This is a genomic window from Paenibacillus aurantiacus, assembly GCF_042431225.1.
GTDB classification, from domain to species: Bacteria; Bacillota; Bacilli; order Paenibacillales; family Paenibacillaceae; genus Paenibacillus_Z; species Paenibacillus_Z aurantiacus.
Genome location: NZ_JBHMDO010000025.1, coordinates 1 through 115,343, shown reverse-complemented (window position 1 = coordinate 115,343; position 115,343 = coordinate 1). Strand labels below are relative to the sequence as shown.

The 115,343-nt window shown below is 57.4% G+C and carries 99 protein-coding genes and 2 riboswitches (1 of these 101 running past the window's edge); of the genes, 30 read left to right on the top strand and 69 right to left on the bottom strand.

Annotated features, from left to right (window positions below; translation table 11 throughout):
• The 4 genes from ACFFSY_RS16125 to ACFFSY_RS16110 form a co-directional block, all read left to right on the top strand.
• Positions 1-1,085: the 3' portion of a cache domain-containing sensor histidine kinase gene (locus tag ACFFSY_RS16125; protein WP_377495778.1), read on the top strand. Its footprint begins 715 nt before the window's first position; only the last 1,085 of its 1,800 coding nucleotides appear in the window; its start codon lies beyond the left edge, outside the window; the stop codon is at positions 1,083-1,085.
• A gap of 13 nt (positions 1,086-1,098) precedes the next feature.
• Complete coding sequence (locus ACFFSY_RS16120; protein ID WP_377495776.1) at positions 1,099-2,103, top strand: substrate-binding domain-containing protein; 1,005 nt, start codon at positions 1,099-1,101, stop codon at positions 2,101-2,103.
• Between the two features lie 18 nt (positions 2,104-2,121).
• Entirely contained in the window at positions 2,122-3,420 is a 1,299-nt protein-coding gene (locus tag ACFFSY_RS16115; protein ID WP_377495774.1) for an extracellular solute-binding protein, read from the top strand.
• Between the two features lie 253 nt (positions 3,421-3,673).
• On the top strand, positions 3,674-4,318 hold the full coding sequence (locus tag ACFFSY_RS16110; RefSeq protein WP_377495772.1) for a peroxiredoxin-like family protein: 645 nt from the start codon (positions 3,674-3,676) through the stop codon (positions 4,316-4,318).
• Positions 4,319-4,497: 179 nt separating this feature from the next.
• Here ACFFSY_RS16110 and ACFFSY_RS16105 read toward each other — a convergent pair whose 3' ends face one another.
• Both ACFFSY_RS16105 and ACFFSY_RS16100 read right to left on the bottom strand, forming a co-directional pair.
• Positions 4,498-5,472 carry a DUF4871 domain-containing protein gene (locus ACFFSY_RS16105; RefSeq protein WP_377495770.1) on the bottom strand — a complete coding sequence of 325 codons (975 nt, stop codon included), beginning with the start codon at positions 5,470-5,472 and terminating at the stop codon, positions 4,498-4,500.
• Between the two features lie 2 nt (positions 5,473-5,474).
• On the bottom strand, positions 5,475-6,029 hold the full coding sequence (locus ACFFSY_RS16100; RefSeq protein ID WP_377495768.1) for an RNA polymerase sigma factor: 555 nt from the start codon (positions 6,027-6,029) through the stop codon (positions 5,475-5,477).
• A 415-nt stretch (positions 6,030-6,444) separates the two neighbouring features.
• Between ACFFSY_RS16100 and ACFFSY_RS16095 the strand changes: the two genes are divergently transcribed.
• From ACFFSY_RS16095 to ACFFSY_RS16080, 4 genes are all read left to right on the top strand, one after another.
• Positions 6,445-7,824: an ABC transporter substrate-binding protein gene (locus ACFFSY_RS16095; RefSeq protein ID WP_377495766.1), complete on the top strand. Its 1,380-nt coding sequence runs from the start codon at positions 6,445-6,447 to the stop codon at positions 7,822-7,824.
• An 81-nt stretch (positions 7,825-7,905) separates the two neighbouring features.
• Positions 7,906-8,808, top strand: a complete 903-nt coding sequence (locus ACFFSY_RS16090; RefSeq protein WP_377495763.1) for a carbohydrate ABC transporter permease — start codon at positions 7,906-7,908, stop codon at positions 8,806-8,808.
• A gap of 17 nt (positions 8,809-8,825) precedes the next feature.
• Entirely contained in the window at positions 8,826-9,671 is an 846-nt protein-coding gene (locus tag ACFFSY_RS16085) for a carbohydrate ABC transporter permease (RefSeq protein WP_377495761.1), read from the top strand.
• A 258-nt stretch (positions 9,672-9,929) separates the two neighbouring features.
• Positions 9,930-11,138: an MFS transporter gene (locus ACFFSY_RS16080; protein WP_377495759.1), complete on the top strand. Its 1,209-nt coding sequence runs from the start codon at positions 9,930-9,932 to the stop codon at positions 11,136-11,138.
• A 137-nt stretch (positions 11,139-11,275) separates the two neighbouring features.
• Here the strand turns inward: ACFFSY_RS16080 and ACFFSY_RS16075 are convergent, their stop codons facing one another.
• The 3 genes from ACFFSY_RS16075 to ACFFSY_RS16065 form a co-directional block, all read right to left on the bottom strand.
• Positions 11,276-12,103 (bottom strand): YhfM domain-containing protein, encoded by an 828-nt coding sequence (locus tag ACFFSY_RS16075; RefSeq protein WP_377495756.1) that lies wholly within the window; start codon positions 12,101-12,103, stop codon positions 11,276-11,278.
• 503 nt (positions 12,104-12,606) lie between these two features.
• Entirely contained in the window at positions 12,607-13,107 is a 501-nt protein-coding gene (locus tag ACFFSY_RS16070; protein WP_377495754.1) for a DinB family protein, read from the bottom strand.
• A gap of 138 nt (positions 13,108-13,245) precedes the next feature.
• Positions 13,246-15,303 (bottom strand): methyl-accepting chemotaxis protein, encoded by a 2,058-nt coding sequence (locus ACFFSY_RS16065; protein ID WP_377495752.1) that lies wholly within the window; start codon positions 15,301-15,303, stop codon positions 13,246-13,248.
• A 281-nt stretch (positions 15,304-15,584) separates the two neighbouring features.
• On the opposite strand from ACFFSY_RS16065, the gene ACFFSY_RS16060 reads away from it, so the two are divergent.
• Entirely contained in the window at positions 15,585-16,022 is a 438-nt protein-coding gene (locus ACFFSY_RS16060; RefSeq protein WP_377495749.1) for a MarR family winged helix-turn-helix transcriptional regulator, read from the top strand.
• A gap of 180 nt (positions 16,023-16,202) precedes the next feature.
• Positions 16,203-19,400 carry an MMPL family transporter gene (locus ACFFSY_RS16055; protein WP_377495747.1) on the top strand — a complete coding sequence of 1,066 codons (3,198 nt, stop codon included), beginning with the start codon at positions 16,203-16,205 and terminating at the stop codon, positions 19,398-19,400.
• Between the two features lie 110 nt (positions 19,401-19,510).
• Here ACFFSY_RS16055 and ACFFSY_RS16050 read toward each other — a convergent pair whose 3' ends face one another.
• On the bottom strand, positions 19,511-20,809 hold the full coding sequence (locus ACFFSY_RS16050; protein WP_377495745.1) for an ATP-binding protein: 1,299 nt from the start codon (positions 20,807-20,809) through the stop codon (positions 19,511-19,513).
• Between the two features lie 108 nt (positions 20,810-20,917).
• A complete protein-coding gene (locus tag ACFFSY_RS16045; protein WP_377495743.1) occupies positions 20,918-21,703 on the bottom strand; it encodes an alpha/beta fold hydrolase in 786 nt (261 codons plus the stop codon).
• Between the two features lie 282 nt (positions 21,704-21,985).
• Here ACFFSY_RS16045 and ACFFSY_RS16040 point away from each other — a divergent pair, with 282 nt between their 5' ends.
• Both ACFFSY_RS16040 and ACFFSY_RS16035 read left to right on the top strand, forming a co-directional pair.
• Complete coding sequence (locus ACFFSY_RS16040; protein ID WP_377495741.1) at positions 21,986-22,996, top strand: C40 family peptidase; 1,011 nt, start codon at positions 21,986-21,988, stop codon at positions 22,994-22,996.
• Between the two features lie 317 nt (positions 22,997-23,313).
• On the top strand, positions 23,314-24,756 hold the full coding sequence (locus tag ACFFSY_RS16035) for a SpoVR family protein (RefSeq protein WP_377495739.1): 1,443 nt from the start codon (positions 23,314-23,316) through the stop codon (positions 24,754-24,756).
• A 133-nt stretch (positions 24,757-24,889) separates the two neighbouring features.
• On the opposite strand, the gene ACFFSY_RS16030 is transcribed toward ACFFSY_RS16035, so the two are convergent.
• The 9 genes from ACFFSY_RS16030 to ACFFSY_RS15990 all read right to left on the bottom strand — a co-directional run bounded on the left by ACFFSY_RS16030 (position 24,890) and on the right by ACFFSY_RS15990 (position 34,633).
• The gene (locus ACFFSY_RS16030; RefSeq protein ID WP_377495736.1) at positions 24,890-25,123 is read right to left on the bottom strand and encodes a hypothetical protein; all 234 of its coding nucleotides are present in this window, start codon (positions 25,121-25,123) and stop codon (positions 24,890-24,892) included.
• Between the two features lie 145 nt (positions 25,124-25,268).
• Positions 25,269-25,817, bottom strand: a complete 549-nt coding sequence (locus ACFFSY_RS16025) for a restriction endonuclease (protein ID WP_377495734.1) — start codon at positions 25,815-25,817, stop codon at positions 25,269-25,271.
• 364 nt (positions 25,818-26,181) lie between these two features.
• Positions 26,182-26,616, bottom strand: coding sequence for an Rrf2 family transcriptional regulator (locus tag ACFFSY_RS16020; protein ID WP_377495732.1), 435 nt, complete (start codon positions 26,614-26,616; stop codon positions 26,182-26,184).
• Positions 26,617-27,034: 418 nt separating this feature from the next.
• Entirely contained in the window at positions 27,035-27,922 is an 888-nt protein-coding gene (locus tag ACFFSY_RS16015) for a transglutaminase family protein (protein WP_377495730.1), read from the bottom strand.
• On the bottom strand, positions 27,919-28,926 hold the full coding sequence (locus ACFFSY_RS16010; protein ID WP_377495728.1) for an alpha-E domain-containing protein: 1,008 nt from the start codon (positions 28,924-28,926) through the stop codon (positions 27,919-27,921). Before ACFFSY_RS16010 ends, ACFFSY_RS16015 begins: the two co-directional genes overlap by 4 nt.
• 26 nt (positions 28,927-28,952) lie before the next feature.
• Positions 28,953-30,416 (bottom strand): circularly permuted type 2 ATP-grasp protein, encoded by a 1,464-nt coding sequence (locus ACFFSY_RS16005; protein WP_377495726.1) that lies wholly within the window; start codon positions 30,414-30,416, stop codon positions 28,953-28,955.
• 179 nt (positions 30,417-30,595) lie between these two features.
• Positions 30,596-31,600, bottom strand: a complete 1,005-nt coding sequence (locus ACFFSY_RS16000) for a protoglobin domain-containing protein (RefSeq protein WP_377495724.1) — start codon at positions 31,598-31,600, stop codon at positions 30,596-30,598.
• 114 nt (positions 31,601-31,714) lie between these two features.
• Positions 31,715-32,476 (bottom strand): methyltransferase domain-containing protein, encoded by a 762-nt coding sequence (locus ACFFSY_RS15995; protein WP_377495722.1) that lies wholly within the window; start codon positions 32,474-32,476, stop codon positions 31,715-31,717.
• 261 nt (positions 32,477-32,737) lie between these two features.
• Positions 32,738-34,633 (bottom strand): ATP-dependent protease PrkA, encoded by a 1,896-nt coding sequence (locus ACFFSY_RS15990; RefSeq protein WP_377495720.1) that lies wholly within the window; start codon positions 34,631-34,633, stop codon positions 32,738-32,740.
• Between the two features lie 724 nt (positions 34,634-35,357).
• Between ACFFSY_RS15990 and ACFFSY_RS15985 the strand changes: the two genes are divergently transcribed.
• Together ACFFSY_RS15985 and ACFFSY_RS15980 are read left to right on the top strand one after the other, a co-directional pair.
• Positions 35,358-36,101: a DUF2161 family putative PD-(D/E)XK-type phosphodiesterase gene (locus ACFFSY_RS15985; protein ID WP_377495718.1), complete on the top strand. Its 744-nt coding sequence runs from the start codon at positions 35,358-35,360 to the stop codon at positions 36,099-36,101.
• Complete coding sequence (locus tag ACFFSY_RS15980; RefSeq protein ID WP_377495716.1) at positions 36,098-36,421, top strand: Rieske (2Fe-2S) protein; 324 nt, start codon at positions 36,098-36,100, stop codon at positions 36,419-36,421. Before ACFFSY_RS15985 ends, ACFFSY_RS15980 begins: the two co-directional genes overlap by 4 nt.
• A gap of 224 nt (positions 36,422-36,645) precedes the next feature.
• On the opposite strand, the gene ACFFSY_RS15975 is transcribed toward ACFFSY_RS15980, so the two are convergent.
• The 3 genes from ACFFSY_RS15975 to trmL form a co-directional block, all read right to left on the bottom strand.
• Positions 36,646-37,845: an aminotransferase-like domain-containing protein gene (locus tag ACFFSY_RS15975; RefSeq protein ID WP_377495714.1), complete on the bottom strand. Its 1,200-nt coding sequence runs from the start codon at positions 37,843-37,845 to the stop codon at positions 36,646-36,648.
• A 699-nt stretch (positions 37,846-38,544) separates the two neighbouring features.
• Positions 38,545-38,796: an AbrB/MazE/SpoVT family DNA-binding domain-containing protein gene (locus ACFFSY_RS15970; protein ID WP_377495711.1), complete on the bottom strand. Its 252-nt coding sequence runs from the start codon at positions 38,794-38,796 to the stop codon at positions 38,545-38,547.
• A gap of 174 nt (positions 38,797-38,970) precedes the next feature.
• Positions 38,971-39,435, bottom strand: coding sequence for a tRNA (uridine(34)/cytosine(34)/5-carboxymethylaminomethyluridine(34)-2'-O)-methyltransferase TrmL (trmL, locus tag ACFFSY_RS15965; protein ID WP_377495709.1), 465 nt, complete (start codon positions 39,433-39,435; stop codon positions 38,971-38,973).
• A 116-nt stretch (positions 39,436-39,551) separates the two neighbouring features.
• Here trmL and ACFFSY_RS15960 point away from each other — a divergent pair, with 116 nt between their 5' ends.
• Positions 39,552-40,274 carry a response regulator transcription factor gene (locus ACFFSY_RS15960; RefSeq protein WP_377495707.1) on the top strand — a complete coding sequence of 241 codons (723 nt, stop codon included), beginning with the start codon at positions 39,552-39,554 and terminating at the stop codon, positions 40,272-40,274.
• A gap of 73 nt (positions 40,275-40,347) precedes the next feature.
• Here the strand turns inward: ACFFSY_RS15960 and serC are convergent, their stop codons facing one another.
• The 12 genes from serC to liaF all read right to left on the bottom strand — a co-directional run bounded on the left by serC (position 40,348) and on the right by liaF (position 53,559).
• Positions 40,348-41,436: a 3-phosphoserine/phosphohydroxythreonine transaminase gene (gene serC / locus ACFFSY_RS15955; protein WP_377495705.1), complete on the bottom strand. Its 1,089-nt coding sequence runs from the start codon at positions 41,434-41,436 to the stop codon at positions 40,348-40,350.
• A 258-nt stretch (positions 41,437-41,694) separates the two neighbouring features.
• Complete coding sequence (gene glnA / locus ACFFSY_RS15950; RefSeq protein ID WP_377495702.1) at positions 41,695-43,119, bottom strand: type I glutamate--ammonia ligase; 1,425 nt, start codon at positions 43,117-43,119, stop codon at positions 41,695-41,697.
• A gap of 271 nt (positions 43,120-43,390) precedes the next feature.
• On the bottom strand, positions 43,391-44,452 hold the full coding sequence (aroF, locus tag ACFFSY_RS15945) for a 3-deoxy-7-phosphoheptulonate synthase (protein ID WP_377495700.1): 1,062 nt from the start codon (positions 44,450-44,452) through the stop codon (positions 43,391-43,393).
• A gap of 114 nt (positions 44,453-44,566) precedes the next feature.
• Complete coding sequence (locus ACFFSY_RS15940) at positions 44,567-45,100, bottom strand: DUF2062 domain-containing protein (protein ID WP_377495698.1); 534 nt, start codon at positions 45,098-45,100, stop codon at positions 44,567-44,569.
• Between the two features lie 17 nt (positions 45,101-45,117).
• The gene (locus tag ACFFSY_RS15935; RefSeq protein ID WP_377495696.1) at positions 45,118-46,068 is read right to left on the bottom strand and encodes a 4-hydroxy-3-methylbut-2-enyl diphosphate reductase; all 951 of its coding nucleotides are present in this window, start codon (positions 46,066-46,068) and stop codon (positions 45,118-45,120) included.
• A gap of 50 nt (positions 46,069-46,118) precedes the next feature.
• Entirely contained in the window at positions 46,119-47,600 is a 1,482-nt protein-coding gene (locus tag ACFFSY_RS15930) for a sensor histidine kinase (protein WP_377495694.1), read from the bottom strand.
• Between the two features lie 4 nt (positions 47,601-47,604).
• Positions 47,605-48,294, bottom strand: a complete 690-nt coding sequence (locus ACFFSY_RS15925; RefSeq protein ID WP_377495692.1) for a response regulator transcription factor — start codon at positions 48,292-48,294, stop codon at positions 47,605-47,607.
• A gap of 151 nt (positions 48,295-48,445) precedes the next feature.
• Positions 48,446-50,014, bottom strand: coding sequence for a S1C family serine protease (locus ACFFSY_RS15920; protein ID WP_377495690.1), 1,569 nt, complete (start codon positions 50,012-50,014; stop codon positions 48,446-48,448).
• 181 nt (positions 50,015-50,195) lie between these two features.
• Positions 50,196-50,609: a YugN family protein gene (locus ACFFSY_RS15915; protein WP_377495688.1), complete on the bottom strand. Its 414-nt coding sequence runs from the start codon at positions 50,607-50,609 to the stop codon at positions 50,196-50,198.
• 78 nt (positions 50,610-50,687) lie between these two features.
• The gene (locus ACFFSY_RS15910; protein WP_377495686.1) at positions 50,688-51,356 is read right to left on the bottom strand and encodes a response regulator; all 669 of its coding nucleotides are present in this window, start codon (positions 51,354-51,356) and stop codon (positions 50,688-50,690) included.
• The gene (locus ACFFSY_RS15905) at positions 51,343-52,392 is read right to left on the bottom strand and encodes a sensor histidine kinase (RefSeq protein WP_377495684.1); all 1,050 of its coding nucleotides are present in this window, start codon (positions 52,390-52,392) and stop codon (positions 51,343-51,345) included. Before ACFFSY_RS15905 ends, ACFFSY_RS15910 begins: the two co-directional genes overlap by 14 nt.
• 9 nt (positions 52,393-52,401) lie before the next feature.
• Entirely contained in the window at positions 52,402-53,559 is a 1,158-nt protein-coding gene (gene liaF, locus ACFFSY_RS15900; protein WP_377495682.1) for a cell wall-active antibiotics response protein LiaF, read from the bottom strand.
• A 271-nt stretch (positions 53,560-53,830) separates the two neighbouring features.
• Between liaF and ACFFSY_RS15895 the strand changes: the two genes are divergently transcribed.
• Complete coding sequence (locus ACFFSY_RS15895) at positions 53,831-55,126, top strand: ammonium transporter (protein WP_377495680.1); 1,296 nt, start codon at positions 53,831-53,833, stop codon at positions 55,124-55,126.
• Positions 55,127-55,437: 311 nt separating this feature from the next.
• Here ACFFSY_RS15895 and ACFFSY_RS15890 read toward each other — a convergent pair whose 3' ends face one another.
• The 7 genes from ACFFSY_RS15890 to ACFFSY_RS15860 all read right to left on the bottom strand — a co-directional run bounded on the left by ACFFSY_RS15890 (position 55,438) and on the right by ACFFSY_RS15860 (position 62,832).
• Entirely contained in the window at positions 55,438-55,812 is a 375-nt protein-coding gene (locus ACFFSY_RS15890) for a hypothetical protein (RefSeq protein WP_377495678.1), read from the bottom strand.
• 77 nt (positions 55,813-55,889) lie between these two features.
• Positions 55,890-57,296, bottom strand: coding sequence for a methyl-accepting chemotaxis protein (locus ACFFSY_RS15885; protein ID WP_377495676.1), 1,407 nt, complete (start codon positions 57,294-57,296; stop codon positions 55,890-55,892).
• Positions 57,297-57,431: 135 nt separating this feature from the next.
• Complete coding sequence (locus tag ACFFSY_RS15880; protein WP_377495674.1) at positions 57,432-57,554, bottom strand: hypothetical protein; 123 nt, start codon at positions 57,552-57,554, stop codon at positions 57,432-57,434.
• Positions 57,555-57,626: 72 nt separating this feature from the next.
• Positions 57,627-58,160, bottom strand: coding sequence for an RNA polymerase sigma factor (locus ACFFSY_RS15875; protein WP_377495672.1), 534 nt, complete (start codon positions 58,158-58,160; stop codon positions 57,627-57,629).
• A 124-nt stretch (positions 58,161-58,284) separates the two neighbouring features.
• Positions 58,285-59,502 carry a 3D domain-containing protein gene (locus tag ACFFSY_RS15870; RefSeq protein ID WP_377495670.1) on the bottom strand — a complete coding sequence of 406 codons (1,218 nt, stop codon included), beginning with the start codon at positions 59,500-59,502 and terminating at the stop codon, positions 58,285-58,287.
• Positions 59,503-59,544: 42 nt separating this feature from the next.
• The gene (thrS, locus tag ACFFSY_RS15865; RefSeq protein WP_377495668.1) at positions 59,545-61,482 is read right to left on the bottom strand and encodes a threonine--tRNA ligase; all 1,938 of its coding nucleotides are present in this window, start codon (positions 61,480-61,482) and stop codon (positions 59,545-59,547) included.
• 381 nt (positions 61,483-61,863) lie between these two features.
• The gene (locus tag ACFFSY_RS15860) at positions 61,864-62,832 is read right to left on the bottom strand and encodes a putative sporulation protein YtxC (protein ID WP_377495666.1); all 969 of its coding nucleotides are present in this window, start codon (positions 62,830-62,832) and stop codon (positions 61,864-61,866) included.
• 148 nt (positions 62,833-62,980) lie between these two features.
• Here ACFFSY_RS15860 and ACFFSY_RS15855 point away from each other — a divergent pair, with 148 nt between their 5' ends.
• Positions 62,981-64,099, top strand: a complete 1,119-nt coding sequence (locus ACFFSY_RS15855; RefSeq protein WP_377495664.1) for a GGDEF domain-containing protein — start codon at positions 62,981-62,983, stop codon at positions 64,097-64,099.
• 89 nt (positions 64,100-64,188) lie between these two features.
• Here the strand turns inward: ACFFSY_RS15855 and mqnC are convergent, their stop codons facing one another.
• The 4 genes from mqnC to metA form a co-directional block, all read right to left on the bottom strand.
• Positions 64,189-65,328 carry a cyclic dehypoxanthinyl futalosine synthase gene (gene mqnC / locus ACFFSY_RS15850; protein WP_377495662.1) on the bottom strand — a complete coding sequence of 380 codons (1,140 nt, stop codon included), beginning with the start codon at positions 65,326-65,328 and terminating at the stop codon, positions 64,189-64,191.
• Between the two features lie 329 nt (positions 65,329-65,657).
• Positions 65,658-66,845: a MalY/PatB family protein gene (locus ACFFSY_RS15845; protein ID WP_377495660.1), complete on the bottom strand. Its 1,188-nt coding sequence runs from the start codon at positions 66,843-66,845 to the stop codon at positions 65,658-65,660.
• Positions 66,846-66,851: 6 nt separating this feature from the next.
• Positions 66,852-68,012 carry a PLP-dependent transferase gene (locus tag ACFFSY_RS15840; protein WP_377495657.1) on the bottom strand — a complete coding sequence of 387 codons (1,161 nt, stop codon included), beginning with the start codon at positions 68,010-68,012 and terminating at the stop codon, positions 66,852-66,854.
• Positions 68,013-68,105: 93 nt separating this feature from the next.
• Positions 68,106-69,023 (bottom strand): homoserine O-acetyltransferase MetA, encoded by a 918-nt coding sequence (gene metA, locus ACFFSY_RS15835; protein WP_377495654.1) that lies wholly within the window; start codon positions 69,021-69,023, stop codon positions 68,106-68,108.
• Positions 69,024-69,154: 131 nt separating this feature from the next.
• A riboswitch (SAM riboswitch) is annotated at positions 69,155-69,262 on the bottom strand.
• 472 nt (positions 69,263-69,734) lie between these two features.
• On the opposite strand from metA, the gene corA reads away from it, so the two are divergent.
• Positions 69,735-70,670 carry a magnesium/cobalt transporter CorA gene (corA, locus tag ACFFSY_RS15830; protein WP_377495651.1) on the top strand — a complete coding sequence of 312 codons (936 nt, stop codon included), beginning with the start codon at positions 69,735-69,737 and terminating at the stop codon, positions 70,668-70,670.
• Positions 70,671-70,786: 116 nt separating this feature from the next.
• On the opposite strand, the gene ACFFSY_RS15825 is transcribed toward corA, so the two are convergent.
• Entirely contained in the window at positions 70,787-72,058 is a 1,272-nt protein-coding gene (locus ACFFSY_RS15825) for an MFS transporter (protein WP_377495649.1), read from the bottom strand.
• Positions 72,059-72,306: 248 nt separating this feature from the next.
• Here ACFFSY_RS15825 and ACFFSY_RS15820 point away from each other — a divergent pair, with 248 nt between their 5' ends.
• The 4 genes from ACFFSY_RS15820 to ACFFSY_RS15805 all read left to right on the top strand — a co-directional run bounded on the left by ACFFSY_RS15820 (position 72,307) and on the right by ACFFSY_RS15805 (position 76,565).
• Positions 72,307-73,209: a LysR family transcriptional regulator gene (locus ACFFSY_RS15820; RefSeq protein WP_377495647.1), complete on the top strand. Its 903-nt coding sequence runs from the start codon at positions 72,307-72,309 to the stop codon at positions 73,207-73,209.
• 519 nt (positions 73,210-73,728) lie between these two features.
• The gene (locus ACFFSY_RS15815) at positions 73,729-74,541 is read left to right on the top strand and encodes a histidinol-phosphatase (protein WP_377495903.1); all 813 of its coding nucleotides are present in this window, start codon (positions 73,729-73,731) and stop codon (positions 74,539-74,541) included.
• 167 nt (positions 74,542-74,708) lie between these two features.
• A complete protein-coding gene (locus ACFFSY_RS15810; RefSeq protein WP_377495645.1) occupies positions 74,709-75,644 on the top strand; it encodes a cation diffusion facilitator family transporter in 936 nt (311 codons plus the stop codon).
• Between the two features lie 15 nt (positions 75,645-75,659).
• The gene (locus ACFFSY_RS15805) at positions 75,660-76,565 is read left to right on the top strand and encodes an EamA family transporter (protein WP_377495643.1); all 906 of its coding nucleotides are present in this window, start codon (positions 75,660-75,662) and stop codon (positions 76,563-76,565) included.
• Positions 76,566-76,586: 21 nt separating this feature from the next.
• Here ACFFSY_RS15805 and ACFFSY_RS15800 read toward each other — a convergent pair whose 3' ends face one another.
• Positions 76,587-77,411, bottom strand: coding sequence for a DUF695 domain-containing protein (locus ACFFSY_RS15800; protein ID WP_377495901.1), 825 nt, complete (start codon positions 77,409-77,411; stop codon positions 76,587-76,589).
• A gap of 313 nt (positions 77,412-77,724) precedes the next feature.
• Between ACFFSY_RS15800 and ACFFSY_RS15795 the strand changes: the two genes are divergently transcribed.
• Positions 77,725-78,033, top strand: a complete 309-nt coding sequence (locus tag ACFFSY_RS15795) for a winged helix-turn-helix transcriptional regulator (RefSeq protein ID WP_148931940.1) — start codon at positions 77,725-77,727, stop codon at positions 78,031-78,033.
• Positions 78,034-78,277: 244 nt separating this feature from the next.
• Here the strand turns inward: ACFFSY_RS15795 and sdhB are convergent, their stop codons facing one another.
• Genes sdhB through ACFFSY_RS15780 form a run of 3 tightly spaced genes read right to left on the bottom strand, consistent with a single transcriptional unit; the run spans position 78,278 to position 81,519 of the window.
• On the bottom strand, positions 78,278-79,042 hold the full coding sequence (gene sdhB / locus ACFFSY_RS15790) for a succinate dehydrogenase iron-sulfur subunit (protein WP_377495641.1): 765 nt from the start codon (positions 79,040-79,042) through the stop codon (positions 78,278-78,280).
• Between the two features lie 28 nt (positions 79,043-79,070).
• Positions 79,071-80,819, bottom strand: a complete 1,749-nt coding sequence (sdhA, locus tag ACFFSY_RS15785) for a succinate dehydrogenase flavoprotein subunit (RefSeq protein WP_377495639.1) — start codon at positions 80,817-80,819, stop codon at positions 79,071-79,073.
• 25 nt (positions 80,820-80,844) lie between these two features.
• Positions 80,845-81,519, bottom strand: a complete 675-nt coding sequence (locus ACFFSY_RS15780; protein WP_377495637.1) for a succinate dehydrogenase cytochrome b558 subunit — start codon at positions 81,517-81,519, stop codon at positions 80,845-80,847.
• Between the two features lie 444 nt (positions 81,520-81,963).
• On the opposite strand from ACFFSY_RS15780, the gene ACFFSY_RS15775 reads away from it, so the two are divergent.
• Positions 81,964-82,857 (top strand): LysR family transcriptional regulator, encoded by an 894-nt coding sequence (locus ACFFSY_RS15775; RefSeq protein ID WP_377495635.1) that lies wholly within the window; start codon positions 81,964-81,966, stop codon positions 82,855-82,857.
• Positions 82,858-82,941: 84 nt separating this feature from the next.
• Here ACFFSY_RS15775 and ACFFSY_RS15770 read toward each other — a convergent pair whose 3' ends face one another.
• The 3 genes from ACFFSY_RS15770 to ACFFSY_RS15760 are packed head-to-tail and all read right to left on the bottom strand — an operon-like array spanning position 82,942 to position 86,253.
• The gene (locus ACFFSY_RS15770; RefSeq protein ID WP_377495633.1) at positions 82,942-84,186 is read right to left on the bottom strand and encodes a cation:proton antiporter; all 1,245 of its coding nucleotides are present in this window, start codon (positions 84,184-84,186) and stop codon (positions 82,942-82,944) included.
• Between the two features lie 38 nt (positions 84,187-84,224).
• Complete coding sequence (locus ACFFSY_RS15765; protein WP_377495631.1) at positions 84,225-84,887, bottom strand: potassium channel family protein; 663 nt, start codon at positions 84,885-84,887, stop codon at positions 84,225-84,227.
• A gap of 13 nt (positions 84,888-84,900) precedes the next feature.
• On the bottom strand, positions 84,901-86,253 hold the full coding sequence (locus ACFFSY_RS15760; RefSeq protein WP_377495899.1) for a TrkH family potassium uptake protein: 1,353 nt from the start codon (positions 86,251-86,253) through the stop codon (positions 84,901-84,903).
• 89 nt (positions 86,254-86,342) lie between these two features.
• Positions 86,343-86,539, bottom strand: a riboswitch (cyclic di-AMP (ydaO/yuaA leader).
• A 247-nt stretch (positions 86,540-86,786) separates the two neighbouring features.
• Here ACFFSY_RS15760 and ACFFSY_RS15755 point away from each other — a divergent pair.
• The gene (locus ACFFSY_RS15755; protein ID WP_377495629.1) at positions 86,787-88,424 is read left to right on the top strand and encodes a CPBP family intramembrane glutamic endopeptidase; all 1,638 of its coding nucleotides are present in this window, start codon (positions 86,787-86,789) and stop codon (positions 88,422-88,424) included.
• Here ACFFSY_RS15755 and uvrC read toward each other — a convergent pair.
• Positions 88,396-90,393: an excinuclease ABC subunit UvrC gene (gene uvrC / locus ACFFSY_RS15750; protein ID WP_377495627.1), complete on the bottom strand. Its 1,998-nt coding sequence runs from the start codon at positions 90,391-90,393 to the stop codon at positions 88,396-88,398. The genes ACFFSY_RS15755 and uvrC overlap by 29 nt on opposite strands.
• Before the next feature lie 216 nt (positions 90,394-90,609).
• Here uvrC and ACFFSY_RS15745 point away from each other — a divergent pair, with 216 nt between their 5' ends.
• Entirely contained in the window at positions 90,610-90,756 is a 147-nt protein-coding gene (locus ACFFSY_RS15745; protein ID WP_377495625.1) for a YqzM family protein, read from the top strand.
• A 547-nt stretch (positions 90,757-91,303) separates the two neighbouring features.
• A complete protein-coding gene (rsgA, locus tag ACFFSY_RS15740) occupies positions 91,304-92,428 on the top strand; it encodes a ribosome small subunit-dependent GTPase A (RefSeq protein ID WP_377495623.1) in 1,125 nt (374 codons plus the stop codon).
• A gap of 173 nt (positions 92,429-92,601) precedes the next feature.
• On the opposite strand, the gene ACFFSY_RS15735 is transcribed toward rsgA, so the two are convergent.
• The 5 genes from ACFFSY_RS15735 to ACFFSY_RS15715 are packed head-to-tail and all read right to left on the bottom strand — an operon-like array spanning position 92,602 to position 96,786.
• Positions 92,602-92,808, bottom strand: a complete 207-nt coding sequence (locus ACFFSY_RS15735; protein ID WP_148931952.1) for a YezD family protein — start codon at positions 92,806-92,808, stop codon at positions 92,602-92,604.
• 29 nt (positions 92,809-92,837) lie between these two features.
• Positions 92,838-93,902: an ABC transporter ATP-binding protein gene (locus tag ACFFSY_RS15730; RefSeq protein WP_377495897.1), complete on the bottom strand. Its 1,065-nt coding sequence runs from the start codon at positions 93,900-93,902 to the stop codon at positions 92,838-92,840.
• A gap of 5 nt (positions 93,903-93,907) precedes the next feature.
• Complete coding sequence (cysW, locus tag ACFFSY_RS15725; protein ID WP_377495621.1) at positions 93,908-94,789, bottom strand: sulfate ABC transporter permease subunit CysW; 882 nt, start codon at positions 94,787-94,789, stop codon at positions 93,908-93,910.
• Positions 94,790-94,805: 16 nt separating this feature from the next.
• The gene (gene cysT / locus ACFFSY_RS15720) at positions 94,806-95,639 is read right to left on the bottom strand and encodes a sulfate ABC transporter permease subunit CysT (protein WP_377495619.1); all 834 of its coding nucleotides are present in this window, start codon (positions 95,637-95,639) and stop codon (positions 94,806-94,808) included.
• 31 nt (positions 95,640-95,670) lie between these two features.
• Positions 95,671-96,786 (bottom strand): sulfate ABC transporter substrate-binding protein, encoded by a 1,116-nt coding sequence (locus ACFFSY_RS15715; protein ID WP_377495895.1) that lies wholly within the window; start codon positions 96,784-96,786, stop codon positions 95,671-95,673.
• Between the two features lie 744 nt (positions 96,787-97,530).
• On the opposite strand from ACFFSY_RS15715, the gene ACFFSY_RS15710 reads away from it, so the two are divergent.
• The gene (locus tag ACFFSY_RS15710; RefSeq protein ID WP_377495617.1) at positions 97,531-98,547 is read left to right on the top strand and encodes a sulfate ABC transporter substrate-binding protein; all 1,017 of its coding nucleotides are present in this window, start codon (positions 97,531-97,533) and stop codon (positions 98,545-98,547) included.
• Between the two features lie 577 nt (positions 98,548-99,124).
• Here the strand turns inward: ACFFSY_RS15710 and dnaI are convergent.
• The 4 genes from dnaI to ACFFSY_RS15690 form a co-directional block, all read right to left on the bottom strand.
• Positions 99,125-100,084 carry a primosomal protein DnaI gene (dnaI, locus tag ACFFSY_RS15705; RefSeq protein ID WP_377495893.1) on the bottom strand — a complete coding sequence of 320 codons (960 nt, stop codon included), beginning with the start codon at positions 100,082-100,084 and terminating at the stop codon, positions 99,125-99,127.
• A 71-nt stretch (positions 100,085-100,155) separates the two neighbouring features.
• A complete protein-coding gene (locus tag ACFFSY_RS15700; RefSeq protein WP_377495615.1) occupies positions 100,156-101,688 on the bottom strand; it encodes a DnaD domain protein in 1,533 nt (510 codons plus the stop codon).
• Between the two features lie 251 nt (positions 101,689-101,939).
• Positions 101,940-102,824, bottom strand: a complete 885-nt coding sequence (locus ACFFSY_RS15695) for an alpha/beta fold hydrolase (protein ID WP_377495612.1) — start codon at positions 102,822-102,824, stop codon at positions 101,940-101,942.
• Between the two features lie 81 nt (positions 102,825-102,905).
• On the bottom strand, positions 102,906-103,211 hold the full coding sequence (locus tag ACFFSY_RS15690) for a YuiB family protein (protein ID WP_377495610.1): 306 nt from the start codon (positions 103,209-103,211) through the stop codon (positions 102,906-102,908).
• A gap of 171 nt (positions 103,212-103,382) precedes the next feature.
• On the opposite strand from ACFFSY_RS15690, the gene hemQ reads away from it, so the two are divergent.
• Positions 103,383-104,129 carry a hydrogen peroxide-dependent heme synthase gene (gene hemQ / locus ACFFSY_RS15685; protein ID WP_377495608.1) on the top strand — a complete coding sequence of 249 codons (747 nt, stop codon included), beginning with the start codon at positions 103,383-103,385 and terminating at the stop codon, positions 104,127-104,129.
• A gap of 143 nt (positions 104,130-104,272) precedes the next feature.
• Here the strand turns inward: hemQ and ACFFSY_RS15680 are convergent, their stop codons facing one another.
• From ACFFSY_RS15680 to ACFFSY_RS15670, 3 genes are all read right to left on the bottom strand, one after another.
• The gene (locus ACFFSY_RS15680) at positions 104,273-105,802 is read right to left on the bottom strand and encodes a glycosyl hydrolase (RefSeq protein ID WP_377495606.1); all 1,530 of its coding nucleotides are present in this window, start codon (positions 105,800-105,802) and stop codon (positions 104,273-104,275) included.
• Positions 105,803-106,175: 373 nt separating this feature from the next.
• Positions 106,176-106,430: a hypothetical protein gene (locus ACFFSY_RS15675; RefSeq protein WP_377495604.1), complete on the bottom strand. Its 255-nt coding sequence runs from the start codon at positions 106,428-106,430 to the stop codon at positions 106,176-106,178.
• A complete protein-coding gene (locus tag ACFFSY_RS15670) occupies positions 106,430-107,623 on the bottom strand; it encodes an NAD(P)/FAD-dependent oxidoreductase (protein WP_377495602.1) in 1,194 nt (397 codons plus the stop codon). Before ACFFSY_RS15670 ends, ACFFSY_RS15675 begins: the two co-directional genes overlap by 1 nt.
• Before the next feature lie 315 nt (positions 107,624-107,938).
• Here ACFFSY_RS15670 and ACFFSY_RS15665 point away from each other — a divergent pair, with 315 nt between their 5' ends.
• Positions 107,939-108,928, top strand: a complete 990-nt coding sequence (locus tag ACFFSY_RS15665; protein ID WP_377495891.1) for an NAD(P)/FAD-dependent oxidoreductase — start codon at positions 107,939-107,941, stop codon at positions 108,926-108,928.
• A gap of 382 nt (positions 108,929-109,310) precedes the next feature.
• On the opposite strand, the gene ACFFSY_RS15660 is transcribed toward ACFFSY_RS15665, so the two are convergent.
• From ACFFSY_RS15660 to ACFFSY_RS15635, 6 genes are all read right to left on the bottom strand, one after another.
• Entirely contained in the window at positions 109,311-109,457 is a 147-nt protein-coding gene (locus tag ACFFSY_RS15660) for a sporulation histidine kinase inhibitor Sda (protein ID WP_377495600.1), read from the bottom strand.
• A gap of 248 nt (positions 109,458-109,705) precedes the next feature.
• Positions 109,706-110,374, bottom strand: coding sequence for a YheC/YheD family protein (locus tag ACFFSY_RS15655; RefSeq protein WP_377495597.1), 669 nt, complete (start codon positions 110,372-110,374; stop codon positions 109,706-109,708).
• Positions 110,375-110,502: 128 nt separating this feature from the next.
• Positions 110,503-112,455, bottom strand: a complete 1,953-nt coding sequence (locus tag ACFFSY_RS15650) for an ABC transporter permease (RefSeq protein WP_377495594.1) — start codon at positions 112,453-112,455, stop codon at positions 110,503-110,505.
• Positions 112,430-113,206, bottom strand: a complete 777-nt coding sequence (locus tag ACFFSY_RS15645) for an ABC transporter ATP-binding protein (RefSeq protein WP_377495592.1) — start codon at positions 113,204-113,206, stop codon at positions 112,430-112,432. Before ACFFSY_RS15645 ends, ACFFSY_RS15650 begins: the two co-directional genes overlap by 26 nt.
• A gap of 109 nt (positions 113,207-113,315) precedes the next feature.
• Complete coding sequence (locus ACFFSY_RS15640) at positions 113,316-114,455, bottom strand: sensor histidine kinase (protein ID WP_377495590.1); 1,140 nt, start codon at positions 114,453-114,455, stop codon at positions 113,316-113,318.
• Positions 114,452-115,162, bottom strand: a complete 711-nt coding sequence (locus tag ACFFSY_RS15635) for a response regulator transcription factor (RefSeq protein WP_377495588.1) — start codon at positions 115,160-115,162, stop codon at positions 114,452-114,454. The genes ACFFSY_RS15640 and ACFFSY_RS15635 overlap by 4 nt, the downstream gene beginning before the upstream one ends.
• Positions 115,163-115,343 lie beyond the last annotated feature (181 nt).

Here is a 115,343-nt window from a genome sequence, read left to right as displayed (position 1 = left end):
ACCACCCTCAGCAGCAGCTCATCTACAGCGGCCTGCGGACGGAGATGATCGACGAGGTGAACGCGGCGGCGAGCGGCACCTCCTTCACGGTCGGCGGCCAGGACGGCAAGCGGATCTACTCCGTGCAGGACACAAGCTTCGGCTGGAAAATCGTCGGCGTCGCGTATACGGATGAGCTGATGGCGAACAAAAGCGCGATCCGCAAGTCGATTTTCTACTACGCCCTGTTCGGCCTTGTCGTCGCCCTCGTGCTGTCCGTGCTGCTCTCGCACCAGCTGTCCCGTCCGATCAAGAACTTGCAGAAGGACATGAAGCTCGTCGAGAAAGGCAACTTCGACATCAAGACCCCCATCGGGCAGATGAACGAGATCGGCCAGCTCGGCCGCACCTTCAACATGATGGTCGGCCAGATCAAGAATCTGATGGAAGACGCGATCCTGACCCAGGAGCAGAAGCGCAAGAGCGAGCTGCAGCTGCTTCAGTCGCAGATTAACCCGCACTTCCTGTACAACACGCTCGATTCGATCATCTGGATGGCCGAGCAGAAGAAGCACGAGGAGGTCGTGCTCATGACGAGCGCGCTCGCCAAGCTGTTCCGCGCCAGCATCTCCAAAGAGAAGGAGATCGTGCCCATCCGGGTGGAAATCGAGCACATCAAGAACTATCTCATCATTCAGCAGATGCGGTACAACAGCCAACTGGACTACAAGCTCGACATCTCGCCGAACATTCTGCCCTACCGTTCGCTCAAAATTCTGCTGCAGCCGTTCGTCGAGAACGCCATCTACCACGGCATCCGCAACAAGCCGGAGAAGGGGCTCATCACGATCCGCGGCTTCGAGTTAGACGGCAGCATCGTATTCGAGGTGGAGGACGACGGGCTGGGGATGAGCGAAGAGCGTCTCGCAGCATTGTGGAACGCCAGCGAATCGGAAGCGTCGCCAGGCGGCAGCGGCCGAGGAATCGGCATTAGCAACGTCAACGAACGGATCAAGCTGTTCTTCGGCGAAGCCTACGGCATCACGATCCGAAGCGAGCTCGAAGTCGGCACCTGCGTGACGATCACGATTCCGCGAATCGAATGAAAGGAGCGGACCTATGCGCAAACGCCGGCTATCCCTTGTCCTGACCATCATGACGATCCTTCTCGTCCTTTATGCCGTGTTCTATACCCGCTTGGCAGGCGTCACGTCATGGGTCGGCGTCACCGGGACAGAATCGAAGAGCATCATCGTTATTCTGAAATCCAGCAACGTCCGCTCCGACTTCTGGCAGGCCGTCAAGGGCGGCGTCGACGCGGCGGCCAAGGAGCTGAGCGTCGAGACGGTCGTCCAGAGCCCCCTCGTGGAGACCGACGCCGACACGCAGATTACGCTGCTGGACGAGGCGATCAAACGCAAGCCGCACGCGATCGTCGTCGCGCCGATCAACGACTACCGGATGGCGGACAAGCTCGAGCAGGTCCGCAAGGCCGGCATCACGCTCGTCCTGATCGACAATCCGATCCCGCTCGATCCGCCGCCGGTGTCGGTCGCCAATGACCACCTGAAGGCCGGACGGCTCGCCGGCGCGACCGCCATCAGCATGACGGGCGGCCATCCGAAGGTGGCGATCATCAGCGACAACGTCGACGCAAGCGCCTCGAACGCCCGCAAGAGCGGCATCGAGCAGGCGCTGCTCGCCTATCCGGATGGCATCTACGGCACCTACTACTGCCTGGACGCCAAGCAGCGCGCCTATTTGATCGCCAAGTCGCTGCTTGGCGGCGGCCAGCCGCAGTTCAATACGTTCGTGACATTGACCGAATCGGCGACGCTCGGCGTCGCCCAGGCGATCGAGGAAGCCGGCATGGCCGGCGAGATGAAGCTGATCGGCTTCGAAAGCTCGATCGACGAGATCCAACTGCTGGAATCCGGCGTGCTCGGCGCAACGCTCGTCCAGCGCCCGTTCAACCTCGGCTATTTGGCGCTGAAGACCGCCCTGCGCGATATTAACGGCGGCGACGTCGAGACGACGACGCTGATCGACTCGACCATCGTCAACCGGATGAATATGTACTCGGCCGAGAATCAGAAGCTGCTGTTTCCGTTCAGCGAGAAATAAGAGATTGGAGGAACGCTCATGCACGGCCGCTTTACCGGTGCGCGCGGCGCCAAGCTAGCCGCGGCCTGCGCGGCGCTAGCGATGTCGACCGCTGCCTGCTCCGGCGACACCCCGCCATCGACGCCCCTGAAGAACGAAGAGGAGCCGGCGCTCATCCGGTTCGTCGCCTCCGAATACAGCAGCGAGACGAAGCCGATGCTCGAAGCGCTGGTCCGGGAGTTCGAGCAGAACAATCCGAACATCGACGTCGAGCTGCAGGTCGCCAATTGGGATATTCTGGACGGTATCTACACGACGATGATCAGCAACAACCAGCCGCCGGATTTGCTGAATACGAACGTGTACGCCCACTTTGCCGCAGATGGGCTGCTCAACGATCTGAACACGATTATATCGGACGAGCTAAGAAACAAGCTGTATCCGGAACTCATGCAGATGGATCAGTTGAACGGCATCCAGTATGCGCTTCCCTACGTGGCGTCCGTGCGCAGCTTGTATTACAACAAGGAGCTGTTCGAGCAGGCGGGGCTGTCTGAGCCGCCCGCGACGTGGGACGAATTGCGCGAGGCGGCTCGCGCCATCACGGCGACGGGCAAGGCGAACGGCTTCGGCGTCGATCTGACCGACAACGAAATACAGGCATACTTATCCTACTTCTTCCTCGGCGCCGGCGGCGGCTGGCTGAAGGACGGGGAATGGGCCATTAATTCCAAGGCGAACGTCGAAGGGCTTACGTTCCTGAAGCAGCTGTACGACGAAGCGCTGACCGATCCCGATCCGACGGTCACGACGCGGGACGAGAAGCAGCGCGTGCTCGGCGACGGCCGGCTCGGCATGATGATCTCAGGCACGTATTTCGCCTCCGTCGTGCCCCGCGAATTCCCGAATTTGAAGTGGGGATCCGGCCCGCTTCCGGTCAAGTCGGGAGAACAGCCGCTCGCCTTCGGCGTCCATGACGTGCTCGTCTCCTTCAAGACCGATCATACGAACAAGGAGGCGCTGTCGACCTTCATCGACTTCCTGTACAACAGCGAATCGTACGGACAGATGGTCGCCCGCGAAGGATTCGTCCCCGTGCTGAAGGATGTCGGCAGCCAGCTCGCCGCATCCAATCCGCTCATGAAGAGCAGCCTAGACGCCTTGGCCGTCGCCAAGTTCTATCCGATCCAGCAGCCGGCTTGGCAGGCCGTCATGGACAAAGCCCGCAAGCTTGGCAGCGCCGTGCTGAACAACCATGTGTCGCCGCAAGCGGCGCTCGATCAACTGCAGCAGTTCGCGGTGACGCGCACGTTAGCCGTGAGCGGGGATCGGGAGTGACTGATAGTAAAGCGCAGGTCCCGGAGGCTTCAAGCTTCCGGGACCTTTTGGTTCCCGACGAGAAATCATTCTCTCGCCCCCTCTCCGCCTCGCACCCAGCCTAAAATAATCAAGGTGTCTTGCCATATTCCTCCTATGTGCTACAATAAAAAGATACCGAACGGTATCTTTTTATGCTCATCATGGACTCTTCTTCTGTACGGCATAGGTTCGACCGTTCGGGATCTTGATCCAATGGGAAGGAGCTAACATTTTGTCGATCAAAGAACAATTAGCGCTCACAAAGGCAGGTTTTTATGCCAAAGTGCCCGAGGAAGCCCAGACCAAAATCCTTCTTCATGTGAAGGAGCAGCAGGAGTCCGGCATCGTTTACGGTTTGCGGGAAGGAGAACGCGCCCCGAATTTCTCCATGACCAATCCGCTTGGCGAACCGATCACCCTGCACGACGAGTTAGCCAAAGGTCCAGTGGTCCTGGTCTTCTACCGCGGAAGCTGGTGCCCCTTCTGCAGCGTCCAGCTCCGAGCCTTTCAACGACTGTTGCCCGACATCCAACGAAATGACGGCCAGTTGATCGCCATCAGCCCGCAAAGCCCGGACAACTCATTAACCCAGATCGAGAAAGAACAGCTGACCTTCCCGGTGCTGAGCGATCCTAACGGCGATGTCGCAAACCGCTACAATCTTTTATTCGAATTGCCTGCCTATCTTCGAGACACCTTCCTGCACGCGCTTGGGCGGGATCTTGCTCTATTCAATCAATGCGACCGTTGGGTGCTGCCCGTTCCGGCAACGTTCCTTATCGATCGGGGAGGCGTCGTTCGCCGCAGTTACGTCAACCCGGACTTTATGGATCGCATGGAGCCGCAGGAAATTCTCGATCACTTGAAGCTTCTGTAGTGATAAGGCCGGCCGATCGCCCGCCTGCATGAAGAAGACCTCATCGCCCGCGAACGCCGGTGCTGTGGTCTTCTTCGTTTCTACCCTAGGGAGTTCTCAGGCGTGGCCCTTTGTATAATGTCGTTTTAATCCGTGCCATGCTCAGGGCCATCCGCGACCCTCGCGCTCGCCTTTTCCGCCTAGCTCGCCTCCACGACGATGCTGTCCAGCAGCCTTCCTCTCACGTACGGCAGCAGCCGCCACTTGCCGGCTTCCGGCAGCTCGATCATCGTCACGAGGTGACGGTCCGCCCCGTTAATAGCCCCTGCTAGCGCATTGGAAGAGAGGGCCGGATTCGTCTCGTAGACGGTGATCAGCTTATCCGAGCCTTTCTTGACAGCTTTGACATCGAACGGGCCGTCCAGCTCGTCGCGGCTCCCCCAGAAATGCCACATCACTTTCTGCGCCTGCCCGGCCGTGAACGGCACGTCGAGAATGCCGACGCGTTGATCCGCGCCGCGCATCCTATAGGCGCCTGAAGCGAACATCGAGCTGGGCGTCCATAACGCATCGGGCATATGCAAAATGACCTGGCCATATAGCTGATCGTCCAGCAGCACGCGAAGCCGCCATTCTCCGCCAAGCGGCAAGGCAAAACGGACCGTATATCGCCCGAGCCCCTCGTAGCCGCTGCTCGGCCTTGCGATTCGCTCCGAAGACAGCATCTCTTCTGCGCCCGATGAGACATGCTCCGCCTCGATCGTCAGCGTTCGCCCCCTGAACGTCTCCATCGGCGCCGTGAAGGCGAACAGGTACCCCGCCATTTCGCCTGCCCGCGCGTTCGGATCCGGGTGAAGCGTGAACAGCCGACGGCCCTGCTCGTCGTACGCTTCACCCGCGCCGGCGACGTAAGCTTCGTTCCGGGCGCCGGTGCCGCCGTGCTGGCCGGCGCCTCCTTCCCCGCTCCAGAACGGCCCGAAGACCAACAGCAGCGCGGCAGTCACGGGCACGAGCAGACCGGCGGCGACCCACGTCCGGACGATCCGCGTCCGATTCCTTTTGCCGTCTCCGCCTGCCCGCGACATCACCTCACGCTTCATCGCATCCGTGAATCGACCATTCGGAAGTGGCGGCTTCTCCATCCCTTCCGCCCATTGCGGCTTATCGTTCTGCATGACTACGCCTCCTCCCAGCCGTCCGCCGACAGCAGCTCGCTCATTCTCTTCTTCGCCCGGTGCGACCGCGACTTGACCGTCCCCTCCGAGATGCGGAGCAATTCCGCCATCTCCCTCATCGTCAGCCCATAATGATAATCCAGAATGAGCACCTCCCGATATTTGCGCGGCAGCCGCAGGACGGCCTCCCAGAGCGCGCGGTTCTCCATCCCTTCGAGCGCGGCCGCTTCGGCCGACGGCGCCGCGCCCCTGCGGACGAGCCGGTCCGTCAGCGTAACTCTTCGGATGAAGGCGCTCTGCACAACATGCAGCGCTTTGTTCCTCGTGATCGTCAGCAGCCAACTCTTAACTGTGCAACTGCCCCGGAAGGCATACAGCCCATTGTAGGCCGCCAGAAATACGTCCTGCGCCACGTCGTCCGCAGCCTCGGGACGCTTGGTCAGGAAGAAGGCGAAATTCCACACGTCATCCCCATAGGCGTCCATCATGTCGCGAAGCACAGGCGCGCGGTCATAGCCCGCATCCAGATGCTTCAAGTACTCCCAACCATCCGCCACTTGCGCTCACCTCTATCCAATAAGACCGGCGAACCGCCGGTTTGGTTCCCTTTTTCTCCCCCACCTCCGCGAAATCTTGAATGGTGTTGAACTCTTGTGGAACAAAGTTGCGGAGAAAGAGAGATGAATCTGAAGAAGCGCTAGCGTTCGCCTTTGTGAACGGATTGCTACCTTTGACTCCTATATTCAAGCAATCCGAGAACAACAGCGATCGTAAGATCATCCCTCTTGCGCAGCAATTCTTTGTTCAAATTTAAGTTCAACATAGACAAGAAGATTTTAAAGAATTTATTCAAGATTTCACGGAAGATATTCGATTCAGCGATTTTGCCCCGTCCACTATGATGTTCTTAGGCGCCGGAACACAAGAGAAGCCGGCGCGAACACAAGAGAAGGCCGAGGAGGGTTTGCATCAATGGTGCTTAAAAACAAACTCGCAATGGGGATCGCCGCGACGATGCTGGTACTGCCGCTCGCAGCATGCGGATCGAACAACGAAACGACGAACAACCAACCGGCGAACAACGCCGAAACGCAAACGAATGCAGGGAAGAACAATGCCGCGAACACGGGTGGCGAGACGGCAGACGCCGGCACGAAGCTGACGGGCGACTTCGAGATCCAATACTTCGTTGGCGGTTACGGCGACGCCTGGTGGAAGAAAGTCATCGCCGACTTCCAAGCGGCGAATCCGGAGCTGAACGTCAAGGCGCTCGGCGGACCGAAAATCAACGAACAGAACAAACCGCGCTGGATCGCGGGCACGCCGCCGGACTTCGTGTACATCGACGGACCGGAGCTCAACGACCGCCAGCTCGTGGAAGACGGCCAGCTCGAAGACCTGACCGACTGGATCCAAACGGCGACGAACGTCGATGGCGACAAAATCCTCGACATTCTGGCGCAAGCGCCGCAGCAGTACGACAGCAAAATTTACAACATCCCGCTCGTGCTCAACTCGTGGGGCATTTTCTGGGATAAAGCGCTCTTCGCCGAGAAGGGCTGGACGGAGCCGACCGATTACCAATCGTTCCTCGACGTCAGCGAGAAAATCAAAGCAGCGGGCATCACGCCATTCATCCATACCGGCAAATATCCGTACTACATCAACGGCGCGTTCCTGTTCCCGGCGATCGTCTCCGCGAACAACAACGACTACACGGTGCTGCAAGACATGGCGGCGAACAAGGTCGAAGCGTACGAAAGCCCGGCCGTCATGACGGCGCTGAACAAAATCGTCGAGCTGCGCGACAAAGGCTTCATCGACAAAGGTTCGGTCCAAATCAACCACACCGATTCCCAAATGCTCTTCCTGCAGCATAAGGACGCGTTCATCGCGAACGGCCTGTGGCTGCCGAACGAAATGTCCAAAGACGTGCCGCAAGGCTTCCAATTCGGCTTCATCCCGTCCGTCGGTCAAGACAACGGCGGCAAAATCGTAGCGAACACGTCGACGGCAACGGTCGCGATCGCGAAGAACGCGAAAAACAAAGATGCGGCCAAAGCGTTCCTGCAGTTCATCTTCTCCAAAGCGCAAGCGTCCCAATGGGCGGAGCTGTCCGGCGCGCCTTCGAACATCAAAGGCGACATCAGCGCTTCCAATGCGCCATCCCACGTCAAAGACGCGGCGAAATACCTGACGGACGCGAACACGGTCGTTATCCCGACGATCACGTACAACGCCGACGTCGACAAAGCGATGCAAGACGCTTCCGCAGCGCTCGCAGCCGGCACGATCGAGCCAGCCGACTGGGTGAAACGCGTAACGGACGCGGTCAAGAAAGCAGCGAAATAACCAGTTTATCTTAGGCAAAAGCGGAGGATGGCGCGGGCGACCGGCCATCCTCCGAATTGACATGAAAGGAAGGTGAACGTCATGAACTCAGGATCTGCCAAGCTGCAACGGACGCTGTTTATCGCCTCCTTCATCGTGCCTACGCTCCTGTTCTTCAGTGTGTTCACGATTTACCCGACGATCAAGGCGCTGTACTTCTCGTTCTTCGAATGGTCCGGCATGTCCCAAACGAAAGACTTTATCGGCTTCGACAACTACGTCGCGATGTTCAAGGATCCGATCATCTGGCGCGCGATCGGCAACGACTACTTCCTCGTGCTCGGCAAAATCATCGGCATCATGGCGCTGGCGACGTTCTTCGCGGTCGCGCTGACGCGCTTCAATTTCAAGCTTGCGGGCTTCTTCCGCTCGATCTTCTTCATTCCGAACGTCATCTCGGTCGTCGTCATCGGCGTCCTGTGGAACTTTATCTACAACCCGCAAATCGGGTTCCTGAACTCCTTCTTGTCCCTATTCACGAAAGATCAGGTGACGATCACGTGGCTCGGCTTCGCGGATCATACGATCTGGATGCTGCTGCCGCCGGCCATCTGGGCCGGCATCGGCTTCTACATGCTGCTCTTGATCGCCGCCATTCAAAATATTCCGGAGTCGTACTACGAGGCGGCAAGCCTCGAAGGCTCGGGCCAATGGCGTCAATTCTGGACCATTACGCTGCCGCTCATTTGGGAGCAAATGAAGGTATCCATCCTCAACATCATGATGACGACGCTGAACGGCTCGTTCGTCATCGTCTGGATCATGACCGAAGGCGGCCCGGACAACTCCACGCAGGTGATGGGCACGTATTTGTACCAAATGGCGTTCCGTCAGTACCACTTCGGCTTCGCATCCGCGATCGGCGTGCTCATTCTCGTGCTGTCGCTCTTGACGACCGTGATCCTGCAGCGTCTGATGCGCCAGGAAACCGTCGAGCTCGGCTAATTTAGGAGGACACCTACATGAATCTGGGGATCAAAAACCCGATCGTCAAAATCATCTTTCTCGGCATTCTGCTCCTATGGAGCGTGTCCGTTATTTATCCGCTTGTCTGGACGCTGCTGGACTCGCTGAAGGACAATCAGCAATTCTTCTTCAACAAGCCGTGGGCGCTGCCGAACTTCCCGCTGCTGTGGGAGAACTACTCCTACGTATGGGAGAAATACAACTTCGACAAGTACTTCGTGAACTCGCTGCTCGTCACGGGCGGCGCCACGCTGCTCGGCCTGCTGCTCGCCGCGATGACAGCTTACGTACTCGCCCGCTTCAAGTTCAAAGGCAGCGGCATCATTTACGGCTTGTACATCTCGTCGATGATGGTACCGTTCATTCTGGCGCTCATCCCGCTGTTCTTCCTGCTCAACTCGATGCATCTGACGAACACGAAGATCGGCCTTATCCTCGTGTATACGTCCAGCGTCCTTGCCTTCGGCATTTTCGTCCTCGTCGGCTTCTTCAAGGGACTGCCCAAAGAGCTCGAGGAAGCCGCGAACATCGACGGCGCAGGCTATTACGGCACGTTCTTCCGCGTCATGCTTCCGCTCTCGCAGCCGGGCTTGATCGCGGTGGGCATCATCAACGTGCTGAACATTTGGAACGAGTATATCGTAGGTACCGTGCTCGTATCCGACCCCGAGCAATATACGCTGCCGATCGAGATCGGCGTCATGCAAGCCGAGATGCAGTACCGCACGGAATGGGGCCCGCTGTTCGCGGCGCTCATGTTCACGATCGTGCCGGTGCTCATCCTCTACATCATCTTCCAGCGCCAGATCGCCAGCGGCATTACGGCAGGCGCGGTCAAGTAAGCCGCCTGCTTGGCGCAATCTAACCTTAGCTTGGGCGAGAGCCCGGCTAAGGTCTTTTTGTAAGCGCAAGGCGAGACGGCCGCGCTGTTCTCTAACGGCGTGAGGCGTTTCATTCGGAGAAGCTGATTGGTTTGTATTGGAGCAATCGGAGGGATTCCCCCCCTCCGGGGCGGTTGTATGCACGCCTGGGTCTGCTGCACGTTAAATCTGCCATGATTTGCAACATTGGCGAATTCGAAGCAAAGGAAGTTGTGCCTCGTGTCTACCGACATACGCAAGCTGCTCGTCATGAACTCGATCAGTTCCGTCATCGCCATCTATATCGGCATCTACGTCAATCTATATCTGTGGGAGGACGGCCAGCGGATCGCCGACGTTTCCTTCTACAACATGGTTATGTTCATCGGCTGGGGCGCGGCCTTCTGGACCGCCGCCAAGCTGCTGACCCGCTTCTCGATCCGGCTGCTCTACAGCTGCGCCGCGGGGCTCGGAGGCATCGCCTTCGCGTATTTGATGACCGTCACGCTCGACAATCGCCTGCTCTGGATCGCTCTGCTCGGCCTCCCCGTCGGCGCCATGTTCGGCTTCACATCGGCGGCCCAGAATCTCGGCATGTCGCTGCAGGGCAAAGCGAGCGAGTTCTCGCGTTATTTCGCGGCCGTGAGCATCATCGGCCAAGCGCTGTCGGTGGCGGTGCCGATTCTCTCCGCCAAGGTCATCGACTGGAGCGGCTACGGCGGCTCGTTCGTCCTTATGCTAATCGCCCTCGGGGTCATGCTCGTCTTCTCCCTGCGGATGCCGTCAATCGCCATGCCGAAGCTGTCCGATCCGAAGGAGCAGGCAGAGATGGGCCGCTTCCGGTTCCGCGCCGCGTTCGGTTTCCCGGGCGCTCGCTGGATGCTGCTCTCTCTGCTCGCCGGCGGGGTGTTCCTCCAATTCCAGAACCTGTTCACGCTGCTCTTCACGTTCTCCGTCACGCAGAACAAGCTGTGGATCGCGCTGCTGAATGTGACGTACACGCTGGTGTCCCTGCTTGGCCTCTGGCTGTACCGCCGCATCCGGATCAACGAATCCCGCTGGCTCTGGATCGGGGCGGTGCTGCTCGCGGCGGGCTTCATCGTCGTCATGTTTCCGTATAAGGAAACGATGATCGCCTCCAATCTGCTGACCGCGATCGGCATGTTCTATTTCAACACCGTCTGGACATCGCAGCAGTTTCGCTGCATTCAGCCGCTCAGCGCCGCGGAGCGCGCTTCCTTCCTCGTCTGGCGCGAGACGCTGCTCATTGTCACGCGCTGCCTGCTGCTGACGCTCACCTTCTCGCTGACCGAGCTTCGCGGCGCCCTCTTCATCACGCTCATCGCCGTAACGCTCGTCTGCCTGCTGGCGATGCCGGTGTTCCAGCTCCGCGCGCTGCGCCAAGGCGATACGCATGCCGGCAATGGAAGTGCCGGGGTCGAGGCCTGACGCAAGATCGCGCAAAAGAGGACCGCCTCAGGCCATGCTGGCCTGGGACGGTCCTCTTCGCGTCGCTGCAATGATTCGGTAAAGTCGCAGCCGTGCGGAAAGCGCGCGGAAGAATCCATCTCGCGGGAATCCGCGGATCACCGCGCTGCAGCCGCCGCGACCTCTACTCTGAATACATAGCTCACGCTTCCTTGCGGCCACTTGGCTTGCACGATATACAGATGCTTGCCTTCGCCCGCCGCCAGACGGAAATTCGATCCGCCATATTCCACGCTCTCATCCGGTCGCTCCTCGTCAGGGAACGAAGCCGTGACGGTCACTTCGTCCGGCTCCGACTCGAATGCCAGCCGGACGCGCTCGCCGCTCGTTCCGAGCGCGGGGAACTTCTGCTTCTCCGCCAATTCCTCGTTGGACGGAACGTCCGCGCATACGCCCATGCCGTTATCCGCCCAGCAGTAGCCGCCGAGCTGCGCCGCGAAGATTTGATCGCCGATAACCACGTTTAGCCCGTGCGGCTGCGGACGAGCTGCTTCCCCATCCTTCTCCCGTTCAACCGGAACCGCGTCTTGGAACAGGATCAGCAGCGTCGCCTTGGCCGCATCCGTCAGCTTGTAATGGCCGTCTTGCGCCTCTTTCGTCGCAAGTCCCGGCTCTTCGCCCTTGATCCAGAACGAGAAGACGTGAAGCGCATCGTCGTCCATTCGCACCGTCGCTCTGTAGTCTGGTGCCCTGATGTCCAACTCGCCCATGTCGTGTTCGGCCTCGCTAATTGCGCTGATGAACGACTGAATCGCCTTGGGATCGTCGATCCGCCGAGTCGGCCCATTCTCCTCCGCAACGGAGATCGATACGATATGATCAGCGTCTACCTGTTCGAGTCCCGGCAGACCCGCGTTCCCCGACGACTGACAGCCGATCAGCCAGATGAGCAAGAATACCATGCCCAGCGCGCGCGATCGTTTCATCCGCGTCAACTCCAGTCTGTAAATAGTTACTACTTACGACTGCGAGAGACGCCGAAATGTTGCGCCAACGCGAAAAATTCCCCTTTTCGGCTTCCGACTCTGCCTCCGGATTGATCGCCTCGCGGCCGGACGGAAGGAGAGCGATTTGCACGCTCAAGATTGCGCGACTCATGCCATCAGGTTAAGAAGGGGCCTCGCCCCTTTGACCCCACTTCTGTTGCTCCCTCCCCCTCCGCCGAGGGGAACCATAGGACTGAGCGTCTGCTTCCGAAGTCGTTTTCCGTTCGGAAAACGTTCACCTCTGGACTCCCTTCTTCATGCAACCTCAATTGTTCGCGGTCGGCGGGTCGGCTTGAGCTGGGCACGCTTTTGTCCTCGCGGACAAAGCTTCAGTGGGTTTAGAAGTCAGTCCGAAGTCATACGCCTGTCAACTATAGGCCATGGGTCGCTTCACCGGACGTTTTCCCTTAGCCTGACAGCATTGCCCGCGCTCCAGGCACAGCTCACTGCAGCCCCAGCCGCTCTTCCAGTTCCAGCTTCTGCCTCAGATGATGGCGGAAGTGCATGCCGATCAGTGCATGCCACTCTTGCGCGTTCAGCCAGCCGAAGCCGCCATGCTCCACCTTGCCGTGGATGTTGGCCCCCAACGCCCTCCCTTCCAGCTCCCGCATTCTGCTTATGACCTGACGAAGCCGTTCATCGAGGCTTGCGATGCTGTCCGGGTTGTCCGCGCGGTTCATGGAATCGGGCAGCGGAATCTTGACGGGCGGGAATCCGCCGGTTCGGAACGCTTCCTCGCCCGCGGTCGTCTTGCCAAGCGGCTGCTGCGCCTCTGCTGCCGAACAAGCCTCGACATGATCCAGATACTCGTGCGCGACCGCGATGAGATGATCGTACATTTGGCCAAGCGACCATACGCCCGCCTCCGGAACTTGCCTCAGCTGCTCCAGCGTATAGCGCCCCAGCTGCCGCCGGTACTCTTCGATCAACCGATATTCGCTCAAAATCGAATCGCCCCTTTCGTCACTATCATCCCTACCCTCATCCTACCACGATCGGGGCCTGTCGATTTCTCGCGAATTGCCATTTTACTCTCCGGCGATCTCCTCCCCCAAAAAAGAGAGGACTCCCCTCCCCGGCTATCATGCGAACCGGTTCAGCGAGTCCTTCAATTCGTTCGAGAGCTTCTGCAGCCGCTCCGACAAGGCGACCAAATCGGCGCTGATGCCCAACTGCTCGGCGCTCTGGGACGCGACTTCCTCGGAAGAGGCCAGCGACTGCTCCGAGATCGCGCTCACATTCATCATCGCCTCGACAAGCGAATATTGAATCTGTTCCAGCACCTCGGACGAGGTGTTCACGCGGTGAAGCTGGTTCCGGAACGCTTCCATGCTGCCGCTGGTCTGACGAAACAACTCATCCGCCTCGTACACCGCGTGCAGCTGCTCGCGGAACACCGGCTGCGCGGCCGCGAGCATCGCCGCCGTCTCGGCGACGCCGCGCTCGATCGTACCGGTCAAGCCGCGAATCTCCTCGATCGACAGCCGCGAGCGGTCCGCCAGCTGACGTACCTCGTCCGCCACGACCATGAAACCCTTGCCCGCCGAACCGGCGCGCGAAGCTTCGATCGCGGCGTTCAGCGAGAGAATATTGGTCTTCTTCATAATATCGTTCAACAGCCCGAGCACCTTGCCGATCGAAGCGGCGGCCGCGTTCAGCGATTGCGCCTTCTCCGTGACCGCATGGATCACTTCCTCGGAATGGGCCGTCTTCTCGCGCAACTTGCGCATCGATGCCGTGCCCCGTTCGCTGGCCGTAACGACGTCGTCCGCCGCCGCGGACATCTGCCCGCTCGCCGCCATCATATGGTCTGTCTGGCGCATCGCTTCGTCCGTCAGTTCCTTGCCGCGCTCCGCGCCAAGCGCCAGCTCTTCCCCGCCTTTGGCGATGTCCGCGGTTGCCGCCGCCACGTCCTTGGCAGCCAGCTCGGTCGCCGACGATGCCGCCGCGAGCGAATGCGCCGTCGTCAGCACTTCCTGCGCCGACGCGCGCGTCTGCTCGACCAGCGCGCCGATATTCCCCATCATCTGGTCGAAGCTCGCGCCGAGCTGTCCGATCTCGTCCGCGGCCTTGGCATGCGTGCGCACGCTTAGGTCTCCCTCCGCGCCTTGGCGCATCAAGTCCCGCATCCGCACAAGCGGTCGCCCGATGTATCTCGCCGTGAAGTACGCGATGATGATCGAAGCCGCGCATGCGGATACCAGCACGATCGCAATGGCGCCGAACATGTCTTCCGTCTCTTTATACAGGTCCGCGAACGGAATGTAGCCGACGATCCGCCAGTTGTTGATGGCCGACTGGGCGAAGACAATCTGCTGCTCGCCTGCGTCATCCGCATAGCTGCCCTCCGTCTTGTCCTTCAGCGCAGCCGGCATCGCCAGCTGGGACGGCCCGCCGCTTGCGCCGACTTTCTTGTCGTACACGACTTGGTTATCCGGACTAATCACCTGCACGGTGCCGCCGCCCATCTCGACGCCGCCGATCTGCTCGCCCATGGCGGAGAGATCGACATCGATCAGAATGACGCAATAGCCGCCCGTTTGCCCTGCGCCGCGGATGACGCGCCCGACCGAGAACGTCGGGTTCGTATTCCGGTTGTCCGGCAGGTTGGCGCCCAGCCACACCGACTTGCCGTCTCCCTTAAGAATGGCTTGGAACCAGGCGTCCTCGCCGTAGCTCCGGTTTTTCAGCAGCCCCGATTTGGTCGGGAACAGCGTGCCATCCATCTGAAGCAGCTCGATGGACGTTATGCTTTGATCCGCATACATGTAGTCCTGCAGCAGCAGATCGATGTCGCTTGCAAGCGCTGCGTATTCCGGCGAATCGGCGGCGAAGTCCGCAAGCCCGGTCACCGAATCGGCGAGCTTCTCGTCGACCATCATTTTGAGCAGGAGCCCGTCATACGTTTTGTACAGAAAATCAAGCTTCTGGGAAGTCTGCTGCGCGGTCTGGCCATAGGCGGCGACCACTTTCTTCTCCAACGCCCGTTTGGCGATCCCGTATGAAATCATGCCGGACACCGCGACGAACGCGACGATGGACGCCACCATAATGAGCGCGATTTTGAACCCGATGGACTGAAATACCCGTCTCCATACCGGCTGACGATGGACATGCTTCTCTCTGACTACGCTGCGCATGGCAGGACCTCCCTTGAAGAAGTAGTGACAGTTCGTACCGATCCCTACCTCCACTATACCGGGCGCCCCGAAGGCCAACCATCGAATATCTTCCTCTTAATCTAGAATTATTTATGCAATGTGATTGGCCGATTCCGACACCGAATCTTCACAATTGCGAGGTCGTCTCCCGATTGACGACAGATCGTCCAATTTTATATAGTTCTATTATAGAACTATTTCACTATCGAATATTACGAGAATGAAACCGATTTAGAAGAAAGAGAGGAGGTATCCATCTGTTGGAACCGCAAATGTTGAAAGACCTGATCGTCCGCTATCAAGACGTGTTCTTCTCCGTCAACCGCAAGCTCGACGCGGTGTTGAAGGATCACATGCCGGACGGCCTGACGATCGAGCAATACGCGACGCTGCGCTATCTCCGGGATAATGGCCCGTGCACGTCGTCGGAGCTCTCCGAAATTTTTTGCGTCGGCAAAAGCTCCATCACCGCGATCGTCAATCGCCTCTTCGATAAGGAGCTGATCGAGCGCGTGCCGCATAAGAAAGACCGGCGCGTGACCAATTTGAGCCTTACCGAGGAAGGCATCCGGGTGACGACCGATATGGAAGAGCGGATTCAGCTCGCGCTCGCGCCATACTTGAACCAATTCGAAGCCGAGGAAGCGCTGGCGTTCATCGGCACGTTCGAGAAGCTGGCTCGCGTGCTGAACGGCTAGATCACGAAGCAGATCAAGAAGCGACGCTGCATCGGAATTTGCGTTCAGGCTTGAAGTCCGGTGGTCATTTAGCCTTACCTAAACGCCGCTCCTCCCTCTTCGCCTGCACACCGCCCTCCCGGTGCTGCCTTGTCGACTTTTTGAACACGCAATTATAGATGATAGGAGAGAGATTCACGGATGAGAACGATATTGAAACTCCGTTGGGTCATGATCGTCCTTTGGATCGCCGTCGCCGCCGGGCTGATGGCGACCGCTCCCAATATGGCGGAGCTCGTACGCGAGAAAGGTCAGGTCAACGTCCCGGACGGCTACTCGTCGTCCAACGCCGGCAAGCTCATCGAAGCGATGGAAGAGCAAAGCGGCCAGAGCAGCGGTGCTTCCACCGTGCTCGTGTTCCATAACGATAAGGGATTAACGGACGCCGATAACGCCGAGATCAAGGCGACTGTGGAGCGCCTCGATAAGGAGAAGGCGCAATACGGCATCGGCGGCGTCACCTCCCACATCGACACCCCCGAGCTAGCCGACCAAATGGTCGCCAAAGACGGCAAAACGGTGCTTGTGCTGCTGAACGTACAGTTGGATGGCCGCACGCCGGTCGAAGCCGGCGAGGCGATCTACGATGCGGTCAAGGACGTCAAGGTGGAGCATTATTACACCGGCAACTGGCTCATCTCCGAGGATGTCGTCCAAAGCTCGCAGGAAGGGCTGAAGAAGACGGAGCTGATCACGGCGGTGTTCATCATCGCGATTCTGTTCCTCGTCTTCCGTTCCGTCGTCGCGCCGTTCATCCCGCTGCTGACGGTCGGCTTCAGCTACCTCGTCTCGCAGTCGGTCGTCTCGTTCCTCGTGAAGTACGCAGATTTCCCGCTGTCCAACTTCACGCAGATTTTCATGGTCGCCGTGCTCTTCGGCATCGGCACCGACTACTGCATTCTGCTGATCAGCCGCTATAAGGAGGAACTCGCGCACACGAACGACCGGACCGAAGCGATCGTTACGACCTATCGCACAGCCGGACGCACGGTCATCTTCTCCGGGCTTGCGGTGCTCGTCGGCTTCGCGTCCATCGGCTTCTCGACGTTCGTCCTGTACCGCTCGGCTGTCGCCGTCGCGGTCGGCGTCGCCGTTATGCTGATCGCGCTCGTCACGATCGTGCCGTTCTTCATGGCGGTGCTCGGCAACGCGATCTTCTGGCCGTCCAAGGCGGCGGCAGGCCACAAGCCGAGCCGCTTATGGGGCGCGGTCGGACGGTTCTCGCTGAAGCGTCCGCTCTGGTCGCTGGCCATTCTGGCCGTGCTGACGATTCCGTTCCTTATCGCTTACCAAGGATCGACGTCCTTTAACTCGCTCGACGAGATCGGCGAGAAGTACGACTCCGTCAAAGGCTTCAACGTCATTGCGGACAGCTTCGGCCCCGGGGATTCCCTGCCGTCGACCGTCGTCGTGAAGACAGATCGGCCGCTCGACACCTCGGAGGGCTTGGCGGCGATCGAACAGATCAGCCGGGAGCTCGCGAAGGTCGACGGCGTGAAGACGGTCCGCAGCGCGACCCGTCCAACCGGCGAAGCGCTGAACGAGATGCAAGTCACCGATCAGGTCACGCAGCTGGGTGACGGCATTGGCAAAAGCGAAGAAGGCATTGGCCAGATTACGGATGGCCTCGCCGAAGCGAGCAGCTCGCTTGCGGCGAATGCGCCGAAGCTGAACGAGGCTGTAGATGGCGTCGGCGATCTGATCGCCGGCACGAACGCGCTCAAGCAAGGCGTCGAGCAGCTGGGCGGCGGCCTGAAGCAGCTCCAGCAAGGACTTGACAGCGGCGCTGCCGGCGCCGCCGAGCTAAAGGCCGGCCTCGCGCAAGCCAAGTCGAGCGCGGCCCAGCTGACCAAGGCTAGCGAGCAGCTGCTCGCCAATTATAAGAAGATGGGCGCCGGTCTTGGCCAAGTGTCGGATGCGTACGGCGCGCTCGCCAAGCAGCAGGCGTCGATCGCGGCCGGGCTCGCCGGCCTGAACCAAAGCTTATCGGGCCTTGCTGCCAAGTACCCGGACCTTGCCGCAGATCCCGACTTCCTGCGCGCTCAAGGCTCCGTGACGGCGCTAGCGGACGGCGCCGAGAAGCTGAGCGGCGGCATGACGCAGTTGAACGGCCAGCTCGCCACCATCGTGAGCGGCTTGAATCAAGCCAACGCCGGTTTCTCGCAAGCCTATGCCGGCCAATCCCAGCTGACGCAGGGACTCGGCAAGCTGGCCGCAGGCATTGGGCAGCTGCAAGCCGGCGTCGCCAAGGCGGCGGACGGCCAAGGACAGATCGTCGCGAAGCTGCCATCCCTAACCGGCGGATTCGACCAGCTTGCGGCGGGTCAGAAGGAGCTTCAGGACGGCTTCGCCCAAATTAGCGGCCAGCTGGGCCAATTGACCGACGGGTTGAACCAAAGCGTCAATGGCTTGTCGCAAGTGTCCGACGGACTCGGCTCCGCGGGCGACTACTTGAGCGGTCTTGCTTCCGCGCCGGATAAGCAGCTTGCCGGCTGGTACATCCCGCAGGAAGCGATCGACGGCGAAGAATTCCAAGCCGCGCTCGACGTCTACCTCTCGCAGGACCGTCAGACAGTCAAGTTCGACGTCGTATTCGACGGCAATCCGTACGAGATCAAGACGCTCGAGAAAGTATCGGATCTGGAAGCGGCCGTCACCCGCGCGTTGAAAGGCTCGGCGTTCCAAGGTGCCGAATACGCCGTCGGCGGCGTGTCGAGCATTAACAACGACCTGCGCAATATTTCCGCCGCGGACTACTCGCGCACTGTCGTGCTCATGCTGATCGGCATCGGCATTATTCTGATCGTACTGTTCCGCTCGATCGTCATGCCGATCTACCTGATTCTGTCGCTGCTGATCACGTTCTACACGTCGATGGCGATCGCGGAAGTCATTTTCGTCCGCATCATGGGCTTGTCGGGTATCAGCTGGGCGGTGCCGTTCTTCGGCTTCGTCATGCTGATGGCGCTTGGCATCGACTACAGCATCTTCCTGATGGACCGGTTCAAGGAGTACCGCCATCTGTCGCCGAAGGAAGCCATTCTCCGCTCGATGGAGAACATGGGCACGGTCATTATGTCGGCCGCGCTCATCCTGGGCGGCACGTTCGCAGCCATGCTGCCGTCCGGCGTCATGTCGCTGCTCCAAATCGCGACGATCGTCCTTTGCGGCCTGTTCATGTACGCGCTCGTCATGCTGCCGCTGTTCATCCCGGTCATGGTCCGGGTGTTCGGCGAGGCCAATTGGTGGCCGTTCATGAACCGCAAGGCCGACGAAGACGATTATGTCGGCCAGCCAACGGTCGCCATCTCCGGGAAGAGCGACCATCATCACGGGTAATGAAACGGCATGATTCTCACGCCGCTGCGCCAAAAAAAGCACCGCCGGCTCTCGTCTTCGAGAGCCGCGCGGTGCTTTCTGCGTTATACAACCTGCTTATACGAACCGGCCTACGACGTCCGATTCAGCCTTGCGTGCTCATACCGTTTGAAGCGGATGTCGCAGATGGTGCCTTGACCGGGCTTACTCCTGTAGCGGATCGTACCGGACATGAGCTGGATCAGCTGCACGACGACGAGCATGCCGAGCCCCGTTCCCGCTTCCTTCGTCGTGAAGAACGGCTTGCCGATCTGCCTCAGCTGCTCCTCGCTCATGCCAACCCCGGTATCGGACACTTGAATGCACAGCTTGCCGCCTTCCGTCCACGTCATGACCGTCATCGTCCCGCCGCTTGGCATCGATTCGATCGCGTTCTTGAGAATGTTCAACATGCACTGTTGGAACTTCTTCGGCTCCCCCAGCATGAGGAGCGGACCGTCCTTCAGATGCTGGATGCGAATCTCCACGTCCGCCATCGTCGACATCGGCGTGACCCATGGCATCAAGCCGTCCAGCTCGGCCCGGACATCGAACGGCTGCTCCGACTCGCGAGTCGGCTTGGCGTAATTCAAATAATCCGAAATAATCGCATTCGCGTGATTGATGCCCTCGGTGGCATATTCGCGATACCGCTCGCGAGTCTCCTCGTTAATGCCCTCCTTGCCCATCAGCTGCAGGAAGCCCTTCGCCGTGGTGAGCGGATTGCGAATCTCGTGCGAGATCGAGGCGGCCATCTGGCCGATCACCTGGTATTTCTCCGCGTCGATCAGCTCCATATGCAGATGCTCCTGATGCTTCACCCGATGGTACACGGCGCTGACGATCAGTGCGGATACAAGCGTGCCCGCAAGCGTCCAGAAGAGGGCAACGCCATTGGGCGGACCGCTCCCCGTCCCATAGGCAACGGCCAGATAGATCGCGGCGTGCGCAGCCACAAGCAACATATACCGCTTCAAATATCGCGCGTATGGGATACATCCCGAATCCGAACCGCGCCGATTCAGGTAGATCCCGAGCAGCACCATCACGGATGTGCCGGCGATCGTCGGGAGCCAGCCGTTACCGACGACGAGCGTGCCGCACAGCGCGAAGGCCGCCCACGCGGCTAACGCCGGCACGAATCCTTCGAATATAATCGCAAGCGCGATCGAAATCGGTGTCAATTGCACGGCATATACGAGCGGATCGACCGTCTCGGTCGCGAAATACAAGCATGACAGCAGCGTCAAAATCGCCACATACGTAAGCCTTCGCCGCGGAACGCCATACAGCTTCAACGTCATGACCAGCGACAGGAGGCACGCGCCAAAAATATAAAGCAGCCCGTGAAATTCGCGGGCCAATAAGGTTATCCAAAACTGTTCGCCCATGCCACGAATGCTCCCTCGACTGGTCCTCGCTTTTCTTTCTTCCATTATACAGGGAAAAACGATGGAATTCCTGTTTTTTTGCGATCTTTTTACATTTTACTTACGAAATCATCTCATATTGTCGAAAGAAATAGTAGGACGTAATTGCGAGAGCCAATTCCCTAGCGCGCTTGCCGTCAGCGAGATTTGCTCGGCTTCCGATATGGCAGGCGGATAATCAGCCCACTCCTCCGCATAAGAGGCGAATTGCTGGTGATTGCCTCCCCGAATATTCACGTATTCGGTCGATCCCGGAAGCTGCTCGCGCTCACGGTCCGAAATGTTCAGCGTGACGATTCCGTCCTTCGTCGCCGCGACCTGCAGCACGGGAAGTCCGCGGATATCCTTCCCCGCTTCACGGTCGACGAAGGAGGCGATCAGGAACAAGCCCTGAATGTCGTCGCGATGCCGAGCAGCATATTGCGCCGCTACCGCGCCGCCTAACGAATGACCGCCGATGACGAAGCGTTCACCTGGATGTTCGTTCATAATTCGCGAGGCTCGACCTGGCGCAAGCGGCGAGAAGTTAAGAGGCATTTTGACGAGATAGACGGGATAACCGCGTTCGGCCAGCATCCGCGCCCAAGGCGAATATCCTGCCGCATCCGCTAGCAGTCCGGGGTAGACAATGACACCCGGGGATTTTCGCGCGCCATGCGCGGGCTCAAGCAGCCACCAATCGGACGACGAGGAGACGCGCACCTGGCTGTCGCTCATCAGCGCCACGATCGCTTTGTCGCTCGGTTCGAAGACGGCGATCCGATAAGCCGTTACCAACGCAATCGTCAGCAGACAGACGAGGAACAGCGAGCGGCGAAGCCTTCTCTCGAAGCGGCTGGAGCGGACCATGCCCATGCCGTTCGCCTCCTTCCAATAGCATTGCAGCGTTTTCGAAGTATTCGCTCCGAACCGGGACGTTATTCCGGCAATCGGGCAGCGCCATTCATTCCCTCTCGGGCGCAAGGGCCGCGACAGGCCAAGGATCCTTCGGGCTTACGGCCGCTCGAGGCGCGTTTTCCAGCTATTGAGGGATGATAGAGGATAGGCGAGACTGATATGCTTACGAGGAATTCGCGGGCCACCTGCGATCCGAACCACGACAAATGACATCACAATGACGACAGGGGGATATCCATTATGAAGAAAAAAGCCGCAGCCATTCTTACAGCATCCATCCTTATCTCCACTACCGGCATGGTGACCGAAACCTTTGCCGCGACGACGGATCCGGCGGGAACACAGGCAGCCGTAACGAGCACGGCAACGACGACTACGACAAGCCCAACTTCGACGACAGGTACGACTGCCACAACAGGTACCGCGACGCCGTTGACAGGCACGACTGCAACGACAGGCACGACTGCAACGACAGGTACGACAACGTCAGGCACGACTACGACAGGCACCACGACGACTGGTTCGACGACGGGCACCGCGGCCACGACTGGTAGTACGACTACGGGCACGACGGGCACAACGACGACAGCTGGCACTACTTCGACTTCGACTTCGGGGACGGCAACGACAGGCACGACGTCGGCAACGACAAGCACGACGTCGACGGCATCCACGCTGCTCAAAGTCGGCTCGACCGGCGATGCGGTCGTGAAGCTGCAGACGAACCTGAAGCAGCTGGGCTATTTCACATACCCGACGATTACGAATTACTTCGGCACGGTCACGCGCGACGCCGTCATCGCGTTCCAACTCGATTACGGTCTGTCGGCAGACGGCATGGCCGGCACGATGACCCAAACGGCTATTGAGCACGCGGTGCTCAAGCAAGCGCTGCTGGCGGACAGCAAGTCGTACATCGGCGTCCCATATCTGTGGGGCGGCGCGACGACGGCCGGCTTCGATTGCTCGGGCTTCGTCTACTTCATGTTCAACAAATTCGGCGTGACAATGCCGCGCTATTCGTCCAGCAGCCTGTACACGCAAGGGACGTCCGTATCCAAAACAGCGATGCGTCCGGGCGACCTTGTCTACTTCAGCATCGCCGGCAATGGCACCGTCGACCACGTCGGCTTCTACCTGGGCAACGGCGAGTTCATCTCGGCGCTCAGTTCCAAGGGCATCTACATTCAGAAGCTGGAGAACAACTCGTACTGGACGCCGCGTTTCCTTGGCGCGCGCCGCTTGTACTAGTTCGCCGCACGGCGCTGCTCGCATGTTTGCTTCCCAACTCCGCATTTGGCGACTCGACGCCGGTGCGGAGTTTTTTCATTGGACGCAGTCTGCCCATTGTACACCTAGCTTGCGCCAAACGCCTTCAACGTATGTATTCCGCGCTTCGTGCCTACCGTCGCCCTCCATCTACCCGCATACCCCGCCCTGGTCCAAACCGGCTGCATACCTGACATCAACCATGTCCCGCCCCAATCGACATATCAGCCCCCCTCCGCCCATAAGATGAAGGAAGAGGATAATTCGGGCTTTACGCCTGCCGAAGGGGGAACCGCATCGTGCATCAGGACGAAATCAAGGCGCTCGAGCGAGCCATTGACGAGATAACGGAAGTTGCCAAAGGGTTCAATCTCGACTTTTACCCCATGCGCTACGAGATTTGCCCGGCGGATATTATCTACACGTTCGGCGCTTATGGCATGCCGACCCGTTTCAGTCACTGGTCGTTCGGCAAGACTTTCAACAAAATGAAGATGCAGTACGATTTCGGCCTCAGCAAAATCTACGAGCTCGTCATCAACTCCAACCCATGCTACGCCTTCCTGTTGGACGGCAACTCCCTCATCCAGAACAAACTGATCGTCGCGCATGTGCTTGCCCACTGCGACTTCTTCAAGAACAACGCCCGCTTCAGCGCAACCAACCGCAACATGGTCGAGAGCATGTCCGCCACGGCCGAGCGAGTCAGCCGTTATGAAATGCAGTACGGCACCGATCGAGTGGAGTCGTTCATCGATGCCGTCTTGGCCATCCAGGAGCATGTGGATCCGACGCTGAGATTGCCTTACCAGCTGGACAAAACGCGCTATATCGAGCTTCTGACCAAAGAGCAGGGCCGCTCGTCCAGCCAGCCGGCGACCTATGGCTACGAGGATCTATGGGAGCTGGACGCTCAGGAGAAGCAGGAAGCGCAGCAGCGCGAGGCCAGCGAGCCGAAACGTTTCCCGCCGAAGCCAGAGAAAGACCTCGTCTGGTTCATCGAGGAATATTCATCCGTGCTGGAAGACTGGCAGCGGGACATCATGTCGATGCTGCGCGACGAGATGCTCTACTTCTGGCCGCAAATCGAGACCAAAATCATGAACGAAGGCTGGGCCTCCTACTGGCATCAGCGCATTATCCGCGAGCTCGACCTGACCAGCGCCGAGACGATCGAATTCAGCGCGCTGAATGCGTCGGTCGTGCAGCCATCCCGACATAGCTTGAATCCGTACTATTTGGGGCTCAAAATTTTCGAGGACATCGAGCGGCGCTGGGATAACCCGACGCAAGAGGAGCGCGAGCGGTTCGGCCGGAAGCCGGGCAAAGGCCGGGAGAAAATTTTCGAGGTGCGCGAGCTGGACGGGGACATCTCGTTCCTGCGCAACTACCTCACCAAGGAGCTCGTCGACGACCTGGATCTCTACGTATTCGAGAAGAAGGGTTCCGAGTGGAAAATCACCGACAAGAGCTGGGAGAACATCCGCGAGCAGCTCGTCATCTCCAAGGTGAACGGCGGTTTCCCGAACCTCGTCGTCACCGACGGCGACCACAACCGGGTCGGCGAGATGTATCTGACCCACCAGTACGAGGGCGTCGAGCTCGATCTCAAGTACGTCGAGCGCACCCTTCCGTACGTCGTCCAGCTGTGGGGCAAATCGGTCCATCTGGAGACGGTCGTCGAGGATAAACGGATCGTGTTCAGCTGCGACGGGAAGAAGACGAGCCGGAAGTTTATTTAAAATGCGCAAACGCCCGCTGGCCGTGATGGCTGGCGGGCTTGTTTATATACGCGCAAATACACAAAAACCGATTCGCTTTGGAATCGGCTGAAAATCAAAATTGCTCAATCATTCGTTTCATTAATTCAATCAACTAAAGCTCACCACGCTTCACCATCTCAATCAAATCATCCGTCGAATGCAGCTTGCCTTGCTTAATGTCATTCTCGGAAGCTTTAATCATATGGCGAATTTCCGGGTCAGCATCAAGCTCGTCTACCGGAGTATAGACTTCATATTCTAAGCCAGCAATACGAATAAATTCTTTATGATCTTTCTCGTATGAATCAATGACGGAGCCATCAGGAGCTTTTAGACTAAAATTCATCCTCACAACCTCCTTTGATGAAATCGTTATGCCATCAAACATGACGCCTATAGCTGGATTATAGCATATATTCGTCCTTCGCTTCATCAGTGAATAAGTGCTGCGTTATTACATTTGCGGTACTGGATTTAGCGCAGCAACGCCTTCACGTTTGGTCTCCAGATGCTTCAGCCAAAGCTCCACCAATTTGTCTACCATTAATCAGTTCGATCTTTAATCCCCTCGCATAGATACGTGCATTTGTCGTAAAATCGCTTGTCGTCACCACATAACCTCCAACAGCTCCTTGCTTCATCATCTGGGAGTGGATGATCGCGATCGGAGCATATCCAACAAGATTTATATCGTTATAGCATTTCACTTGCCCGATATATAATCCTTTTTCTGTCCGCTCTTCAATATCGACGCCAAAATCTCCTGAACTCTTTGTAACGTAAGTGCTGCCGCCTCGAATGGTTGTCATGATATCAGCTACAAAATGCTCAAACAACAGCGGATCTTCGTCTTTCTCCTGCTCCAAATCCCGCTTGAAACGATTATATAAACCAATACGAAGGGTCTCCTTCATATCTTGATGAGAGGAAAACGCATCAAGCGCATTCGAACGGTATTTCTCTAACAGGCGTTTTTGTTTGTAGTGCAGGTAAAGCAAGTAACAAATAGCGACTATGGCTAAGCTGAGCAGCACCTTCACCTTGCATCACTCCTTTTATATCCAGCCTTACCAACCTTCACGCATTTCAATCCGTCCGCTATCGTGCCTACCCGCTTCAGCAAGCTAGGATTTCCCAGAAGTTGCTGAACTCTGACAGCGCCTTTAACTCTGATATTCCAATTAATGCTTTATGGAAGCTCAAAGCAGCAACTTGATATAGATACACTTGATTTTCAGAAGTATCTTGGTTAAATAGGAACTCCTTTCCTTCTTGCTCGAAAGAAAATACTCCAGTTAGATCTTCGATTCAACCTAATAATCCCTCCAAAGGTTGAAAGAACTCTAAACTCCTGCAAGTATAAAAACACAAAAACGCCCGCCCTATTCCCTCTTCGGGAACAGGTCAGGCGTTCGTCTCGTCTTCTCCCATCTGCGCCGTCAAATCCGCAATCGTCATGCGCGCAAGCTCCTGCTCCATCGCCGTCTGCGCTTGCTTGAACGAAATCTCCAGCGCGCCTTGAATGTTGCGGCCGACTTGGCAGGCGGGATTGGGATTATCGTGAATCGCGAACAGATCGTCCCGGTTCTCCTGCTGCACCGCCGCATAGACGTCGAGCAGCGTGATCGCCGACGCCTTCCGGGTGAGCGAAGCGCCCGCCACGCCAGGACTTGTCGCGATCAGCCCCGCTCGGTTCAGCTGGCCCATAATGCGGCGGATGACGACAGGGTTCGTATTCACGCTCCCCGCGATCATCTCGGAACTCATCCGCTGGTCCGGAGCATAATCGAGAAGCGTCAGAATGTGCACGGCCACGGCGAATCGGCTGTTAATCGACATGCTGCCCCTCCCCCTTCTGCCTAGCTGCCAAATTCGATGTGCCATCATTATAGTTAGCCAGCCTTGGGCAAGTCAATAGCCGCGCGAACCGGCGTTGGCTCCTAGTGACCCCCGGGGGTTGTTCCTCGTTAAGCACGGAGCATATCCAGCGGCCAAATGCACATCTGACTCGCGGCTCGCCAACGTGCAAACGCCTGCCCCCGAACAGCACGAAGAGGCCGATTCTCTCCATTAGAATCGGCCGATTCTCTCTCCGTGCCGCCTAAGAACCTTTAGGCAGTCCCGGCATCCATCCGCATATTCCCCTTCTAAACTCTCTTGCAGCCTGCCCGAACTTAGCCGCCGCTATCGTCTCTCGGCGTCGGATCCGCGTGCCGGCTCTATCGCCGCCCGCAAGGGCAGCGCGCCCGGTCTATCGCTATTCCGCCTGCTGCACGTCAACCTTCACGTCGAGCCGGGATTGCCCCGCGCCGCGGTAGACGCCCTTCACCGGGACGATGTCTCTATAGTCTCTGCCGTGTCCCAGCTTGACGTATCGCTCGCCGATCAGCTCGTCGTTCGTCGGATCGAAGCCGCACCATCCGAGCCCGGGCACGTAGGCTTCCACCCAGGCATGGGACGCTTGCTCGAACTCGGCGCTTCCGCCCTGCAGATCGCCGACGAAATGATAGCCGCTCACGTAACGGGCCGGAATCCCTTTCGCCCTGCTCACGGCAATCATCAAGTGCGCGAAATCCTGACAGACGCCTCTTCGGCTGACGATCATGTCACTGACGATGGTGTTTACGTCGGTCGCGCCCGGATCATAGACGAAATCGCCTTTAATCCGCCGCGACGTCCGTTTCAGCCAATCGAACACGTCCTCCTCCTCCGCCGGCCGATCTATCCCCTCCTCGGCCGCTGCTTGATCCGCGAAACTTCTCACTTCCTCCGTAATGCCCGTATACGTCGTCGGGAGCAAAAATTCGGCGTAACCGTCCTGCACATCGGCTTCCGCGAGCGCGGCCCACGATTCGCCTGCCGTCAGCCGCATCCCGCCCGCGCGCGGCCACGCCGCCTTCGTGACGACCGTCATCTGCGTGCGAATCGTAAGCTTGCCATGCGGCTCGCTAACGGAGAAGGCGTGCACCCGGTTGCCGAAGAAATCGTCATAGCTGAGCAGCGGCGCCTTCGGCTCCACCGTTAGCGTATGGCGATAGCATGACTGATGCTCGTTCGTGAACGGTGTCAGCCGAAGCTCATTGACACTGTCCGCGGCCGGCGAGGAATACGTGTATTGCGTCGTATGCGTAATATGCAGCTTCATGCGCTCGCCTCTCCTGCCCGAAAAAAGGTTTGCGCGAACATTGCCCCGAGCTGGTTCACCGACTGCAGCATATCAATGACGACGACCGCCTCCCCGCGCGGCGACAGCTCCTCCCGCTCCAGGCAGTTCAAGTCGGCCGTCAGCTTCGCGATTTGCCGGAGCACACGGTCGTGCCGCACCCGCATGGTTTTGTCGCTCAGCTCGATACCGCGCAGATGCTCATCTAACGCATGAAGCGAGAAGTGCACCGATCGCGGGAAGACCGGGCTGAGCACGAGAAATTCGACGATCGATTCCAACGAGAAGCCGTCGGCATAGTACCGGCGGAACGGCTGATACGCGCTGACCGAGCGGAGCACCGCCTGCAAATACGGATACACCGGGTCGTAGCCATCCATCGCGCCTGTGCCATCCGGTGCGGCAAGCCCAGCCGAGCGGATAATGCGCAGCGTGTTCTCTGTACGCTCCAAATACCGGCCGCACGCAATGAAATACCATTCATTCTCGCGCGGCATAACCGAATGCAGCGTCCCCTGGAAGAGCGCGGTCCACTCCTTCACACGGCCGAAAAAAACGTGCGGCGACTCGCGCATGAGATCGGACGGCTGCTTCTCGCGCAGCCACAGATAGAAGGCGTTCGTAATGTCCCATACCTCGGCAGGCAGCTTCTCGCGCAGCGTGCGCACATTGCCCCGGGCGTAGTTCACGCAGGAGACGAGCGAGTTCGGATTGTCGCGGTCCAAGGTGACGTAATACAGCACATCCGATTCCTTATAACCGCCGTACTGCTGCTCGTAAGCCGCCCGGCTGCCCAGCGCGTCGACGATGCGCGCCCACTTGCCGAGCATGCTTCCTTCGGCTGCGCCATCCTGCTGCTCCTGCACAGACGCCAGCGGCTCCTCCGCTTGAAGATGATAATGAACATCGATAAGCCGCGCGTGATTCTCCGCCCGTTCCATGTAGCGGCCGATCCAGAACAACGCTTCCGCATTCCGGCTAATCATCGGTCATCCCTCCAACCTCGTAATCGTTACCGGTTCAGCACCCATGTATCTTTTACGCCGCCGCCCTGCGAAGAGTTGACGACGAGCGAACCTTCCTGCAGCGCCACGCGGGTAAGTCCTCCGGGCACGACGTGAATGTCGCCGCCCGCGCCCATCAGCACGAAGGCGCGCAGGTCGATATGCCGCGGCGTCATCGCACCGCCGAGCATGACGGGCGCCCGGGATAGCTTCATCGTCTTCTGCGCGATATAGCGGCCCGGCTCTTGGCGGATCGCCTCGGCGAACGCCGCGATCTCCTTCGGCGATGCCGTCGGCCCGATGAGCATGCCATAACCGCCCGAGAGCGACGTCTCCTTCACGACCAGCTCGTTCAGATGCGACAGCGCGAATTCCCGGTCTTCCTTCCGGCTGAGAATATACGTCGGCACGTTCTGCAGAATCGGCTCCTCCCCGAGATAGAAGCGGATCATATCCGGCACGTAAGCATACACCGCCTTGTCGTCCGCGACGCCGGTACCCGGCGCGTTCGCGATCGCAATATTGCCGGCGCGGTAGGCGTTCATCAGCCCCGGGACGCCGAGCATCGAATCGGGCGCGAACGCGAGCGGGTCCAAATAATCGTCGTCCAACCGGCGATAGATGACGTCCACTCGGCGAAGACCGCGCAGGTCGCGCAGATAGATTTTGTGGTCCTTGTACACCAGGTCGCGGCCCTCCACCAGATGAATGCCCATCTGCTGCGCGAGGAAGGTATGCTCATAATAGGCGGAGTTGTAAGCGCCCGGCGTCAGCAAGACGATGAGCGGGTCCCGCTTGCCATTCGGTGCGAGCGAGCGGAGCGAGCGCAAGAACAGATTGAGGCTTTGATCGATGTCCGCAACGGAACTTTGCAGGTACAGATCATGGAACTGCTCGCTCATCATACTGCGGCCTTTGTAGAGGTAAGAGAAGCCCGAGGGCGTCCGAAGATTGTCTTCCAGCACGTAATAGTTTCCCGTCTCATCCCGGATCAAATCGATGCCCGAAGCCGTCATGTACGCATCGCCAGGCACGGATAGCCCCGTCATCTCCGGCCGAAAATAGCAGTTGCCGACGATCATCCGCCGGGGGACGACGCCTTCCTTCACGATGCGCTGGCCATGATATACATCTTGGACGAACATATTCAGCGCCTTGACCCGCTGCTTCATGCCCCGTTCGATGATCAGCCACTCCTGGCGCGGAATGACGCGCGGAATATAATCGAACGGAATCGTCCGCTCCAGCGGTTCTGTCTGCCCCGGGGCATACAACGTGAACGTGATGCCCTCCTCCAACATTCGCTGCTGCAGCGCGTGATGATGGGCGGCCAGCTCCGGCTGCCCCATACGGGCGAACGTCCGGAAGATCGCCTCGTAATGCCGCCTGACGGACAAATCCCGCGCGAACATCTCGTCGTAGAAGGAATCGGCATCATACGGCTGACACTGTGATTGTACGGCTATCGACATGCGAACCGCCTCCAAAACCACCATATGTTAGGTTAGTGTAAATTTAAACGACGCAAAACCCGAATGTTTCTAGTATTCATTACCCAAATGATATCCAAATCCAAAATGTATGTCAACTAATATAACACAAAAGAGGACCTCTTGTGAAAGGTCCCCTGTTTTTATAACGTATTTTGATGTTACCGCTTGTTCAGCGCCTTCAAATCCTCTGTCACCTGCTCGATCATCGTCACGAACGAAGCCAGTTCCTCCGAGCGCGCCGCCTGCTCGCGGGCTTGCACCGACGTTTGCTCCGAATCTTTGCGCACGAGCACGACCTTCTTCTCGATTTCGCGCAGACGCGTGGAGATCGCCTCCATCGCCTGCTGGGAAGAAGCCGCCGCCTTGCGGATCTCGCCCGCTACGATATCGAAGCCGCGTCCGTGTTCGCCGGCACGCGCCGCCTCGATTGCGGCGTTCAAACCAAGCAGGTGCGTCTGCTCCGCGACCCCTTTGATCAGCAAGCCAACCTCGCCGATGCTCTCGACGTCCTTCATCAGCTGGCCGAGCGTCTGGCCCGCCTGCTCCTGGGATTCGGCGGTCGCCACGGCGGAATCGGCGATGACCCGCGCATTGTCGTCGAGTTCAACGATCATCCCGGCCAGATCCTGTACCGCTTTCGTGATGAGCCGCAGCGATTCCGCCCGTTCGTCGGCCATCTTCTGAATACGGGCCTGCTCGTTCTGCTCATAGGCTTCAAGCACGAGCTGCGAATCATAGTTGAACATTTTGGTCAGCGCATGATAGATGCGATGCCAATTGTCCGGCACCGTTCGCTGCAGCACTTGAGCGGCGATATCCAGATAAATCGCGTACGCTCCCAAATACCAGTCCGTCGTCAGCCCGATTTTGGAGTGGACCATCCCGATCCGCACGCGGTTCTTGATAAATTCGTCGTCGATCTTCCCTTCGGTCAAGGACATCCAGTAGATGCGCATCGTTTCTTTCAACCGATCGATCGTGCTGAACTTGTTGATGATCGCATTCAGCTCCGATTCCCGGCCGATCCGGTCGTAGAAACGGTCGACGACCTCTTTGACGATCTTGGCGAACAGCTCCTTCTGGCTGCCGAGCAGCTGTACGTCGTCCTCGGTAATTCCCGTAAAATCAAGCTGGCGTCTCCGCTCCGCAGATACGTTAATCATGTTGCAGATGTCCCCCTTATGAATCGGTCCCCATGTCAGTTCCTTCCTTTATATCATCGACCAAAGGGATGTAAATATTTACACCTCCCAAAATTTCTCCAAGGTCGCATCCGGCTACCGTTTCACCGCGACAATCCGCAATCTCTCGTAATCCGCCGTCCAACGGCCATCCTCCCACAAAGCAGTTGCTTTCAACCTCCGCTGCGTCTCCGCGACGACCTCCTCCCGAACGTCTTCCGCTAAAGGGGACAAGATACCGTTCGCGAAGGTCGTAAGCCATACCCGCATCCCCTGCTCGCCGTCCGACAGCGGCGTCGGCCGTTCCATCCGGAGCGCCGTCCGCACCTCCAAGCCGCTGCGCTCCAGCAGCGACGCGTATTCGCCTACCGTCGGAAAGTACCACGGCCATGCCGGTTCCTCCGCCACGCCGACCGCTGCGAACGACGCGCCAAGCGCTTCCCGGATGCGGCGGATATTGCCTGCCGCGCCGAATTCGGCGACGAGCCGGCCGCCCGGCCGCAGCGAAGCGCTCATGCCGGCCGCAGCGCCGGCCGCATCCGTCATCCAGTGCAGCGCGGCGTTGCTGAAGATCGCATCGGCAGCCGCCTCGCTAACATAACGCTGACCGTCCGCCACGCGGAAATCCAGCTGCGGGTACTTGGCCCGGGCTTGCTCGACCATGTCCGCCGAGGCGTCGATACCGGTAACGGCCGCCCCCTTGCGCGCCAGCTCAGCCGCCAGATCGCCCGTGCCGCACCCCCAATCCAGCACCCGCTCCCCGGGCTTCACGTCCAGCCACTCCACGAGCTCCTCGCCGTAACGGGATACGAACCCCATCGATTTGTCATACCCTTGCGCATGCCAACGCTGCGTCATGCCAATCGCCTCCATCCAAAGTTTGGTAACTCCGTTATATCACGACGCTGCGCATCGTTTGAAATATATAAAGGTAATATGTTTAATAGTTTAAAACTATAAATTGCACAACACTCATCATCCCCCGGCACCCGCCCCCGCTCCTCGCATGCGCCTCCTGCATCCCCTTCGACGGGCGCAAGTTCATCGCCAACGCGCCTAAGCCGCAGTGCACGATTCGCACTGCGGCTTAGGCGGGAGTCCAAATTGTCAGCTTGCAGGTTAGCGGTTCAACAGACTGCCGACGTAACGCAGAAGTTCATTGGCGCTGACCGGCGTATACCCATGCTCCTCGACGAGACGGTTGATGACCTCGTTCATGCGCTTGAGCTGCTTCTCGTCCGGCGTCTTCGTCGACGTCGTGATTTTGACGATATCTTTCAAATCGTTGAACAGCTTCTTCTCGATCGCCTCGCGCAGCCGGTCGTGGCTCGCGTAGTCGAACTTCTTGCCTTTGCGCGAATACGAGGAGATGCGGATCAGAATTTCTTCGCGGAACGCCTTCTTCGCGTTCTCGGATACCCCGATCTGCTCCTCGATCGAACGCATGAGACGCTCATCCGGATCCATCTCCTCGCCCGTGAGCGGATCGCGGATTTTAGACCAGTTGCAATAAGCCTCGATGTTATCGAGATAGTTTTCGAACAGCGTCCTCGCCGACTCCTCGAAGGAGTAGACGAACGCCTTCTGCACTTCTTTCTTCGCCAGCGCGTCGTACTCTTTGCGTGCGATCGAAATGAAGTTTAAGTATCTTTCGCGCTCTTCTTTCGTGATGGACGGATGTTGGTCCAATCCTTCCTTAAGCGCGCGCAGCACGTCAAGCGCACTGATGAACTGCAAGTTCTGCTTGATGAGCGCGCTCGAGATCCGGTTGATGACATAGCGCGGGTCGATCCCGCTCATGCCTTCTTCCAGGTACTCGTTCTGCATCTCCTTCAAGTCCGCTTCCTTGTAGCCTTCCACCTCTTCGCCGTCGTACATGCGCATCTTCTTGATCAGGTCCATGCCCTGCTTCTTCGTCTCCTTCAGGCGCGTCAGGATCGAGAAGATGGCGGCCGAGCGCAGCGCATGCGGCGCGATATGGATATGCTTCATATCGCTCTGGCTGATCAGCTTGGCGTAAATTTTCTCTTCCTCCGACACCTTCAGGTTGTACGGCACCGGCATGACGATCATCCGCGACTGGAGCGCCTCGTTCTTCTTGTTGGCGATGAACGCTTTGTACTCCGTTTCGTTGGTATGCGCGATGATGAGCTCGTCGGCGCTAATGAGCGCGAACCGCCCCGCCTTGAAATTCCCTTCCTGCGTCAGAGAGAGCAGGTTCCACAGGAACTTCTCGTCGCACTTGAGCATCTCCTGGAACTCCATCAGACCGCGGTTGGCCTTGTTCAGCTCGCCGTCGAACCGGTAGGCGCGCGGATCGGACTCCGAGCCGAACTCCGTGATCGTCGAGAAGTCGATGCTGCCCGTCAAGTCGGCAATATCCTGCGATTTGGGGTCCGACGGGCTGAAGGTGCCAATGCCGACGCGGTTCTCTTCGGAGATAAACACCCGCTCGACAAGGACGTTCTCAATATCGCCTTCAAACTCAGTCCGGAGCCTCATTTGGCAGGATGGGCATAGATTGCCTTCAATGCGGACGCCCAGCTCCTTCTCCGCCTCCGCCCGAAGCTCGTTCGGGATGAGATGCAGCGGATCCTCGTGCATCGGGCATCCTTTGATCGCGTAGACCGCGCCGCGCTCCGTGCGGGCGAATTGCTCCAGCCCCCGCTTGAGCATCGTGACCAGCGTCGATTTGCCGCCGCTGACCGGCCCCATGAGCAGCAGAATCCGTTTGCGGACGTCGAGCCTGCGGGCGGCGGAGTGGAAGTATTCCTCCACCAGCTTCTCGAGCGCGCGGTCCAAACCGAAGATCTCCTGTTCGAAAAATTTGTACGTCTTGCGACCGTTCTCTTCCTCAACCCCGTAGGACTTGATCATTTCGTAGACACGAGCGTGCGCAGTCATGGCAGGCGTAGGGTCTTCCTTCAACAGCTCCAGGTACTCCTTGAACGATCCAGTCCACGCGAGCTTATCGCTCTCCGCCTTGTAGGCGGATATCCGTTTTAAAATCTCCATGCCTTACCTCCCTCTCGTCCCTTCCGATGCGGTCCCAAGTCAGGCATACTACCGAAGGCCGTTTTCATTCTTAGCTGATAGGCTTCAAATCAGCGATTGGGTGAAGTGTTATAATCCTATGCGCTTAAGCGGGGGAAGTTGCCCTATATTTTAATTGCCGATCTAGCAAAATCCGACCTTTTTCACACAAGCTTTACACTTGAGTCACCTGATTACCAGCAATTGTAAGCGCTTCAATTCTGACCAGTCCCCAAAAGCTGACATGTCCAGATAGCTTTAGCGGCAGCGAGGATGCGTGCTGTGCTCTCTCAGTTGGCTATAGGTTCAAAATGCGTACGGAGCATTCTCCGCAGGCCGCTTAACCGACTCCCCCGCAAGAAACGTCGGGTGAAGCCACCCATGGCCTATGACAGGCTTATGTTTTCCTTCAAATCCCACTGAAGCTTTGTCCGCGAGGATAAAAGCGTGCCACGTTCGAACCCACCCGCCGACCGCAAACAATAGTGGCTGCACGAAAAAGGGAGTCCAGAGGTAAACGTTTTCCGGATGGAAAACGACATCGGAAGCATATGCTCCAGTCCTCTGGTTCCCCTCAGGCGGAGGGGGAAGGGGGAGGGCGCAATCAAAAGCGGGGTCAAAGGGGCGAGCCCCTCCACCCTGCGACGATGAAGCGCTTGCCCCGATTATGTTATAATGGTCGGCAAGAGAGGAGCGCATGACCCCCATGGCCGTTCAGCATGAAACGGAGCTGTACCCTCCGGTCAAACGTTATTTCGAATCGAAAGGCTACGACGTGAAGAGCGAGGTCATGCACTGCGACCTCGTGGCCGTCCATCCGGCCAGCGGCGAGACCGTCATCGTCGAGATGAAGAAAACATTCAACCTCGCCCTGCTGCTGCAAGGAATCGAACGCTTGCGGCTGACCGACCGCGTCATCCTGGCCGTCGAGCGCAACCGCAAGAAGAGCGGCGCGCACAATCAGCGCTTCGGCGATCTGGCCGAATTGTGCCGCATGCTCGGGATCGGCCTCATGACCATTACATTCTTCAAAACCAAAGCGCCGGTCATCGAGATGCTCTGCGAGCCCGGCGATCCGCCCGTCCGAGGGAGAAGGCGGCTGCGCGAAAGCCGGCTGATGACCGAATTCCGCGAACGAAGCGGCGATTATAATACCGGCGGCAGCACGAAGCGCAAGTTGGTCACCGCCTATCGCGAGAAGGCGCTGCGCATCGCGTGGGCGCTGCACCTGCACGGCGATCTTCCTCCGCGCAAGGCGGCCGAGCTGACTGAGGTCGTCCGGGCGCGCGAAATTTTGAATAAAGATTATTACGGCTGGTTCGAACGCGTCGGACGCGGGGTATATCGGTTAAAGGAGAGCGGTGCGCAAGCCGTCGCCGAGCACGCCGATATACTCGACGTCTGGCTCCGCACCAAGCAAACGCTGCCAAAGGAGACGGTGGAGACATGAACGATCCCGCTGAGCACGATTACCGCATTATCGCAAGCGTAGACGAAGTTACATCCTTTCCGGCTACCATTACGATCGACCGCGATCCATTCTTTCTCGTGCAGACCGGCGCCGACGCCGATAGCTACCGGCTCGTCTCCGCCATCTGCCCGCATGCCGGCGGTTTGGTGCGGCAGCACGAGAACGAGCTGATCTGCCCGCTTCACTTCTGGGCGTTCGATCCGCTGACCGGCGAATCGACCAACGTGCCCGGCGAGCGGCTCGATTGCCAGCCTGTCGAAGTGCGCGACGGACATTTTACGATTAGAACGAACGTCTAGACGATGAACCGACGCCTCCGCCTCCATTGGGCGAAGACGGATTCGTAAGGATCAGCCTGTAGGGCCGGCCTTCACGAGTTCGCGCTTCCTCATGGGGACGGAGGTTTATTATTTGAGTCATTAAATCTACGTACGCCGATTAGCAGGTATCGCGGATTATTATCGGAAGATTGGGTGCGCCGCTACGTGCTTAACCTCCAAGGCGATCATAATTCGACTGCCATTTAAGATCTCGCCAGAAACTCACTGATCGCCTCCGCGAGAAGCCCAATCCCCGCCACCGTCCGCTCGTCATCCATACCGGTAAAATTAAGTCGCGCCGTATTCTTCTCCGGCACGCCCGCGAAGAACGGCGCGCCGGGCACGAACGCCACGCCTTTGCGCAGCGTTGCCCGAAGCAGCGCTTCCGCGTCCAAGGCTTCCGGCAGCGTAAGCCAGAGAAACATGCCGCCGCGCGGTTCTTCCCAGCGCAGCCCTTCGATTCGATGCGAGGCCAGCTCGCGCTGCATCAGATTCATTCGCCGCCCATACTCCCGCGATACGTCGCGAAGGTAATCCTCGAGCGGAAAATCGCGCAGCAATTGAACGATAATTCGCTGGTCCAAGGCGCTTGAATGCAAGTCGGACGCCTGCTTGGCTTTCGCCATCATGCGGATCACCTCCGCATCGCCCATCGCCCAGCCGGTACGCAGACCCGGCGCGACCATCTTGGAGAACGTGCCCAAGTAGACGACCGGACTTCCTTTGCAGCTTCCAGCCAGCGAGAACAAGCTCGGTTCCCGTTCCTCCTCGGCAAACCGCAGCGCGCTGTACGGATCGTCTTCCAGGATAGGGACGCCTTCGGCGGCGCACAGCCGTATGATTGCCGTTCGGCGTTCCGCGCTCCACGTTCGCCCGGTCGGGTTGCCGAACGTCGGCACCCCATATAGCAGGCGCGGGCGCTTCTCTTGGATGAGCCGCTTCGTATCATCCGGGAGCGGCCCCCTCTCGTCGCTTGCGACCGGAATGACCGTCAAGCCGTACGCGCCGAACAACTGCAGCGCAGCGAGATAGGTCGGATTCTCCACCAGCACGGCATCGCCGGGCTCGGTCAACGCACGCACGGCCAAATCCAGCGCCTGCTGCGACCCTGTCGTCAGCAGCGTTTCGTCCGGCGTCGCGCCCGTGCCTTTCGCCGCTGCTTGCCCGCACAACCATTCCCGCAGCTGCCGATCTCCTTCCGTCGGCCCATACTGCAGCGCATCCGCCGGCCGGTCCGTCAAGACGCGGGCCGCCGCCTCTCGGATCGCCAAGACCGGGAACAGCTTCGCGTCCGGCAGTCCGCCCGCGAACGACAGCAGGTCGCTTCCTTGCGCCAGCTTCAGTATGTCGCGGATCACGGAGGATTGCATCCCCGCCACCCGCCCGGAAAACCGATATTGCATCGCGCCCCGCCTCCTTCTATCATCTTTCTTCATCATACGCAGGAGTGGAGACGGATTGAACCGGGGAATGGACGCGGGGCCAATTGTGATTACCCAAATGCTGCGCCCCACTACATGGGCGCAAACCAATTGGGGTGTGCACATATGCTGTACTCCCGATCGGGAGTTCAAACCAAATGTGACTGCACAAATGCTGCTGGCCCGTTCCGGTCACGCGGGGCCAATTGTGACTGCACAAATGCTGAACTCCCGATCGGGGGTTCAAACCAAATGTGACTGCACAAATGCTGCTGGCCCGTTCCGGGCGCGCAAGCCAATTGTGACTGCACAAATGCTGAACTCCCGATCGGGAGTTCAAACCAATTGTGCATTTCACAATTCGTTCACATCTTCACGCCCCTTCCCCTCTCTTCCCGCATTTTCTTTTTCCAGGGGGTTGGGTATAATAAGGAAGGCTTCACCATGAAGCTAACATGGCCAAGCCATGTTCATTTGGGCACAATTACTGGGGGTGTGCAGGATGACGATTGGATTTCTGATCGTACTGACCGTATCGGTATTGTTCTTGACCGCCATGATGACTGCGTCATACAATGACGACAAGACCAAAGGCCTCTAATTGCAAGACAAAGAAGCTTCCCGCTTAAGATCCCTCGATCTTCAGCTGGAAGCTTCTTTTCGTTCACCGCGCTAAAGCGTTTAGTCGCGTTTAAGATGTGACATTTCAGTGATGCATTGCGAGCACAAATAGCGCTCTTTGAATTCGCGTACTTCTTCCATGTTACCGCAAAACACACATCTCGGGCGGTAACGCTCCAAAATGATATGGTCACCCTGTACCAAAATTTCGACAGGATCGCCTTCGTTCATTTGATATCGCTTACGCAGCGATTTAGGCAGCACAATGCGGCCCAGTTGATCGACCTTGCGCACAACACCAGCCGGTTTCAATGCCGTTCACCTCTTCTGCAGTCTAGGTTTGCAAGCTATGTCACGAGAATATCGCATGTATAACGTTCGCCTTGAGCCGGGCATTTCCTGCCCATTTCGCATTTTTCTTAGTATCATGCAAATACTTCTCAACGATATAACCTCAGCCAGAAGAGTAAATGAAAAGCAACCGGTTTATTCTAATCCAGCGAAGCCGATTTGGCGGAACGCTTCATAGATGACGATCGCCGCGGAGTTGGACAAATTCAGCGACCGAACCTTGTCCGTCATCGGCACCCGCAAGCACGTATCCGGGTGCGCGTCGAGAATCGATTGCGGCAGCCCCTTCGTCTCTTTGCCGAACACGAAGAAATCGCCGTCTTGAAATTGATATTCGGTATAAGGCCGGGAAGAACGAGTGCTCGCGCAGAAGAACCGGGCATCTGGGTGCAACGCCTTCAGTTCGTCGAACGAGTCGTGGTAATGCACCTGAACCGCGTACCAATAATCGAGACCGGCCCGTTTCAACGTTTTGTCATCCGTGTTAAAACCGAGCGGGCGCACCAAATGCAAATGCGTCCCCGTCGCCGCGCACGTACGCGCGATATTGCCTGTATTCGCCGGGATTTCCGGCTCGACCAGTACGATGTGAAAAGCCATTCTTGTTCGTCTCCTCTACTACATTTTACATCCGGTTAACGTTACCTTAATCTGGGGAATAACGAAGGGCTTCATAATAGACATCGAACCCACCTAAAAAGGAGATTTCGGGAACGATGAAAAAGAAGATTTTGGTCGTCGATGACGAGCCCTCCATTTCCATGTTAATCGAGTTCAACTTGAAACTCGCCGGCTACGACGTGCGCTGCGTCCATGACGGCGAAGCTGTATTCGATATGTTAAAGCCGTTCCGTCCCGACCTCATTGTTCTTGATCTCATGCTGCCCAAAATGGACGGGATTCAGGTGTGCCGCGAGCTTCGCAAACAGAATAACGCCGTGCCGATCGTCATGCTGACTGCTCTTCAGGATGTCACTGACAAAATTACCGGCCTCGACAACGGCGCGGACGACTATATGACGAAGCCATTCTCTCCGCAAGAGCTGCTCTCCCGGATTCAAGCGATCTTCCGCCGGACGCAGGCACTGCCCGGATCGGGCGGCAACGTCGTACACGAAATCGGCCGGCTGACGGTATTCGCCGAGCAGCGCGAGGTTCGCGTCGACGGCAAAGCGGTCGACCTAACGCCGAAGGAATTCGAATTGCTGCTCTTCCTCTGCCGTCACCGCGGCAAAGTGCTCAGCCGCCAGCAGCTGCTGCATGGCGTATGGGATTATCACTTCTTGGGCGATACTCGCATCGTCGACGTCCATATCAGTCATCTTCGCGACAAAATCGAGCGCAACGCAAGAGCGCCCGAGTATATTATGACCGTTCGCAATGTAGGATACAAGCTTTCCGGTCCGGCTGCGGCCGAATCGGTCATCCAGAATGCCTGATCCTAGGCAGACAGAAGACCGCCCCGCTCCTGCTTGATCAGGTGCGGGGCGGTCTGCGTCGTGTCATGCGAGGTTATCCGTTACGTCTCTGGAAGTCGGCCATGAATTCTGCAAGCGCCTTACAGCTCTCCAGCGGTACCGCGTTATACGTCGAGGCGCGAAGTCCGCCGACGCTGCGATGGCCTTTCAAGCCGACGAAGCCGTGTGCTTCGGACTCCTTGACGAATTGCTTCTCGAGCTCTTCGCTATGGATGCGGAAGGTAAGGTTCATCGCCGAACGGCTGCCTGCGTCCGCAAAACCGCGATAGAAGCCGCCGCTTTGATCGATCGTGTCGTAGATCAGCTTCGTCTTGTCGTGGTTGTACTGCTCCATCGCCGCTACGCCGCCACGGCTTTGCACCCACTTGAGCATAAGGTTCACGAGATACACCGAGAAGGACGGCGGCGTGTTGTACAGCGAGTTGTTCTTCACATGCGTATCATAGCGCAGCATCGTCGCGATCGATTTGGGGCTCTCCTGCACCAAATCCTCGCGCACGATGACGATCGTTACGCCGGATGGTCCTAGATTCTTCTGCGCACCGGCATAAATCATGCCAAATTGGCTGACGTCGACCGGACGGCTCAAGATATCGCTGGACATATCGCCGATCAGCGGAATGTCGCCGGTCGACGGGAATTGCTTATATTGCGTGCCTTCGATGGTTTCATTCGAAGTGACATGCAGATAAGCCGCGTTCGACGGAATTTCGACATTCGACAAATCCGGGATCCGGTTGAACTTGTCCGCTTCCGAAGAAGCGACGACCGTCGTCTCGCCGAACAGCTTCGCTTCCTTCAGCGCCTTGTCCGCCCAGCTGCCGGTCGCGACGTACGCGCCGACTTTGCCCGCTGGCAGCAGGTTCATCGGAATCATCGCGAACTGCGTGCTAGCTCCCCCTTGCAGGAACAGCACCTTATAGTTCGACGGAATGCCGAACAGCTCCCGAAGCAGCGATTGCGTCTCCTCGTTCACTTGCTCGTAAATCGCGCTGCGGTGGGACATCTCCATAATCGACATGCCCGCGCCCGCGTAATCGACCAACTGCTCCTGCGCCTGTTGAAGCACTTCCAGCGGCAGCGCGGCCGGTCCCGCATTAAAGTTGTAAGCCCGTTTCGTCACCGTGATCCACTCCCGTCTTCTATTTGCCTATGGCTACTATAGCAAGATTACCCTTCACCTTCAAGTGGCAAAAAGTCGAACATCCTCACATTAAGAAGAAACAAACATTCGTCTTTTCGCCCAAAAACGACATGTTAAACTTGTATAATCCCGATTCGACACCAAAAACAGCAATCTACATCTACAATACGCTCGCTTATAAAAAACGAGCTCCCCCGGTCGGGAGAGCTCGTTGATCCGAATGAATACGTTCGTCGATTAGCAGCCGAAGTAGAGGCTGTATTCGTGCGGGTGGATGCGAGTTGCAACCGCTTTTGCTTCGTTACGTTTGATCGCAACGTAGTTCTCGATGAAGTCGGCCGTGAATACGCCGCCTTCTGTCAGGAACTCATAATCTGCCTCGAGAGCGTCAAGCGCTTCGTCCAGCGTGCCTGGTACGGAACGGATTTCTTTCTTCTCTTCGTCGGACAGCTCGTAGATGTTCGTATCGAATGGACCATAGCCCAGTGCGGTTGGATCGATTTTGCGTTTGATGCCGTCCAGACCTGCGAGCAGCATTGCCGCGAACGACAGGTAAGGGTTAGCTGTGGAGTCCGGCGTACGGAACTCGATACGGCAGCCTTTCGGCGTAACCGCTGCGATTGGAATACGAACCGCTGCGGAACGGTTACCTTTCGAGAATACGAGGTTAACCGGTGCTTCGTAGCCTGGAACCAGACGTTTGAACGAGTTCGTCGACGGGTTCGTCAGGGCGATCAGCGCTGGAGCGTGGTGCAGAATACCGCCGATGTAGTGCATAGCCAGCGGGCTCAGGTTCGCGTAAGCGCCTTTGTCGTAGAACAGCGGCTCGTCGCCGTTGAAGATCGACATGTGAACGTGCATACCGCTACCGTTATCGCCGTAGAGCGGCTTCGGCATGAACGTTGCGACTTTGCCATATTGGCGAGCAACGTTATGAACGATGTATTTGTACAGCATGAGGTTGTCAGCTGTTTTCGTCAGGGTCGAGAAACGGAAGTTGATTTCAGCTTGACCAGCTGTTGCAACTTCGTGGTGGTGACGCTCAACGCGAAGACCCGCTTCTTGCATAACGCGAACCATTTCGCTGCGGATATCTTGCTGGGAGTCAACCGGAGCAACTGGTACATAGCCGCCTTTAACGCCGACTTTGAAACCAAGGTTGCCGCCTTCTTCTTTGCGGCCCGTATTCCAAGCTGCTTCTTCGGAATCGACTTCGTAGTACGATTTGTTCATGCCGGACTCGTAACGAACATCGTCGAAGATGAAGAATTCGGATTCAGGCGCGAAGAATGCCGTCGTGCCTACGCCGGACTGTTGCAGAAGCTCTTCTGCTTTCTGAGCGATCGAACGCGGGTCGCGGTCATAACGCTCGCCGTCAGGCGTATGGATATTACACATAACGTTCAAAGTTGGATGGTCTGTGAACGGATCGATGAACACAGATTCCGTATCCGGCATCATTACCATGTCGGACTGTTCGATTCCACGGAAGCCTTCGATCGAGGAGCCGTCGAATGCTACGCCGTTTACGAACGTCTCTGCGTCGACTTCTGTCGAAGGAAGGGTGATGTGGTGCGCACGGCCTGCGAGATCCACGAAGCGGAAATCGACAAACTGGATGTTGTTTTCAGCAATTGTGTTCAAAACGTTTTGAACTGACATTGGGTTGTTTCCTCCATTTCCGAACATTAGCGATGTGTTGAACGTTAAACGTTCAAGTTTTTCTCTAAACTATGATTGTTATTATAGAATTCGACGCGAACAATCGTCAATAGCTATGTCAGGTATTTTTTGAATGAAGTGTTAGCTATCTTCACACATTTGTTATAAAGCATATTTGTGAAGGGTTCACAAAAAAACAGGAAACCGCTTCCTTGCCCGGCAAGGATTTCGCGGCTTCCTGGATGGTGCTTTTGGCCTTCGTTCAATCGAATTATTTGGACCAAGTCGCGAAGGCTTCCGCCGGCTCCTTGGAGGTGTCAAACCGTTTGCCGACAAGCGCTGCGAGCTGCTCGAGCTCCTTCAGCAAGTTGGCGAATTGATCCGGGAACAGCGATTGAACGCCGTCGCCTGTCATGGAATTGTCGGGGTCGGTATGCATCTCGATGATGAGTCCGTTCGCGCCTGCCGCTACCGAAGCTTTGGACATCGGCTCTACTAGCTCGCGCCGTCCGGTACCGTGGCTCGGGTCGGAGATGACAGGCAGATGGCTCAGCTGCTGAAGGGCGGGAATAGCTGCCAGATCAAGCGTGTTTCGCGTGTAAGATTCGAACGTTCGGATTCCGCGCTCGCAGAGCATGACGTTCGGGTTGCCGCCCGCCAAAATGTACTCCGCCGCATTGAGGAACTCGTCGTAAGTGGAGCTGAAGCCCCGCTTCAATAGGACCGGCGTCTTGATTGTGCCCAGTTTGCGGAGCAGATCGAAGTTCTGCATGTTGCGTGTGCCGACCTGCAGAATGTCCGCGTATTCCGCGCAGATGTCGACATATTCCGGCGTCATGACTTCGGTAATGGTCAGCAGCCCGTGCTTGCGTCCCGCCTCGGCCATCATGATCAGACCCTCCACGCCGACGCCCTGGAAGCTGTACGGCCCCGTGCGCGGCTTGAACGCGCCGCCGCGAAGCACTTGGCCGCCGGCCGCTTTCACGAGGCGCGCGATCTCGTCGATTTGCTCCGGCGATTCGACGGCGCAAGGACCGCCCATGACGACAAGGTTGTTTCCGCCGATTTTGACGCCTTTAATATCAATGACCGTATCGTCCGGATGGAAGTCGCGGCTGGCCAATTTGTACGACTTGGAAATCTTGATGACATTCTCCACGCCCTTCATGGAACGCAGATGCTCCGCAAGCGTTGGGTCTGCCTTGCCGATAATGCCGATGACCGTGCGATCCGTTCCGCGCGATACGTGCGCTTGTACGCCGGCTTTCTCGATATACTGGACGATCTCTCCGATTCTTTCTTCCGAGACGCTATTATTCGTAATGACGATCATAATGGCCAACTCCTTTTCTCGCTTCAACGCTTATACGCTTTTAAGCTTTTATGCTTTTATTCGTTAAAGTAATTCTAACGAAAAAAAGCGGTCCCGTCAAGAGACCGCTTCATGTTATTCCGTCGCAGGCAGCCTTGCCGCGCTCGTCTCGAGGTGGACGCGCCGCTGTTTGCGCTTTTCTTTGCGCCGATTGGCTACCGCTTGGATGCAATATTTCACCGGGAAATAGAAGATAGCGCCGAGAATGATCCCGTCAATGATCCCGCCGACGATTAGCTTGAGATTCACGAGCAAGATATGGTCCAGCTTCTCGGTAAACCAGTCCGGTCCGAAAGGGACATGAATCTTCATATGGTCCGGGAGCACCCAGCCACCGACGCGGTTATTGATGAACGCCACCGGGATGAAAATGATTTTGCCCACCACAAACCCGATCAGCGCGCCGGCCAGGCTCCCGCCCAGCCAGTAGATGAGCGGGAAGATGAGGAAGAACGCAAGCCCGTACGTAGGCAGCGTAAACATCTCGATCGCCATGCCGATGGAGAACCCCAGCGCCACGAACGCAGCTCCTCCGGGCGCACGCATCAGCTGCGTGTACTTTAATTTGATCCAACGCTTCCAAGAGGGCGATTTCTTCTGCTTGGCCATCCGATAGGCCCCCTTCCCTAACCTGTCGTCTTCGTGCGAAGGGTCGGCAGCAACTTGCTCATGTTTACCGTTCTCTTGATTTCCCACGTCGCCGGATTCGCGTCGTCGAACTGCTCGAGATAGGTGATGACTTCCTTGGTAATCGGCGTCGGCGTCGAAGCGCCCGACGTGACCGCCACGCGGGACTTGCCCTTCAGCCACTCCCTGTCGATCTCCGATACGTCGGACACCCGGTACGCCGTCACGCCTGCGATCTCTTCGGACACCTGAGCAAGCCGGTTCGAGTTGTTGCTGCGCGGATCCCCGACCACGATGACAAGCTCAGCCTGACCTGCTTGACCTGCGACCGCTTCCTGACGCACTTGCGTCGCCAGACAGATCTCGTTATGCACTTCGGCATGCGGGAACTTCTCCTGCAGCCGCTGCATCAAATGACGAATGTCCCATTGCGACATCGTCGTCTGGTTCGTGATGATGATACGCTCCGATGGCAGCTCGAGACGATCAATCTCCTCTTCCCGCTCGATGAGATGCACGCGATCGGGCGCAACGCCGATTGCCCCTTCCGGCTCAGGATGCCCCTTCTTGCCAATATAAATAATATCGTAACCTTCGGCTGTCTTCTTGCTAATGAGGTCATGCGTCTTCGTCACATCCGGACACGTCGCGTCGACCACCGTAAGTCCTTTCTCCCGCGCGCGGTTGCGCACTTCCGGCGAAACTCCATGGGCGGTGAAAATAACCGTTCCTTTGTCAACCTGTTCCAAAATTTCCAGTCGATTCTCGCCGTCGAGGGTGATGACCCCTTCTTGCTTGAACGCTTCCGTGACGTGCGCGTTATGCACGATCATCCCCAGAATATAAATCGGCCGCGGCAGATTCTGGTCTTTGACAGCCTGAAGCGTCATGACCATGGCGTCGACGACGCCATAACAGTAGCCGCGCGGCGAAATTTTGACAATTTCCATATCCTGCACCTGCTTCCCTCAACCAATACCTGAATGATTCCTGAAGACTATTATACCTGATTCGATTGGTCAGGGAAAGCAATCGGCAGCCACACAATAAATGTCGATCCTTCCGATTCCCGGGTGGAAACTTCGACGGAGCCGCCGTGCTCGTCGATGATCCATTTGGCGATGGACAGCCCCAAGCCGGTGCCGCTCGTCTTGCCGCGCGACACGTCCGCGCGATAGAAGCGGTCGAAGATATGCGGGATCTCCTCGCTGTTCATGCCGATGCCCGTATCCTTGATTACGACGCCCGCTTGGTTAGAGGCGCGCTTCGCGTAAAGTTCTACATAGCCGGACGGCGTATACTTGAAAGCATTCTCAATGAAAATAAAGAGCAGCTGCCGGATATAATCGGCGTTCGCGTTCACTTCCGCGCCTTCGAGCGTCGACAAATCGCCGATACGGAACTCCGCCTGCCTTGGCAGCATTTGCGCCCGGCGCGCGACGTCCTCGACGAGCGGCTGCAGCGGCTGGACATGTTTCTCCATAACGGAACCGGCGTCCGCCCTTGCGAGCGACAGCAAGTCGTTCACGAGCCGCGACATCCGCTTCGCCTCGTCGGCGATATCCTGCATCGCTTCGCGCGTCAGTTCGGCGTGCTGGGGCGTAATCACCGGCATCGCGCCGTCCCCGCCATCTTCGCTTGCCGCAATGAGCGAAGGACGCCACATTTTATCCATCAGCTCGATATTCCCGCGAATCGTCGTAAGCGGCGTGCGCAGCTCGTGCGAGGCATCCGAGACGAACCTGCGCTGCGCGTTGTACGCCTCGTCTAATTCGTTGTACGTCGTCTCGATCCGCTCAAGCATGCCGTTCAGCGTGTCGGTTAGCCGACCGAGCTCGTCGTTGGGTCCTTTGCGCTCAATACGTACGCTTAAGTTCGAGCCGTCTCTGACCAGATCCGCTGCTTGGATAATGCCCTGCAGCGGCCGGAGCGCCTGGCGGGAGATGAGCAGACCCGCTACGAACGTAAGCAGCACGACGCCGACGGACGAGAAGATCAGTATCGTTCTCAGGTCGGTCAGGTATTGAGCTTCCTGCCTCGTTATTACGGCACTGTGGACGACCGCCACGACCTTGCCGACAAGGACGATCGGATATTGGTACGCGAGCAGCGGCGTATCGCCTACCTTCATCTTTACATACCCTTCCTTGATTCCGTTCGACTGCTTCGGATAAGGAAGCTTCACGTTATTGTCTTGTAGATTCTGGGACCTTACCACGCCGCCGGTCTCATAGTTCACCGCCTGCAGAAAAACGCTGCGGTCGAAACGGGCGCCAAGGCCAAAAAAGATCTCGATACCCCTCGGGTCGCCATCGGGCGGCAGGCTGTACCTCACGTTGCTGTTCAGCCCTTCCATCGCCGCCGCCTTGGCATCCCGGTAAGTGTTGAGGTTGACGAAGGTATAGATGGAGACGCCTAGCACGAGCAGCGTCACGGCCAGCAGGCCCGAATACCATAGCGTTAGCTTAAGCCGTATGGGCATGATGTCAGTTCTCCCCCCGCAGCACGTAACCGGTGCCGCGTACCGTTTGAATCAGCCGTTTGGCTCCGCCTTCCTCGGTTTTCTGGCGGAGCATGGCGATGTAGACCTCGAGCACGTTCGATTCCCCGCTGTAATCGTAGCCCCAGATTTTGTCCATGATGGAGTCGCGGGTCAAGACGCGTCTCGGGTTCTGCATGAACAGATGAAGCAAATCGAATTCCTTCGCCGTCAGCTCGATCCGGCGACCGGCGCGAATCGCCTCGCGCGAGTCGAGGTCCAATGTCAGCTCCTCGAAGACGATGCGGTTGCCATTGTCCTCGAGTTTGTCCGTCTTGCGCCGCAGCAGGGCGCGAACGCGCGCGAGCAGCTCTTCGAGCGCGAACGGCTTCACCAAGTAATCGTCCGCGCCGATATCGAGCCCTTTCACCCGATCCTGTACGTCGTCCTTGGCCGTCAGCATGAGTACGGGTACGGAACTGCCGCCCTCCCGCACCCGGCGCACGACTTCCCATCCGTCGACGCTGGGCATCATGACGTCGCAGATGAGCAGGTTCGGATCGCTTGTCAGCATCTGCTTGAGTCCCTCCAGGCCATTGCTTGCCGTCGTTACTTCATATCCCTCGAACGCCAGACTGCGTCTTAGCAAGGATGTAATTTTGTCATCGTCGTCAATGACGAGAATATGCGGTCTCATCCCGTTCCCTCCACCCATCTCATGTTCATGCAGCTATTATACCCGATCAACGCCAGGTTGGATAAGCGATCCGCGCGGTTCGCCAACGCAGCGAGAGCGCGGGCAGCAGATGCTGCCCGCGCTCTCGCGTTATGCGATCAAGAGGCGTTCGTTATTGCTGGAGCTGCGGGAAATCGTTCTTGTTGCCGATTTCGACGGTGATATCGATTTTCTGACCGCCGCGAACGACGTTCAGCACCACTTTATCGCCGACGGCTCTCTTCTGAATTTCCGCAATCAGATCTTCTTTGGTCTTATAAGCTGTCCCGCCGATGCCCGTGATGACGTCGTATTGGCGCAGGTCAGCCATGTAAGCCGGCGATTTGTACGCCACGTTCATGACGATAGAGCCGTCCGTGCTCGTAAGACCGAGTTCCTTCTGCGCGTCAGCCGTGATATTCGTCAACGTCGCACCGATGAAAGGCGCTGGTTTCTTCGGAATTTCCTTGTTGGCTTTCAACGCCTCCAAGTTATCCATGATCGTGCTCGTCGGAATCGCGAAGCCGATGCCTTGCGCCTGCGAGCTAACCGCCGTGTTGATGCCGATGACTTCGCCCTGCAGGTTAAGCAGCGGACCGCCGGAGTTGCCGGGGTTGATCGACGCGTCCGTCTGAAGCAGATGCTCGTAGTTGCGATCGCCTTCCGTATCCGAGATGCTGATCGGACGCTCTTTGGCGCTAAGCACTCCGACCGTGACCGTGTGATCGAAGCCGATCGGGTTGCCGATCGCGACGACCCAATCGCCGATTTGCGTATTGTCCGCGTTGCCGATCGGAAGCGTCGGGAAGCCCGTGCCTTCGACCTTCAGCACCGCGAGGTCAAGATCGAAGCTCGCGCCGAGCTTCTTCGCCACGAGCGGCTCGCTGTGCCCTTCCACGGTGACGCGGATTTCGTCGGCGTCGCCGAGCACGTGCTGGTTCGTCAGGATGTAGCCGTTCGAATCGAAGAAGAAGCCGGTTCCCAGACCGCTCAGCGTCAATTCGCCGGAGCTTTGGCCCGAGTCGCCTTGACCGCCGTTCCCTTGGCCGAAGTCATCCCCGAAGAACTGACGGAAGAACGGATCGTTCAACATGCTGTTGCCGCTGCTTTGCTGGCGCACGTACGTTTCGATTTTGACGACGGCTGGGCTCGCGGTTTCGAAGATTTGCGCGATGTTGTTCGGACGCACCACGTCGGCCGCGTTGCTTACCTTAGCCTTCGAGCCGTCGCTTGCCGCCGTGGATACTTGCGTCGCCACCGGCTGGCTCGTCAGCGCCTCGGTTCCGCCGAACATGTTCGATTTGTCCGCGTATACCATCAATCCGCCTACCGCGACCACGCCGACCATGAAGGAAGCGAAAATGGTCTTGAACGACGTCCGGCTCTTCTCTTTGACCTGCCAGCCATTGCGAGCCTGCTGGGTTGGCGCGAACGGACGAAGCTGCGTCGGCGGCGTTACTTCGACTGTCTCCGAACGTGCGTAATCGGTAGCCGCATTGTCGTTTGCGCTTGCGGCGCGTGCTGGTTCGCCGGCCTCTACGCTATTCTGCTTGAACGGACCGTAAGAGTAATAGTAGGAAGGCTTCTCTTCTTGCGTATGATCGGCGCTGGCCGTCGTTTCCTTCTGCTCGTCGTTTTGGTTCTGTTCTGCGTTATCGTGAAAGAAATCGTCGAAAGGATGTTTTTTGTTGTTATCGTCCATGGTGATTCTCCTCCTTGTCGAGCGCTTGGCGCCCTTTGTTTTTCCCATTGTTATCGGCTGTGCTTTATGTTTCTATCATGCACAATCTACCTTAAATCAAACTTAAAAAATGTATAAACGAAAATAAAAAAACCGACGCATCGCTGAAAAAACGCGCGGTCGGTTGACAAGGCAAATCCTATTAATGAACGAGAGAATGCTCTACTTCGTTCAGCAGCTTCTTGGCTTGGTCGACCCACTTGGATTCGATCTTCGCGTCAGGATCGACCGGTTTTTGGAATTGATTCAAGACGGCTCCCATCGTCGGCACGGACTGCGAATGGTCGATGCCTTCATTATAGAGGTGCTTCAACACGAACGGCTGGCCGAGGCGGATCTTCGCGTCGTTGTTGTCGTTATCCCCGTCGAAGCTGCCGGAGACGACTTGGAATGGGATGCGCAGCCACACTTTGTGCGCTTCATCCAAGTACCGGTCGAACATGCCGTGCTCGTAATCCCAGTCGCCGCCAAGGGCGAATTCATACTTATACAGCTCGTTCTTCAATTCACTGAATTCCTGCTCGGTCGATTCGAGCGGAGACGATAACGGAACCATACATCGGCACTCTCCTTGCTGCAAGTTGTCCTACGTATAGAATGCCCTCGATTTCCTACGTTATCCGCCCTTAGCCCGCTACCCCGTCTTAACCCAGCCTTTGCGGTGAGCGAACACGGCCAGCTGCGTCCGGTCTTCGAGCTCGCATTTCATGAGCAGGTTGCTGACATGCGTCTTGACCGTCTTGATGCTGATATGCAGCTCTTCGGCGATCTCTTTGTTGGAGCGGCCTTCTGCAATGAGCAGGAGCACTTCCTTCTCGCGGTCGGTCAGACCTTCGTCCGCGCCTTGAGCCGTCCGCTGCCGCAACCCGCGGGTCAGCGCCTGAGAGACATCGGCGGTCATAACCGGCATGCCTTTGGCCGCGCCATTCAGCGCGTAGATGAGCTCTTCGGCGGACACTGTCTTCAAGACATAGCTGACCGCTCCTGCCTCTACGGCCGCGACGACCTTCTCGTCTTCGAGGAAGCTCGTAAGCATGACGATCTTCACATCCGGAAAGTCTTTCATAATCGCTCGCGTCGCCTCGACGCCGTCCATGCGCGGCATCATGAGGTCCATCAGGATCAAATGGGGCGGACCGCCTGGAATACTGCCGCTTTGCAGCTGTCGGATCGCCTCTTCGCCATCGCCCGCTTCCGCAACGACGTCAAATTTCGGCTCCAGCATCAAGTACGTCCGCAGCCCGGCGCGCACCATATCGTGATCGTCCACGATCATAATTCTCCACAGCTCATTCCCGCTCATCGTGTTCGTCGGCTCCTTTATGGGTGTAATTCGGCAGCGTGACGCGCACGCGCGTCCCGCTGCCCGGCTTGCTTATAATCGAGGCGTCCCCGCCCAGCTTGCTTGCGCGCTCGCGCATCGTCGACAGTCCGTACGAGCCTCGCTTCACCTGATCGGCCCGGAAGCCCGCGCCGTCGTCCTGCAGCGTCATAATGATCTGATGCTCGGTCTCGGCGATCGTCAGAAGCGCCGTCTGCGCGCCGGCGTGCTTGACGATATTGGCCATCGATTCTTGAATAATCAAGAACAATTGATGCTCCTTCGCCTCAGACAGCTTCTCCTTCACCCGCCATTCCAGCACGCCCTGTAGATTATTCTGGCGGCAATAATCGGGGAACCACTTATCCAGCGCTTCGCGCAGCGAGCGGCCTTCCAGCTCGAGCGGCCTCAGTTGGGCGATGAACCCGCGCATCTGCTTCTGCGCCATCGAAGACATGCTGATCAGTTGGTCCATGACGGATTCCGCTCGCTCCCGGTTCAATTCCAGCAGCTTCGGCAGCGAAGAGGCCGACATATGTATAGCGAATAATTGCTGGCTAACCGTGTCGTGCAGATCGCGCGCAAGACGCTTGCGCTCCTCCTGCACGGCCTCCTCGTTCAGCGCGGCCTCGCGCATCACCTGCTGCTCGCCCGTGCGCTCGATGAGTTTGACCCGCTCTTCAAGAGCGGCCTGCAGCTCATTGAACTCGCGAATCGCAGGCGCGAAGGAACGCGCGCCTTCCTCCGGCAGCCGGATCGCGTAATTGCCGTGCGCAGCCTGCTTCAGGCCCAGATGCAGCAGGTCGATTCGCCGCTGGTAGCGCTGGGCGGCCCAGTAGCCGAAAGCACCGCTTACAAGCAAAAAAACGGCGGCGACGCCGATCCACAGGTCGTCTTTCCCGACCTGCGAACCGACGTATCGCCCTCCGAATACCCACACCAATACCGATAGGATTGACGACGCTGCGAACAACAGCATCATCTCGAACTTGCTGCTTCTCAGAAGACGTACCATCATAGAGGCGGCTCACCCAACCTTCGTGACGCGCACATCACCGATGAAGGTGCTGACGATCAGCTTGATTTTTTTCTCATTCTCCTGGAAGTACGGCGTTTCGACATTCATATTTTTGAAAATCCCGCCTTCTTTGCGGTCTAGTACGGCCACGTCGCCGACGAAAGCGCTCGTTACTACATTGACGCCTGTCTCGAAATCATTCGGCAGAAACACCTTCACGTCGCCGATAAACGAGGAGATGTGGATGCGCGTCTCGCCGAACGGGATCTGCGCTTTGGTCAAATCGAGTACCGTATCGCCGATAAAATGGGAGATGTTCATCGGCTTGAGCTCCCAATAATCGTGACCGACGTAGATGTCTCCGATGAAGCCGGAGCGCGTCTGCACGTTCGGATCGCTGTTCCACCACTCCATCCGGTCATGGCGGCCATAAGCATGCCGGTCTTTGAATTTGTCCGCGCGGTGTTCGATGCGCTCCCGCATCCGCTCCGCCCGGCGCTGCAGCTTCTCGGCTTTGCGATTCCATTCCTCCTGCATCCGCTCGTGATGCGCGCGGTGCTTCCAATGGCGGCCATCCGCTCCAGGCTGCCCGGTCTGTCCAGGCCCCGGCGGCACGGGAGGCAGCGGGTGCGCCGGTGGAACCGGGGGAACAGGTGGCGGGGTTACCGGCGGAACCGGAATGGAATCCGCGTAATCCAACGGTTCGACAGGCCCCTTCGTCGGATCGGGATGAAGCGGCGGCGCCGGCGGCACCGGCTCGTCGGGACGGAAGGACGGATAAGCTCGCCATTCTTCGCCCGGAGGTTTCTCGTCGGTCTTCCTCGCCTTGGGCTTCGCCATCATGCGCACCCCGATTAGAATAATGACGAGCGGTCCGGCGAATTGCGCCAGGTCGCTGATCGCCCAGTTGAACAGATCCAGGTTGCGGCCTAAGAAAACAAAACCCACGGCCAGCAGGATGCCGGCGCTCCACCAGGAACCATAGCCGCTCGCGATTCGCCTTACCGCTTCCTTAATACCAAGGAACAGCAGGAGCACCGGCCAGAAGACGGAGATGAGGTCGCTTAGCCCGTAGTTGATCAACCCGGCCTGCCTTAGCATGAGAAACGCGCCAATTCCTATAATAAACAGGCCCCACATTAAACGGTTCGCAAAATGTCCGTTCATTCGATTCACCAGCTCCCAATTGCTCTTGCAAGGTTTGTACTCCAAGTATACCCCAGGCTGCAAGGGTCATAAAGGGTCTGACGATTGAAAACGTCTACGTCTGCAGACCGAGCCCGGCGCTGCTTTTTTCCAAAAAAATGAAAGCGATGTCACATCTTATTCCCTCACTGCGTTGACATCGTTTACATGACGCTTATATAATGGTGGACGAGCTATATGACGATAGTTAACCTGACATGTAATCTTTCAGACGGAGACAGGGGATGAAAACATGGATTTAGCGGCAATTTCTCAAGGGCTGGACACGATTTGGGTCGTCCTGACCGCGGCCATGATTTTGCTGATGGAAGGCGGGTTCGCGCTGCTCGAGGCGGGTTTCGTCCGGCAGAAAAACGCGGTCAGCATTATTATGAAGGTATTTGTCGACATCACGTTCGGTGCGCTCATCTTTTATTTTGTCGGATTCGCGCTCATGTACGGCAAAGACGTCGGCGGTTTTATCGGCTCGAGCGGTTTTATGATGAGCGGCGACCTGTCGCATATCCACCTCAATATTACGCATGATACGTATTGGTTATTCCAATGTGCTTTCGTCATCGCCGTCATCTCGATCGTCTCGGGCGCGGTAGCGGAGAGGATTCATTTTAAGGCCTACATTCTATATACAATCTTGATGACCGGCCTCATCTACCCGCTGGCCGGCCATTGGGTATGGGCGGTCGGCGGCTGGTTGGGCAAGCTCGGTATGATCGACTTCGCAGGCTCGGCCGTCATCCACGCCCTCGGCGGCTTCTCGGCCTTGGCCGCGGCGATCTTCATCGGGCCGCGCATCGGGAAATTCACGGCCGACGGCAAAGTCAACATCGTGCCGCCGTCCAATCTGCCGCTGGCATCGGTCGGCGCCTTCATCTTATGGTTCGGCTGGTTCGGCTTCAACTCCGGCAGCACGCTTAGCGCCACGAACGGTTCGATCGGACACATCGCCGTCACCACGATGCTTTCGGCAGCGGCCGGCGGCGCGACGTGTATTCTGTTCACGATGTTTCGTTACAAGAAAGCAGATCCACCGATGGTTATCAACGGTTCGCTTGCCGGTCTTGTCGGCATTACCGCCGGCTGCTCGTTCGTCTCGGATGGCGCCGCGATTCTAATTGGGTCTGTATGCGGCATCGCGATGGTGCTCGTGACCGAGTATCTCGAGAGCAAACAAATCGACGATCCGGTCGGCGCTTTCGCCGTGCACGGGATCAGCGGCAGTCTTGGCACGCTGGCCGTCGGGTTGTTCGCGAAGCCGGAGTTAACCGAAGGCATTGGCCAAGGGTACTACGGGCTGTTCTATGGGGGCGGCTGGAATCTGCTTGGCGTCCAAGCGCTCGGACTTGCGCTCATCTCCGTGTGGGGTTTCGCGCTTACTTGGGCCGCTTTCTGGCTCATTCGCAAACTCACGCCGGTACGCGTATCCAAAGACGAAGAGTTGATCGGGCTTGACGTCGGTATTCACGGCGTGCCTGCCTACAACCAGGAGCACGATTTCCTTGACGTAGAAAGGCTGACCGCCGGCAAGTAAATTTGTCCTCCCCCTTCCCCCTCCGCCGAGGGGAACCAGAGGACTTTGCCCTCTGGACTCCCCTTTTCGTGCTGGCACGTTTGTTCGCGGTCGGCGGTGGGTCTTGAGCGAGGCACGCTTTTGTCCTTACGGACAAAGCTTCAGTTGGTGCCCCTATGCATTTTCGGGACGGTTGATTGTCCTAAGGGGAAGCTTTTGTTTAAGCTTCGCTCAGACACTTCTCTTTGAGCTTGATGAATGGTTGCATCATTTCCTAAATAACAAAAGACCGAATCCGCAGATTCGGTCTTTTCTATTTAAGCATAAGCGAATTAGTTCATCTCGGCCTCAAGGTCCTGCGACAGCGCCACGACATCGGTCGGCGCGGAATGCTGAATCGCCCTGGCGTGTTCGATCTCCTGGCGAAGCATTCTGACCTTCTCCATCGGCTTCTTGACGTAGTGAATATATTCCACCGCCAAATGATGATCGGGCTTCTTGCCGGACAACAGCCGTCGCAGCGCGGACATCGACTGATACGCGCGCTCCTCCAACAGACGGCGCTTCTCGTAGCGCTCAACCATCTGCTCGATCTCGGCGATTTCTTGTTCCTTCTTGGCGATATAGGCATTCAGAAACGGCAGCACTTCGGCAGCCTTCCGCTGCTTGAAACGGGCTGGCGCTGTATACGTGATGGGATCCGTCATGACAATTCCCCTATCCGTTCGTGTTATTAATCTTCACACCAACTATCATACACGAACGATTCCCGTTTGAGAATACCCTAATCTACTTTATTTCCTTCAGATCTAAGGGCGATGTCAGCTCCCATAACACCGATGACAGAATCATCTTCTCCCCGAATCGGCACGGCTACTGTCACGCACGGCTGTTTCGTAATCGCCGATATGTAAGGTTCGGACTGGTAAGAGACCCCTTCCATCGCCTTCTTCCACCACACACGTCCTTTGGCGTTGAGCAGTCCTGCCGTTGGCAGCGAGAAGACGAACGATCCGTCCGAACGATTCGACCATACCGCTTCGATCTCCGCTTCCGCATGCAGCATAGCCGTTAGCCGCCGCTCGTGCTCCGCCTCCTCCAACTGGGCCAGAGCGGAATCTGCCGCCAGCCGAGCCAGCTTGGCGCGCGTCGCGGACGTATCTATCTCTCCGGCGTAGTTCCGCTTCAGTCCGACGTGTTGGATAGCCGCCGCCAGCGCGTCGGAAGATCGGTTCAAATCATCGCGGACCCGGTCCAATTTGCCAATCTGCTGCCGCTGCTGCCACGTCATCTCCAGCGTATCATCCACGCTCTGCATCGTGTGCAGGACCGACCCCACCGCTTCGCCGAGCAATTGGGTCGCTTGGGTCATATGGTCCGATTGACGAATGCTTGCGTCGTTGCTGATCGCAGCCAATTCATCCACCTGCCGAATTTGAGCGACAATACGTTCCATCCGAACTTTCGTCCGGTCCATCTCCAAGGCGCCCCGTTCGACGGCCGCCTTCTCCAATTCCACCGAACGGACGACTTCGACGACGCCTTCCTCGATCTGCCGAACGATCGCCGATGATCGTTTGACCGCCTCGTTGCTCTGTTCGGCCAGCTTCTTAATTTGTTGTGCGACGATACTGAAGCCCCGGCCGAATTCGCCTGCATGCGCCGCTTCGATGGAGGCGTTAAGCGCAAGCAGTGACGTTTGCTCCACGATCTCTTGAATAAAGGCGTTGATTTCTTCAATTCTCGACGTCTGCTCTTGGAGATGATGAATGTTGCGTTCCATCGCCAATGTCTGCTCGCTTAGCTCCTGCATAACACCACCAGCGGCATCGAGCGACTGCGCGACTTCTTGCGCGATTGTCCCGGTCGTCTTGCTGGCTCCGTCCAGCCGCCCTGCGGTCGTACTGATTTCCTCCGCTGATGCCGATACTTCCTGCAATACCGAGAACGCTTGCTCGATCCGCTCCGTGGCAAGCTGGCTGCTTGTCCGCAGATCCCCTTCGCGCATAGCCGACCGGTCCGCGATAGTACCAAGACTGCCGATGGACTGATTGACTTCCTCCACGGCCGCGGCTAGCTGGTCCGAGATGACCAGCGACTCATTCGTAAGCTGATGAAGCAGTTCAACTTGTTCATCCCGATTAGACGCTTTCTTGTTAGTTGCCGCGTCCCGTTTCCATCGTAATCTCACCGGTATCGCCATCCTTTATTTGTCATGTCAGATAATGCTACATTATAATCCCCCATTCGACAAAAAGAAAGAGGAACCGACACGGTTCCTCTTGTTTAGGTATGAGACGCTCGTACATTAAGTATACGGCAACGCTTATTTGTCCGCTTTCTGTTGAGCGGATTTGCCAGCGGAAGCGGCCGTGTTCGCCGCGTTCTCTTCCGCAAACTCGGCGTTGTATTGATTGGAAGCATTCACTTGCTTGTTCTTCTTCGCCACACTAATCACCTCCCCGTACAAACAATAGTATGGCGGGCAGCCCACCCCTGTATGTACGGAAAAGCTTGTCAATCAGACGTTCGTTTGCTCCAGCATCATTCGTTTAAGAAGTGCTTTCGTACGATGGATTCTTGCCTTCACTGTGCCAACCGGAAGCTGAAGCGCCTCGGCGATCTCCTGGTCTTTAAACCCATAATAGAATTTATAAAGCAGCATCGTTCTGGACCGTGGATCGAGTTCGCCAAGCAGTTCGGAAATTTCCAGCATGAGCTCGGCTTCGTAAGCGGAGGGCGTCTCGCCAGCCGCGGACAGCAGCTCCTCGTTATCTGCGACTACAAGCATCCTGGCGGTATGACGATTCATATTGAGCGCCACGTTCGCCGTGATCGTCTTCGCCCAGGCGTCCAGCTTACTCGCCTCGCGCAGCGAATCCCGGCTCTGCAGCATGCGCAGCCAAGCCTCTTGAACCGCATCCTGCGCGTCCGACTTATTGCTGAGCCGTGCGTAGGCGACCCGGATCATCTGGTTGTACAGCTCCCTTAGCTTCGCTTCGTACAGTTCAAAGGCAGCTCCATCGTCTTCACCGATCAATGGTTTGTTATCCATTCCGATCCGCTCCATCTGATTGATGACAACGTTTTGCAGAAGTTATTCTACCACAACAATATGACAAAAAAAAGAAAAAAACGCGGTCAACCCCTAGTGGTTCCGCGCTTTTTCCATGTTCTTCCTAGGATTCCAAAAGCTCCGAAGGAATCGGCTTTTCGGCAATGACGGCGTCATTTAACGACCTCAACCATGCCTCCGTAAGCTTACCTCCTCCGCGACGCAACACCTGCACCGTGACTGTTCTTTTTCCCCATTGTTTATAGACCTGCTTCTTCGTTTCAAAATATAAATCGATCTTCTTGCCTTTTATTTTCGATCCGGTGTCGGCGACGACCGCATATCCATACCCCGGCACGTAAAGAAGCGTGCCGATCGGAAATACCTTCGGATCCGCCGCAATGGTCGAGACGAGGTCCCGCCTTACTCTGACCCCGGAATATGTGATTCCGTATTGGGGGTGACCCGGCCGCTTGCCCGTCGATTCCACGCCAGCCGTATAGCCAGTCGCGATGACTTTGACATGCTTAAGTGCTTTGCCGCCACTCCACGCAGGAGCCGCTTTTGCGGATTTGGGCGTAACGGCGCTGCTGGATAACGCAGCCGCTTGCCCGTTATTGCGGTGGCGCGAGCCTTTCGCTGCTGAGGCTGCACGATTCGAGCCCGCCGAATGCTTTTTCGCCCCTGAGCTCTTCTTCGAATTCCGGCTCGCCATTGCGACCTTCGTCTTTTGATCCGGCTTTTTCGATTTAACCGTGCGGGTCGCGCCCGACTTCTTCGTTTTTATTTGCGCGTGTTTGGCAGGGGCTGTTTTTTTGCTGCCGGCCTTCTTACCTTTACGCGTATTGGTTTTACTCTTGTTGTGCTTGGTGTGCTTGGTGTGATTGGTGTTTTCGCTCTTCTTGTTCCGTTTGACTGCCTTAGCCGATTTAGCCGATTTCTTGGCCTTCCGCTCGGTTTTCGCTGATTGGTTTGAGCCCGACTTATTGGTTGCCTTAGCCGTCTTCTTCATTTGAGCCGTCTGGCCCGCCGTTCGCTTCACATGCTTCGCATTTGCCTTGGTCGTCTTGATCTTGGCCGTTCCGGCCGATACGGTCGCCTTGGCCGCCTTCTTCACAGCCCCATTGGGGCTGCTCTGCTCAGGCTCCTCGGCATGCTTGTCCGCTTTGGCGGACGCGGCTGCGGGCTGCGTTTGAGCCATCGCCTGAACGTCGTTCGCCGAAGCCGCCGACACGGCGACCGCCGATACCGCGAGTGCCGCGATCAAACGTTTGAACGGCAAAAAGCTTGTCAACATCTGGGTGTACTCCTCCTTAACACGAAGGTTCCCCCAGAGCGACAAGCTTTATGCAAAATCGATGGCTAGACGGGTTAGAAGCGGCGGTTAGATCCGCTTAGTCCGGATCTCCTCCTGCAGCAGCGCAACGATCTCGTCAACGGATTTGGCGCCGATATCCCCTTCTCCGCGCTTGCGGACGGAAGCTGTGCCGGAGCTTGCTTCATTCTCGCCGACGACGAGCATGTAAGGCGCCTTCTCGAGCTGCGCCTCGCGGATTTTGTAGCCCAGCTTCTCGTTGCGCAGGTCGGATTCGACGCGAATGCCGGCCAGTCTAAGCTTATCCTCCAGCTCGCGCGCATAGCCTTCGTACGCGATCGAGACCGGAATGATTTTGGCTTGCATCGGAGACAGCCAGAGCGGCAGCGCGCCCGCGAAATTCTCGAGCAGGAACGCTGTCATGCGCTCCATCGTGCTGATGATGCCGCGGTGAATGACGACCGGACGGTGTTTCTTGCCGTCGGCGCCGATATATTCCAGCTGGAAGCGTTCCGGCAGCAGCACGTCGATCTGCGCGGTCGAGAGCGTCTCTTCCTTGCCGAGCGCGGTCTTGATCTGCACGTCCAGCTTCGGACCATAGAAGGCCGCTTCGCCTTCCGCCTCATAGAACGGCAGACCGAGCTCTTCGACGACCTCGCGCAGCATCCGCTGCGTCGTTTCCCACATTTCGTCGTCCGGCCAGTACTTCTCGGTGTCGTTAGGGTCCCGGTACGAGAGGCGGAAACGATAGTCTTTGATGCCGAAATCCTCATAGACTTGGCGGATCAAGTTGACGACGCGCGCGAATTCTTCCTTGATTTGGTCCAGACGGCAGAAAATATGCGCATCATTCAGCGTCATCGCGCGTACGCGATGGAGGCCAGTCAAGGCGCCGGACATCTCATAGCGATGCATCGTGCCCAGCTCGGCTACGCGGATCGGCAGATCGCGGTACGAACGCAGGTCGCTCTTATAGACCATCATATGGTGCGGACAGTTCATCGGACGAAGCACGAGCTCTTCGTTATCGAGCTCCATCTTCGGGAACATGTCTTCCTGATAATGCTCCCAGTGCCCGCTTGTCTTGTACAGCTCGACGTTCGCCAGCACCGGCGTGTACACGTGCTGGTAGCCGAGTCTCTCTTCCAGGTCGACGATGTAACGCTCCATCGTGCGGCGGATCGTCGCGCCGTTCGGCAGCCAGATCGGCAGCCCTTGTCCGACTTCGCTGGCGAAGGTGAACGTCTTCAGCTCGCGGCCCAGCTTGCGGTGGTCGCGCTTCTTCGCTTCTTCGAGGAAATGCAGATGTTCATCCAGCTGCGCCTTCTTCGGGAACGCCGTGCCGTAGATCCGCTGCAGCATTTTGTTCTTCGAGTCGCCGCGCCAGTAAGCGCCCGCCACGCTAAGCAGCTTGAACGCCTTGATGCGTCCGGTGGACGGCAGGTGCGGTCCGCGGCACAGATCGAAAAATTCGCCCTGGTCGTAAATCGTCAGCTCCGCGTCTTCCGGCAAATCGCGGATCAGCTCCAGCTTCAGCGGGTCGCCGAGCTTGGTGAACGTCGCGATCGCCTCTTCGCGGCTGACGACGCGGCGGCGGATCGGCAGATCCTCCTGCACGATACGCTCCATTTCTTTCTCGATTCTTGCCAGATCGTCGGAGCTGATCGGGTTCTCGATATCAATATCATAATAGAAGCCATCCTCGATCACCGGTCCGATGCCCAGCTTGACTTCCGTCTTGCCGAACAACCGCTTGATCGCCTGCGCCATCAAGTGCGCAGTGCTGTGACGGTAGACTTCCAGACCGTCCCCGGAATCCAGCGTCACGATCTCCACTGTCGCGTCCTGTACAACCGGTGTATAGAGATCGACGACCTTCCCGTTCAATTTGCCCGCGACCGCATTCTTCTTCAGGCCGCTGCTGATGGAGGCGGCAACATCTTCGATCGTTGCGCCCTGCTCGTATTCCCGGACGGCGCCGTCCGGCAGTTTCACTTGAATCGCCATGACTGTTCTTTCTCCTTTTCGACTTGGTTCAAGCGGTGCTCGGGATGCATGCAAAAAAGCACTCATCCCGCAGAAGGGACGAGTGCTTGTCAGACCCGTGGTTCCACCCTAATTCGACCATACGCGCGATTGCTTGTGCCACGCCAGCGCATCATGCGCCTTGGTCCTTTCGGCATTCTGTAACGGGAATGTCCCGGCCTGGCTTACTTGGCGCCTCGCGAGCGGCCTTTCAACCAAACAGCTACAAAGGGGTACATCCACAGCCGCCGGCGTAAGGAAATTACAGCCGAGTTTCCTCTCTCTGGAACGGGCAAATCCGCGGATACATGTCTTTGTCAATGCTTTTCTTAAGCGTATTATAATCAACCGCCAATATGCCGGTCAAGTCCGGATTCGCTGCGCCCGCAGCAGATCTGGCAGAAGTTCCTGCGCCCCTTCCCCGAAATAGCTGCCGCAATGGCCGCAATCTACGCATAGGCGAACGCGGGTCTCGAAGATCGATTCCAGCGTGCGCATGACGGCCAGCTCCGGCTGCCTCGTATGGATGACAATTTGCTTCGGCGACACGGTTATCAGCGTGCTGACGATCATATCCTCCATGTTCATCTCGGATTCCAGCATATCGACGACGATCCGGTCGGCCGGCGCGGCATCGAGCAGCTCGAAATGCTCGTCGTAGAGCGCGAATTCGCTGCCGCCTTTATGTAGCACGTGTACGATCGGGAGCTTAACTTCCTGCATGCGAACAAAATATTTAAGCAACGATATGAATTCCTGATATTGCTTATCCATCACGTATTCGTCGATGGCGTAAGCGGTGATCTCCCGAAGTTCCTCCCAGTAAGGCGCTAGGCGAAACGTCACGAATCCGTCCAAATGAATACGGGCGTTCTCGGCGAGGAAAGCTTCGATCTCCGCGGAAACCTTTTGCTTCCTACGTTGACGATCGACTTCGGCGCCGGCAGGTTCGTTTTCCTCTCCCGCGAAATGCGACCCCTCCAGCAAATTGCGGCAATATCGTTCAATGGCTTCGGCTTCCTGCGGGTCTTCGTAGTGAAACTGCTTCCGGATGATCGCCTTGATCAACAGCGGCTCCAGCTCGGAGACGATGTATCCGGCCAGCGCAAGCGCCGTTTTTCGGTATATCGGAGGGCCATCCTTCTCCAGCTGAAAATCGTGCGTATCCGCAAAAAAACGGATCGCTTGTTCCTCCCTCTCCATCCTGACGGCGGAACGGTACTTGCGGTGTGTCGTGCTATGTAAATCGGCGAGTTCATCAAGCAAGCTTTCCTCCAGCTTCTCCATCGTCTCATCCGACGCGGACATAAGCGAAACCGTGAGTAGTTCCATGCGATCATTCCTCCTTCCTTAATCAGTATATGGCTGCGCAAAAGCAGATATACGATACAAGGGGTGGGACTGCTGGATATTGATTGGAATTAAAGCGTATTCGTGGTATGATTATTGTCTATAGTAGTATACTGCTGGAGTGAATCCAATGAATTATGAGAACCTGGACTATAACCGGGCACGTTGGAACCGCATGCTCCTCAACGGGTTCTGGTCCATATTAATCATTACCTTTTTCTTGGAATGCCTGTATTTGCTCACGGTTGCCGGGATCGCCAGAACCACGTTCATAACGGAATACATCGTTAGACCCACAATTATCCTGCTAGGGATCCTGCTTTCGGCCGAGACCGGGATCAAGCTGCTTCGAGGCAAATACCAGGACTACATCATGATTATTACTTCCGCCATGCTGTCGGCGGCCATCGTCTACATACACGACACCATCAACTATTTGCTGCTGGCCCTCTTCCTGCCGGTGATGGTGTCGATCTTCTATTTCCATATGCGGAAGCTCGTATTCGCCTTCTGTGTCACCATCATCACGCTCTATACGCTGTATGCGGTGCAGCCGGCGATGCACGCTTATTTGACGGCCGTCAGCCTGACGACCATCAGCATCATGTTCCTGCTGTTCTCTTTAATCGCGGGCGGCGTCCTGATGCGGGGGCGAGAGCTCATGGTGAATTTGCAGACCTCGTTCGAGTCGAACCGAGACCTGCTGGTGAAGAATGTCTGGATGGACAAGCTGTCGAAGACCGATGCCTTGACCGACCTCTACAATCACATCACGTTCCACGAGTTTTTCGAGCGTCTCATCGAGCAGCATGATTGCAACCAAGTACCCGTTCAACTGGCCCTGATCGACATCGACAACTTCAAGCAAATTAACGATACGTACGGCCATCGCGCCGGCGACGCCGTGTTAACCCGGGTCGCGGAGACGATCCGCGCGAACGTGAACGCTAACGCCTTCGTCGCCCGATATGGCGGCGAGGAGTTCGCAGTCCTCTTCACGGATAGTACGTTCCAGGAAGCCTACGAGGCCGTGGAGAGCATTCGCAATCACGTCTCCCGCCTCCCGCACGAGCAGCTCGGCGGCCGCGCGGTCACCGTTAGTATCGGCATCGGCGACTATGCCCGGAACGAAGGGAAGGAACACTTCTTCCATCTCGTTGATGAAGCGCTCTACGAAGCCAAGCACACAGGCAAGAACAAGACGGTCGTCCCGTCCAAAGAGGCCATCCAAGCGAGCCAGCTTGCTTGATCGGGGTCCATGCGAAAAAAGCTGCACGTCCGCCATCGCGGATCGTGCAGCTTTTTTGGTTGTAGGCGAGCCGAGACCGCCGAATTCGTTTAGTTCTGCATGACAAAGTCGTTCTCGATCTTCGCATTGACGTCGTCGAACACGCGCAGAATCTCGTATCGCGTGTTACGCTGCGCTGGAATTTTGCCCGCTTGGCGGATAATGTCCAGCGTCGAGCTGATGTTGACCTTGTGCGTCGTGCCCGCGGCGGAGACGACATTCTCCTCGATCATCGTCGAGCCGAAATCGTTGCAGCCGTAGCTGAGCGTCAGCTTGCCGATCTCGGGTCCCATCGTCACCCATGACGATTGGAAGTTGTCGATATTGTCGAGCGTCAAGCGGCTGATCGCCAGCGTCTTGAGGTATTCTTCCGGCGTCGCTTTCTCGCGCTTCATGTTCGTGTTGTCCGGCTGGAACGTCCACGGGATGAACGCCAGGAATCCTTTGGAGTCGTAGCCATTGGCGATGCACTCGTCCTGCGCGTCGCGCACGCGAAGCAGGTGAAGCGCGCGCTCCTCCATCGATTCGCCGAAGCCGATGACCATCGTCGCCGTCGTGTTCATGCCTATCCGGTGAGCGATCTTCATGACGTCCATCCAGTCCGTCCAAGAGCCCTTCAGGCGACTGATCTTACGGCGAGTCCGGTCGTCGAGGATCTCGGCGCCGCCGCCCGGCAGCGAATCGAGCCCCGCTTCGTGAATTTGACGGATGACTTCTTCAAGCGACAGGCCGTTGGAGACTTCCTTCATCTTGTGAATCTCGGCCGGCGAGAAGGAATGCATGGTAATTTGCGGGAAATGCTGTTTGATTTTGCGTAGAATGTCCACATAATATTGGAACGGCAGGTTCGGGTTCGTCCCGCCCTGCATCAGAATTTCCGTGCCGCCGACGTTCACGGTCTCCTGGATTTTCTGCAAAATCGTCTCGTCCGAGAGGACATACCCTTCCGCGTTGCCTGGCGCACGGTAGAATGCGCAGAAGCGACAGTAGACGTCGCAAACGTTCGTATAGTTAATGTTCCGCCCTACGACGAACGTCGTAATCGGCTCGGGATGCTTGCGCAGCATGATTTGATTGGCGGCATGCCCCATTTTCTCAATCTCATCGGATTCGAAAAGCGTAATAATGTCCTCTTGCATGAGACGCTGACCGTTCAGCGCTTGTTGTAAAATACGGTCCACTTGATTCATCTGATAGGGACCCTCCTCTTCCGTTCGAGCTCGCGCTCGCTCCTTAACCTTCTTATCCATCCTAACATAAAAAGCCCGCCACCGTCACCTTGGACAAAAAGGCAACAGTGGCGGATATGTGGCTAAATGGTTGGGGCTCCGGTTGTCTCGGGTGGCGCTCCCGTTTTAGGCTCCGGTTGTCTCGATGACGCTCCCGTTGTAGACTTGTTTCCTTTATTATGTAACTTATTAAGCGGTGGAAACAAGGCCACAAAAGTCGCTGTCATTCGAGAAACCTTCGCTATGCAGTTTAAAGTTAAAACCAAGACAAAACCGAGACCGAGTTCAAGCTAGTTCGCGGCCACGCTCTCGCGCACCGCTTGCGTGAACTTCTCCAGCGCCTCGGCCAGCAGCGACCGCGGACAAGCCAGGTTCACACGTAGGTAACCCTGCCCCTGATCGCCGAATACGGAGCCTTCGCTGAACGCCACCCCGGCCCGCTCGAACATGAGTCGCTTCAACTCCTGCGGCTTCTCGGATATCTCGCGGCAGTCTAGCCACACCATGTAAGTGCCTTCCGGCTTCATCGGCTTCACATGCGGCAGCTCGCGAGAGATGTAATCGATCAAGAAATCGCGGTTCCCTTCGAGATAGACAAGCAGCTGATCGAGCCATTCATCGCCATGGTCATAGGCCGCCACGACGGCCGTCTGGCCGAAGAAGCTCTCCATATGGATCGACAGCGTCTTGAGCAGGTAGTTGTACTTCCGGCGAAGCTCGGCGTTCGGAATGATGACGGACGCCGCTTGCAGGCCGGCCAGATTGAACGTCTTGCTCGTCGCGACACAAGTGAACGATTGCTGCGCGAACGCCTCGGAGATCGACGCGAACGCGGTATGCTTATGCCCGGAGAAGACGAGGTCGTGATGAATCTCGTCCGCGACGATCAGCACGCCGTGCTTCAGGCAGATCTCGCCGATACGCGTCAGCTCCTCCCGCGTCCAGACGCGTCCGCCCGGATTATGCGGCGAGCAGAGCAGCATGAGCTTCGCTTCCTTCGCCTGCTCCTCCAGCAGCTCGAAGTCGATCTCGAAGCGCTCCTCCTTCAAGATGAGCGCGTTGTCGAGCACCTTGCGGCCGTTCATCTTAATCACGTCGTAGAACGGATAGTAGACGGGCGATTGCAAAATCACGCCGTCGCCCGGCTCCGTGAACGCCATGACGATCAGACTGAGCGCAGGCACGACGCCCGGGCTCGACGTGATCCACTCATGCTTCACATCCCAGCCGTGCCGGCGGGACATCCAGCCCGCAATTGCTTCATAATAAGCCTCGGTGCGAATCGTGTAGCCATAGATGCCTTCCTTCGCCCGATCCACGATAGCCTCCACGACTTCCTGCGGCGGCTCGAAATCCATGTCCGCGACCCATAGCGGCAAAATATCCGGGCGTCCGAACAGCTTCTCGGATTGGTCCCACTTGTACGTGCCTTTGCCGGTCCGGTCGATTCTGCGGTCGAAATCGTACTGATGCGCCATGGCTGCTTAAGCCTCCCCGATCTCGCGCTTCGCAGCTTCGAGCGCCTGACCGAGGTCGGCGATGATATCGTCCGCATGTTCGATGCCGACGGAGAAACGAAGCAGCCGGTCGTCGACGCCGATCTGGCGGCGGATTTCCTCCGGAATGTCCGCATGCGTCTGCACCGCCGGATACGTCATCAGCGATTCGCAGCCGCCGAGGCTCTCCGCGAACGCAATTAGCTTGATGTGGCGCAGAATCGGCTCGACGTAGCGGGCATCCTTCAGGCGGAAGGAGAAAATGCCGGTATTGCCCGACGATTGGCGCGATTGAATGTCATGACCCGGATGTTGCGCAAGCGCCGGGTAATATACTTCTTCGATCGCCTCGTGCGTCAGCAGCCAGTTCGCCACCGCTGTCGCATTCGCCTGATGGCGCTCCATCCGCAGCGCGAGCGTCTTCATCCCGCGCATGAGCAGCCAGGAGTCCTGTGCGCCGAGCACGGCGCCGATCGAGTTGTGCAGGAACGCCATTTGATCGGACAGCTCCTTGCCCTTGGTCACGATCAAGCCAGCCAACACATCGTTATGGCCGCCCAAATATTTCGTCGCGCTGTGCACGACGATGTCAGCGCCCAGTTCAATCGGCCGTTGGAAGAACGGCGTCAGCAGCGTATTGTCGACGATCGTTAGCAGCCCTTTGGACTTCGCCCAGGCGCTAATGCGCTCGATATCCGTGATCATCATGAGCGGATTGGTCGGCGTCTCGATGAGCACCGCCTTCGTATTCGGCGTACAGAGCTGCGCGATGCCGTCGAGATCGTTCGTATCCACGTATGAAGCGCTCACGCCGAACCGGCTCATGATGCGCTCGAGCAGTCGGTACGTACCGCCGTAAAGGTCGAGGGAGACGATCAGATGGTCGCCCTGTCCGAACAGCGAGAATACGGTCTGAAGCGCGGCCATGCCGGAGCTGCAGGCAAATCCGCGATCGCCGGATTCAAGTTCGGCCGCAGCTTCTTCAAGCACCTTGCGTGTCGGATTCGTCGTGCGAGCGTAGTCGAATCCCGTGCTCTCCCCTAGCTTTGGATGACGGAATGCGGTGGCCAGGTAGATCGGGTAGCTGACGGATCCGGTGACCGGCTCTTGAACCGATCCGATTTGGGCTAAGCGGCTTTCTATTTTCATAAGTCTCGGGCTCCTTTGGTTAGGGTTCGGATGGATGCGAGCGCGGCTCCCCTTCATCGGTGTTTCGGCCTGCTGTCTGCGCGGGGAATAAGATTAGATGCCTGCTCCAAGTTCGTACGGCGTTTGCTGGTAGACGTAATAATTCAGCCAGTTGGAGAACAATAGATTCGCATGCGCCCGCCAGCTGGAGAGCGGCGCGAGCGTCGGATCGTCTTTTGGAAAATAATTCTTCGGCACGCCGATCGCAAGACCCTTGGCCTTGTCGCGGTCGTACTCCCACTTCAGCGTCTGCGGATCGTATTCCGAGTGACCGGTCACGAATACCTGCTTGCCGTCTCTGGAGGCGACGAGGTAGACGCCCGCTTCTTCGGAAGTGGAGAGAATCTCCAAACCTTCGATACCCTCGATGTCTGCGGCGCGCACCTCCGTATGCCGCGACTGCGGCACGAAGAACAACTCGTCGAACCCGCGCGTCAACGGCACGTTCCGCTTATGAAGCGTGTGCGGGTAAACGCCGAAAATCTTCTCGTCCAGATTGTACTTCGGCACGCCGTAATGGTGGTAAAGTCCCGCTTGGGACGCCCAACAGATATGAAGCGTGGACGTCACGCGGTGCGCGCTCCAGTCCATGATATCCTTCAATTCTTCCCAATAATTCACGTCTTCGAATGGCATCTGCTCAACGGGCGCTCCGGTGATGATCAAGCCGTCGTAGTATTCGTGCTTAATATCGTCGAACGTCTTGTAGAACGATTCCAGATGCTCGCTGGACGTATTCTTGGACGTGTGCGTCTTCGGATGGAGCAGCACGGCTTCCACCTGCAGCGGCGTATTGCCGATCAGGCGCAGCAGCTGGGTCTCGGTCGTTTCTTTCGTCGGCATCAGGTTCAAAATCGCGATTCTTAACGGGCGAATGTCCTGATGGTAGGCGACGCTTTCGTCCATGACGAAGATATTCTCGCGCGCTAGTATTTCTTTGGCTGGCAAATTGTCCGGTACCTTGATTGGCATCTCGATCACTCCTTTAAAATTGAGGCTCTTGTGGCTGTTATGAAGGGTGCGGGTGAGGTGAGTACCGGGAAAATGATAAGGCAAAAAGCCCCTTCTGGATAAGAAGGGGCATAATGGGTACACTCATGCGCCTCTCATCTCCCAGAAACCTAAATAAGTCTCCGCAAGAATTAGCACCGTGCTCTTGGCCGGTTGCCGGGCTTCATCGGGCTAGTCCCTCCGCCTGCTCTTGATAAGAAAGCTATACGTATTCAATTGTACGTTTCGCGATTACAAGCTTTACTTTAATGCAAACGTCTATTGCCGTCAAGCGGGTTTTCTTCGAAAAATCCGGCCCGGCCGCGAACCGAAAATAAGCCGCGGCATATCGTACAGGAGGGGCCGTTCACTCACCTTTTTAACGCTTGTATGGAATGTCGCACGCGGAGTATACTAGACAAGGATTATGCGCAATCTAAGGCTCATTTTCAAAGACGACGACAAAGGGGTGTTGACGAATATGGAAGGCGACCCGAGGCCTGCGGGCATCCGCATGAACGACCGGTACCGAAGCAAGCGGTCCGCTCTAGGCTCCAACTATGTTCGCTCTGCGCCGCCTAGTTTTTCATAGACGGTCTCGACATGAAGCATGGCGTGGACGTATACGGCGGGCTCTCTTCGGAATCCGGCATCCGGGAACGAAAGCAACAGGGATGAAGGGAGAGGGCACGGATGAAGATCCGACTCGTCAATCAAGGCGTATTCACGCCGATTGAAGATATTAATACAACGCTTGTCGCGCCAGCCGAAGGCTTCTACTGGATCGACGCGGACACCGACGATCTGGCTGTCTTGCAGCCGCTGTTCGCGCTGCACGACCTGGCCGTCGAGGACTGCCTCAGCGAAGAGGAGCAGCGTCCGAAGATCGAGATTTACGAAGGGCATTATTTTATCGTTATAAACAGCATCCGCTTCGACGATGAAGAAATTTTTCTGCGCGCGCTCAATATTTTTCTCGGGCGGCATTTCATCTTGACGGTCACTAAGCAGAAGATCCACGAATTGCGCGTGCTCAAGCCGATTCTATGGGAAGAAGAAGTGACGCGGCCCGACCGATTCCTCTATCACTTGGTCGACATCGTCGTCGACAACTACTTCGTCGTCGGCGACCGGATCGAGAACCGCATCGAATCGCTCGAAGAAGATATTCTCATGCATACGAAGAAGTCGCATCTGAACGAAATCATCGGTCTGCGAAGCGAGATTCTGTGGCTGAAGAAGATGCTCGTCCCGCAGCGCGACGTGATCGGCACGCTGAACAAGAAGGATTTGCGGCTCGTCGACGATCAGCTGCAGAAGTACTTCGGCGACATCTATGAGAACGCCGTGAAGATCACGGAGACATTCGAGACGTACCGCGATCTGATGGGCAACTTGCGCGAGGCCTACCAGTCCAGCTTGTCCAACCGGGCGAACGAAATCATGCGCGTCTTCACCGCTATAACGGTGATCTTCATGCCGCTGACGTTCTTGACCGGCGTATACGGAATGAACTTCGATTATTTGCCCGGCGCTCACATTCATGGCGGCTCGTACATCCTGCTGTCGATTATGGTGACGCTGGGACTCGGAATGTTCTATCTGTTCAAGAAGAAGGATTGGCTGTAAGGCGATAGATCTTGGTTGCACACTTTAACGAAAATCCGGCTTGCACGTTTCCGATCGGATCGGAGAAGCGCAAGCCGGATTTTTTGTGTACGCTTAAAACGGCGCTAGCCCCTGGATCACCCTTCGCCCGCCATCGCCTCGCGCGCCCCTTTCTCCAGATCGACGAAGCGCAGCAGCAGCATGCCGACGATGAAGAACGCCGCGACCGAGACGATCGCGATGCGGCTCGAGCCCGTCATCGTGCCGACGACGGCGAAGATGAGCGGCCCCGCCACGGACGAGAATTTGCTCGAGAGGCTGAGGAAACCGAAAAATTCCGCCGACCGCGACGGCGGTGTCAAATTCGCGTACAGCGAGCGCGAAATCGCCTGGCTGCCGCCTTGCACAAGTCCGACCATGAACGCGAGAATATAGAAATGCAGCGCGCTCGACATAAAGAAGCCGAGGACGACGATAACCAAATAAATCGATAGCGACAGATAGAGAGCGCGCTTGTCGCCCATCCAGCGGGCGATCCGGATGAAGAGCAGCGTGCTCGGATAGCCGACGAACTGCGTGATGAGCAGCGCCGTTATCAGATGGGATGTCTCGATGCCGATGCCGGCGCCGTAGATGGTGGCCATCGTGATGACCGTATTGATCCCATCGTTGAAAAACCAATAAGCTATCATATATTTCAGCAGCTCCGGATAACGGCGAGCCGTCTTGAACGTATACGCGATTCGTCTAAAGCCGATGCGAACGTAGGCGGCGAATCCGCCCTCCACGCGCGGGCGCGCCTGTTCCTTCACATGCCGGATAAGCGGAAGGCTAAATAGCAGCCACCAGATGCCGACGGTGACGAAAGCGGCGCGCGTCCCGGTCGCTTCATCCGCGAAGCCGAAAAGATCATACGCTTGAATCATCGCAATGTTAACTGCCAGCAGCAAGCCGCCGCCCAAATAGCCGACCGCGTATCCTTTCGAACTGAGCCCCGAGCGATCCTCCGGCCGAGCGATATCGGTCAACAGGCCATCGTAGAACGTATTGCCGCCCGAATAGCCGATCGTCCCTAGAATGACGAGGATCGAAGCCAGCAGCCAGTCGCCTTCGCCCGCGAGCGCCATGCCCGAGCTGGCCAGCGCCCCCATGAACGCGAAGCCCGCCAGAAACTTCACCTTCGAGCCCGACGCGTCGGCGATCGCGCCTAGCACCGGCGAGAGCACGGCTACGCACAGCATGCCGATCGACTGCGTATACCCCCAGTAATTTTCCGCCATATTTCCTTCGAGCCCTTTGCCCGCTACGCTTTTGTAATAAATAGGCATGACCGCTGCCAGCATCGTCGTGGCAAATGCGGAATTCGCCCAGTCATACATGAGCCAGCCTCTGATCGATTTACGATTCACGTGTGAGTTCCTCCTCCGGATAGGGCGGATCGTTGAGCGTTTTACCGCGCTAGCCTTCCTTTCGACATATGCCGAATAATTCCTCCTAAAGTTCCTGTAAAGAAATGACCGCACGATCCCCCGCCTCTTCCCTGTATTCAGCAAATCTTCAGAATCGGGCTTCTTTCCGGTTTTGCCGAGAATCGTATGTTCCTTTATAATAGAGGAATATCGTGATAAAAAAGTTTAATCGACAAAGGAGGGATTCCGTGAACATTAGCCAACTGGAAACGCTGCAGACGATCTCGAAAACGATGAGTTTTCGAAAAGCCGGCGAGCTGCTTAATCTGACTCAGCCTGCCGTATCCGCTCAGATCAAAAGCCTGGAGGACGAATTCGGCACCGTGCTGATCGACCGTAATCAGCCCGTTACGCTGACCGACCGCGGGCAAGTTTTTCTGGAGCATGCCGAGAAAATTCTCGCGATCGTCGAGGAGATGAAATCCAGGCTGACGGATCTCAATCAGAATCCGCAGGGGCATATCGTGCTCGGAACAACAACGTCGATCGCTATTCAGATTTTGCCGCGCGTTCTGTCGTATTTTCAGGATCAGTTCCCGCTTATCAAGACCACCATCCAATCCATGCCTTCTTCGCAAGTGACGACCGCCGTCGAGAACGGGACGGTCGATATCGGCATTAATTATTTGTCCGAACGCAATCCTAACATTGAATCCTCCATTCTGTACTATGATACGTATGAGCTTGTCGTCGCGCCGAATCACCCGATGAGCGGACTGACCCATACCACCGTCGAATCGCTGAAGGATATCCCGATGATTCTGCTCTCGCCCGACGCGCTCGGCCGGAAGTTCATCGACCAGATTTTCCGGCGGTACAATATCCAGCCGAACATCGTCATGGAGCTGTCAAGCAGCGAAGAAGTGAAGCGGATGGCCGAACTCAATCTCGGCGCGGCCGTCGTCTCCAAGCTCGCCGTCGCCAACGAAGTGAAGCTCGGCACGCTCAAGCTGATCAAAGTCGCCGAGCTCGAGATGTTCCACCCCGTTGGAGTTATCTACAAGTCGGGGCGTTACCTGAACTCAGCCATGCAGCAGTTTCTAAGCGATCTCAAGGGCATGCCGGAGGCGCAGTTTATTAGTTCGGAATAGCACATTGTTTTGGAGCCGCATGGCGGCTACAACATTGTGCTACCACATTGTTTTGGAGCCGCATGGCGGCTACAACATTGTGCTACCACATTGTTTTGGAGCCGCATGGCGGCTACAACATTGTGCTAGCACATTGGCTTGAACGCTGCGACAGCTGCGGGCAGCATTGTGCTAAGACACATTGTTTTGGAGCCGCATGGCAGCTGCAACATTGTGCTACCACATTGGTTTGCCGGTGCGGTAGTATCGGCAGCATTGTGTTCGAGAGACATTACGTTCTTATAGAATCGAATCGCGCAAACTAGGCGCGCGATTGCTCTGCTTTGCCAACCAAGAGCAAATAAAAAAGCGAAGCGGGACGGAGGTTAGCGAAGAAGCGCCAGCGTTCGCCTTTGTGGACGGATTCCCCCCTCGTTCAACTTAAGTCAAGGAATCCGGCAACAACAGCGATCGCAGCAACCACCGACCCGCGCAGCACTCTTTGCTCACCCACCATAGGAGGTAGTTACCATGACGACCATTAAATTCGATATGCACACGCACCACTTCAGATGCGGCCATGCGGATGGCAATATCGAGGAATACATCCAGGCGGGCATCGAGGCGGGGTTGACCGCGATCGGCATCTCCGATCACTCCCCTTATTTCGCCAGCGAAGAGGATCAGCCGCAGCCGGGCATCGCGATGGCGAAGAGCGATTTCGAGAATTACATAAATGAAGTGCTTCGTCTGAAAGCCAAATACGAAGGCAAAATCGACGTACTGCTCGGCGTCGAATCCGATTTCTATCCGGAGCATATCGACCTGTACCGCAGCATGTACGAGAAGCATCCGTTCGATTACATCATCGGCTCGGTGCATCAGACGCGGGGCATTAGCATTTTCAACCGCAACCGCTGGAAGGGCGTCACCCAAACGAAACAAATCGAGGAGAAAGCCCATTATTACGATCTCATCCGCCAATCGGCGGCCAGCGGCGTGTTCCAAATTCTTGGCCACATCGACGCGATGAAAGGCTACTTCCCCGCCTTCTCGCACATTCCGGCCAACGAAGCGATCGACGAGACGCTGCAGGCGATTGCCGGCTATGGCGTCGCGATCGAGATCAACACGTCCGGCAGCACGAAGGAATGCGGCGGCTGGTATCCATCCGACGCGATTCTGGAGCGCGCGCGCTTCTACGGCGTTCCGGTTACCTTCGGCTCCGACGCGCACAAACCATCCCGCGTAGGCGATGAATGGGAGCTCGTGCAGAAGCGGCTGAAGGAAATCGGCTTCAAAGAGTGGGTCTACTACAAGCAAAGACAGCCGGTTGTCGTGCCGATCCCGTAACAGACGGGACGGCACGGCCCAGAAGACAAAAAAAATGGACCTGCACGCTGCAGGTCCCAAACCATATATTATTAAAAGGGGGTCTTGTTTATTATAATAGCCCCTTTGTGTGAAAGGACGGTAACAGAACTATTTCATTTGTGTAACAAATAAAGGAGCGGTGGGCCATGTACGACTTCCATCATCTCGGGCATGTGAAACACCAGGCGGTTTCCCGGCGTTCGTTATGGGCAACGTTAATCCTCACCATGATATTCACGGTCGTGGAGATCGTCGGCGGCCTGCTCAGCCATTCGCTTGCGCTGCTCTCGGATTCCGCGCATATGGTGTCCGACGTCATCGCGCTCGCCCTCAGCATGACCGCCATCTACTTCGCCCGTAGGGAACCGAACGCCAAGTACACGTTCGGTTATTTGCGTTTTGAAATATTGGCCTCATTCCTGAACGGCGCGGCGCTGGCCATTATCGCGGTCGGCATATTCATCGCGGGCATTCGCCGGTTCCTTCATCCGCAAACAATCGACTTCCCCCTCATGCTGACGATCGCCTCGGTCGGGCTGATCGTCAACATCGTCCTGACTATCATCTTAAGCCGCAGCGTCAAGGAGGAGCCGAACCTGAACGTGCAGAGCGCACTATGGCATTTTATCGGCGATCTGCTCAGTTCAGTGGGCGTCATCGTCTCGGCCGGCATCATTTTCGTGACAGGCTGGCTGTTCGTCGATCCGCTTATCAGCCTCGTCATCGGCGGCATCATCTTCGCCGGCGGATGGCGCATCATGCGAGAAGCATATTCGATTCTGATGGAGGCCGTTCCCAAGAAGTTTAATTTGGACGAAATGCGGGCATCGCTGATGGAGGTTGAAGGCGTCGAGGACGTCCATGAGCTGCATCTGTGGGCGATCTCCACCGATCACTATTCACTTACCGCGCATGTGTTCGTCCGCGAGGAAATTCAGCCGTATTGCGTCATCCTCGCCATCCATGAATCGCTGCGCGAACGCTACGGCATCGAACATGCGACGATTCAGACCGAACATGCGCAGCTGCATCCGCATGGCGAATACGGCCGGCGTTTCCTCCAGAAGACGCAGCAATTGTAGAAGGAGTTGTCCCTCATGTGGTTTACGGAGGCAGTGCTCAGCGCGCTGCTGTTCGGCTTGGCCGGGTGGTGGATGAAGGTGTCCCAGATGCGGGGCGGCTCATCCGCTTACCTGCTTCTCGGCCTTTACGCGTCCGGCACGATCGGCTTCGGCGTTCATGCCATTGCGGAAGGAACGCTTGCCGCATCGCTCGGCGACTGGCGCATCTGGTGTGCAGGCGTATTAATTGGAGCCGGCTCCGCGCTTGGCAATGCTTTATTCATGAAGGCGCTCGAATGCGGACCCGCCAGTCTCACCTCGCCGCTGACGAACATGAACATCGTGCTCGTCGTACTGCTCGGCACATTCGTCTATCGGGAACCGTTCACGGGCACCGAGTTGGTCGGCGTCCTCCTCCTGCTGCTCGCTGTCCTGTTGATCTCGATCCGCATTCAGGATCACGCGAGCATCCGCAGCGGGAAGTGGTTCGGCTACGTGGGCGTTAGCATGCTGCTGTTCGCCATCCGCAATGGCGGGCTGAAGGTGACGGAGGAGCTAGGGTTATCGGGAGCCCCCGTCCTGTTCGTCGCCTATGCGCTGTCGATCGCCTGGTTTGGCATTCCCGCACTGCGAGAGCGGCGTGCTATCCGCGGTACGGGTCCAATCCGTCCGGGTAGCAGCCAGAGGCTTGCGCGCGCTTTCCGAGCGCCTCGGATCGGGTACCGCCTTGGTCTTGCAGCCGGATTATTCTCGTATGGCGGACTGCAGTTGTACACGTTGTCGCTGCAAACCGGACAAGCCAATATCGCAGGTCCGATCTTCGCTTCCAACAGCTTGATCGTGGCGATCGGATCGATCGTCCTCTACCGGGAACGGCTAACAGGGCGCCAATGGTTCGCCTTCACCTGCTTGTTCGCGGGCTTGATCTGCATCCGGCTGTAACCATGGCGCCCTGAGAGGGGGCTATCTGCGGCCCGGATGGAATATCCGAAGCGTCGTATTCAGCAATCGCCTTACATTCTGTCGAAATCGGCCCGCCGATGAAATGTGCATCGTCGACCCCCAGCCGTCGTAGCGGCTGTCATAGTCGGAGATGACGCTGTATAACTCCCGCACCCGCTCGTTCACCGTATCGAGCTTGACGTCGTCAAACCGGCTGATGACGAGCGGGAACGGATAACCCGTATCCGGTTCTCCCGCGCGATCCTTCTCGATCCGGTAGCCCAGCTGACGGAGCGTTGGCTCGACAGCCGTCCGGTCCTCCGCCTGCGCGAACAACAACCAGTGATACACGTTACGCGGCTGTCCGATATTATCGCCTTTATGAAGCAGCGCGTAGATCATGTGCGCATTATGCACGAACAGCTCCTCCAGCCGGTTCGGCAGCAGGAAACTGTAAAACTCCCAAACGGCATCGTCTTTCACGTATGGCTGCGCCCGGAATGCCCATTCCTGCTGCATCCATTCGTTGAACGCGTCCTTGGAGAAACCGCCTTTTGGTATATAGTAATAAAACTCCAACCTCGTCGATGTATTGATCCTGCCGACATATTTGGCGCCAATCGTTCCGGAAGCCCACTTCTCAAGCTTGGATTCGAACAGTTCGAGCTGGGCGATCAGCGCTTTCTTCGTCTTCGTTGTCTGTCTTACCGTGTATAAATTCAAGGTCACGGACAACAGGTCGCTATATTCGGCAAGCGGCATTTCGGACTTATAGCCGATGTTTACGAGAATACGCATTTGTTCCGATTCTGTCAGCCGCTCATAAAATCCCCATTCGTCCGTCATGATGTCCACCCCATGTCCTCATAGATTTTAGACCGATAGTTAGTATATCTATCATTATAACGTTTACGGCTTCCGATATACTAATGCTTTCGCAAGAAAATCGACGCCCAGTCACAGAGAAAACCTTCCAGGAGACGAATATCGCGGATGCGCGTATAATTTTGTTTACCCTGTTAGATTTGACTGACCACCAGTGTTCTTATTTATATAAAGTATATATAATTTCTAATGTTATTGCAGATATTAAGCTTACCCTCTCCCTTTTAAAATGGCAATGTGCTACAATGAGTGTACCTACAAAGAGGTGATACGAATGGACTATTCCAAAATGTGCCCAAAATACGAAAGCGCTGCCGAGCTGCTCGGGAAGAAATGGACGGGCATGATTATCCGCGTCCTGCTTGGAGGCCCCAAGCGCTTCAAGGAAATTAAAGAGCAGATTCCGGAGATGAGCGACAAAATGCTGACAGATCGGATGAAGGAACTCGAGGCTTGTCAGCTGGTCAAGCGTAACGTGTATCCCGAGATGCCTGTACGCATTGAATATGAATTAACCGAGAAAGGCCGCGGGCTGGAGCCGGTTATTCAATCGATCCAGGATTGGGGAGAGAACTGGTGTTGAAACTGCCGTCATGCGAACGGCAGTTTTTTTATTTCGCCAACCTTCATCGAGTCGAACGCGCGAGGTGCACCGATATCCTCCGTTACCGACGTTCCTCTTCCGTCTTCCGCTAATCCCCATAATCCCTCCTTTCCCTAAACGCGATTTCCTCCCATTTTGTTGCCAGCCGTACCCTAAAAAATCGTCGTCCCTAATAAAAAAAGCGACCCCCGAATGGAGGTCGCTTCTGCAAGCTCGACGTCTCTTAAACGCCGAGCCACTTTTTGAACATATGCTTGGTCGTGTCTTTGTTGATCGCCGCGATCGACGTCGTGAGCGGAATGCCTTTCGGGCAGGAACGCACGCAGTTCTGCGAGTTGCCGCAGCCCTCGATGCCGCCGTCGGTCATGAGCGCATCCAGACGCTCTTCTTGGTTCATCTCGCCCGTCGGATGCGCGTTGAACAGACGCACCTGCGAGATGGCTGCCGGACCGATGAAGCTGTTGCGATCGTTGACGTTCGGGCACGATTCCAAGCAGACGCCGCACGTCATGCACTTGGACAGCTCGTACGCCCATTGACGTTTCGTCTCCGCCATGCGCGGGCCGGGACCAAGATCGTACGTGCCGTCGATCGGGATCCAAGCTTTGACTTTCTTCAGCGCGTTGAACATGCGCTCGCGGTTGATAACCAAGTCGCGCACGACCGGGAACGTCCGCATCGGCTGCAGGCGGACCGGCTGCTGGAGCTGATCGATCAGCGCGCTGCACGCCTGACGCGGCTTACCGTTGATGACCATCGAGCAGGCGCCGCACACTTCCTCCAAGCAGTTCGATTCCCAGCATACTGGAGCCGTCGCCGTGCCGTCGCTCTTCTTCGGATTCCGCTGAATCTCCATGAGTGCGCTGATGACGTTCATGTTCGGACGGTAAGGGATTTCGAACTCTTCGTTATACGATGGCTTATCCGGCGCATCCTGGCGTTCGATAATAAACTTGACTGTTTTCTGAGCGGTAGTCGTTTCAGCCATGATCATAGTCTCCTTTCTTCTTCTTTATCTAGGATTTATCCTTCGAATAGTCGCGTTTGCGCGGCTTGATCAGCGACACGTCCACGTCTTCGTACGAGATCTTCGGTCCTTCCGGTGTCCAAGTTGCCTTGGTCGTCTTCAGGAAGTCATCGTCGTTGCGGTCCGGGAACTCCGGCTTGTAGTGCGCGCCGCGGCTCTCGTTGCGCAGCAGGGCGCTCAGCGTCATCGCATCGGCCAGCTCCAGCATGTTCCACAGCTGGCGCGTGAACGCAACGCCGGAGTTGTTCCAGTTGGACACGTCGTTGATGTTGATGTTACGGTAGCGCTGCTTCAGTTCCTTGATTTTGTCCAGCGTCTCTTCGAGCTTCTTGTTGAAGCGAACGACGGTCATGTTGTTCGTCATCCACTCGCCGAGCTCTTTCTGGATGATGTACGCGTTCTCGGTGCCGTTCATTTGGATGATGCTGTTGTGCTTGTCGACTTGGCGCTTCTTCTCGCGGTCGAATACCGAGGAGGAGATGTCGTCCGCCGATTTCTTCAAGCCTTTGATATATTCAACCGCTTTCGGGCCGGTAATCATGCCGCCGTAGATTGCGGACAGGAGCGAATTCGCGCCCAGACGGTTCGCGCCATGGTACTGGTATTCGCACTCGCCGCAGGCGAACAGGCCCGGAATGTTGGTCATTTGGTTGTAATCAACCCACATGCCGCCCATCGAATAGTGAACCGCAGGGAAAATTTTCATCGGGATCTTCCGCGGATCGTCGCCCGTGAATTTCTCGTAAATTTCGATGATGCCGCCGAGCTTAACGTCCAGCTCCTTCGGATCTTTATGCGACAGGTCGAGATACACCATGTTCTCGCCGTTGATACCGAGCTTCTCGTCGACGCAAACCGAGAAGATCTCGCGCGTCGCGATATCGCGTGGAACCAAATTGCCATACGCAGGGTACTTCTCTTCGAGGAAGTACCAAGGCTTGCCGTCCTTGTACGTCCAGATCCGGCCGCCTTCGCCGCGCGCGGATTCGCTCATGAGGCGGTTCTTGTCGTCGCCCGGGATGGCTGTCGGGTGAATCTGGATGAACTCGCCGTTCGCGTAATGAACGCCTTGCTGATACACCGCGCTCGCCGCCGTACCGGTGTTGATGACGGAGTTCGTTGTTTTGCCGAAAATGATGCCGGGACCGCCGGATGCGAGGATAACCGCGTCAGCCGATACCGTGTGGATTTCCATTGTGCGCAAATCCTGCGCGGATACGCCGCGGCAGACGCCGTCGTCGTCCAGCACCGCGCCGAGGAATTCCCAATGCTCGTATTTCGTGACGAGACCTGCGGTCTCCCAGCGGCGAACTTGCTCGTCCAAAGCGTACAGCAGCTGCTGCCCCGTCGTCGCCCCTGCGAATGCCGTGCGGTGATACTGCGTGCCGCCGAAACGGCGGAAGTCCAGCAAGCCCTCCGGCGTCCGGTTGAACATAACGCCCATCCGGTCCATCAAGTGGATAATGCCTGGAGCCGCTTCGCACATCGCTTTAACCGGCGGTTGGTTCGCAAGGAAGTCGCCGCCGTATACCGTATCGTCGAAGTGCTCCCATGGGGAGTCGCCTTCGCCCTTCGTGTTAACTGCGCCGTTGATGCCGCCTTGGGCACAAACGGAGTGAGAACGTTTTACCGGTACAAGCGAGAACAAATCGACGTGCACGCCTGCTTCTGCCGCTTTTATCGTAGCCATCAGACCGGCAAGGCCGCCGCCGATGACGATTACTTTTCTTTTAGCCATTTCAATTCGCTCCTTGTCCTAAAGCCTAAACGAGATTCGCCCATGCCAGCGCTGTGGAAGCCGCTTCTTTAAACTCATCGCCGCGGAAAGCGAACAGCGACATCAGGAACATGACGCTGCAGATTACGAATACGCCCATCCAGATGTAGGAGGAGATGCGCTGCGCGCGCGGGCCGATCGTGATGCCCCAGCTTACGAGGAACGCCCACATGCCGTTGCTGAAGTGGAACGTCGCCGCGATAACGCCAATAATGTAGAGAACCAAGTAGAACGGCGAGTGCGCGACATCGTGCATCAGGCCGCCGAGCTCTTCATGCGTCACGTTGCCGACCATGACCTGATAGCGGGTTTGGTACAAATGCCAGACCACGAAAATAAACGTCAGAACGCCGGTAATGCGCTGCATCGTGAACGCCCAGTTGCGGCCGTATTGGAACCGCCCCGTATTCAGGTTGGATTGGTATGCGACGTACAGGCCGTACACGCCGTGGAACAGCAGCGGCAGCCAGATGCCGAACAACTCGAGGAAAAACACGAGCGGCAAGCCGTTCAAGAATGCGACGCTGTCCTTGAATCCTTCGGGCCCGCCCTCGTATGCCGAGAAGTTCGTCAGCATGTGTTCAACGATGAACAAGCCGAGCGGGATCACTCCGAGAAGGGAGTGAAGCTTGCGCGAGAAATAAGAGTTTCGATCATTCATAACTTTTGCGTTCTCCTTTCACGACTTTGAGCTTCTTTTTCGCTTTTTCGCTACATTTCGCCAAAAAACACCAACAATTATTGTAACTCCCGACCCTAAACAGCGTCAATTAAGACTTGACACAGTTTATTCACACTTCACATCATACTCTTTTTGCACTTATAATGGTATTGCGTATTTTTCATTAAAAGTTATAACGATATTGCATAAGACGATTGGTTTGGCGTACCGATAGGTGCGCCAGCATTCGGCTAAACGATTGGATTGCTCGCCTCGTTAGAGGCGGCAGCATTCGGCTAAGCCGATTGGTTTGGCGTACCGATAGGTGCGCCAGCATTCGGCTAAGCCGATTGGTTTTGGGCTTGGTTATGAGCACCAGCATTCGGCTAAACGATTGGCTTGCCACCTTCATTACATACCCGCTCCGCGAAAGGACGAGTTGCCTTGCTGGAAGAACTGAACATGTTTGCCGCGGTCGTCGATCAATCGAGCATGAACAAGGCGTCGGCGCTGCTCAATCTCTCGCAGCCCGCGCTGTCGCGCAAGATTGCCAAGCTCGAAGAACAGCTGGGCGTCGAGCTGTTCCGGCGGGTCGGCAAGCGGCTCGAGCTGACGCGCATCGGCCAGCTGACGTATGAATACGCGGTCGAGACACGGCAGCAGCACCTGCGCTTCCTGCAGATGGTCGCCGATTATAAGGACGTCGGGCGAAGCACCCTGACGATCGGCGCCAGCCTGACGACGCTGCAGACGACGCTGCCGGATATGATCTGGGCGCTGACGCTGCGCAATCCCGAGCTCGACATCAAAGCGATTACGGGCAAGACGCACGAGATTGTCACACTCGTTCGCGAACGCCGGGCCGATATCGGCATTGTCGCTTCCCGCATCGATGAAGCGTCCTTGGAATGCGTGCCCCTATTCGACGATCACCTGGAGCTCGTGCTGCCTCGCAACCACTTCATGGTGGAGAAAGGCAAACCCGAAATCCAAGACTTGAACGGCATGCCGATGATTCTCTTCTCCAAAGGCACCTGGTACCGCATCCTGACAGACGAGCTGTTCGATAACTATCATCTGCTGCCGGACGTCCGTATGGAGATCGACTCCTTCGAGGCGATCCTTCGTCTGCTCCATACGTGCCGCGCCTGCACCCTGCTGCCCAAATCCTACCTGCGTCCGCAGCTGCTCGCCGACAATGACCTGGTAGTCGCGTCTATCTCGGAACTAGAGGAGACGAAACGCACCACCTCGCTCATCCACGCCGGCACGGAGAGCATGACGCCGCTGCTGCGCCAATGGATCGACGAGATTTCCAAGCTGTACAAAGGCTCCTGAGGGAATTAGCGGGTAGGAACGCTTTACATCTACCTCTTCTCACGCATAAAACAAAAGGACAGCGGCACCGAGAGCCCCTGTCCTTTATTGTTTGCCAATTTCGGCGTCTAAATCCATCCCGAGCTTCTTGGCCATCCAGCCCGTCGTGCTCGCCTGCAGCAAAATCGTCAGCATGATCGCCATGAACGTGACGGACGCGATAATATCGGCATGCTTCACGCCCATGCCCGCGATCATCCCCGACAAGGCGGCCGGGATGACGCCGGTCTCGCGCACCCATACCATGAAGAGCAGCTCGCGCAGCGACCATTTGGATGCGCGATCCGGCAGCGCGGACGCGAACACCGTCGCCGGCCTGGCGATCAGCATGAGGACGATGACGGCGAGCAGGCTTTGCCACCAATAGTCGGCCAATAATGCAAAGTCCACCTGGCTGCCGAGCAGGATGAAAATAAGCATGCGCAGCAGCACCGTAATATTGTCCGTGAAATGGGACATCTCCGCTTCCTTCTCCTTCAACGACAGACCGAACTGCGCGGCGTTCCCCCAGATGAGTCCCGCCACGAACGTCGCCATGAATCCGCTGACGTGTAGGAGATCACCGATCAAATATGCGGCAAGCGCCGTCCCAACCATCGCGATGGTCGCGAAATCCCGCAAGAGACCGAAGCGCATATGCGCAACAAGGTAGACGATTAGGAACGACACGACAAGGCCGACGAGAATGCCGCCTACAGCCGTCCGAACAAAATCCCAGATGAGCGTGCCCGCGGCAAGCTCGCTGCCTGCCGTAATCGCGCCAAGCAGCGCGAACGTGACGATGGAGCCCGTCGCGTCGTTGAACGCGGACTCGCTCTCGACCGTCTCGCGCACGCGCTCGCGGATGCGCACCTGCCGGAATACAGGGATGATGGAAGCCGGATCGGTCGAGGCGATGATCGCCGCCGCGAGCAGCGCATACATCCAATCGATGTCGAACAAGAACCGTATGGCGGTCCCGACGATCGCTACCGTAATCAGCACCCCCGGCACGCTGAGCAATCCGACCGTCCAGCCGACCTGCTTCAATCCGCGCAGCCGAATGTTGCGTCCTCCGTCGAACAGAATGATCGCCGAACCGACCGACAGAATGAGCTGGTTCGTGAGCGACGCGCTCGACTCGTCGATCCAGTGCAAGCCTTGTCCAAGCAGCATGCCCGCGCCGATGAACAGCGCCACATCCGGCAGCCTAAGCTTCCCCGCGATAATGCCGGCCACCATGCCCGCTCCGATAATAATGAGCAGCAGGATTAGCAAATGGTGAATCATCTCGGTCGTATTATTCTCCACGAAAATTCACCGTCCTTACCTAACAAGTGGCTGCCGCCTTAGCGGATAATGGTATCCTCGAATTGTTCAATGCCCTCGTTCGTGCCAATGATGACCATGACATCCTTCTCGGCGAGCACTTCCGTCGCGACAGGCGCGATAATGACGCCCTGCGGCTTGTTGATCGCCACGATGCTGCAGCCGAAACGCCCGCGCGGATTCAGCTCCTGCAGCGACTTGCCGTTCAAGCATCTAGGGACCGTCAGTTCGGCAATCGTATAGTCTTTGGACAGCTCGATGTAGTCGAGCAAATTCGGCGAGACGAGCTGATGCGCGACGCGAATGCCCATGTCCCGCTCCGGATAGACGACGCGGTCAACGCCGATCTTCTCCAGCACGCGGCCGTGCAGCTCGGTCATCGCCTTCGCCACCACCTTCTTGACGCCCATGTCCTTAAGCAGGATGGTCGTCAGGATGCTTGCCTGGATATCGTCGCCGATCGCCACGACGCCGCAGTCGAAGTTGCGGACGCCGATCGAGCGAAGTACGTCTTCGTCTGTCGCTTCCGCCACCACGGCATGCGTCAGCACTTGGCTCAAATCCTGCACCGCTTCCTCGTCCTTATCGACGCCGAGCACCTCGTAGCCAAGCTCGACCAGCTCCTTCGCCAAACTCGAGCCGAACCGTCCCAGACCAATGATGACAAACTGACTTTTCTTCATTTCATGGTTTCCCCTAACCTATCGTAATTTTCCCTTCCGGGTATCTGTACAACTCTTTCTCTGCACGCGGCCCGACCGCGTAAGCTAACGTAAGCGGTCCGAGACGGCCGGCGAACATCGTCAGGCTGATTAGAATTTTGCCGATCAGCGTCAGCTCCGGCGTGACGCCGAGCGACAGCCCGACGGTGCCGAACGCGGAGGTCGTCTCGAACAATATTTTCAGGAACGCCTGGTCTTCCGTCGTCGACAGCACCATCGTCACCGCGATGACAAGCGCCAGCGACAGCACCGTAATCGTCAGCGCCTTGAGCACGCGCTCGCGGGCCAGCCTCATATTGAAGAGGACGATGTCTTCTTTGCCTCGGATCATCGCGATGACGGCAACGATGAGCGTCGTGAACGTCGTCGTCTTGATCCCGCCGCCCGTGGAGCCGGGCGACGCACCGATGAACATGAGCAGCACGATGAAAAATTGCGTAGCCTGGCGGAGCCCCACCAAGTCGACTGTATTCGGACCCGCCGTACGCGGCGCGACGGATTGGAACAATGCCGCCCAAATCTTGCCATCCCAGCTCAGCGCGCCAAGCGTCTTCTGGTTCGTGAATTCGAAGATAAAGATGACGATCGCGCCGATGGCGAGCAAGGCGCCTGTCATAGACAGCACGACTTTGCTATGAAGGGACAGCCGTTTGCGCTCTCTATACTCGATAACATCCGACATGACGATAAATCCGATACCGCCCAAAATAATGAGCATCATCGCCGTGAAGTTGACGATCGGGTCGTTCACATAACCCGTTAGACTGACGAATGGCGTGCCGAACTGCCCGAACAAGTCGAATCCAGCATTGTTGAACATCGAGATCCCGTGCCAGACGCCGAAGTAAATCGCTTTGCCCACCGGCATGTCGAACGACCAGCGAATCGCGAACAACGTCGCCCCGGCAAGCTCGATCGCCAGCGAATAGAAGATGACCTTGCGGATCAGCCGCACGATGCCTTCCATGCTGCTTTGGTTCATCGCTTCCTGCAGAATGAGCCGTTCCTTGAGCGAAATCCGCTTCCGCAGCACGATCGCGAACAGCGTCGCCATCGTCATAAACCCGAGGCCTCCGACCTGAATGAGCGCCACGATAAGGATTTGCCCGGCGATGGACCAGTGGCTGCCCGTGTCGACCGTTACGAGACCGGTCACGCATGTCGCCGAGGTGGCCGTGAACACCGCGTCGATGAACGGCGTATACGAACCGTCCCGCGAGGCGAAGGGCAGCGTCAGCAAAAACCCGCCCAGCAGAATAATGAGCGCGAACCCGGTAACGAGAATCCGCGGCGGCGACCATTTGGAGACTCGGAAAAACTCGACCATAATCGGCACCTTGCCTTTCGATATCACGCATATATACCCGTTTTTGGGCACAAAAAAAAGCACTGGATCCCCAATGCTTGCGCCGACGAGTCCCGTTTCCACACAGCCTACGAGGTTAGCTGACGGATTCGGGCCTGGAAAGGCGGCCCTATTCGCGCTTTATGGATCCAATCGATCCTTGCGCGAAATTCACCCCGTGCCATCCGCATGCAGACCGCGATTGCGTGCATTGTCAGATAGCGATATGGTTCCCCCGTTTTCATGCGAAATTCGGCTGTAATCTTCAATTGCTACTCATTATAAGTCCGCCTGACAAAAACACCAAGCGCCGTACGCGCAGAAAAAGAACCGAAATGAGGCAAAATACGTATACGCGGACAAGAAATCCATTCCGCTGTGCCATTATCGGCCAATTATCTCCCGCGCAGCCCATTTTTAATGTATTAACTGACAATTCCGCGCTTACTTATGATAGGGTACAAGTAGGTGACAATCGGAAAATATTCTCATGCAGGAAAGGCGGGTTGCTCTCATTGAATCGAATCGAGGTTAAACCGAACTGGAAGCTCTACAGCTGGCTGGCAGCCGCAAGCGTGATCCTGTATGTGCTGGTCCAGGTACTGCCGGCCACCGCGGGCGCTTTCTTCGGCACGGGAGCCGAGCAAGTCATCGCCAAATCGGAAGCCGAGCGGCGCGCGGCCGCGTTCCTTACGGAGCAGTTCGGCGATACGCCGCAATCCGTTCACGCGTTCCATCAGTCCGACAAGCTGCTCTACGGCTATCTCGCGAAAGAAAAGCTATCGGAAGATTATGCGGACCGATATGACCGCGAGTTCCCGACGGACACTTATCAAGTGACTTCCACCCTGCCCGGGGGGAACGGCGAGGAACTCTACGTCTATGTACATATGGAGAATGGCAGCGTGGTCGGCTGGCACAAACCGCATGCAACAGAAGCGGAGCTGCCCGAACCGGAGCAGCGCATCGCGGCCGCAGTCGATTTCGCCGCATCACGGGGCTTCGATCGGGATTCGGTTAAAGCGCAGAAGCAGCTGACTCGGGAAGGCGACGTTCGTCTGGACGTCATCGGCAAGGCGATCGGCGAGGCGAAGCTGTCCCTCTTAATCGGCACGGAGCTGCAAGGCGGACGCGTCATCGTCACCCGTTACGCCCCTGCCTTCGAAGTTCCTGCGGACTATGAAGCTTACGTGGACGAACAGGACTCGCTCGCTTCCTCGTTGTCGCTGTTTGGCAGTACGCTCATGTCGCTCGTCTTGTTCATTCTGGCCGTCATCTATGCCGCGCTCTATCGGAAGCACACCTCGTTCGCCCGGGGCTGGCTGCTTGCCGCGATTTTCCTCGGATTCTATCTGATCAACAACTTCAACATGATCGATGGGCTGGCAGCCAGCTTCGGGGAGATGGAGAACGCTCGCACCGTCGCGCTGGTCGGCATGATCGTCCAAAGCTTCATTACCGTCGTCATGGCCGCCGCGGTCTACTTCTCGCTCGTGGGCGGAGACGGCTTATGGCGCTCCATGGGATGGCAGCTGTGGCCGAGGAGCAGCGAGAAGGGCTATGGCGAACACATCTGGAACAGCATGAAGCTCGGCTATATGCTTGCGTTTATCCTGCTTGCCGTACAGACGGTCATCCTGCTCATTCTGGAAAATGCGACCGACGCCTGGTCGACGACCGACGTCATGCAGTCGCCCTACAACTTCGCCGCGCCTTGGCTATTCCCGCTGCTGGCCTGGTGCGCCGCCATCTCCGAAGAAGCCGTCTTCCGCTTCTTCGCGATCGGCCTGCTGAAGAAGTGGCTCCGCAGCACGTTCGTCGCGGCGCTCATTCCGACGGTCATCTGGGCGCTCGGACACGTCACGTACGCGATCTATCCCTCGACGACAAGACTCATCGAGCTGACGATTCTCGGACTGCTGTTCAGTTATTTCTTCCTTCGCTTCGGTCTGGCCGCGGTCATCTTCGCGCACGCGATCTTCGACTCGATCATGATGGCCATCTCGCTAATGTTCCTGGGTCAGCCGGTCAATATCGTCCTGGGCATCGTCTACATCGTGCTCCCGGTCGGAATTGCCGCCGCCTTGCGCAGGCTGGATAAGCGAAAAGGGAGGAAACCGCCCTTCACGGTTCCTCCCTCAACGCTTCAATAATTTGGGCGGCGAGCTTCTCGCCGATCGACAGAGGCCGGAAATCTTCGATTCCGGCTTCTTTGATTTTCTTAATCGAGCCGAAGTGCTTGAGCAGCGCCTTGCGCCGCTTCTCCCCGATGCCCGGGATCGCGTCCAGCCTGGAGGCGATCATCGACTTGGCGCGCTGCTCGCGGTGGAACGAGATCGCGAAGCGGTGCACCTCGTCTTGGATGCGCTGCAGCAGGTAAAATTCCTGGCTGTCGCGCGCCATCGGCACGATCTGAGGCGGATCGCCCGTCATCAGTTGGGCGGTCTTATGCTTATCGTCCTTGACGATGCCGCACACCGGGACCGCCAAGCCGAGTTCATGCTCCAGAATCTCCAGCGCCGCGGAGATCTGTCCCCGTCCGCCGTCGACGACGATCAAATCGGGCAGCGGCAGCCCTTCCTTCAGCACCCGTTCATAACGTCTGCGGATGACCTCGCGCATCGTCTCGTAATCGTCCGGCCCTTCTACCGTCTTGACCTTGTACTTCCGGTATTCGTTCTTATCCGGTTTCCCGTCGATGAAGACGACCATCGCCGATACCGGATTCGTGCCTTGAATGTTGGAGTTATCGAACGCTTCGATGCGCCGGACATGCGGCAGGCCGAGCGCCTCGGCGAGCCCTTCGGCCGCCTTGCTCGTGCGCTCCTCGTCGCGTTCGATGAGCTTGAATTTCTCGTCCAGCCCGACCTTCGCGTTGTTCATCGCCATCCGGACGACGTCTCGCTTCTTGCCCCGCTGCGGCATGAACACCTTGACCTTCAGCCACTTCTGCAGCGCTCCACGGATTTCGTCCCCCGGGCTGCCAGCCGGCGCCTCGTCGTCTTCTTCCGCATCCGATGCGATCGCTATATTATCAGGGCTCGACTCAGCTTCGCCGGGCTCCGCCGCCACCGCCGCTTCAACCTCGGCCACCTCGCCTGCTTGCGCACCGTCCCCGCTTCCCGTTTCCGACATCTCGGGTGAGGCCGGCAGCAGAATCTCTCTGGGCAGCGCCGGATTCTCGCTGTAATACTGGGTGACGAACGTCATGAAATCATCGTACGCCTCGCCGTAATAGGGGAACATCGAGACACGGCGCTCGATGAGCTTGCCGCCGCGCATGTACATGATCTGCACGCACATCCAGCCCTTGTCGACCGCGAAGCCGAACACGTCGCGGTCCATCGCGTCGTTGAGCGTAATCTTCTGCTTCTCCATAATCGCGTCGATCGCCATAATCTGATCGCGGAATTCCTTGGCCCGCTCGAACTCGAGCGATTCGGCGGCCGCTTCCATTTTGCCCTGCAGCATGCGGCGCACCTCGTCGTGCCCGCCGTTGAGGAATTTGGCGATCTCCTGCGTCATCGTCTCGTACGTCCCCGGCTCGACGTCGAACTCGCACGGCGCGACGCACTGGCCGAGGTGGTAATACAAGCATACTTTGTCCGGCAGCGTGCCGCACTTGCGCAGCGGATAGAGCCGTTCAAGCAGCTTCATCGTCTGCTGAGCGGCGTACGCGTTCGGGTACGGGCCGAAATATTTGCCTTTGTCCTTGATCACCCGCCGCGTTACCTCCAGCTTCGGGTGCTTCTCGCTCGTGATTTTGATATACGGGAACGTCTTGTCGTCCTTGAGCAGCACGTTGTACCGCGGATGGTACTGCTTGATCAGGTTGCACTCCAGAATGAGCGCTTCCATGTTGCTTGAGGTAACGATATATTCGAAATCGCGAATTTCCGAGACGAGGCGCTGCGTCTTGCCGTTATGACTGCCGTTAAAATAAGACCGGACGCGGTTCTTCAGCACCTTCGCCTTGCCGACGTAAATAATGGTGCCGTCCGCGTTCTTCATCAGGTAACAGCCCGGTTGATCGGGCAGCAGCGCCAGCTTGCTGCGGATATGCTCCTCCGCCTGCTTGCGGGTCGGCTGCTTCTGGCTTACGGTTCCATCGTGATGCTCCATCTGGTCTCCCCCTCCCGGAACGGATGACTTCTCTCCTGCACAACCATCGTTAGTTATTGTACCATACCGAACGGTTGTTTGCGCCTTGGGGACGTCTGTCTTACCCGGTAAAGTTTCGTATTTTGGCCGAGAATAATTGGCAGGATCGGCTTTACTTTTAATTTGAATGTTGGGTATACTAGGGAAAGCAATCTTTGCGCGAGGAGGAAGTTAGCAATGGAGAACGTAAGAGATCCGCGCGAGCATTACAATGAAGAACCGCGCAACGACCTGTTCGACCTCATGTTCGGCTTCGGCGGCTTCTTGGGCCTGCTGACGCTTATCTTTGCGGTCATGGTCATCATCAAGTTTGTCATCTCCTAATCGCGCGATTAGGACAAGGCTCCCGGCGCTTAAGACGCTCGGCGGGCCTTTTTTAATGCAGGTCGCTCAGCGCGCCGGAGACGTCCAGTTTTCCCAGACGTTGACAAACCGCCGAGGCTGGCATACAATGCAACTATTAAACGAAGGAGGCTGATGTCATATGAGAACACCATCGATTGTTGTGTATCTGTCGTTGAACGTATCCGGGCATCAGTCTCTACGGAACAACTCGATTGACTAACGTTTATTTGTCATGCCTTTCTTCCAGAAAGAGCAGGACGGCTTAACGCGCGTCAGTCATGAAGCCGCAGGAGACCGGTGAAGCCGGGATCTTGCGGCTTTGTTGTTTGTTCCGGGCATCTGCCGGTCGCATGGCCATCTCATGGTTCTTGCACCCCAGCCGAAGTGGCAGGCAGATCGTTACCGCATGCAGCAGCAGCCGGCGTACCCGTGCATGGTGCGCCCACAAGCCGCAGGAGCTTATTTCCTGCGGCTTTTTTGTTTTGTCCCAAACCTCAAACCACACACCCTTAAAGGAGCCACTCAAATGAATTTGAACTTGAACTTGAATCAACCACACCAGCCTGACGGTACAACGCCAACGCTCGAACTCTACGGCTGGAACGCCTACTGGCAGCAGCAATGCGAGACACATCGGCATGAATCCGGTCTCGTACCTGCTCGCGTCACTGCCCAATATTCCCATCTATACCGCATCGTCGCCGAAGACGGCGAACGTTCGGCCGAGGTAAGCGGCAAATTCCAGTATGAGGCTGCGTCGCGCGGAGACTTCCCGGCCGTTGGCGACTGGGTACTCGTCCAGCCCCTCGCGGGCGAGGCGCGCTCGATCATCCACGCGGTACTGCCCAGACGATCCGCGATGATTCGCAAAGCGGCCGGGCCAAGCGTACACGAGCAAATCATCGGCGCCAATATCGACACGCTGCTTGTCGTCTGCGCGCTCAATGACGATTTCAACCTTCGCAAGATCGAACGTTACCTGATCGCGGCGTGGGACAGCGGCGCATCGCCCGTCGTTCTGCTGACCAAGGCGGATCTATGCGAGGAAGTCGATGCCCGTATCGCCGCCGTGGAAGCCGCGGCTCCCGGCGTCCCCGTCCATGCCGTCAGCGCTCTGCAAGGGCAAGGAATCGAGCAGCTCGCCGGCTATCTGAAGCCAGGCAGCACGATTGCCGTCACGGGCTCGTCGGGCGTCGGCAAGTCGACGCTGCTCAATAGTCTGGCCGGCGACGAGCGCCAGCGGGTGCAGGGCATTCGCGAGAGCGATGCCAGAGGCCGCCATACGACGACGCATCGCGAGCTGTTCCCGATTCCAAGCGGAGCCATCATGATGGATACGCCGGGCATGCGCGAGCTTGCGCTGTGGGAAGCCGAAGACGGGCTGCAGGAAGCCTTCGCCGACATCGAGGCGCTCGCGGCGGAGTGCCGGTTCCGCGATTGCCGCCACGAAGGCGAAGCCGGCTGCGCCGTGCGGGAGGCTGCGGATGAAGGCGTCCTGGACGCCAAGCGGCTGGCCAGCTACCGCAAGACGAGCCGGGAGCTGGCGCATCTGGCGCGCAAAGAAAACAGCGCCAGCAAGCGCCAGCAGAAGACGGCGTCCAAACGCGGCGCCGCGCCAAGAGCGCGAGGGCCGATCGCTTGGGAGGAATAATCTCCCGCGCCCCTCGCAATTCGGGATGTGCGACCGGAAACAACGGTCGTACTCCTTTACAAGCTGCGCCCTTGCACCATGCATAAGAAGTTCCCGCCACGCCAAAAAGCGCCCGGCCGTCGTCCTCAAGGACGAAGCTCGGGCGCTATGCATGCAAGCCGCCGGGACAGTCGCTAGCCATTTACAGCCTTCAGCTTCTCGGCTTGCGATTGCGGCTGCTGGCGGCTGCTCGCGGCGTCGAAGCGCTTGCGTTCCGTACGGTCGATCTGCACGACGCGGCCATCATGCACCGTAATGAGAACCGAACCGTACTCCAGACCGTTCACCTGCGACGAAATACGCTCCAACCATTCTTGATCGAGTACCAAAGGCTTTGCCATTGCATATCCCTCCAATTTGTAATTTCCGGTCAAATGTGCACCGGCAGCGGATCGACTTTAAGCGGATTCTCCACCATGACTGCGTTATGATCGGTAACCACGTAGATGCGATGAATGAGGACGGAAACTTCTTCGCCCGGCTGAATCGGTTCCTGGTCCAGCGAACGATGAGCGGCCAGCCGATTGGCGCCGAGATCGATCTCCAGCTCCAGATGGGCGCCGCGGAAGAAGACGCGGCGGACGACGCCCTTGGCCGAAGCGGACGGCGCGGTGATCTCGTGCGGCCTGCCCGCCTCGACGAACTCCGGCCGGATGATCGCTCTCGCCCCGTCGGCCAGCGCCGCATCCGCGAAGCCCACCAGCTCCCGCGGCTGCGCGATCACCTGCGACTGCCCGATGAAGCCGGCGACGAACGCCGTCTTCGGCGTCGTGTAGACGTCGAGCGGCGAGCCCTGCTGCTCGAGACGGCCTTGCTGCACGATGAGCATTTCGTCCGCGACTTCTACCGCTTCGTCCTGATCATGCGTCACGAAGATGGACGTGATCCCGATCGTCTCGATCAGCTGCTTCAGCCAGGTTCGGAGCTCCTTGCGCACCTTCGCGTCGATCGCGGCGAACGGCTCGTCGAGCAGCAGCAGCTCGGGTCTTGGCGCCAGCGCTCTGGCGAACGCGACCCGCTGCCGCTGTCCGCCGGAGAGCTGATGCGGGTAGCGCTTCTCGAAGCCTCGCAAGCCTGTCAAGTCGAGCAACTCGTTCACCCGTTCCGTGATCTCCGCTTTCTTGGCCTTCCGAATCGTCAGGCCGAACGCGATGTTGTCGAATACGTTCATATGCTTGAAGAGCGCGTAGTTCTGAAAGACGAAGCCGATGCCGCGCTCCTGCGGCGCGACGTCGTTGACGCGTTGCCCGTTAATCCAGATGTCGCCGGAATCCGGCGTCTCCAGGCCGGCTAGAATGCGCAGTAGCGTTGATTTGCCGCCGCCGCTCGGACCGAGCAGGCCGATCAGCTTGCCGCGTTCGATGCCGAAGCTGACGTCCGCCACCGCCTTGTGGCTGCCGTACGTCTTGGAGACGTTCTTCAATTCAAGATGCAATCCCATTACGCTTCGCCTCCCTTGGCTCTTTGCGCGGATTTCCATTCCACGAAACTTTTGACCCCAAGCGTGATGAGTGCCAGGAACACGAGCAGCGACGCGACCGCGAACGATGCGGAGAATTGATACTCGTTATACAAAATTTCGACGTGCAGCGGCAGCGTGTTCGTCTCGCCCCGGATATGGCCGGAGACGACCGAGACGGCGCCGAACTCTCCCATGGCCCGGGCGTTGCAAAGAATAATGCCGTACAGCAGGCCCCACTTGATATTCGGCAGCGTCACGCGGAAGAAGATTTGCCATCCCTTTGCGCCGAGACTTGCCGCCGCTTCCTCCTCCTGCACGCCCTGCGCCTGCATGAGCGGAATCAGCTCGCGGGCCACGAACGGGAACGTGACGAAGGTGGTCGCCAGCACGATGCCGGGCAGCGCGAACAAAATTTGAATATTATGTTCGTCCAGCCAAGGGCCGAACCAGCCTTGCGCGCCGAACATGAGGACGAAGATCAGACCCGAGATGACCGGCGAGATGGAGAACGGCAAATCGATCAACGTAATGAGGAGGTTTTTACCTCTGAAACGGAATTTCGTAATCGCCCAAGCGGCCGCGATGCCGAACAGCGTATTGAGCGGCACCGAGATGAGCGCCGTAATGAGCGTCAGCTTCAGCGCCGATACGGCGTCCGGGTCGGTAATCGACGCCCAGTACAAGTTCACGCCCTGCTGGAACGCTTCGACGAACACCGCGGCCAGCGGCAGCAGCACGACGAGGCCGAGGAAGAGCAGCGCGATGCCGGTCAGCAGCCAGCGGACGACCGGCTTCTCCGTCACGTGCTTCGGCCGAACGGAGGCTTGGTCGGACAAATGAGCGGTAACAGCTCCTGCCATAAGCTTTCAGCCTCCTTTAGTCGGCGATGGCGCGACGGTTGCTGCGCCACTGCAAGTAGTTGATAAGCAAGAGCATCAGGAACGAGGCGAGCAGCATGACGAGGGCGATCGCCGTAGCTCCGCTGTAATCGTATTGCTCCAATTTGGTCATGATGAGAAGCGGCGTGATCTCCGTCTTCAGCGGCATGTTGCCGGAGATGAAGACGACCGAGCCATATTCTCCGAGCCCGCGGGCGAACGCCAGCGCGAATCCGGTCAGAAGAGCTGGTACCAGCTCTGGCAGGATCACCCGCCGAAAGGTGCGCCACCGATACGCGCCCAGCATGACCGCCGCTTCCTCCGTCTCGCGTTCGAAATCCTGCAGTACCGGCTGGACCGTGCGGACGACGAACGGCAATCCGATGAAGATAAGCGCAATCGTGATGCCAAGCGGCGTGAACGCGATCTTGATGCCGAGCGGATCCAGCAGCGAGCCGACCCAGCCGTTCGGCGCGTAGATCGCGGTCAACGCGATGCCCGCCACCGCCGTCGGCAGGGCAAAGGGCAGATCGACGAGACTATCGATCAACTTCTTGCCCGGGAACCGGTAGCGCACAAGCACCCAAGCCACCAGCAAGCCGAACACGAGATTGATCAGCGCCGCGAAGAACGCGGTTAGAAAACTGACGCGGTAGGAGGCCAGCACGCGGCCGCTCGTGACCGTGTTCCAGAATTGCTCCCAGCTAAGGCCCGTCGTCTTCACGACGAGGCCCGCCAGCGGGATGAGCACGAGCACGCAAAGATAAAACACCGTAAAACCCATCGACAATCCAAAACCAGGCAGAACGCTGCGAGCTTTGGAACCTTTCATGTGAAGTCAGCCCCCGTCAATCCCGCATCCCTTAGGAACCAGGCGTATAAATTTGATCGAAAATGCCGCCATCGGCGAAATGCTTCGTCTGCGCTTCGCTCCAACCGCCGAAGTCATTGTCGATCGTCAACAATTCGAGTTCCGGGAAGCGGTCTTTGTACTGCTCCGCTACCGAAGTCAGCTGCGGACGGTAGTAGTTCTCCGCGATGACCTTCTGCGCTTCTTCGGTATAAAGGAAATCGAGGTAGCCTTCCGCCACTTCGCGCGTCCCCTTGTCATCCACCACTTTGTCGACCACCGCGACCGGCGGCTCCGCCAGAATGCTGATCGACGGGTACACGATTTCGAATTTGTCTTTGCCCAGCTCGTTCACAGATAGGTAAGCCTCGTTCTCCCAAGCGAGCAGCACGTCGCCGATGCCGCGCTCGACGAATGTCGTCGTGGAGCCGCGCGCCCCGGAATCGAGAACCGGCACATGCTTGAACAGTTCGCCGACGAACGCCTGCGCCTTTTGCTCGTCGCCGCCGTTCTGTTTCAACGCATAGCCCCATGCCGCAAGGTAATTCCAGCGTGCGCCGCCGCTCGTCTTCGGATTCGGCGTAATGACCGATACGTCGCCTTTCACAAGGTCGCCCCAGTCCTTGATGCCTTTCGGGTTGCCCTTGCGAACGAGGAAGACGATCGTCGACGTATATGGCGAGCTGTTATTCTCGAATTTCTGCTGCCAGTCCTTGTTCACGAGCCCTTTCTCGGCGATCGCGTCGATGTCGTAACCCAGCGCCAGCGTCACGACATCGGCCTTGATGCCGTCGATGACCGCGCGGCTCTGCTTGCCGGAGCCGCCGTGCGACTGCTTGATCGTTACATCTTGATTGTGTTCGGTCTTCCAGTAATCGATGAACAATTTATTGTAAGCGTCATAGAGCTCTCTTGTCGGATCGTAAGATACGTTCAGCAGCTCGACGGCCGGCTTCGGCGCGGATTCCTTGCCCGCCGCTTCATTCGTCGCCGTATTCCCCGCATTGCCTGCCGCGTTCGCGCCACTGCCGTTGTTCGTTCCGTTGCTGCCTCCGCCGCCGCAGCCGGCCAGCGCAAGACCAAATACCGTTAATACGAGCAATGAGCGAAACGAGAATTTCTTTGTCATGTTCGACATGTACAAACACCCCTCATCGGTACAGGCAGACGATCAAACGTCGAACCCCGGTTTCCCCGGCGCAAACGAGATTAATCCTACCTGTTTACTTTGTTATGAGTGCAATATTAGCAGTGGACGAAGTTACCTGTCAACGATTAATTTCACAATTCTTATCGTATTAATAAGATTTGATTATCGCTAAAATCGCCATTATATGTAGACTTTGTTCGACCTATCTCCGCGTTCGGTACGAGCAGGTGGTGGGGTGTAACGTCTGCGGTCTTTGGTCTTTGGTCTTTGGTCTTTGGTCTTTGGTCGTTGGGCTTTGGGCTTGGTCTTTGGTCTGCGGTCTGCGGTCTGCGGTCTGCGGTCTGCGGTCTGCGGTCTGCGGTCTGCGGTCTGCGGTCTGCGGTCTGCGGTCTGTCGTATATCGTCTGTGGTTCCTCCATTCCGCTGCATTGCCGCTGTGTCTGAAAATCCTCTTACGGGTACTTCGCCCAACAGAAGCCTTTCGCTTCCGTATGTGAGCCGAAGTACACTTCGCTTAAATTCATAGTTGACAGGTTGGAATTGTGCGGATATGATGAATTCCATTGAGCCTACTGGACCGCCAGAGGCCCTGAAATCGAACCGACTTCGGAATGTACATACCGCGTTTATGCGGTCTCTACAGCGCCGTAGTCCACACGATCCAGGGCCTCTTTACGTTTTGGTCCAAGCCCAACTATTTATCACTCTGGGGAGAGATGAGAAATGAACAAAAAATGGCTGATCGCAATCACCATTCTGGTCTTGGCGTTCACGGCAAGCTCCGGCGCTTATGCCGCGACGAAGGCGAAGCCGAAGGACATCACGCTGTTGAACGTGTCCTACGACCCGACGCGCGAGCTGTACGAGAGCTTCAACAAATCGTTCGCCGACTATTGGAAGAAGAAGACGGGGCAGAAGGTCACAATCAAGCAATCCCACGGCGGATCCGGCAAACAAGCCCGCTCGGTCATCGACGGCCTCGAAGCCGACGTGGTGACGCTCGCGCTCGCCTACGATATCTCGGCCATTGAAGAGAAAGGCCTCATCAATTCAGGCTGGGAGAAGCGCTTCGCTTCCAACAGCTCGCCGTACACGTCGACGATCGTCTTCCTCGTCCGCAAAGGCAACCCGAAGAAGATTAAAGACTGGAACGACCTCGTGAAGAAAGACATCTCCGTCATTACGCCGAATCCGAAAACGAGCGGCGGCGCGCGCTGGAATCACCTTGCCGCGTACGGCTACGCGTTGAAGACTTATGGCCATGATGAAAAGAAGGCAACCGAATTCCTGAAGCAGCTGTATAAAAACGTGCCCGTCCTCGATTCCGGCGCACGCGGTTCAACGACGACATTCGTCGAGCGCGGCATCGGCGATGTCCTGCTTGCTTGGGAGAACGAAGCGTACTTGGCGCTTAAGGAACACGGCAAAGATTTCGAAATCGTCACCCCGTCTTACAGCATCCTGGCCGAGCCTCCGGTTGCGGTCGTGAACAAAAACGCAGAGAAGCACGGCACGCGCGACGTCGCGAAAGCCTACCTAGACTACCTCTACACCGAGGAAGGCCAAAAGATCGTCGCCGAGAACTTCTACCGTCCGACCAATCCAAAAATCGCCAAGCAATACGCGAAACAGTTCCCAACACTGACGCTGACGAACATCCGCGCGTTCGGCGGCTGGGATGCGGCGCAGAAGAAGCATTTCGCGGACGGCGGACTGTTCGACAAAATTTACGAGGGCTAAGCCGACTAATTAATGTTCATTAACGCTCGAATGGCCAAGATCAAAAAGCGACTCTCCCGTCGTTGCTGATCTTGGCTATCTTTCGTTTGGCCATCAGCACTCGTACGCGATTATCGACGTTGCTCCTAGTATCGGTTGACCCCAATAACAGACTCTCATGTCGCTATTGACTCTGGCCGGCACTCAGTTAACCCAAATAACGACTCTCAGTCGCTATTGACCCTGGCCGGCACTCAGTTAACCCTAATAACGCCTCTCATGCCGCTATTGACCCTGGCCGGCACGCAGTTAACCCAAATAACGACTCTCATGTCGCTATTGACCCTGGCCGGCACGTGCATCGTTATCGACCGACTCTGCTTGAGCAAGCATCAGAGTCTTACATGGCGAAGTTGCACCTCTCATGTAGGCGGGACAAAACGATACTTTCTAACAGTTTGAAAAAAACAACCTCCAAACCCGCGGCTTCGCGAGAGTGGAGGTTGTTTTTGCTTGCGGCAGCTAGCTCAGCAAACTTGCGCCGCAAAATCCTTTATATATAGGAAGTGATAATTTCGCCGCACCACGGAAAGCCAGCCTAACTCCGGCCGCCGCGCTTGTTGTGGCCCGTCACGACGACCGTGTCCACGAACGGACGAACGCGGTCCATCAGTCGACGTCCCTTATGAAGCTCTTCGCCTTCCTTGTTCGTGAAGCTGAAGTGCTGCTCCAGCATGTCCAGGTCGTAGTTCGACGTATAGAACGTCGGCTTCCGGTTCATCCGGTAGTTGAGAATCGCCCCCAGCACGTGATCGCGCACCCAAGGGTTCAAATTCTCCGCGCCCATGTCGTCGAAGACAAGCAAATCGGTATCCTTCATCAGGTCGACCGTCTCCTTCAGCTTGCCTGGCTCGTGCATGAGCGCCTTCAAATCCTCGACGAAATCCGGCATGTAGACGATCGCGCCCGTATAGCCTTCTTTCGCAAGCTCATGCAGCATGTAGCACATGAGGAACGTCTTGCCCGTGCCGAACGAACCGCTCAGGAATAAGCCCTGCTTCTGCAGCCCCTCTTCCTTGGTCCGTCCGATGTATTCCATCACCTGGCCGGCCGCCTTCAGCCGTTCGGTGTCGTTGAACAATATTTCCTCGGCCGAGTAGCCTTGCTCGAGCGCGCGTTCATCGACGTAGAAGCTGCGGATGCGTCCGCGAATTTGATTCTCGCGCTGTCTGGCCAGCAGCTTCTTGCACGGCACCCGCCGGTCGTCGAGCTGCACTTGGCCGGCGATCGTCTCGCAGGAGAGCATCGTATAGTGGCCTTCGAAATCGTTCGGGCAGTTGTCCAGTCCCGGACAATTCGAGCAAACGCGATATTCCTTCACATGCTGGTACACGCGGTTTAAATTCAGCCGGATGGTGTCTACGTCCAGTTCGGGGTGCTTGGCGCGCAGCTTCTCTACCAGCGGATCGGCGAGCAGCTTCTGCAGCATTGAATCGGCTTGCTGAAGTGCGTCCCTGCCGCTTGGCATCCGCTTCAGCACGTCGCCGAGCGATTCCATCATCGCCATCGTTGATCCTCCCCTTCCGTCCTTGTCTTAAGATGTTATGCGCCTATACCCGGCTCCGCCGCTTAAGCCTTGCCGTCGAGCCGCTGCGCGAGCCTGCGCAGCTCTTCCAGCTCTGCCGCCGACACTTGCGGTCCCTTCGGCATCTCCTGCACGATATCCGGCTTCTTCCGTCCGCCTCGCGCAGCGCCGGCCTGGCTCCGTCCCGCGCCCGCAGGGCGCTTCGCCGCCGAACCTGCCGAAGAATAGCCCCCAGCCAGCCGCGATTCGCGCTCCTTCTCGAGACGGGCTTGTTCCCTCACATAGCGGATCGCCTTCTCGTACGAATCGATCCCCTTCATAAGCATGTTGGACGCGACCGCGTCGATATAGGTTTTCGTTACCCGCTGAGCATCGTTCATGCCTAATACATAATGAATAAGGACATTAATCACGGAACCGTTCAGCTTATAATTAAGATCGATGACTTCGAACACGCGCACGATCCACTCCGGCACCGTACCGGGGAAGAATCGGGCGATGAACCGAGTATGCGGCTCGTTGCGCATGAGCATGTTGTATTGATGAATGTCGCAGCGGCCCGCAAGCTGCAGCGGCACCTCCATATAAAATTCCTCCAGCACGCCGACTTCCTCGAGCTGGTCATCCGCCGAATCCGCAGGCGGTTCCGCGGCGGCCGTCCGTCCCATGATCCGTTCGCGGTCGTCCTGCCGCTTGCGCCCTTGGCGGAACGTCAAGTTGGCGCGCAGCTCCAGCTCGTCGTACATCAGCTCTCCCCGAGCGCTGAACATGCCATCCTCATCCAGAAGCCTGCACAGGTCGACGACGGAGAGACCGTACTTGTAGGCCACGTAATTGATCTGCGCCAGCTGCTCTTCATCCCCGCGCAGGCGCTCGACATATCCGCGGTTCGCCGAGTTGCGCGGGAAGCGCGTAATGATCTCGGCATACTGAATGCCCGCCGTCGCGAGCTTCGGCTTCGGCGCGGCCGCCCGGGCCGGCGCGACCTCGGCAAGCGCCTGATCCAGCTCGGGATCGATCGCTTGCGCGTTCAGCCGGAACAGCTCATAGAATGGCACGGTCAAATTCTCGCGATGAAGGTCGGCCGCGCCCGCGAGCTCGTCGGATTCCTTCGCGTAGAACATTTCGCGAAGCGAGATGACGGCATACTTGCCGACCTTGTCTCGCAGCAGCAGCGTCAAGTGCGGGCTTCCGAAAAACTCGTCCGGCGACAGCGGCGCCGCCAATTCGTATTCGTACACGTAATCGTCGCTGTCCGCAATGCTAAGCCGGGAGGACTGCAGCAGCCCGACCGCTTCCAGACGCGAGCACTGATCCGCCAGCTCCTGGCGTCCCCGCTCGTTCATGTCGAGGCCAAGTCCAAGGAACAGCTTACGCTGCGGATCAAGCGGCGAATAGCCGATCCGGTCGTCGGCGATCTGGTGATACAAGAGCTCGTATAAACCCGCTGCGAAGGCGCCTATCATCGGCTGATAGACATGGGCCAGCATCCGGCGGTTCAACGTGCTCATAGCAAAATCGCGATAAGCGTAGAAACGGTGATGTTCCGTAAATTGATGCAAATTGCGGATTCGCATGTAATTCGATCGACTCCAATCCGCTCATATTGTTCTCCTATTCTATCATACTTTGCCGAAAGTCGAAAAAAAGAAAATTCCCTCGATTGAGGGAATTTTCCGCACGCGTTCGCATGCCGTTCGCAGAGCAATAGCGAGTACGTCAATTTCAGCTTTATCGTTGCGTTATCGGGCCATTAGTATTGCCCAAGCGATGGTAACACTGTACGATTGAACACCCTTGCTTATGACTGCGACATCGCTGGCAAGGATTAGAGCGACGGCCAACTCTCTCCGTCCTGACCCCCCACGATGCCATTGGCCGCCAGTTCCTGCATTAGCGCATCGCGCTCCTGCAGCGTATCGGTCAGCGAGCCGTTCTCGTGCTTATCCACCCACTGCCGCATGACGACTCCGACCTGCCGCGAAGCTTTCATGAGCAGTTGACGATCCGCGTCTTTCACGCCGTACAGTTCCGCATTCGGCAGGAGCCTGAACATCGCGTTGGCATAATGATGACCGATCTGATCCTTCGTGCCGTAGAGCAGCAGCACCGGCTGCTGAATCGCGTGCAGCTGGCGCTCGAAGTTCGCCTCTAGACAGGCGGACGCGTAATCCCGCCACCGCTTCGCGTCCGCGCTGCCCGCGTCATCGAGCATGCCGTCGAAGGCGGTCCGATTGTCGGCCTCCCGCCAAGCGCTCGCCCAAGCGATCGGACGCTTGGCGCCCAGCCGGCTGGCATAGAGCGCCGCTTTCAGCTTCCCTCGGCTGATGATATCGTGGTAAGCCGCCGATCCCGACAGCAGGATTCCGCCGCGGAACCTGGTTGGATAAGCGATCAGCGCCGCCAGCGCCGCCATTGCGCCTGGCCCATACCCGCAGACATAAGCGGACGAGATGTCGCACTGATCGAGGACGCGCCGCATATCTTCGGCCAGCAGCGGCAAGGATAGCTTGGCTTCCCCGGACTCGCTTCGCCCATGACCGCGTACGTCCATCGTCAAGATACGGCGGCGGTCCCACAGCTCCGATTTTACGTACGTAAATAAACGGCTCGTCGCACAGGGCGGATGGACGCACAAAATCGGCACGCCACGCCCTTCGCTGCGATAATGGATCGATACGTCGCCAACTTGCAAAAAAGGCACCTGCAACACCTCGGATCTCCTTGCATCCCGCGATTTACCGCGAGCGCAATGTTTTCCCTTAGTATTGCCGTGCCTATGCCGCTTTCATAATTAGAACATTTTGTATCCGCCGCGCCGCAGGGCCCGGATCGTGACTCCGCTTACATACGCGCCGATGCCGGCGCCGATGATCGGCAGAATGTCCACGAAGGTGAATGCCGTGAAATTGCCCGCGAACGTCCGGCTACCATCCCATGTTTGCCATATATAGACCGGGATGAGGATGAGGACGAGCAAATAAATCGGAAACCACGTCGTCTTCAGCAGCATGTTCAAAATAAAGCCGATCCCGAACATCATGACGAAGAAGAGCACGGTCGCGATGATCAGCTGCAAAAAGTTAACATCCGTATTCATATCCGTTATACCCCTTTCACTACAAATTAGTTTAGTAGATGGCCGTTTGGAAGTCAATTTGTAGTCGACGGTTGTCACAAGTCCGCCATTTGCTCTAGCCGCCGCCGTTACGATACAATGAATGCGACAATCATTGGCAACTATTATGTGGATATAAGGAGCGATACCTATATGAGCGAAGCAGCACAAACCCTTGAAGGCTGGTATGCCCTGCACGACTTCCGTTCCATCGACTGGACCGCTTGGAAGCAGGCGGACGCCGGCGTTCGCGCAGCCGCGCTGGACGAGCTTCACGGCTTCCTGAAAGAATGGCAAGCGGCCGAAGACGCCAAGACGGGCAGCACGGCTTTCTACTCCATCGTCGGACAGAAGGCGGACTTCGTGCTTATGCACCTGCGCGAGACGCTCGAAGAGCTGAATGAGCTGGAGACGGCTTTCAATAAATCCACATTGGCGCAGTTCACGGTCAAGACCTACTCCTACGTATCGATCGTCGAGCTGAGCAACTACATGGCCGCGCCGGGCTCCGACCCGATGCAAAATCCGGAGATCGTCGCGCGCCTGAAGCCGACGCTGCCGAAAGCGGCTCACATCTGCTTCTATCCGATGAACAAACGCCGCGAAGGCAACGACAACTGGTACATGCTCGGCATGGACGATCGCCGCGGCATGATGCGCAGTCACGGCATGATCGGCCGCAAATACGCAGGCAAGGTCAAGCAGATCATTACCGGCTCCGTTGGCTTCGACAACTGGGAGTGGGGCGTCACGCTGTTCGCGGAAGACGCGCTCCAATTCAAGAAGCTCGTCTACGAGATGCGCTTTGACGAAGTCAGCGCGCGCTTCGGCGATTTCGGCGACTTCTACGTGGGCAACCTGCTGACGGAAGAGAAGCTGGGTAAGATGCTGAGCGTGTAACCAACCCGTTGACTCGGCCGCCGCAGCAATGGCCAAATCATAAACGCGTGCCTGAGAGGGCACGCGTTTTTGTGTTGGCCTTTTAATATTGAATTTACCTCTAGGCGAGGGCAATGCGGCTATGCCGCAGCTGACGAACCGAACTATTCCACCGTCAAGAAATCCGCGTAGATCGCCGAGGTTCCGCTGCCGTTCGCTGCTCCGCCGAATTCAATGCCGATCTCCCGAACGTCGCCCAGATTCGCTTTGCCCGCCAAAGAGAGGCTCAGCGTTGCGCCTGCGGACGTGACAGACACGGCGCCGCCGTCGTACCACTGGTAGCCGCTGCCGGTTTTGATGTACAGCTTGGCGGTCATTCCGCTGCCGAACGAACCCCACGTTGCCGTCGCGACGCGCGCCTTGAGCAGCGACTTGCCCGACAAATTATGCGCCGCTGTCCGGTATAGCGAATAGCTTTTCGTCGCCGCGCCAAGGTTGATGTCGGCCTTCAGCCCGCTTGATCCGCTTGCCTTCCATTCGGAGACGCTCCATGGCCCGTCCGTTACGTTGCCGCCCGCCCACGATTGCGCTGAGCCCTCGAAGTCGTATAAGGTCGTGACACTTCCACTTCCACCGCCACCGCTACCGCCTCCCGCTTCGGTAATAGACGAGAGCGAGATTTCGCCCCGATTGACCGTCCAGGCGTCATTCAGGAGCGCAGAAGCGTTCTGATTGCGGTGCGGAGCCCATCCGTCGTTCCAAGCGAAGAAGTAGACCGTCCGTGGGAAATTCGTTTTGATCGCATTGATCCACTTGGCGTAATCGAACGACCCTTGCGAGTCGGGGCCAATCTCGGTGAACGCGAACGGCTTGCCGAGGGCGACGAGCTCGTCGTATCCGGTCACGCTGGACGCCGGATTGTCATCATACGCATCCAGCCCGACGATATCCACGTAGTTCGCGCCCGGGTAATACGCAGTACGATTGCCTCGGCTGAAATCCGGCGCATAAATCCAGATTAGATTGTCGAGCCCTTTTGTTACCGTGAAATAATTGTACATCTGAACCCACACGTTCTTGAACGTCGCTGCGTCTTGATTCCCCCACCAGAACCAGTCGCCGTTCATCTCATGGAAGGGCCGCCAGAGCACGGTGACGCCCGCATTCTCGAGATCCTGAAGTCCGGCCGCCGTCTTGTCCAAGTAAGCTCGCCATCTCGCGCCGGTAGCCGTGCCCGTATTCAGCAGATCGCCGAAATTAGCGAGCTTCGTGTTCAGATCGCCTCCCGTCGCAGGTCCAGGGCTCGGATAATGGACGTTGACTGTCACCAGCCCGCCCGCGGCAGCATAGGTTTTCAGTCCGCTGTTGCAATCATAGTTAATGAGCGTCGTCGGATCCGAAGCGCTCGCCCATCCCGCCCCGTAATCGCAGCCGAAGATACCCGGATATTGCCCCGTCGCCGTTCGCAGCTCCTCCAGCTGCTGCGTGGAGAACGTCTGCCCGCTGTAGCCCCCGAAGAACCCGGATACGACTCGATTCTCCGTGCGATTGGGCAAATGCGCCAACCAGTTCAGCGTATCCTTCGTCTTCTGGCTTGCATTGACGTTCGCGGTCCCGACCGTATGCGCACCCGCGCTTGTCACTACGCTCATCCCTAGCAGAAATACCATCACAAACGGCATCCATCTTTTCATCAAACGTTCATCATCCTTTCGCAAAGTATTGGGTTTACGCTCTTCCTAACCGATTCCGCAGCAGCCCTCCTTTCGCGTGCGATCGCCAAAATATGTATGCGCTTTCTTGTTGTTGAACCCATTATAGCCGCTCCTCTGAAACCGGTTCTAGAGGACGGTTTTTACTTCCGAATGGACGTGAACAGGGTTGATTTTACCTTTCGCGAACGAAAGATGGGATTGGATTTACATGGATAGCGGACAAATAGGGGTACTTGCCTTAGACTGGCCTGGATGATAGCAGCCTATCGTCTGGACGTACCGGAACGACGCAAAAATGCCCGGCGTCCATTCCGGACGCCGGGCATTCAAGATGCGGATCGCAAAGCCGAGTCTACTCCTCGTCTTCCTCCGCCATAATGCGTTTCATTTCCAAATAAAGCTCCGTCTGCCGGTCGCGCTCGCGTCCCTTCTCCTTCAAACGCTCGATCGCGGGCAGAATCAGAATGTCGACTTCCTTCTGGACCGTGGCCGACAGATCGTACCGGCTCTGCGACTCCAGGAAGGAGCCGACTTCCATCAGCGCGTTATAGCGGTCCAGCTCATCCCGGGTTAGTAAGCCGCGTACTTGCACGCTGCAGTGGCGCATTAGAAGAACTTCCCTTTGCGCAGCACGAGCGGAATGCCGCCGATGATGAACAGGTAGCGAAGATCGATCAGCTTCTTCAGCCACGCGGCCACGCGGCCCTTGTACGTCTTGCCGAACGCCAGGCCGATCGCCTCGCCCTTGCCGAGGGAAGCGACGGTGCCTTTATTCTTGAATTCGAATTTGCGCAGCGGCTGGTTGCGAATCGACGCGACCAGGTTATGCGCGCACGTAACGCCTTGCTGCATCGCGATCTGCGCGGTAGGCGGGTACGGGCGCCCTTCCGGATTCAGGATGAGCGAGTTGTCGCCGACGATGTAGATGTTCTCGTTGCTCGGCGCGCGTAGGAACTCGTCGACCTTCACGCGGCCGCGCATCGTCTCGAAGCCGGCCTCGTCGATCAAGCGGTTGCCGCGTACGCCGGCCGCCCAGATGACGGTGGCGGAACGAATTTCTTCGCCGTCGCCGACGATGACGCCATCCGGCGTGCATTCCTTGATCGCCGTGCCGATGCGGAAAGTAACGCCCTTCTTCGTCAGCACTTCCATCGCGTATTCGACCAGCTCCGGATCGAAGCCCGGCAGCGCCGTCGGCGCCGCTTCCACATTGACGATGCGCACGAGCTGCGGGTCCACGTCGAACTGCTTGCACAGCTCCGGCACGCGGTCGGCCAGCTCGCCGACGAACTCGATGCCGGTGAAGCCCGCGCCGCCTACGACGAACGTCAAGTAGTCCGTACGGTGCGGTTCCCGCTTATAGCGCGCGAACTGGTATTCAATATGTTCGCGGATGAGACGGACCGAGTTGATGCTGCGAATGTTCATCGCGTATTCGCTCATGCCCGGAATGCCGAACGTCTCCGGCTCGCCGCCGACGCCGATGACCAGGTAGTCATAGGAGAGCGTGCCGTCTTCCAGGATGACTTTCTTATCCTGCGTGCGGATCTGGACGACCGTCGACTTGACGAAGTCGATCTTGAACTCGTCGATGAGCTTGGAAATGCTGACACGCGCGTTCTCGGCCTTGTCCGTACCGGCGGCCGGCATGTGCAGATGCGTCGTAATATAGTGATAATCATGCTTGTTGACCAGCGTTACGTCGGCTTCATTATAGTTCAATTCTTTCTGCAGGCGCAGCGCGGTCAGGATGCCGCCATAGCCCGCCCCAAGAATGACGATTTTTGGTATGTTGCTCATGTTTAGAATCCCATCCATTCCTATTACTTTAATCCTTGTGAAAAATTACACAAATACAGTTGTTTATGGGGTTTCTCTCTGTACGGGAAATTGTAAAATGTCGTCAAAAACCGCATAAAGACGCTATTATACACCCTATATTTAATATCACACATGATACAAATTTTTCAGTTAAGTTTCAAGGGTAAAAATATACGAAAAACTTTAGAATTATATCCAATTTCGTTATTTTCATCAACCCCTTCTGAACAAGTTCATCCGGGCGTATGGGTAGTATAGTTAATATTGCGGAGGTGCACGGCTTTGACCGATACAATGACTGCACGGAATACAGTCGATCTGGCTATCATCGGCGGCGGACCTGCTGGAATGTTTGCCGCCTTCTACGGCGGCATGCGCCAGGCATCGGTGAAGTTAATCGAAAGCATGCCCGAGTTAGGCGGCCAACTGGCGGCGCTATATCCCGAGAAGTATATCTATGACGTCGCGGGTTTTCCGAAAGTGACGGCCCGGGAGCTCGTCGACCGGCTTAAGGCGCAGATGGAGCATTTTCACCCCGAAGTCTGTCTGGAAGAGAAAGTAATGGATGTGATCAAGCATGGGGAGCGGCAGTTCGAAATCCGTACCGATCGCGGCGCACACTTCGCCAAAGCGGTGATCGTGACCGCTGGCGTCGGGGCGTTCGAGCCGCGCCGCCTCGAGCTTGCCGAAGCAGACCGGTTCGAGAAACGCAACCTCCACTACTTCGTGCAGGACTTAAGCCGGTTTCAAGGACAGCGGGTGCTCGTCTGCGGCGGCGGCGATTCGGCCGTCGACTGGTCGCTCATGCTGGAGCCGATTGCCGCGAGCGTGACGCTCATCCACCGCCGCGACAAATTCCGCGCGCACGAGCACAGCGTCGAGAGACTCAAGCAATCGGACATATGCGTGCTTACGCCCTATGAGATCGCCGCGCTGCGCGGCGACGAGACGATCGAACAGTTGACGCTGCGCAATGTCAAGACGGGCGAGACAATCGAGCGCGAGACGGATGCGGTCATCGTCAATTACGGCTTCGTCTCTTCGCTCGGGCCGATCGCCGACTGGGGCATCGACATCGAAGGCGGGTCCATCGTCGTCGATTCGCGGATGGAGACGACCGTCCCCGGCATCTTCGCCGCAGGCGACATCACCACGTATCCCGGCAAGCTTAAGCTAATCGCCGTCGGCTTCGGAGAAGCGCCGACCGCGGTCAACAACGCTAAAGTGTATATCGATCCGGCAGCCAAGCTGTCGCCCGGCCACAGCAGCAACATGAAATTATAAATGAAGGGAAACGAAAGAGGGTATCCTACCGCTTGGGCGCCGCTTCGCGAAGAGACGGCTGAACAAGGAGGATACCCTTTATGTTATGTCCGGTATGCAATGGTCTGGAATCCTTATACGCGCAATGCCGCTCATGCGGCCAGCTTGCGACGGACTGCGGACGGATCTCGGATTATATAGGTCCGTATTCCCCGTACGAGCCGGATCCCGACTTGCATGACACCGATGCGATGGCAACTATCGTCTTCTCAGCGGAGCAAACTTGCAAACATCTCGTTAGCTGCCCCGTATGCGGCTTAAGCGAGGAGACGGCAGTTAAGCAATGGCATGCAAGCGAGCATTGATTCTAGCGTACCGAGTGCATTCGCTAGCGGTTGTATCTCTAGGCGGTAATTCGACGAAAGTTGTCCGGGCTGATCTGCCTGCGCTTGATTTCGGCGGCGAGCAGTTGGATAAATTCGGGCTCCAAGTTGAACTGCATGGCCGCTTGATAAGCATCCAAGAGCAGCTCGTCAGACAGAATCTCCATGGTTCCACACTCCCTTCCTGTTTCTTCCTGACTCATCTTAGCATGTCCCCAAAAGCGGAACAAGCGTTCGAAATATCCACAACAACATGTGGACAGCATGTGTGTATATTGTGGGTATTGGAGGAAAAAACAGGAATGGCAACGAGGATAATGTGGATACGGTTATACACAGCTGTGGAAGACGATTTTCCAATAAAAAACTTTAATGAATATCTCTTCACCCATTAACGTAATCTATTGATTTGGGCCTATTGAGGCCGCGTGTTCACCTCGAAAATCCACAGCTTCCCGCTGTTGTCGATGCCGTAATCAAAGCCCAGCTGGCCAAGACCCGGAAAGCGTACCTCCAGCACCTGTGTCCCTAGACGCGTCAGCTCGCGCATTTTGCGTTTCTTGCCGGCCACGGCGGACGCGGAGAACGATCGCCGGATTCCTTCGGAACCGGACAGAAGCTGCCCGCCCCGGCACAGATTCGTGACGAACAATCCCGGCTTGGCCCATCTGCCCACGATCGCCCTGATCTGCCACACTCCGTTCTCCTTCACGTACTTCACCCGATAATCGACCGGCCGCCCCTGGATCGTTGCCAGCCGAATTCCCTTCTGAATCAAATATCGGCGCCCCTTGCGCATCCGGTCCAGCGAGCGGTACATGTCGTTGAACGCCGCGAAATGCTTCGTCTTCGCGTAATAGGTGTGCGCGTAACCGCTTCCGCTTCTGGTGACCTTGATGACGCCGTGGCCCCCCGCGCCCTTGACCGGCTTCACGACGACCATGCCGTGCGCGGCGAGCATGCTCCGCAAGTTCGCTTCCGTAAACAGACGTGTCGGCGGGATATGCGGCGCGATCCGCGGATGCGATAACAGCGCCGCCGTTTTGTCCCATTTGCTGGCCAACTGTCTTCCGATCTCTTCCATCTTTCTCGCTCCTCCCGTCTGATGACATGGTATAGCATATGCCGCAGAGGCGGGAATCTCTTGGATGATTGCCATCGGCAACCCGCCTGATTCGAGAGGTTGGTAGAGTCGGCCGCCGGCGAAGTCCGTTACGCCGCGGCTTTGAGCATGTTGTTCATGTACGTACGGTAAGCGACCATGAAGTAGACCGACTGCATGATGATATAGATGCCGATGACGATGCCCGCATAAAGATAGATTTGGCCGCTCAATAGATTATCCAGCGCCTTCATCGCGAACAGCGTATGCAGAATGCCGACCGCCACCGGCACGTAGAAGATGACCGATACTTGCGCCAGGACGATCCGCCGGATTTCGCCAGCCGTCATGCCGATGCGCGTCAGCGCCCGGAACTGCGCTTCGTCGTCCTTCATTTCCGTGAACAGCTTGAAGTATAGCATGCTGCCGGAGGCGATGAAGAAGAGCAGGCTGACGAACAGACCGACGAACAGCGTGAGGGAGCTCGTTTCCTTGATGGATAGATACCCTTCGACCCGGTTGGTCATCGCCTGGTTGCGCTTCTCTTCCGATATGGCGGCCTTCACCTTCTCCATCGTGGAGAGCGCCTCTTCCCATCCCTCCAGCTCCACGCCGTAGCTGACGACCTGCTTCTCCGGCGGCGTTCGCGAAAGCTGCGTCTCGTAGGTCTTCTCATCTACCACCAGCAGGTAGGTGTAAATGCCCACCGGCGTCAGTACGGCGCCCGCACGCGTCGGCTCCAGATCGAACGTGATCCAGTCGCCATTGAGCTTCGCCTGGATTGCCTCCCCTTTGTACAAGCCGGTATCCATCATCTCGACGTACGGGTACACGAGGAACGCCTTGCCCGGGGCTACGGTCGCTTGGTCGCGTCCGGTCAGCTCGGCGGCGCGGTTATATTCCGAGATGCCGATGACGGCTGCATTGATCTCCCCGACGCCGGAGCGGAACGCGCCGCCTTTGGCGCCCTGCATGGCTTCGGTCGCAATGCCGGCCACTTGGATCTCATAGGCGATCTTCCGCCCGTCGGCAAGCAGGATCTGCCTGAGCTTGCCCGGCTCGATAACCTCGTGGACGTTCAGCCCTCGTTCGACGTAGCCGATCGTATGCGGCGCATGCGACATGAGCTGCGCCCGGCCGTTCTCCTTGAACACGTACAGCGTGCCGGACGCGGTCATGATGACGGCGCTCAGAATCGTCACCATGAACAGAATGCGCGCGTTGTCCTTCAGCTTGAACGCCATCTGGGAGAGGGCGATCATGTTCGTGCGGTTATAGAAGATCCCTTTGTTTCGCTTCAACAGGCGCAGGATCGCCACGCTGCTCTGCGTGAACAGGAAGTACGTGCCGATCAAGACTAGCAATAAGACGGGGAGCGTCAGCCTGATGAACGTCCCCATGTTCATGAGCACGGCCAGCGCGTAGCCGCCAGCCAGCGTGGTCAAACCCAACAACGCAAGCCACACGCTGAACGCCGGCTCCTTCTTCGGCTTGCTCGCCTCTTTCAGCAAGTCGACGATTTCCGTCTTGCCGACCCGCAACGCGCCAAGCCAATTAAGGGCGTTGAACAGCAGCAGGAAGCCGCCTACGGTGAGCACCACCGCCTTCATCGGCACGGAGAACCGGATCGGATTCGTGACGCCGAGCAGCAGCGACATCGCCATGAAGAACAGCTTGCTGAGTAGTATGCCGATACCGATGCCGACCGCGATCGCCAGCAGGGCGATGAACAGGCTCTCGAGCATGAGCATCCGCCGCAGCTGGGCGCGGGTCATGCCGAACAAGGCGTAGAGGCCGAATTCTTTCTTGCGCGTCTTCAGGAAGGCGGAGTTGGCATACATCACGAAGAAGAACGAGAAAATGGCGACGATATATTCGCACGCCTCCATGCCTTTGCGCACCTTCTCCGCCTGCTCGATGTGACCATTGATGACGTCCGGGTGGAATAGGAACGCCCCGTACATATAGAAGACAAGCACGGAGAATACACTGCTCAGAAAGAAGGCGCTATAGGCGCGCCAATTGCCGCGGATGCTGCTAAGCGCGAGCGAACGGAATGTCATCGAAATTACCTCCCAACACGCTGAGGCTGTCCAAAATTTGCTGGAAGAACAGCTGGCGGCTCGCGCCGCGGCGAATCTCCGAGAATAGCCGGCCGTCCTTGATGAACACGATGCGCTGGCAGTAGCTGGCGGCGAACGGGTCGTGCGTCACCATCGCGATCGTCGCCGCGAACTGCTCGTTCATCTGCTTGAGCGATTCCATGACATCCTTCGCCGCCTTGGAATCGAGGTTGCCGGTCAGCTCGTCGGCCAACAGAATCGACGGCTTGTGAATCATCGCCCGCGCGATCGCCGCCCGCTGCTTCTGCCCGCCGGACACCTCGTAAGTGCGTTTGTTCAAAATATGAGCGATGCCGAGCAGCTCCGCAAATGGCGCCAGACGCGCCTCGATCTCCTTGACCGGCGTGCCTTCGAGCACGAGCGGCAGGACAATGTTCTCCTTGATCGACAGGGTGTCGAGCAGGTTGAAGTCCTGGAAGACGAAGCCGAGCTCCCGCCTGCGGAACAGCGCCAGCTGCTTCTCGTGCAGACGGGCCGGCTCCGTGCCGTTAATCCAGATGCTGCCCGAGGTCGGCTTGTCGATCGTCGCCAGCAGGTTGAGCAGCGTCGTCTTCCCGCTGCCCGACGGTCCCATAATGCCGACGAACTCCCCCGCTGCCACGTCGAGGTCAATGTCTTCCAGCGCCTTGTAAGCGACACTGCCCTTGCTCGCGTAAGTCTTGCACAGCGCTTGCGTGCGTAATACTGTCATGACGAATTCCTTCCCTTCGCTTGGTTCTTATGGCACCAGTATACCTTCCGGGAAGCCGTCTCCCCCATCGATTCAGCTTTCAATCGGCAGGCGGAACCTTACATTATTGTCACCTGTCCTCGATGCGGTGCAAGGTCCGCGAAGGAAAAGCGATCGTCACTGTCGTGCCGCATCCCTGCTCGGAGGCTGCCGTTATCGTATGTCCCAGCTTCCGGCAGACCAGCTTGGCCAGATACAGCCCCATGCCGGTCGATTCGCCTACGATCCGCCCGTTCTCCCCCGTGAAGAACGGATCGAACACGCGCGGCAGCTCTTGGGGCGGAATGCCGATGCCCTCGTCGCGGACGCTTAAGGTAGCGGAGCCGTCCGGCTCTTGCGCGAGGCGGATATAGAGGCGCTTGGCGCCCGGCTTGGGGGCGCTGTATTTGATCGCGTTCGTGACGAGCTGGCCGACCGCGAACGCCATCCATTTCTCATCGGTCTCAGCCGACGCCGTTCCCTCGATCTGCGGATAGATGCCGTGCTTGATGCACAGCCGCTTATGCCGGTTGACGACCTCTCGCGCAAGCTCCTCGAGATGCACCCTCCGCACGTGCATGTCCAATTCGAATTTGGACAGCCTCGCCGTATAGAGCATCTGATCGAGTCCCTGCGTCAGCCGTTCCGCTTCCTCGCGAATGCTGGCGAACCCTTCAGCCGCCTCCTCCGCGGCTTCCTCCCCGCCCTGCTGGGCCAGCAGATCGATGACCGACACCGGGGTCTTCATCTGATGCACCCACTGATGGGTAAAATGCTGATGCAGCTCCTGCTGCCTCCGGTAGCGGCCAAGCTCGTCCATATATGCCTCATGCTGCCGGGCAATCAGCCGCTGAACGGCGCGCTGATCGCGGGTAGCGCCGGATTGGATCTGAAGCGCGGCATCGAGCTTGCCTGCCCGCAGCGCTTCGCCGAGTTCGCGGAAGTACGCCCGCTGACGCAAGTAATCCGCCAGCAGCCAAAGGAGCAGGCCGAACAGCGCCAGCACGAACGCATAGGCGATGCTCGTCGCATCGAGCGCAAGCCCTTTGCCCGCTAAGCTGAGCACGAGCGCGGTCTCCGAGAGCACAAGCGCCAGCAGGAATGCCGCGATGTAAGGGAGCTTATCCGCCAGGAAGCGGACGAACGTCAGCGACGCTCCTTCTGCCTCGCCGCGCACGCCAGACGTCATATCAGCGCCGTCCTCGGCTTCGAATCCTCTATGCCCGCTCATGCTCCGGCTCCCTTCAGGTTCAGCTTGTAGCCCGAGCCCCGCACGGTCTCGATGACCCCGGGCAAGCCGAGCTCCTCCAGCTTCCGGCGCAGCCGCGTCACGTTGACGGTAAGCGTGTTGTCGTCGACGAACTGCACGTCGTCCCACAGCGTCTCAAGCAGCCGCTCCCGGCTGACGACGCGCCCCTCCTGCTTCAATAGACACGCGGCAAGCAGGCATTCGTTCTTCGTCAGCGCCATGTGGCGGCCATCCCATTCCAATTCGCTGCGCGCCGAATTGAGCAGCAGGCCGCGTGCTGCCAACTCTCCGCCTCCTTGCGCGGCAGGCGAGGGTGCCGCATATTCCCCATATGTCCGGCGCAGCAGGCCTTTGATCTTCGCCAGCAGCAAATCGAGCGGGATCGGCTTCGTCACGTAGTCGTCGCCGCCGTTCTCGATCGCCATGACTTGATCCATCTCGCCCGACCGTGCCGAGACGAAGATGATCGGCGCACTGGTCACCGTACGAAACTGCCTGCACCAATAGTAACCGTCGTAGTGCGGCAGATGGATATCCAGCAGAATGAGATGCGGCGCCCACGCCTCCATCTCGAGCTTCAGCTCATGCATCCGCTCTGCTACGCGTGCTTCGAAGCCGTATTTGACAAGCGACCTGCGCAGCAGCTCGCCGATCTTTTCGTCGTCCTCCACGATGAAAATGCGATACATCCGGGTTCTCTCCTCCCTCGCGGTGCCGGACGACTCGCTCCTTCCAAGATGCTTCTGGTCCGTCACCGCTTATCAAACCTTTATTCTAGCCGCTTTTCCAGCTTCTCTCAATCCCGGCCCGGCTCCCTCCCCCTTCCCCCTCCGCTGAGGGGAACCAAAGGGCTTTGCCCTCTGGACGCCC

Excerpts from the sequence above, each read along its gene's own strand:
- ACFFSY_RS16120 (WP_377495776.1), top strand. The coding sequence starts at position 1,099 with ATGCGCAAACGCCGGCTATCCCTTGTCCTGACCATCATGACGATCCTT.
- ACFFSY_RS16115 (WP_377495774.1), top strand. The coding sequence starts at position 2,122 with ATGCACGGCCGCTTTACCGGTGCGCGCGGCGCCAAGCTAGCCGCGGCC.
- ACFFSY_RS16105 (WP_377495770.1), bottom strand. The coding sequence starts at position 5,472 with ATGCAGAACGATAAGCCGCAATGGGCGGAAGGGATGGAGAAGCCGCCA.
- ACFFSY_RS16095 (WP_377495766.1), top strand. The coding sequence starts at position 6,445 with ATGGTGCTTAAAAACAAACTCGCAATGGGGATCGCCGCGACGATGCTG.
- ACFFSY_RS16090 (WP_377495763.1), top strand. The coding sequence starts at position 7,906 with ATGAACTCAGGATCTGCCAAGCTGCAACGGACGCTGTTTATCGCCTCC.
- ACFFSY_RS16085 (WP_377495761.1), top strand. The coding sequence starts at position 8,826 with ATGAATCTGGGGATCAAAAACCCGATCGTCAAAATCATCTTTCTCGGC.
- ACFFSY_RS16075 (WP_377495756.1), bottom strand. The coding sequence starts at position 12,103 with ATGAAACGATCGCGCGCGCTGGGCATGGTATTCTTGCTCATCTGGCTG.
- ACFFSY_RS16065 (WP_377495752.1), bottom strand. The coding sequence starts at position 15,303 with ATGCGCAGCGTAGTCAGAGAGAAGCATGTCCATCGTCAGCCGGTATGG.
- ACFFSY_RS16055 (WP_377495747.1), top strand. The coding sequence starts at position 16,203 with ATGAGAACGATATTGAAACTCCGTTGGGTCATGATCGTCCTTTGGATC.
- ACFFSY_RS16050 (WP_377495745.1), bottom strand. The coding sequence starts at position 20,809 with ATGGGCGAACAGTTTTGGATAACCTTATTGGCCCGCGAATTTCACGGG.
- ACFFSY_RS16045 (WP_377495743.1), bottom strand. The coding sequence starts at position 21,703 with ATGGGCATGGTCCGCTCCAGCCGCTTCGAGAGAAGGCTTCGCCGCTCG.
- ACFFSY_RS16040 (WP_377495741.1), top strand. The coding sequence starts at position 21,986 with ATGAAGAAAAAAGCCGCAGCCATTCTTACAGCATCCATCCTTATCTCC.
- ACFFSY_RS16030 (WP_377495736.1), bottom strand. The coding sequence starts at position 25,123 with ATGAATTTTAGTCTAAAAGCTCCTGATGGCTCCGTCATTGATTCATAC.
- ACFFSY_RS16020 (WP_377495732.1), bottom strand. The coding sequence starts at position 26,616 with ATGTCGATTAACAGCCGATTCGCCGTGGCCGTGCACATTCTGACGCTT.
- ACFFSY_RS16015 (WP_377495730.1), bottom strand. The coding sequence starts at position 27,922 with ATGAAGCTGCATATTACGCATACGACGCAATACACGTATTCCTCGCCG.
- ACFFSY_RS16010 (WP_377495728.1), bottom strand. The coding sequence starts at position 28,926 with ATGATTAGCCGGAATGCGGAAGCGTTGTTCTGGATCGGCCGCTACATG.
- ACFFSY_RS16005 (WP_377495726.1), bottom strand. The coding sequence starts at position 30,416 with ATGTCGATAGCCGTACAATCACAGTGTCAGCCGTATGATGCCGATTCC.
- ACFFSY_RS16000 (WP_377495724.1), bottom strand. The coding sequence starts at position 31,600 with ATGATTAACGTATCTGCGGAGCGGAGACGCCAGCTTGATTTTACGGGA.
- ACFFSY_RS15995 (WP_377495722.1), bottom strand. The coding sequence starts at position 32,476 with ATGACGCAGCGTTGGCATGCGCAAGGGTATGACAAATCGATGGGGTTC.
- ACFFSY_RS15990 (WP_377495720.1), bottom strand. The coding sequence starts at position 34,633 with ATGGAGATTTTAAAACGGATATCCGCCTACAAGGCGGAGAGCGATAAG.
- ACFFSY_RS15985 (WP_377495718.1), top strand. The coding sequence starts at position 35,358 with ATGGCCGTTCAGCATGAAACGGAGCTGTACCCTCCGGTCAAACGTTAT.
- ACFFSY_RS15980 (WP_377495716.1), top strand. The coding sequence starts at position 36,098 with ATGAACGATCCCGCTGAGCACGATTACCGCATTATCGCAAGCGTAGAC.
- ACFFSY_RS15975 (WP_377495714.1), bottom strand. The coding sequence starts at position 37,845 with ATGCAATATCGGTTTTCCGGGCGGGTGGCGGGGATGCAATCCTCCGTG.
- trmL (WP_377495709.1), bottom strand. The coding sequence starts at position 39,435 with ATGGCTTTTCACATCGTACTGGTCGAGCCGGAAATCCCGGCGAATACA.
- ACFFSY_RS15960 (WP_377495707.1), top strand. The coding sequence starts at position 39,552 with ATGAAAAAGAAGATTTTGGTCGTCGATGACGAGCCCTCCATTTCCATG.
- glnA (WP_377495702.1), bottom strand. The coding sequence starts at position 43,119 with ATGTCAGTTCAAAACGTTTTGAACACAATTGCTGAAAACAACATCCAG.
- aroF (WP_377495700.1), bottom strand. The coding sequence starts at position 44,452 with ATGATCGTCATTACGAATAATAGCGTCTCGGAAGAAAGAATCGGAGAG.
- ACFFSY_RS15940 (WP_377495698.1), bottom strand. The coding sequence starts at position 45,100 with ATGGCCAAGCAGAAGAAATCGCCCTCTTGGAAGCGTTGGATCAAATTA.
- ACFFSY_RS15935 (WP_377495696.1), bottom strand. The coding sequence starts at position 46,068 with ATGGAAATTGTCAAAATTTCGCCGCGCGGCTACTGTTATGGCGTCGTC.
- ACFFSY_RS15930 (WP_377495694.1), bottom strand. The coding sequence starts at position 47,600 with ATGCCCATACGGCTTAAGCTAACGCTATGGTATTCGGGCCTGCTGGCC.
- ACFFSY_RS15925 (WP_377495692.1), bottom strand. The coding sequence starts at position 48,294 with ATGAGACCGCATATTCTCGTCATTGACGACGATGACAAAATTACATCC.
- ACFFSY_RS15920 (WP_377495690.1), bottom strand. The coding sequence starts at position 50,014 with ATGGACGATAACAACAAAAAACATCCTTTCGACGATTTCTTTCACGAT.
- ACFFSY_RS15915 (WP_377495688.1), bottom strand. The coding sequence starts at position 50,609 with ATGGTTCCGTTATCGTCTCCGCTCGAATCGACCGAGCAGGAATTCAGT.
- ACFFSY_RS15910 (WP_377495686.1), bottom strand. The coding sequence starts at position 51,356 with ATGAGCGGGAATGAGCTGTGGAGAATTATGATCGTGGACGATCACGAT.
- ACFFSY_RS15905 (WP_377495684.1), bottom strand. The coding sequence starts at position 52,392 with ATGATGGTACGTCTTCTGAGAAGCAGCAAGTTCGAGATGATGCTGTTG.
- liaF (WP_377495682.1), bottom strand. The coding sequence starts at position 53,559 with ATGAACGGACATTTTGCGAACCGTTTAATGTGGGGCCTGTTTATTATA.
- ACFFSY_RS15895 (WP_377495680.1), top strand. The coding sequence starts at position 53,831 with ATGGATTTAGCGGCAATTTCTCAAGGGCTGGACACGATTTGGGTCGTC.
- ACFFSY_RS15890 (WP_377495678.1), bottom strand. The coding sequence starts at position 55,812 with ATGACGGATCCCATCACGTATACAGCGCCAGCCCGTTTCAAGCAGCGG.
- ACFFSY_RS15875 (WP_377495672.1), bottom strand. The coding sequence starts at position 58,160 with ATGGATAACAAACCATTGATCGGTGAAGACGATGGAGCTGCCTTTGAA.
- thrS (WP_377495668.1), bottom strand. The coding sequence starts at position 61,482 with ATGGCGATTCAAGTGAAACTGCCGGACGGCGCCGTCCGGGAATACGAG.
- ACFFSY_RS15860 (WP_377495666.1), bottom strand. The coding sequence starts at position 62,832 with ATGGAACTACTCACGGTTTCGCTTATGTCCGCGTCGGATGAGACGATG.
- ACFFSY_RS15855 (WP_377495664.1), top strand. The coding sequence starts at position 62,981 with ATGAATTATGAGAACCTGGACTATAACCGGGCACGTTGGAACCGCATG.
- mqnC (WP_377495662.1), bottom strand. The coding sequence starts at position 65,328 with ATGAATCAAGTGGACCGTATTTTACAACAAGCGCTGAACGGTCAGCGT.
- ACFFSY_RS15845 (WP_377495660.1), bottom strand. The coding sequence starts at position 66,845 with ATGGCGCATCAGTACGATTTCGACCGCAGAATCGACCGGACCGGCAAA.
- ACFFSY_RS15840 (WP_377495657.1), bottom strand. The coding sequence starts at position 68,012 with ATGAAAATAGAAAGCCGCTTAGCCCAAATCGGATCGGTTCAAGAGCCG.
- metA (WP_377495654.1), bottom strand. The coding sequence starts at position 69,023 with ATGCCAATCAAGGTACCGGACAATTTGCCAGCCAAAGAAATACTAGCG.
- corA (WP_377495651.1), top strand. The coding sequence starts at position 69,735 with ATGAAGATCCGACTCGTCAATCAAGGCGTATTCACGCCGATTGAAGAT.
- ACFFSY_RS15810 (WP_377495645.1), top strand. The coding sequence starts at position 74,709 with ATGTACGACTTCCATCATCTCGGGCATGTGAAACACCAGGCGGTTTCC.
- ACFFSY_RS15805 (WP_377495643.1), top strand. The coding sequence starts at position 75,660 with ATGTGGTTTACGGAGGCAGTGCTCAGCGCGCTGCTGTTCGGCTTGGCC.
- ACFFSY_RS15800 (WP_377495901.1), bottom strand. The coding sequence starts at position 77,411 with ATGACGGACGAATGGGGATTTTATGAGCGGCTGACAGAATCGGAACAA.
- ACFFSY_RS15795 (WP_148931940.1), top strand. The coding sequence starts at position 77,725 with ATGGACTATTCCAAAATGTGCCCAAAATACGAAAGCGCTGCCGAGCTG.
- sdhB (WP_377495641.1), bottom strand. The coding sequence starts at position 79,042 with ATGGCTGAAACGACTACCGCTCAGAAAACAGTCAAGTTTATTATCGAA.
- sdhA (WP_377495639.1), bottom strand. The coding sequence starts at position 80,819 with ATGGCTAAAAGAAAAGTAATCGTCATCGGCGGCGGCCTTGCCGGTCTG.
- ACFFSY_RS15780 (WP_377495637.1), bottom strand. The coding sequence starts at position 81,519 with ATGAATGATCGAAACTCTTATTTCTCGCGCAAGCTTCACTCCCTTCTC.
- ACFFSY_RS15765 (WP_377495631.1), bottom strand. The coding sequence starts at position 84,887 with ATGAAGAAAAGTCAGTTTGTCATCATTGGTCTGGGACGGTTCGGCTCG.
- ACFFSY_RS15760 (WP_377495899.1), bottom strand. The coding sequence starts at position 86,253 with ATGGTCGAGTTTTTCCGAGTCTCCAAATGGTCGCCGCCGCGGATTCTC.
- uvrC (WP_377495627.1), bottom strand. The coding sequence starts at position 90,393 with ATGGAGCATCACGATGGAACCGTAAGCCAGAAGCAGCCGACCCGCAAG.
- ACFFSY_RS15745 (WP_377495625.1), top strand. The coding sequence starts at position 90,610 with ATGGAGAACGTAAGAGATCCGCGCGAGCATTACAATGAAGAACCGCGC.
- rsgA (WP_377495623.1), top strand. The coding sequence starts at position 91,304 with ATGAATTTGAACTTGAACTTGAATCAACCACACCAGCCTGACGGTACA.
- ACFFSY_RS15735 (WP_148931952.1), bottom strand. The coding sequence starts at position 92,808 with ATGGCAAAGCCTTTGGTACTCGATCAAGAATGGTTGGAGCGTATTTCG.
- cysW (WP_377495621.1), bottom strand. The coding sequence starts at position 94,789 with ATGGCAGGAGCTGTTACCGCTCATTTGTCCGACCAAGCCTCCGTTCGG.
- cysT (WP_377495619.1), bottom strand. The coding sequence starts at position 95,639 with ATGAAAGGTTCCAAAGCTCGCAGCGTTCTGCCTGGTTTTGGATTGTCG.
- ACFFSY_RS15715 (WP_377495895.1), bottom strand. The coding sequence starts at position 96,786 with ATGACAAAGAAATTCTCGTTTCGCTCATTGCTCGTATTAACGGTATTT.
- ACFFSY_RS15710 (WP_377495617.1), top strand. The coding sequence starts at position 97,531 with ATGAACAAAAAATGGCTGATCGCAATCACCATTCTGGTCTTGGCGTTC.
- dnaI (WP_377495893.1), bottom strand. The coding sequence starts at position 100,084 with ATGGAATCGCTCGGCGACGTGCTGAAGCGGATGCCAAGCGGCAGGGAC.
- ACFFSY_RS15700 (WP_377495615.1), bottom strand. The coding sequence starts at position 101,688 with ATGCGAATCCGCAATTTGCATCAATTTACGGAACATCACCGTTTCTAC.
- ACFFSY_RS15690 (WP_377495610.1), bottom strand. The coding sequence starts at position 103,211 with ATGAATACGGATGTTAACTTTTTGCAGCTGATCATCGCGACCGTGCTC.
- hemQ (WP_377495608.1), top strand. The coding sequence starts at position 103,383 with ATGAGCGAAGCAGCACAAACCCTTGAAGGCTGGTATGCCCTGCACGAC.
- ACFFSY_RS15680 (WP_377495606.1), bottom strand. The coding sequence starts at position 105,802 with ATGAAAAGATGGATGCCGTTTGTGATGGTATTTCTGCTAGGGATGAGC.
- ACFFSY_RS15675 (WP_377495604.1), bottom strand. The coding sequence starts at position 106,430 with ATGCGCCACTGCAGCGTGCAAGTACGCGGCTTACTAACCCGGGATGAG.
- ACFFSY_RS15670 (WP_377495602.1), bottom strand. The coding sequence starts at position 107,623 with ATGAGCAACATACCAAAAATCGTCATTCTTGGGGCGGGCTATGGCGGC.
- ACFFSY_RS15665 (WP_377495891.1), top strand. The coding sequence starts at position 107,939 with ATGACTGCACGGAATACAGTCGATCTGGCTATCATCGGCGGCGGACCT.
- ACFFSY_RS15660 (WP_377495600.1), bottom strand. The coding sequence starts at position 109,457 with ATGGAGATTCTGTCTGACGAGCTGCTCTTGGATGCTTATCAAGCGGCC.
- ACFFSY_RS15655 (WP_377495597.1), bottom strand. The coding sequence starts at position 110,374 with ATGGAAGAGATCGGAAGACAGTTGGCCAGCAAATGGGACAAAACGGCG.
- ACFFSY_RS15650 (WP_377495594.1), bottom strand. The coding sequence starts at position 112,455 with ATGACATTCCGTTCGCTCGCGCTTAGCAGCATCCGCGGCAATTGGCGC.
- ACFFSY_RS15645 (WP_377495592.1), bottom strand. The coding sequence starts at position 113,206 with ATGACAGTATTACGCACGCAAGCGCTGTGCAAGACTTACGCGAGCAAG.
- ACFFSY_RS15640 (WP_377495590.1), bottom strand. The coding sequence starts at position 114,455 with ATGAGCGGGCATAGAGGATTCGAAGCCGAGGACGGCGCTGATATGACG.
- ACFFSY_RS15635 (WP_377495588.1), bottom strand. The coding sequence starts at position 115,162 with ATGTATCGCATTTTCATCGTGGAGGACGACGAAAAGATCGGCGAGCTG.